The sequence below is a fragment of the Paenibacillus sp. IITD108 genome, assembly GCF_036541265.1.
GTDB lineage: Bacteria > Bacillota > Bacilli > Paenibacillales > Paenibacillaceae > Pristimantibacillus.
In genome coordinates this window covers 1-115343 of the sequence record NZ_JAZHCT010000013.1, presented here as the reverse complement: position 1 = coordinate 115343, position 115343 = coordinate 1, and the positions used below count along the sequence as shown (strand labels likewise).

Here is a 115343-nt window from a genome sequence, read left to right as displayed (position 1 = left end):
GTTCCTTCACATTAAGAAGCGCCACAATATGATCCCCGCCCATATCTACTGCATCAGCCGTGAAATGCGGGCGAAACACCTCCACGGATATATTCGCCAGCGCATATTTCAATAATGAACGATCTGTCTCGTTGTATCGCTCACAAAACAAGCGATAACGATCCAAACGCAATAAAACAGCAATAACAGGCTGATTAGGGAGCAGTTGTACGTTAAACGCTTCGAACTGATCTGCTTGCACATTGTCTGCGGCAGCGTTGTTGTTTGAAAGCAGCTTCTTCAGAAAAATTTGATTGATTTGAAACATATGCTCTTTCTTGAATGATTCCAATGATTCCAGCTTATGATGGGTAGTCGCCAATGTTTGCGAAATATACTCTAGTTCATTGCCCGCCTTTCCTTCTGCCAAGGTAAAATTCCCCTTACCTCCTGTTAGGACGCCCGCCTGCTTCCGCAATGAGTCGATAGGCGAATACAGCCTTCTTGACAGCAAGAAGGTGGCAAGCAAACCAATTGCCAGGACAATAGAAGTAATCGTCAGTGTAATCGTTCGAACCTTTTGAATAGCACTTGCCACATACGCATACGGCGTAATATTAATCATTTTCCACTCCGGAGCATCGTAAGTCGCATAAGTAATAACAGACGGAACCCCGTCCACATCTGCCACGAAATAGCCCGACGACCGCCCGGATGAAAGTACGTTTCGAACATACGGCTCATCTGATAAATTTTGCAAAAATAAATCATTATCAGAATGTCCGATAACTGTGCCCATCGGATCGATAATCATCATATTGTTCCCGTTCAAGGAAGGCGACTCCGCGTAAGACAATAACGTATTAAAGAGCCAATCCCCCCGCACATTGAGAATGACAGCATTTTTGATTCGCGCACCCATGCCTGCATACTGCGGCAAAATATAAGTGTACGTGTGGACAAGTCTGTGTGGTTCCCATTCTGTATGCGGCATCTTTCTAGGAATCGGTATAAGCGGTTGAAATTGCGAATTCGCTAACATCTGCTCGATTTCCTGATCATAGAAGGAGCCTTGACGAATGATCGGATTAGGCCCGATGTTATAGTACATTTCCTGCTCACCATTGTAGATATAGGCGGAGATAAGAAATGGCGTGCTGGATAAGGATGCATCCAGAACTTTGATATTATTCAAGGATTGCATCAAGGTAACGTCTGTTCCATACATAAGCTGCTTTGCTTCCGGGCTATTCGTCATATACCAGGCGTAATTATTGACATAGTCGTTCACTTGCATGGCATGTTCAAATACTTGATTCATTAACTTTTCATTGGAAGAGTTGAGCAGCTCCAATTGGATATTGCGAAAATTAAAATAAAGAAACAACGTTAAAATCAGCACAATAATGGTAGTGAACAAAGTGATTTGAATAAACAGACCATGAAGATAGCGTTTTCTCATTTCTCTATCATCCTCTACTCTGTAGAATGTACACCAGCTCTTGTGCAATGTATGTTTTATTGTCGGGTACAGGTCGCATAAGTGTCAATATTTTTTGAGTACAATTGTTCAAAACGGACTAATTCACTAATTTTAAACCTGTAATTGAGATAAAATAACGTTTTTTTTGCCTATACGGAAAGTTCGTACTCGATTAATCTGAATTCTGCAACCACTTATAAAGAGAGGAGTTAGCACGCCTATGTCCAACCCAACTGCGCCGCCAGCCACTACTGCGCCGGGCAAATCCAGTCTTTCGAAGAGAAGTAGACTGATGAAGACGGTTTACCGCCATCGCTGGTACTACGTAATGCTGTTACCTGGAGTGTTATATTTTATTATCTATCATTATTTGCCGATGGGCGGAGCATTAATTGCTTTTAAAGATTACAACCTGCTGAAAGGAATTTGGGGGAGTTCATGGGTCGGCTTCAAACATTTCGAAACGATCTTCTCCACGCCTGAAATATATCGGACGATCAAAAACACCCTCATATTGAGTTTTTACCGTATTATCTTCGGCATGCTGCCCGACGTGGCATTCGCCATTATACTTAACGAAGTTCGCGTGCAATGGTTCAAGAGGACTGTGCAAACGATTTCGTATGGTCCGCACTTTTTGTCATGGGTAATTGTATACGCCTTGGCATTCGCTTTCATGGCTCCCGGCTCTGGACTAATTAACAACTGGATTACACAAAGCGGTGGGCAAGTCATTGATTTTCTGACGACCAAAGAATATTTCCGAACCATTCTGGTATCCACCGATTTATGGAAGAACACTGGCTACGGCGCCATTATTTATCTTGCTTCTCTGGCGGCTATCGATCCCCATCTGTATGAAGCAGCCGCTGTGGATGGGGCAAGCCGCTCACGGCAAATCTGGCATGTTACGCTGCCGGGAATCCGCAATGTATTCATTCTGCTGCTCATCATCCGAATCGGCCATATTATGGATGCCGGATTCGAACAAGTCTATATCTTCCTTAATGCAAGAGTATATGAAACCGGAGATATCATTGATACTTGGGTATTCCGGCGAGGGTTGGAAAATCTGGAATTCAGTCTCGCCACAGCCGTCGGCTTGTTCAAGGGAATGATTGGCTTGATTCTCGTTATTGGAGCAAATAAACTGGCCAAGCGAACAAGCGGTTCAGGAGTATGGTAGAGGAGGAGTAACATGTCATTCGTACTTCATAAAACAAAAAGTGATCGCGTTATAGATACGATCTTGTATATATTTCTAACTTTATTCGGACTGGCTACATTATTCCCAATCTATTATGTGTTTGTGATGTCCGTCACACCCATCGAAGTTGTATTGCAAAAAGGCGGATTTGTTCTGTTTCCTACGAAAATCACTTTCGAAGGCTTTGCCGCGATATTCGCCAGCAAGGTGCTTCCTCAAGCTTTGAAAATTACCGTTATTATTACGATTGTGGGCACAGCGATGAATTTGTTTGTATCCGCACTCACTGCTTTTCCCCTGTCACGGAAACAATTGCCGGGAAAAAATACGATTTTATTCATGATTGTGTTCACCATGTTATTTTCAGGCGGATTAATTCCCTTGTATTTGACGGTAAGCGCAACAGGCTTGCTGAACACGATTTGGGCACTGCTCATTCCGGGACTTGTAAGCGCCTTTAATGTACTCATTATGAAGACGTTCTTTGAGAACTTGCCGGAGGATCTGGAGGAAGCCGCCAAAGTTGATGGCAGCAATGAATTTTCCACACTGATGCTCATCATTTTGCCGCTCTCCAAGCCAATTATGGCAACGCTAGGGCTATTCTACGGTGTAAATCACTGGAATACGTATTTCGCCGGAATTATGTACATCAATAATCGAGATTTGCAGCCCATTCAAGTTGTATTGAGAAATATGCTGCAAGCCCAAAACGTCAGTCAGGAGCTGCTGGTGCAAAATCCTGCCATGATACAGCAGCTGCCACCGGAAACGATGAAAATGGCGGCAGTAGTCGTCACTATCATACCTGTTATTGCCGTATATCCTTTCTTGCAGAAATACTTCGTAAAAGGCTTCTTGTTAGGTTCTGTGAAGGGCTAATGATTACCAGATTTATATCGGAATGGCGATTGCCATGACGTTAAGGAGGTGAGGCCTAAACGAGACAAGCAATGCAGCAAGTGCGATAATATGAGATAGGTGTTCATCGACAAGAGGGAGGCAAAACAATGAGAAACAAATGGAAAACGATGTTATTGGCTGGCATGACGCTTGCCATGTTGCTAAGCGCTTGTTCAAGCACGGGAAAACCGGAAGATAAGGGTACAGAAGGCGGGACACCTAGCGCCAGCGCTCCTGCTAGCACGGCGCCAAGTCAAGAACAAAACAAGGAAGAAAAGAAAGAGCATTTAACATTGGAATGGTTTACGTTTGTAAACCAAGCGACCAGTAACTTGCCTAACGCAAGTGATGATTTTGTCAAGCAAGCCATTGAGGAACGATTCAATGTGACACTAAATATGAACTACATGCCTGTAGGAGAAGATTATAAGAAAAAACTAAATCTGCTGCTGGCGAGTAAAGATGTGCCGGACATGTTCACTACTGACGGACGTACATCACAAGAGTATATTTTGCAAGGCTTGACTGCAGATATGACACCGTTTGTTTCTCCCGAAACGATGCCGAATTACTTCAAGTGGGTTACTTTAGAAGAATTGGAACGTTATGCGATTGAAGATGTATTCGCCAGAGCACCGCTGCCATTCGCGAGAAGCATCTACCGTTCCTACTATATTCGTAAAGACTGGCTGGATAACTTAAATCTCGAAATACCAACCTCCTATGATGAATTAACCAATGTATTGAAAGCCTTTACATTCAATGACCCTGATGGCAACAAGAAGAACGATACTTACGGCTTTTCCGTATCCGCCGGAGGCAATGGCATGCCGTGGGATTTCCCGCAGTGGTATAATAATGGATTATTCCAGGCTACGGTGGTAGGTGAACAAGATCATATGTATCATGATAATGGTTCTGACCCATTGGCAGGAAAAGTAGTCGATGAAGTATTGGAGTGGTTGGACGCTGGCATTGTTGATCCTGACTGGTTCCTGAACAAAGGCATGGCTCATATCGACAAAGCTGCACAAGGGAAAATAGGCGTTGTAGTCGGAGTAGACAGAAATTTCGCTTTCGATTCCAATCCCACAGGTCTGCAAGCAAAAACAAAGTCGATCATTCCTGGGGCAGAATGGGTGCCGTTCAACCCTATTCCTGAAAAACCGCAATGGAGAGAAGGAGTAGCAGCATCCGCGTTTCTATTCGCCAAAACTGCAGCGGACACATCACCGGAGAAAGTAAAGCGCAGTATTGAAATATTGGATTGGCTGGCAAGCGAAGAAGGTTTTTTGATGACGCATTATGGTCTGGAAGGAAAACATTACACGCGTGATGGAAACAAGATTACATTGAATGAGGACGCTTATCAAAAAGATATTGTCGATAAAGGAAATTTCCTTGACGTATATCAATTCTTTACTCCGGACGAAGCGAATGTGTTAGGCTTGGAAATAATCGAGCCAAGCATGAGCGATCGTGATCGGGAAATTGTTGCAACGATCTCCACTTACCTTCATGACACTTACTATAAGGGAGTAAACACAAGCCCACCAGCAGGCTTTAATCTGGCGGACTTCCGTACGAAGATGTACGAGTACCACCAGAAGATGCTGTTTGATGATAAATCAGGAAGTAACTGGCCGCAATATCGGGAAGATCTGATGACAAGATATGGCGGGCGCGAGTTATTCCAAGCCTATGTCGAGCAAATTCGCAAAGCAGGATATGAACTAAAAGATTTTGAATAACGGCTAGTCTTACAGTATCTAATTAACACCTCCCGTATGCCAGAGTATGCGGGAGTTCTAAATTACATTTATTTGAAAGCGCTTCCTTAGATTAGGAGTTTAAAATGTATAGATTTGATCATGTTATTATATTTAAATTAAAGGAGTGTAAATATTGATGAAAGCTAGTAAAAGTGTTCTTATAATTTTGTCATTTATTTTGATACTCCCATTTATTGGACAAAACTTCACTCCACCGTCAGTTGCTGCTGCTGGGAATAATTTGCTTGATAATGGAGACTTCGAAATAGTTGAGTCCAATAAACCAGCTGGCTGGAAACTTTCGTTACCAAGTATGGGGACTGAAACTTATGAGGCATCCAATGACCACGTGTATAGAGGTTCTTATAGCGTTCGTATCGATGACCAATCAGATGTTCAAACAGTGGGATTGCGAAGTGACAAAGTTTCCGTTGTTCCCGGACAAGATTATACGGCATCGGTCATGGTGTACATTATAAACGGTGAATCGTCACTATATCTGGAGTTTTGGAATGCCTCCGGTTCCAGAATTAGTACAAAATCTGTAGGAAATAATTCGAATAAAAATTGGGTGGAAATGAATGTGAGTTCTGAAGCGCCTGCTAATGCTACGCATGCGACCATTTTGTTATATTCAAATAGCACTAATGTTGGAATCGCTTACTTTGACGATGCTTACTTTGGTATTGCAGTCATGCCTTTGGCATTGTTGGAGGCAAGGATCAGCACCGGGAGAACCGATTACTACATTGGTCAAAAACTGGAACCCGCCATCGAAGCTGTAATGAATGATGGCTCAACTCTTCCATTGGAAAATGCCTCCGTAACCGTTACGAGTTCAGATGATGCTGTAATTGCTGTGTCAACATTACCGAACCAACGCTGGTCACTGGAAGCATTGACAGAAGGTGAAGCACGCATTACTGTCAAGATCACATACGGTGAGCGGGAGGGGCTCGCCTTCGTTGATTTGAATATATTAGATAGCGCGAATATACAGAGCAGCAAGCAACGTTCGACCATCTATACAGACGAAAAGATAGCGAATGCCCGCCATAATATTGAACTATACGATTGGGCGAGATATGAGCGCGACAATGCGGTCACTCTCGCTGACAGCTATGAAGTATTGGGCCTCGATTTCTGGTGGAGTTTGATTACTCCGCAGTCCATTCCACGGGGTTACGCGGTCAATCAGGTAAAAGGAAGTCCGGTAACTGGCACTGCGATTAATCAATTCGGGAATTATCCTTATCGGTTGGATCCTATTAATCACCCATGGAAAATCCAGGATCCTACAAATGACATGTGGTATCCATGTAATGATTTTGGCGCGTATTATGAAAGTGGTTTAGTGGATGGCGTATTCGTGAAATCAACTGCGAATGCATCACTGCTGACGAATACTTCTTGTCCCGGCAAACCGGCGGACTGGGGGATCGATGATGGTTCGGGATGGGTGGACGCTAGTGGAAATCGTTTTACTTTCATAGCGTATTATAATCATTGGGCGATCTGGTATGGTGCTAATGCACTGCTTCCCAAGGCGCTTCAAAGTCTTCGCGATGCGTATTTGTTTACAGGCGATGAAAAGTATGCTGCTACTGGAATTGTAATTCTGGATCGCATTGCTGATCTTTATCCGGATATGGATTTGCGCATTTATAAGCCGGCGCAAGGTTATTTGAATTCTGACGGCGGCACTGGCGGCAGAGGAAAAGTCGTCGGTTCAATTTGGGAAAGTTTGATGGTTCAGGATTGGATTCGGGCATACGATGCTTTTTTCCCGGCAATGGATCATCCAGGCGCTCTAGCCTTTTTGCAGAACAAGGCCAATAGCACAAGCAGCTTGACACCAAAAAATTCCGCTGCAGCTATTCGCAAAAACATTGAAGACGGAATCTTGAAGCAAATTTATCCGGCGATTCAGAATGACCTGATCCGCGGTAATGAAGGTATGCATCAATTAACATTGGCACTTGCAGCTGTTGTTTATGATACCTTCCCTGAAACCAAGGAGTGGCTGGACTTTAATTTCCAGGCAGGCTCCTATGTATCCAGCGAACATAAAATCACTGGCGGAAACATCTTGCCGTTATTAGTCAGCAAGGTGGATCGGGATGGTCATGGAGATGAAACAGCCCCGCTCTATAATAGGCTTTGGTTCGATCAATTCAAACAAGTAGCTGATGTACTGCAAGGATATGATAAATATCCGGCTGCCGATTTGTACCAATATCCTAAATTCAAGAAGATGTTCGATGCCTACTACCCTTTAACTTTATCAGACCAATTTACAGCTCATATCGGTGACTCTGGCGGCACAGGGAATGGCGGCATTATTACGAAAGCTATTGATTTTGTAGATGCTTTCAAAATATATGGTGACCCAATCTATGCACAATTGGCCTACCAATTGAATGGAAGAACGATTGGTGGCATCAGAGGCGATATTTTTGATGCTGATCCAAGTCAACTTACAAACGACATTGCCGATGTGATCGCACAATATGGTACATTCAAGCCGCAAAGCAATCATTTGACGGGCTATGGTTTCAGTGTGCTGAGAGCCGGACAAAACTATACGATGGCTGCGATCAATCCAATTTTCTTTAACGACATGAGAATTATCGAATTATCGGAAGGAACCTCCACGAAATATTTCCCTGCTTCCAGTACGCTGCAATTCGAAGCGATCAACGCTCAGTCTGCGATCTCCTTCGAATTTAATGTTGAAAAGCACGGCGTATTTGATTTGGATCTGCGGCCATTCACCGCGGCCAGTTATGGCGATTATGATATCTATTATGACGATGTGAAGATAGCGACGCATTCTTTTACTGGAACGCTGGCCGCCAACTCACCATCGGTCACACTTGCAAAAGATTTGAACATCACCCCTGGCAAGCATAAACTTACTTTCCGCTCAGCAGGCTCAGGCAATGGAAGCTCCTATAAGTTTGGAGCAATTAGTATTAGTCTGATTGATGAAAGCAGCCGTCAACAGATGGAACTGGCAAATACATTCGGAAATGAAATTCGGGAATTGTTCATGTATTATGGGCGGTCCGGATCATCACATGCACATGCCGATTCTTTGAATCTAGGTGTTCTCGCCTATGGCTATGATTTAGCGCCCGATCTTGGTTATCCAGAGCGCACCGGAGCTTGGCCAAGCCGCATAGAATGGAGCAGTCATACGGTCAGCCACAATACAGTACTAGTAGACCGCTCGCGGCAGAAAGCACTTTGGGGAGCTACACCACTACATTTTGAAGGAAATGGTCCGATACAATTAATCGATGTGGACGCATCAGACGCTTATGACCAAACATCGCAATATCGTCGAACTGCAGCTATGATTCATGTAGATGACAGCCGATCTTATATGGTCGATCTTTTCCGAATTGCAGGCGGTGATGAACATCACTACAGCTTTCATGGCGGAGAAGGCACGGTTGCCACAGATGGCTTGCAACTGATCAGTCAGCCTACAGGAACGCTTGCAGGTCCCGATGTAGAGTACGGCGTTCGTCCCGCAAATGATAGTGTTCCAGGCACCGGGTATATGGGCAGTGGATTTCACTATTTGAAAGATGTCGAGAAAGATGAATCTGTGACGCAACCATTCAGTGTCGACTGGACAATGAAGAATAATGGAATCAACAACAACAAAGAAGTTCACATGAAACTAACCATGCTGAACGATGTAAGCAGTGTAGCACTGGCAACAGGTATTCCACCAGTCACTGGTCAAAATCCAGGAGAGTTGTTCTACATGATGGCAGAGCGCAAAGGTTCCGATATTCATTCTGTTTTCGCTTCGGTTATTCAGCCGTATGTTGGCACACCATTTATAGATGAGATCGAGAAAGTATCCGTAACCTACAATGGTCAAATCGTTTCTGATGAGGAAGCTGTCGCTATTAAAGTAGTGATCGGGGAGCGAACGGATTGGATCATCCAAGCGATGGACCGCAACAAATTGTACGTAGTAGATGATCGTATTGCATTCCAGGGCTATTTTGGAACCTATATAGAGCAAAGTGGAAAAGAAGCACAAGCTTATCTGAACGATGGTGTAACGCTCGGTTACACAGATAATCCGTTAATCGCGAAAGTGACGGATCGTGTAGAAGGAACGATTGTTGATTTCACCAGAATTTTAACAGACGACAATCAAATTACGATTCAAACAACCGCTCAAAGCACATCTGAACACATGCTAGAACAATGGATTGGTCGCTATATTCATGTGGCGAATCAGTCCGGGAGAAATGCTGTTTATGAAATTAAGAGCGTCGATTCTATCGGTACAGGGCAATATATTTTACATTTGGGCAACAGTACACTTATCCACCGCTACGTCGACGATCACGACTTCAGTAAAGGGTTTGTATACGATATCGCACCGGGGGATGTGTTCTATATACCGTTATCATATATCCGGGAAGGCGGCAGTGAGTCCACGCAGGCATCGCTGACAGTTAATGGCTCTGTGTCACAGGCTAGCGCCGGCACAGCTGGTCGACTAAGCGTAACGGTTGTTGATCCTATTAGTGGATCGGCAGATGTTACAGCTCTGGCATCATACACAAGCTCGGACAACTCCGTAGCCGAAGTGCTTGCCGGCGGTGTGATCTTGTACAAAGCGGCAGGCACGACGATTATTGGCGCAACCTATGGCGAACTTGCGGCAGAACCGTTGGAGATTCAAGTTGTTGGTACGGCGGCGAGTACCGCCGCGCCGGGCAAACCAATCTTGTCTCACAACAACGGTCATGATACTGGCTTGCGCGATGGCGACTATACTGTAGCGATGAATATGTGGTGGGGGAATAATGGTTCCGTTTATCGTCTGTATGAGAATGATGTACTGATTGAGACGAATGTGATAATCGACCATTCGCCGACAACGCAAACAACAGCAACAGCCATTAGCGGTCGTGCAAACGGCGTTTATACGTATCGTGCAGAGTTAATTAATGGTTACGGTGTTACAACAAGTAATCCGCTTATTGTCACCGTGACTGACGCAACTCCGGGTACGCCAGTCCTATTTCATGATAACTGGGACGGTGATGGCAGCTTCGCTGTAACGATGAATATGTGGTGGGGAACGAACGGAACCGCGTATCGTCTATATGAGAACGGTGTGCTCATAGACGAACAGCCGTTAACCGCAGCAACACCAGGAGCTCAGACTGCACGGATACAGATCAGCGGTAAGCCGGTCGGCACATACGTGTATCGCGTCGAGCTTCTCAATGAGGCAGGCGTCACTTCCAGCGCTGTATTAAGCGTAACAGTTGTCCCGTAACGACTATATCAATAGGGACAGTCCCTCCCTCGTGGATATACTATGTTTTTTAAGAGGAACGCCATCAGGCGTTTTTCTTTTTGCTCAAATATCATATAACGATTATATTGAGACTGTCGATTAATTGTGGATAGTTGCAACAAGCAATAGAAAGGGGGGCCACTGCGATCAAGATTGGGATTCCGACCGCTGTTGTAGTCTAATTTTTATGAATAAATAACCCCTGTAAAGGAAAAAATTAGCCTACAAAGGCGGACGCTAGCGCTTCTCCATTCCCATTCTTGCTCTCCGTTTCCCCTTTCTCATTGCTTATCAATAGTTGCCCACAATTAATCGACAGTCTCATATTGACATTTCATTCGGAGGTTCGCACTGTCATTCATTCTATAGTAAGAGTGGAGTATGGTAAATCGGCAAGGCTGCGGCAACTGCTCCAACAAGTACGTCAGATATCGGATGGATGCAGCCCGTTTTTCTTGGCTATCTCATTTCGATCTTCTTGTTGCTGCATAGCTAACTACGCATACTTTTAAACTAAGTGCATTTCATATAGTTAGTTTTAAGAAATTTAGCTAATTTTCGATTCTAAGGGGAAAAACTACAGTTAGTTTTGAGCATTTTGCAAAATACAGCGGTTTTTGATCAAACTAGATGCAGGAAATGTATTTAGATTCCTTTTTTCAGCGAAAAAGGAGAAACTAGATGCACAAAATACATTTAGTGCTCGCATTTGGTAGTTTCTTCAACGTCTATTTGTGACTCACCGCGCGATTTGATTCCGACCCGCGCCTTCAAACGCGAAATCAAGAGCTTGCCATTATTCAATGGCAAGCAATTCCCTAATGTCCTGCTCGGTCAAAGTGGCGGCGGCGTGCTGATCAGGCTGTATAATGGCATCGATCAGATTTTTTTTGCGCTGCTGAAGCTGGAGCATTTTTTCTTCGATTGTTCCTTGCGCAATAAGTCTAATTACTTGAACAACCTTTTTCTGCCCAATCCGGTGCGCACGATCAGCAGCCTGATCCTCGACAGCAGGGTTCCACCATAGATCATACAGAACAACGGTATCAGCGCCGGTCAGGTTCAGTCCCGTACCGCCAGCCTTTAAGGAGATAAGGAAGATATCCTTCTCGCCCTGGTTGAAGGCTTCGCATAGCGCAAGCCTATCGCGTGCAGGTGTAGCGCCATCGAGATAAAAGTAAGGTACACCCATATAGCCAAGCTCGCGGGCAATGATGCTGAGCATTTCTGTAAACTGGGAAAAAATAAGCATTCGCTTGCCTGAGCTGCGGCATTCTTCAATAATTTGAAACAGCTGCAGCAGCTTGCTCGATCCGCCAGTGTAGCCGTCAACGAATAGAGCAGGGTGGCAGCAGAGCTGCCTTAGCCGAGTCAGGCCGGCTAAAATTTTTATGCGCTCTTTGCCAAAGGTATCCTGGTCCAGATGCTTTAATGTATCCTGGCGAAGCTTTGCTAAATAAGCAAGGTACAATTTTTTCTGATCTGCCAGCAGCTCGCTTGCTTGGGTTGTTTCAATTTTGGGCGGCAGCTCGCGCGCGACATCGCTCTTCAATCTTCGCAATAGGAAAGGTGCCGAACGCTTCGCGATTAATTCGTGAGGCATGTAACGGAATATGTCCCTATCATCGAAAAGCTCTGGAAATACTGCATGAAAGATAGAACGCAAATCTTCGATCCGATTTTCAATCGGCGTTCCTGTCAAAGCGAATTTATGCTTGGCTGCTAGAGCTTTAACAGCAAGGGCGGTTTGCGTAGTTTCATTTTTGAAAAATTGCGCTTCGTCTAACAGCAAGGTATGAAAATGATGCTTTTTGTAATGCTCGATATCCTGCCGCAGCATAGGGTAAGATGTAATTAGAACATCCATCTTCTGTTTATTGGCAATCATTTGCTTACGCTTTGCATAGGTGCCGTCAACTACAGTGGCTTTTATCTCGGGTGCAAATTTGGCCAGCTCATTTAACCAGTTGTAGGTCAGCGATGCAGGGGCGACGATCAAAGCAGGCTGCTTTCCGCGAATCTCATCAAGCATGGACAGCAGGAAGGCAATGCTTTGCAGCGTTTTTCCTAATCCCATATCATCGGCGAGTATTCCACCACAGCCGTAATAAGCTAGCGTGCGCATCCATTGATAGCCAAATTTCTGATAGCCTCTCAAAATCGGGTCTAGCGAAGGCGGAATAGGAAAGTTTAATTGATCCGGATGCTTAATATTATCCAGCCGCTCGCGCAAGGCGCGGCTCAGCTTGAAGGATGAACCGATATCGTCCGGAAATTGCAATAGCGACAAGGCACGCACCGCAGGAGCATGTCCAGCCGCGCCATCCCATGCGATATGGTGCAAGCCAATTTCATTCATGAGCTTGATTAGCCGCTCAAACCCGCTTCCGCGCATTGGAATTAAGGAGCCATTGCTTAATTTAAAGTAGCGCCGCTGTACTTCAATTGCTTTAACCAGCTCGCGAATTTCCTGCTCGGAAATGCCGTCAAGCTGCAGCTTGAATTCCAGCCAGTCTGTCCGCTCATTAAAGCTCAAATGGACGATAGGGTGAAGCTGCTCGGCGAACAATCTTTCCTTAACAGCCGTTGTGGCGTAAATGTCTGCCAAATGCTCAAGCTCTGGGACAAGCTCGTAGAGCATCATGAATTGGGCTTCTTCATCCTCAATTATAAATCCGCCCTCTGTGCGGAAAATGTGATCATGCTCAAGCAGACCTATTATTTGTGCTTCTTTCTCGTTATCATAAATAAGAATCCGCTCAGCTCCGCGAGCGCTCGTTCTATCTGCCAGCGGATTAATAATAATATCCCCATATTGAAACTCTACTCCTACGAGCAGCCGATCCTTGACTCGATCCAAGTAAATGCGCGCTTTAAGCGGATATTGCACGACCTTATCAGCTATACTGTCGGCCAGCTGTACCTCGCCCAGCTTTTTTAGCGATGGGATAACTTGGTCAATATAAGTTTCCATATGATGGCCTGGTATAAAAATAGCGGTGCTATTTGTACGCTTCGTTACTTGCTGCAGCTGAGCAAGCAGGCTGCATTCCTGCTCTCCAACATCAATTAAGCTTCCGTCTGAAAAGGCGAGCCTGTAATCTGGCATTAAAGTAAGATCATTTAGACCATCTGCTATAAGCTCGTAACCATTTTTCTGATTGCTGTGCTCTTGAAAATGGAAATGTACAGGCAGCGGCTGTTGAAAATGAAGCAGCCGGTTGAATACGGTTTGCATGCTGCCTCTCGTTTCATCGATCACTCTGACATGCTCGATCTCCTCCAGCTTAGGCATAAGCTGCTCCCATGCCAGCGGAGGGATAAACAGCATCCGCTCACTGCTTTTTCTTGGACGCGTAAGAGGCTCCTCGTAAAGCTGCTCCTGCTGGGCAAGCTGAATAAGCTGTTCAATGATTTCAAAGTCTTGGGCGGAGAAGCGATGCTGCTTGGGCAAGTAAGTAAACTGGCTGGTAAAGACGAAGGAGGCTTTGCGAGCAATGCGGAGCAGCAGCAGCTTTAATTGCTGCGCGACATACAATCTCGCTGTTCCTATGCGGAGCTCCAGCACAATAATGGTCCGCCCCGACTCATTGCTCGTCAGCTTAACGATATATTCAACAGACAGCTCCGTTCTTGCGTCATGAATAAAGGCATTGCTGGCAGGAGGAAGCTTCTGCTGATGAAATAAGGCAAGCAGCTGTTCAGATGCTTCAATGGCTGAAGCGCTATTGTAAGTATCACGCAATGCCGTATTCTCAACTTGAGCTGCAGGCGTTAATGGCAGTGCCTCCAATCTGTCATCGTTATGATCGCCAAAAATCATTTGCCGCAAAGACAGAATTCCAGCAACAATATGCTCACAATAGGAGTCTTTATGAATAGTGCAAAAGCAGGAAGCTTCAATTCGATCCTGCGAATCTATATCAATGACAACAAATTCTTTGCGCTTGCTGTGAATGGTCGCTTCGTAATGCGATTGCTCTGTGTTAAATATTAACCATTCGACGCGATCAGCCTTCACATAAGACAAGCCTTGCTCGTAAATGGCTTGTCCGCTAAGCTTGTCAATTGACTGCAAGGTGAGAACATTATTTTTCATGTACATCCCTCTTTAACATTTAGGAGTGATAGTAATAGTATACTATACATTTGAAGGGAGCTTACTGCAATGCCGTTCACTTTCTCGCATCCTATATTTGCTGCGCCGCTAAAGCTGGCCAAGCCTCGCTATTTGAGCATAACGGGCTTAATTCTGGGCAGCATGTCGCCTGACTTTGAGTATTTTATTGTGCTGGAGCCATATCAGAGCATCGGTCACACTTGGCAGGGCTTGCTGCTGCAAGCATTTCCGCTATGCCTATTATTTGCTCTTTTGTTTCATAAAATAGTGAAGGGGACTGCTGCTTTGCATTTGCCCGATTGGGGCGGCATCAATAGCAAGCTCTATCGTATCGCATTGAATAATAGCTGGAATTTACGCTCGCTTGCAAAGCTTTTTATTTTTTTCGCTTCAGTGAGCATCGGTTTTTTAACTCATATGATAGTTGATGCTTTTACACACAAGCATGGTTTTTTCGTAACGCAGATCCCATTTTTAGAGCAAATATATGGAGGCATTCCTGTATACAAGTGGCTGCAGCGCAGTTTATCCTTGTTAGGCTTGGCAGCAGAGGCGGTCATATTGCTGGCTTTATTCACTAAACAGCCGGACAGGCTGAACGGGCAGGAACGGCAAGCTGTGCAGGCTGTAACCACAAAGGAGAAACGGGTGTATTGGCTGCTCGTTTTTACCGCTATGCTCGCCGTAACGGGAATGAAGCTGCTGCTGACAAGCAGCGCAAATATAATTGGAATATTAGTTGTAGCACCAATAAGCGGGTTTATGCTAGGTGTGCTGGCAGCATCAATTATGTATAAATTTCGCTAAGAAGAACATTGACATTTATAACTGTATGAAATAAAATCACAGTATCCTTGCGTGGGAAGAGGGGGATAATTTGAATAGCGAATTTACTGTAGCTGTGCACAGCTTGGCATTGCTCGCTTATTTGCCGGAACGAATGGCCAGCAGCGATTATATCGCTCGCAATGTAGCAACTAATCCGACCAGAATTCGCAAAGTTATGGGCTCGCTTCGAGAGAAGGGCTTCGTTAAGACGAAGGAAGGGATCGGCGGAGGTTATATGCTTAACTGCGATCCGGATATTTTAACGCTGGCTGATATTTACAGAACGATGTCTGAAGGTACCTTGAAGCCGCATTGGTGCTCAGGAAACCCGGAAGAGGAATGTGTTATTTCCGCGAATATGCAGCATGTCATGGACCAGTTCTTTACGGAGGCTGAACAGCATTATGTAGCTTATTTGGAAAAAAGTACGCTAAGCACAGTGATCAATCGATTGAAGCTGTGCCAACAGCAGCATGAAGGTGAATAAAATGTCGAACAATATGAAAGTGCCATTATCAATATTGGACGTGTCTCCTATAGTAGAAGGAGGCTCCGTTAAGCAATCGCTGCAAAATACGCTTGATCTGGCGCAGCATGCAGAAGGCTGGGGCTATAATCGCTTCTGGCTGGCTGAGCATCATAATGCGCCTAATATTGCGAGCTCCGCTACGTCAGTTGTAATCGCCCATGTGGCAAGCGGAACGAATACGATCCGTGTAGGAGCAGGTGGCATCATGCTGCCAAACCATGCGCCGCTAGTTATTGCCGAGCAGTTTGGCACGCTGGATGCGCTCTATCCAGGCCGGATCGATCTGGGGCTTGGACGCGCGCCGGGCACGGATCATTTGACCGCAGCCGCGCTTAGAGGCAGCCGCGGCTCGAATGGTCATGATTTTCCAGAGCAGCTGGAGAAATTAAGGGCTTATTTTGATCCGAGCCGCAATGAATATGTACCTGCAGTAAGAGCGATTCCTGGCGAAGGGGCGGAAGTGCCGATCTGGCTGCTTGGATCGAGCGATTTTAGCGCGATGCTGTCCGCTCAGCTTGGTATGCCATTTGCTTTTGCAGGACATTTCTCGCCTAACTTTACAGTGCCTGCGATGAACTTGTACCGCAGCAATTTCAAGGCCGGCGTGCTGGATAAGCCCTACGGTATGGTAGCAGTAAATGTGATTGCTGCCGAAACAGACGAGGAGGCGCAATATCTTGCAACCTCCATGCAGCAATTGTTTTTGGGCTTTATACGTAACAACAGAGCGCCTGTGCCTCCTCCAGTGCGCAATATGGATGAAGTCTGGAGCGAGCATGAGAAGATTGCGCTTGAGCATCAGCTAGGCTCTTCTATTATTGGAAGCAAGGAAACGGTAAGGGAGAAGCTGGCACAGTTTATAGAAGCGACCAAAGCGGATGAGATTATGGTGTCCAGTTATATTTATAATCATCAAGCCAGATTGCGTTCCTACGAAATAATTTCTCAGCTGATGTAAGTAAGCAAGTAAGTAGGTAAGTAATTAACCGGTATAAAATACAAAGCTGCCCCAACTATATAGAGATAGAGAAAATTTGACAATAGAATAGGATGGAGAAACGATGACACTGTCAAAAAGCAATAACAGCAGAATGCTGCTGTTAATGGTCAACATGTTCATTGCCATGCTTGGCATTGGACTAATTATTCCAGTAATTCCGGAGTTTTTGCGCGAGTTCAATGCTGGCGGCAAAACAGCCGGCTACCTTATAGCCGCATTTGGAATTACTCAGTTTATTTGTTCTCCAATTGCTGGAGAGCTGTCCGATAAATACGGACGCAAGCTGATGATTGTAACAGGGCTTGTATTGTTTACAATCTCAAATTTGGTATTTGCTATGGCAGATCATGTTTCATGGCTGTATGTATCACGCTTAATAGGCGGGGTGGGCGCTGCCGCTATGGTGCCGGCTATGCTGGCTTATGTGGCTGACATTACGACAGAAGAACAGCGAGGCAGAGGTCTTGGATTGCTAGGCGCAGCAATGTCGCTAGGTTTCGTGGTCGGTCCTGGCGTGGGCGGCTTTCTTGCAGAGCTTGGCGTTCGTGCGCCATTCTACGTTTCGGCAGGAGCAGGCGCTGTTGCGATGCTCGGCTCGCTTCTTCTGGTGCCGGAATCCCTTTCCATGGAAGCGCGGACTGCTGCAAGAGCGATGAAAGAAAAAAGAGAAAATATTTTGAAGCAATTCGCAAGATCTACAAAGTCCTCTTACTTTATTTTACTCGTGCTTGTATTTACACTTACGTTCGGATTAATTAACTTTGAAGCGATATTTCCGCTATTTGTAGATGCCAAGTTCGGTTATACGACGAGACAAATCTCGATCATTATTACAGTAGGCGCTCTGGCGGGCGTTATTATTCAATCGATATATATCGGCAAGCTAATTAACCGTTTTGGTGAAAAGGCGCTTATTAACTGGACGTTTCTACTTTCAGCAGTATCGCTTGTGCTTATGCTGATAACAGGCAACTTCTACTTTATACTGATCATTACAACGATATTTTTCACGCTTACCTCGATTATGCGCCCGGCAATCAATACGCTGCTGTCCAAATCAGCTGGCGAGGAGCAGGGCTTTGTAGCAGGCATGAATAATGCTTACATGAGCCTTGGCAATATTCTTGGACCGGCAGTTGCAGGCACGATCTATGATGTAGATATTAACGCTCCATATTTGCTTGGGGCAGCTGTTCTTGTGTTGAGTTTGTTCCTATCGATGTCCCGGATTAAGGTGAAAAAACAATCGGCTACTGTAGCATCGTAGTCTACGCAGCAAGGAAGGTGCAGGGATGAATCAGATCATCGAGCAGTTAATGAAGCATCGTTCGATTCGAAAATTTACGGCTGAGCCTGTATCTGAACAAATGGTGGAAAGCATTATTAGCGCAGGGCAAATGGCATCCACTTCGAGCAATGTTCAGGCATACAGCATAATTTCAATTAGCGATGCGCAAAAAAGAGCGAAGCTTATGGAGCTGGCAGGCAATCAGGCTTATATAGCGGAAAGTCCGGTGTTTCTAGTATGGTGCGCAGATTTGTATCGTTTATCCGAAGCGGCTGCGCTTCATAGCCGAAAAGCGGATCAATACGCCGATTCTGTTGAAAATTTAATTGTAGCAACAGTTGATACGGCGCTGGCAGCTCAAAATGCTGCCGTTGCTGCGGAGTCGCTCGGGCTTGGCGTCGTTTTTATTGGCGGCATTCGCAATCATATTGATGCTGTAGCCAAGGAGCTGCAGCTGCCTGAGCTGGTTTATCCTTTGTTCGGCATGTGCATCGGCTATCCTGATCAGGAGCCGATGTTAAGGCCGCGTCTGCCGCTGAGCAGTGTTCTGCAGCATAACAGCTATGACAAGCAGCAGGCCACAAGCGGTATTGCACCTTATGATCAAGCTTCTTCAGCTTATTTATTAGCACGCAGCAATGGGAAAACGAGTGTTCCGTGGTCTGTGCAAATGAGCAAGCGCCTGAACGAGCCTGTCCGGCTTCATATGAAGAGCTTCTTGCAGGAGCGGGGCTTTATGAATCGTTAAAGTGATCGTGTGCTATCCCTGCAGCACTCTGTCATTATTCCAAAGTTTGCTGCAGCTGCTTGTACAAGTAATCTACCGATTGCACTGCGTAAATCGTTTTTACCTGCTTGCCCGCTTTGAACAGCAGCAAGCAAGGCACACTCGTCACTTTGAACTGCTCGCGCAGGAGCGGAGTATAGTTTATATTGGTTTTATAAATGGGCTGGGGAACACCGGCTGCCTGAACGATGCTCAGCATGCGTTCCGCAACACCGCAGGTTCCGCAAAAGGGCGTATAAAACAGCAGTGCGAAGCTGCTGTCAGCTTGCTCGATAAGCGATATAATGGCTGCTTGCTGCAGTTCTTCGATAGACATAAAAAAACACTCCTAAAAAAGAATGAAAACTAATATATATAAAATATGTGGTTGATATTGAAATAATCGGGTTAATAAAGACTATAAACTTTTTTTAAAAAAAGTGAAACTATTGTGAGGCACCCGCGTATAAGCATGTTGTAGACACAATATCAATTTCATATTATCACACACTCCAAAGGGGAGTAGCTGCTACGATAAAGTCGTCATGACGAGAATTTTCTCCGGCTTTATTGGCAACGCTTGACGTTGTTTGCGAGACCTTTGCCTATTTAGGCAAAGGTCTTTTCTGTTTTCCGGAACTGGGATATTAGAAATGGTAATGTGTGATAACTAGAAATCATCATTTATTAGGAGGAACAAACATGGATTTAGGGCTATGGCTCGAGTATGGCTGGGTTTTGCTCGTACTCATCGTATTGGAGGGCTTGCTGGCAGCGGACAACGCATTAGTGCTTGCTATTATGGTTAAGCATTTGCCGGAAAAAGAAAGGAAAAAGGCTTTATTTTATGGCCTGGCGGGAGCATTTGTATTTCGATTCGGATCGTTGTTTGCTATTTCGTACTTAGTTGATGTATGGCAGGTTCAAGCGATAGGTGCGCTGTACTTATTGTTCATGGCCTTCAATCATATATTTAGAAAAGTGGTATTCAAGAAAAAAGAATCCGGCGCTAAAGATAAGCCGGGTGAGAAAAAAGGCAGCGGCTTCTGGATGACAGTTATTAAAGTAGAAGTAGCCGATATTGCTTTTGCGGTCGATTCAATCCTGGCTGCAGTTGCGCTTGCCGTTGTATTGCCTGCTGCTCCGCTGCCTAATATTGGCGGCATGAATGGCGGACATTTCCTTGTTATTTTCTTGGGCGGCTTTATCGGGCTATTGATTATGCGATTTGCTGCCAATGTGTTCGTCAACCTGCTTGAACGCAGACCGGGGCTTGAAATTGCTGCCTTTGCAATCGTTGGCTGGGTAGGCGTGAAGCTAGCTGTATATACGTTGTCGCATCCTGCGCTAGGTGTAATCCCCGCGGAATTTGCACATTCTACAGCTTGGAAAGCATCCTTCTATATCGTTCTGGTGTTGATCGGCGCATGCGGCTGGTTCTTATCCAGTGATAAGGAGAAGGCTGCGGCAGTTACTACTGCTTCATCATCTTCATCTACTACATCTTCCTCCAAGTAGCAATTAGAATGATTTAATAGCTGCTTCCATAATAAGCTGATCAGCTGCCATCGGGGCTTGTCCTCTAGATGCGTACTGGTCAGCTTTTTTTTCATGAACATACTCTCCTTGATAGATGCTAGCCTTCAACAGCAATTATAAACTTTACGCGATCAGGTTCTGTTGCAACAATTTCGTGTATTTGTTGTATATTTAATTTATTGTATATTTAAATTGAAGTTTACGAAGAATCACTTGAAGATAGCTTAGTCTCTGGGTGAAAAAAGTAATCTAAATGCATTTTATCAAGCTGTTGAAAAAGTATTTTTCTAACGAAGCTGGCGAGATTGTCCATTCATTGTGAATGATGCCCAAACTTGCTCTCCGTTCCCTTCTTTTGCTTACCAAATGTTGCCCAAAATGAATGTACATGGTCACACGTTCCGTTATTTGCCTAAAAACCGCCATTTTTTTAATTACGCGGACACACATTCCTCTATTCGGCTCTAAATAGGACTTTTTCTTCGATTTATTTACCAATAGCGGAACGTCTGTCACTTTAACTCCTCAAAACGGTGATTTTGGGCCAAATAGCGGAACGACTGACCATCTAGCGAGGTTGTCGATTCATTGAAATAGCGCTTTTCAGAAGACTGTCGATTCATTCTGTGCAACTATTGATAAGCAATGAGAAAGGGGAAACGGAGAGCAAGATTGGGAATGGAGAAGCGGTAGCGTCCGCCTTTGTAGGCCAATTTTATCCTTTACAGGGGTTATTTCATCAAAAAAATTGGACTACAACAGCGGTCGGAATCCCAATTTTGATCGCAGTGGCACCCCTAGATGCTGCCTGTAACTTTTGTTATCAAAGCAAGAAAACTATAGTAGGCGATAGACTTGCTTGCTGCCAATATTTTTACGATGATGTTTGGATGAATTTTTGATATGATTCGTAGGTTGGCGGCAAGGAGGATCTGGTTTTTATGAAAGGCAATTTTAATCGTTTAATAGTAAAAACGGCACTTATTTTGTGTGCTGCAAATATATTTTATCCGATTGCGGCTGCTGTCGCTGAAAAGGCGCTGCCTTTTGACGATATTAGTACGAGCTATGCGAAGAATGAAATTATAGATTTATATAATAAAAAAATATTGGCGGGCACATCGCCCTCCAGCTTTTCGCCGGCCAGATCGATAACAAGAGCTGAATTTATCGCAGTGCTGAATCGCTTGCTAAAGCTTGAGCCAGTGGAAACTCCAATTAATGCTTATGCTGATGTCAAGCAGAGTGCTTGGTATTACGGTTGGGTACAAGCGGCTGTTCAGCTTGAACTGGCAGCCGGAAAATCCGCTGCAGCTTTTGCGCCGGAGAAGCCGGTTACGCGCCAAGAGGCTGCTGTATGGATAGCAAGAGCGCTTAAGCAGGCGGGAAACACCCCCATTGGGTCAACTGTTTTTGGCGATGGCAGCCTAATTGCTGACTGGGCCAGCGCAGCTGCTGCTTCAGTCTATAAGCTGGGATTAATGAAAGGCGATAATAAAGGCAATTTCAGACCGGCTGAACCTATAACGAGGGAAGAAACAGCAGTACTTATTGATCGTGTGCTGCAGAAAGACAAATGGGTGAAGGAGCTGGACAAAAAGCCGGATAAAAAAATTACGATAGGCTGGCAATACGGACAAACGACCGGGCAATATATTGAGAACCTTTCTATGTCTAATGTAAACACACTAACCCCCCGCTGGTATTTCATAGAAAAGACAGGCGCTGTGCTTGATCAAACAGATCCTGAGCTTATCGCATGGGCAAAAAAAAGCGATAAACAGATTTGGGCAATGGTTGGCAACCGGTCGGATCAGGCTCTAACGCATCAAATATTGACGAATTCAGCAGCAAGCAATCATTTAATTGATCAATTAGCGGAGCTGGTGAGCCGATATGGACTGGACGGCTTGAATATCGATTTTGAAAATGTAGCGCCGAAGGATGGTCCGGCATTAACGGCATTTGTTACGCAATTAGCGGAAAGGCTGGATGCGCTCAAGGCGGTCCTGTCTGTTGATGTGTCGCCTGATTTGGGGACCGACTGGACGGAAGCATTCGATTATGCCGCACTTGGCAAGCAGGCGGATTATATCGTCATGATGGGATACGATGAGCATTATGGCGGAAGTCCCAAAGCAGGTCCGAATGCGTCGCTTCCTTACGTCAAGCATGCCATTGAAAAGCTTCTCAAGACAGTATCTAACGCTAAGGTCATACTTGCCCTGCCTTTTTATAATCGTGATTGGACGTTAAAACCAGACGGCGCTGCGTTGTCTTCTGCTTATTTGACGATTGCTGAGCAAAATGCGCTGGTCAGGGCCTACTCGCTTAAGCCTGTATGGGATGCGGAGTTAGCGCAATACGTTGTCAGTTATACGAAATTTGCAGCCGGGCACCGGATTTGGCTGGAGGAAGGCCGCTCGCTGGCCGCTAAATATAAGCTGGTGGAGGATAAAAGCCTTGCAGGCACAGCTTACTGGTACATAGGCGGAGAAAGTGAAGAAATATGGGCCGGTTTGAGGAATGCTGAGAAATTTTATCGTTATAATTTTTAATTATAAAGACTGCTGAAATAGCCGGCAGTCTTTTTTTGTGCAACAAAACGATTCAATTATAGTTTTTTTCAGGAAATTCATTAAAATATAGGTACAGGTAGAGGTTTTCACCTTAATATATAGTGACAGGTGGAAGTTTTCTCCTTTGTACCTGCATGAAATATGACGAGTGACAATATTAATTTGGCGGCATCTTCTTATGCTGCAAGGAGGCGTTATGAAACGATTCTTTTTATGGCTGCATCAAAAATATGCGCGTAAGATTCAGCTCCGGTTGACGATTTACTTTTTGCTGATACTGCTGCCCTTAGTTATTGTCAGCTTGTATGTCAACTTTAGATCACAGAGCATATTGCTGGAGCGCACCATCGAAACAACGAAGGCTGCCCTTGCTTCGTCGATGGATTATATTGACGTCACTTTGCAAAATGTGGAGGAAATATCGACACTGACGACTACTGACAATGAAATTCTGAAAAAGATTAATCAAGTTAGTCCAGATTTGGATGCGCTTTCGTACATTATGTTTTCCGATGTGATGAAGGAATTGGCGGGGATTACTTCCATTAACCATATGGTTTCTCAGGTTTCCCTGTTCCATTCTGGTTCGCATATGCTGCTTACAACGAATCATGGCGGCAAAAAGCTCGAAAACAAGCAAGTGCTCGATAATTTGCGAAACTTAGCTTCTAATTATGGGACGGGCATTATGTACATTATGCCGGATTATCAGCTCTCTGAGGAGACTACCTTTGGTGCTGTGATGAACACAGACAGCATTTCGCTTATTCGAGTGATGGATCTGAACAATCCCAGCAGAGAGCCCAATTTACTTATTATGTCATTGAACAAGAAGAAGCTGCTCGATCTTATCGGCTCGCTTCTGCCTTCTCCAAATGCACAAATCAATTTGTATACGAACAAGCAAGAGCTTGTCGTCGGAACTGGCATATACGGCTCGAAAATCGTTCATATGGAAGAGTCTATACCCGGAGTATTTACCGTAAAAGCTGACTCACGCCACTATAAATGGACACTGAAGCTGTATCAGAGCGAGAAAGAGCTGTTCCGCGAAATTAACGAAACGAGATTATTCACCTATATCATTATCGGGGTCAGTGTCATTCTTGCGCTTTTAATTTCATGGGCGGTTTATTCGGGCATCGCTTATCCGATTCAAAGATTATGGAAAGGAATGAACTCTTTTGGGAGCGGTAACTTAAATGTTCGCCTTGAAAATAAGCGGATTGATGAGATAGGCTACTTGACGCGCACATTCAATAAAATGGTCGAGGATCAAAAAAATTTGATCGAAAATCATTATGAACAGCAGCTGCGGCTAGCCAATGCCGAGCTGAAATTTTTACAGTCGCAAATTAATCCGCATTTTTTGTACAATACGCTCGATTCGATTTATTGGACAGCCAAAAACTATGAAGCGGCTGAAATTAGTGAAATGGTGCTTAACCTGTCGCGGTTTTTCAGACTTAGTTTAAGCAAAGGCCGCGAAACTTTTTCGGTGGAGGAAACGATTGAGCATCTTCATTTCTACATACGGGTGCAGCAGCTGCGGTTCCTCGAGTCCTTCTCGGTAAGCTACGAGCTCCAGGAGGAAAGCAAATCTGTCCATATTTTGAAGCTGCTTCTGCAGCCATTGGTGGAGAATGCGATATTGTATGGGCTGGAAAGTAAAACAGACGGCCACTTGTGGATATCCAGCAGGCTGGAAGATGCATTTCTAGTACTTACTGTTGAGGATAACGGAATTGGCATTGAAAAAGAAAGGATGGATTATATTCGCGAGCAGCTTGACCGGCTGTCCGACTTTTCTGTCGGCCCATTCTCCTTTTTGGAAGACAATGCGCAAGACGTTTATGGGCTGCGCAACGTTTTTTCGCGCATCAAATTGTTTTATGGCAATAAGGCAGAGCTTAGCATAGACAGCACGGAAGGAAGCGGAACGACGATCGAGCTTAAGCTGCCGCTGGAGCATTGCCAGGAATCCTTTAATTTGCAACCGCTTAAAAATAAGCAGCATGGGGTGAAGGAAGCATGAACTTAATGATTGTTGAGGATGAAATTCGCTTAAGAACAAGCTTGGCCAATAATATCGCTTGGGAGGAGCATGGCATTGAAGTTATAGGCCTGGCTGGGCGAGGGTATGAGGCTTTGGAAATGTACCGCCTTAAGAAGCCTGATATTGTATTGCTGGACATCCATATTCCAGAGATGGACGGGATCACGCTCTCGCGTGAAATACTGGCGATAGATGCAATGGTTAAAATTATTATTTTAAGCGGGCATGATAATTTCTCGTTTGCGCAATCTGCGCTTGAAATTGGCGTTATGAAATATTTGCTAAAGCCTGCCGGTGATACGGAAATTTTGGAATCGGTGCTGGATGCAGCCGGGCAGCTGCGCAGACAGATGGATCAGCTGCATAATCAGGCGGCGCTGCAGCAAAAGTGGAGACAGCAGCTGCCGCATTTGCAAAACAATTTTTTCCGCAATTGGACAAGCGGCAAATATACGGAGTGGGAAATTAAAAAGTACAGCAGCGAGCTGCATATTCGGTTGTCTGCAGATGATCAATATGCGGCCGTTGTGCTGGATATGGATCCGCTGCCGGATGATGAAATGCGTTTTGGCTGCGATGACGGGCCGCTGCTTCAATTTACACTGCACAGTATCGTCGAGGAAATTTTGGAGCAAGAAAATAATGTTTGGGTATTTACGGCGCCAGAGGGCTTTACTGTACTTATTTTCAGCAGCCCGCAGTCTGAAGATGCTCAATATATGATGCTCCATGTGAATGTAACGGTTGCCAAGCTGCTGTCGAAAGTAAAAGAATGCTTGAAACTAACCGCGAGCGCAGGAATTTGCGGCGATACTTGCCGGTTGACCCAGCTTCATCTTACTTATGCCCAAGCGATACGTGCTTTGCAAAGCAGAGTCATATACGGCCATAATATTGCGATCCCTTATCGGGAGCAGAAGAGAAGCATGGCCGAGCTGTCTATTTTGCCGAATCTGGAGAAAAGATTTGAGATTGCGGTTGAAACGGGCGATGAGCCGCAGGCAGGGGAGCTCTTATTGCAATTATGGGAGCATGGGCTGGATAAGGCGGAAACGATTGATGATGTGCAGGAGCAGGTGCTTTATTTCAGCAGCATGCTGACTAAAGTAATTTTGCAGCAGGGGTGGCGGCTCAAGGAGGTGCTTGGAGCAGATTTTGATTATTTGTACAATCATCATCAGCTTGCGACCAAAGAGCAAATATATTCCTGGCTGCAGAGAGCGGTCAAGCAGATTATGGCGCATGTGCAGTATCAGCGCCAAGCAGTCAGCAATCAAATCGTGAAGCAAATTTTACAAATGATCGAGAAGGAGCTGGATACAGAATTAACGCTGCATACAGTAGCAGACCGGCTTTTTGTAAATTCTTCTTATTTAAGCCGCTTGTTCAAGCAAGAAACGGGAAAAACGTTTTCTGCTTATGTGCTGGAGCATAAAATGGAGCGCGCCAAGCAGCTGCTGCAGCAGGGAGCTAAAGTATATGATGCGGCCTATGGAGTCGGTTATCGGGACGTCAGCTATTTTACAAAAGTATTCCGCAAATATTGGGGTGTGACACCGGGCGAAGTTAAACAATGACATTCTTTTTGAAAAAAGGAAATGAGAATACCAGAAAAGGTAATGATAGCCGCCTACTACTTTAGTGCCAAACATCTTACAATGATCACAGATTGGATGCTACGAACAACTTGATTGGGGGGAACACACTATGAAGTCCGTGCACCAGGTCGGACCCAACCGCTCTAAATTCGGAAAATTTATAAAGCAATTGCTGGTAGATATAAGGAAAGATTGGGATTTATATATTGCATTAATTCCTGGTATCGCATTTTTGCTGCTGTTCAAGTACACGCCAATGTATGGTATCATAATCGCTTTTAAAGATTTTAATATTTTTCAAGGCATGGCGGAAAGCGCATGGGTCGGTCTTAAGCATTTTGAAAGATTGTTTACTTCATCAGGCTTTATGCAAGTATTCCGCAACACACTCATTATTTCGATTTATAAAATCGTATTTTTGTTCCCGCTGCCGATTATTATCGCCATTATGATGAATGAGCTGAGAAAAGCTATTTTCAAGCGGACCGTCCAAACGATCGTCTATTTGCCACATTTTCTTTCTTGGGTTATTGTAAGCGGTTTATTCATTGACCTGCTTTCCGTAAATGGCGGGCTAGTCAATAAGCTGATCGTGTCGCTGGGCGGAGAGCCGATTCGCTTTTTTCTGGACAATGACATATTCCGCTCCCTGCTGATCACCTCTGCCGGCTGGAAGGAGATCGGGTGGAACTCGATCATCTATTTGGCTGCGATGGCTGGCATCGATCCGCAGTTGTATGAGGCGGCCAAAATCGACGGGGCTAATAAATGGAGGCAGACGTTCCACATTACATTGCCGGGCCTTATTCCGATTATTGCCCTGATGTTTATATTGAGGCTTGGCGCGATTCTGGAAGCAGGCACCGAGCAAATTCTCGTCATGTACAATCCGAGCGTGTACAAGGTGGCAGACGTAATAGGCACTTATGTGTACCGTGTCGGACTCGGGGAGCAAAATTACAGCTTTTCTACCGCAGTCGGATTGTTTGAATCGATCATCGCCTTTTTCCTCATTATTACAGGCAATTACTTGAGCAGAAAATATTTGCAGCGCGGCATTTGGTAAGGGGGTATCAATTATGAAAGCAGTAACAGGCTCAAATGCTATTAAAGATTCTGTCGGAGAAAAAATATTTTCTGTGTTCAACTATACTTTTTTCATTCTTTTCAGTCTGACGACGCTGTTTCCTTTTATCAATCTGATTGCGAAATCGCTAAGCAGCGAAGCGGCAGTGTTATCGGGCAGGGTCAATTTACTTCCTGTTGATATCCAATTCGGCACCTATAAATACGTGGCGAGCAATGCCATGTTCCTCAATGCATTAAAGGTCTCTGTCTTTATTACCGTTGTCGGAACGCTGCTTGCTTTATTTATGACTGCATTGGCAGCGTATCCATTATCAAAGGTGAGGCTGCGCGGCAGAACATTTTTTATCATCATGTATATTTTTACGATGCTGTTTAGCGGCGGCTTGATTCCTACTTACTTGCTTATGCGCAGCATCGGATTGGTTGACCAGCTGCCGGTATTGTTTCTGCCCGCGATGATCAGCGTCTACAATATGCTCATTATTAAAAGCTATTTCGAAAATTTGCCGGATAGCCTGGAGGAATCGGCCAAATTGGACGGCGCCTCCAACTTGACCATTCTATGGCGCATTACGATCCCGCTTTCGTTGCCCGTGCTTGCGACAATCGCGCTATTTTACGCAGTGCAATTTTGGAATGATTATTTCGCATCTTTAATTTATATTAACTCGCCAAGCTTAAAGCCGCTGCAGCTGTACTTGAAGGAGCTGTTCGTTACATCGAGCGATGCCTTCCTAAGAAGCGGCAATCAAATAAATGTCGAGGCTGCGATGAATGCATCGCCGCAGTCGATCCAGGCGGCCTCCATTATTTTGGCGACGCTGCCCATCTTAATCGTCTATCCATTTTTGCAAAAGTATTTTGTCAAAGGCGTTCTAATCGGTTCCGTGAAAGGTTAAAGCATGTAAATTTCAGCAGGAGGTGAGGGAGAAGGCGGAAGGATGCCAGGGAATGGGAATTATGCAGTGGTTATAATTTTTCATTTATAATAGGGAGGTAGGTAGAGATATGAAAAAAGCAATTATGACTTCAATATCCATCATTATGATCCTGTCATTAATTATTGGCTGCAGCAGCGGAGGCGGCAAAGAAGGTGACAGCTCCAGCTCGCCATCGCCATCTCCAAGCAATAATACACCTGCTAGTGAAACGCCTGCAGAAAATAAGGAAAAACCTGTGCTGCGCCAGCTTATGCCTTACAACCGCTTTGATCCTAACAGTTATGTTGTTTCTGATTTTTTAAGAGAAGCTACTGGCTATGAAGTCAAATATGATATGCTGCCGGTAGAAAATGCCGATGAAAAATTAAATCTGCTAATGGCTAATCAAGAGCCTTATGATTTTGTGAAGGTGAATCCCACTCAATTCGCTCACCTGGCTTCGTCAGGAGCACTAGAGCCGCTGGATGAGCTGATTGAAAAGCATGGAACGAATATGAAAAATGTGATTAGTGAAAATACTTGGAACGGCGCGAAGATGAATGGGCAAATACTGGCGATCCCTGAGTCCTCAGCGAGCGGCTTGTCTGTCGGCACTGCCTTATTATACAGGCAGGATTGGCTGGATGAGCTGAGCTTGCAGGCCCCGACGAATTTGGATGAGCTGGTCAATGTGCTGAAAGAAATTAAAGCAAAGAAAAAGGTTATTCCTTTGACGGGCGGCAAGGACCCTTTCCAAGGTGAAATTGGTTCCGCTATGGGTTGGAATTATGGCATAGGCCAACAATTCAATGTGGCTGGCGATAAGATTATTCATATGGTAGAAGACCCGAAAACAGTCGAATACTTAACGTTTATGAATCAGTTGTATACAGATGGCTTGCTTGATCCGGAGTGGGCGATTAATCAGGCAAACATTCTTATCGAAAGATTCTCAAGCGGCCAGGCCTTTATGCTGCGTGAAGGCTGGTGGAATGCGGCAAATATTAATAATGCAATGTCATCCAGCAATCCGAATGCTATAATCGGCATACTGCCTCCAATGAAGGACGCAAGCGGCAAAGCAGGCGCGATGGCTTCAGGCGGTATTTCGAACTTTATCGTTATTCCGAAGTGGGCGCCTAATAAAGAAGAAGCGATCAAATATCTGGATATGAAATTTGAAGAAGCAACGTTCAAAAAGCTTGCGATTGGAGAAGAAGGCAAGCATCATAAGTTTGAGGACGGTAAATACTACCCGATCCTTCCTATTTTTGAGGATGAATGGAACTTTGCGAGCGATCTGTTAACAGGAATCGATGAAGAGAAATATCCAACCTATTGGCAGGCGCGTGTACGCAAAAATCCATTCGTACAAACTTATTATGAAACGATGCAGGAAAATGCGAAGGGCATAATTTACTACGATGCTTTAACATTTGCTCCGCCAATCGCTGATGTTTCCAAGCATAAGCTGAAGCTTCACAAATTTGTGGAGGATGAGTTTATTAAGTTTATTACTGGAGCAGAGCCAATCAGCAACTACGATAAGTTTGTACAGCAATGGAGAGCTGACGGCGGGGATGAAATGATGAAGGCAGCCAATGATTGGTATGCTACAACAAAATAAATAAGCAGGCCTATGGAGCCCGCAGCAAGCTGCTGCGGGCTCTGGCTGTAACGGAGAGCAAGATTCAATGTATCGAATACCATAGTTGAAAGTGTTACACTTGAATATAGGAACAGCTTCATTCTATTGTAAAGGTGGTTTGAAAAATGAAAAAAAGCGAGTTGGAAGCAGAAGTTGTCATATTAGGCGGCGGAACAGGCGGCTGCACAGCGGCTCTTGCCGCTGCCAGCATGGGGATGCGAGTCATCATGACGGAGGAGACCGATTGGCTGGGCGGCCAGCTGACAAGCCAGGCGGTGCCGCCAGATGAGCATCGCTGGATCGAAAGCTTTGGCTGCACCCGGACATACCGGGAATTCCGCGACCGCGTGCGAAGCTACTATAAGAATAATTATCCAATGTCGAAAGAGGCATTGGAGGATGAACGGCTCAATCCCGGCAATGGCTGGGTTAGCCGCATTTGTCACGAGCCGCGGGTTGCGCTGCAAATTATCGAGGATATGCTGGCTCCTTATATAAGCAGCGGCAGAATCACTGTTTTATATGGCTATGTGCCTGAATCAGCTTCAACTGCGTCTGACGCCATTGAATGGGTGCAGGTGAAGAATATCGTCTCTGAAGAGGTGTTGAGGCTGACAGGGGCTTACTTTTTGGATGCTACGGAATGCGGGGATTTACTTCCGCTCGTTGGCGCGGAATATGTAACCGGAGCCGAAGCCAAAAGCGAGACGGGTGAGCCGCATGCTGTCGAAGCTGCCGATCCGCTCGACATGCAAGCATTTACTTATGTATTTGCGCTCGATTATAAGGAGGGCGCGGATAATATTATTGAAAAGCCGGAGCAATATGATTTTTGGCGCCAATATATGCCGAGCTTTTCGACCTATCCGCTGTTGAGCTGGTTTGTGCAGGATATTAATAAATCAGATCAAATAAGAAAGTTTACTTTTATGCCTGAGGAAGGCGAGGAAATGCCTTTATGGACATATCGAAGAATTATAGATAAGGATTTGTTTGCAGGGCTGTATGAAAGTGATATAACACTTATTAATTGGGCGCAAAATGATTATTTCCTAGGTCCGATCTATGAGGTGTCTCAGGAGGAAAGAGAAAAGCATTTGCATGGAGCCAAGCAGCTGAGCTTGTCGCTCGTATACTGGCTGCAAACAGAAGCGCCCCGTCCAGACGGCGGCAAAGGGTATCCCGGTCTAAGGCTGCGTAAAGATGTGTTTGGCACGGAAGACGGATTGGCCAAGTATCCGTACATCCGCGAGTCGCGACGGATTAAAGCGATGTATACAATTACAGAAACGGATGTCAGTATAGAGGAGCGAAAAGAGCTCGGAATCAAGCGTTATGAGGACAGTGTCGGCGTCGGCAGCTATCATCTGGATCTGCATCATACGACGAGGACGTATCGCAGCTTCTATATTCCTACTTATCCGTATGAGCTGCCGCTTGGCGCCATGCTGCCAGTACGCGTGAAAAATTTGCTGCCTGCCTGCAAAAATATCGGTACGACACAAATAGCAAATGGCTGCTATCGTCTGCATCCAACAGAATGGAATATAGGCGAGGCGGCAGGCTGCTTGGCTGCTTATGCGGTCAAAAATCGGATTACGCCCCGAGAGGTTAGAGAGAACAAGCAGCATCTGCAAGCTTTTCAAGCGATAATTCAGCAGTATGGCGTTGAGATTCATTGGCCGGATGATATACAGTTGTAAGAGTTGGCATAGCTTTACTATCATAGAGACAGCTATTGCTAATGAAATGTTTTAAATAAATGGACAGGAAGGGAAGACACTATGACTAAGTTAGTACAAATGCTGCAAAAGAAGGAAATGTCGCTGATCGTAAGCTTACCGTCTAATAATTATGAAGTATTCCAAGCGGCAGTTGAAGGCGGGGCAGATTCGATTAAAATTCATTTCAATGTTGATCATCGGGCAAGCGGCAATCATTTTTTATCTGTGGATCATTATAAGGAGCTCATAGGGCGAATGGTTAATTCATTTAGCGGCCCGTTAGGAGCTGTTGTAGGAGACGCGCTGCATAAAGTGACTAAAGAGGAAGTGGACCGGCTGGCTGAAGCGGGCTTTGACTTCATATCCTTATACACAAAGCATGCTCCCGGATGGCTATGCTCTGAGCGCAGGTTGAGCAAAATGCTGGCGGTAGATAACAATTATACCGATCAATTGATAGCTTCCTTCAGAAGTATGCCTATTGAGGTTCTGGAAGCTTCCATCATACCGGGCGAGGAATACGGAACATCCTTGTCCATTCATGATTTGCTAAACTATCGTCATTTGACAGAGCTGGCAGGCAAGCCGGTAGTTGTGCCAAGCCAGCGCAAAATTGAGGTGCATGATTTGGCAGCGCTGCAAACGGCCGGCGTTCAAGGCGTAATGATCGGAGCAATTGTAACCGGTACGGAGGCGCAATCGATATACGAAGCAACGAAAAAAATGCGGCAAGAGCTTGATAGACTAGCAGGTTAAACAGGAGAGTGACTCAAATGTGGAAAATAGCGCTTCTTCCGCTGGACAGCCGCCCATGCTGCCAGCAGTTTCCTCAGTTAATCGCCAATATTGCCGGTGCAAAGCTAGTTACGCCGCAGATCGAGCTGCTTGGTAAATTTACGGAGCCCGGAAGCTGCGAGGCGGTTAGCAGTTGGCTTCGTTCTGCAGCCGAGGAGGCAGATGGGATTGTTGTATCGGCGGATCAGCTTGCATACGGAGGATTGATCGCTTCACGTACGCACGATAGAACATTGGAAGATGCGCTGCGGACACTGGATGTGCTGCGTGACATCAAAACGCGCTATCCTGCAAAGCCCATTTATGTTTCAAGCGTGCTGATGCGTATCGGCATTACAGGCAAAAATGCGCAATTTGCTCAGTATTTACAGCTGGTTTTTGAATACTGTCAGCTGCATGATCGCATTAATCGGCTTAAGGAAACAGGGCTGGAAGAGCCATTCAAGCGGGTTAAGGAGCAGATTCCTGAGGAAGTGCTGTCCGATTTTTTTAAAGCTCGCGAGCGAAACATGCATATTCATAAGCTTCTGATTGACTGGGCAGCGTCCGGGGCGATTGATTTTTTAACGATAACGCAAGAGGATGCCAGTCCTGTAGGCCTGCATGTATCGGAACAGTATGAGCTGCAGCGTTATATTTATGAACGCAGCGTTCAGGCTAAGACGATGATATACCCTGGGGCGGATGAAGCCGCGCAGACGCTGCTTGCAAGATTGCTGCAGAACCTGCAGCAAAAGCGGATTAAGGTGTATCCGCAATTTACGTCCGAGTCTGCTAAGCTTGCTGTTGCTCCGTATGAGGACAGACCAATTAATGAGAGCGTAAAGCTGCATTTATGGGCGGCGGGGGCTATAGTGGTGGAGACGCCGAATGAGGCTGATTTCATTTTATCTGTGAGCGCTCCAATGAACCACGCAAGCATGCCTGCCAGCGGGCTTAGAACAGCCTTCTTTGATTCACGCCATATGCTGACGGATCTGGTAGAGAAGGTAAAGTATGATTTGTCAGCAGGACGCAGGGTTGCAATAGCAGATGTCGGGCTGCCTAATACAGCGGATATAGAGCTTATCCAATATTTATTGGATGAGCGGCTATTTACCCAATTGAGCGGTTATGCGGGATGGAATACAGCCGGCAATGCGCTGGGAACTTGTATAGCCCATGCTGTAGCACGAACGCTTAATGATAAGGATGACGGCGAAAATAGTAAAGAAGCTGATCATGCACATTATTCTTTTTTAATGTCACGGCTAATGGATGAATGGGGATATCAAGCGCAGGTAAGGGATCAGGTAAACGATTGGGTAACGAAACATACGTCGGTTAGCCCATGGAACTTGGAGTCGGATTACGAGGTTGTCAATGAACAAGCAGTTCTGCGTATGAATGATCTGTTTGCAGCTGTGAAGCAGCGGCTGCTCGAGGCACAGCAAGCCTCCGCAGCAGCCGGCTGCAGGGAATGGATTGACGCAGAGTTAACCTTCGTACAGCTACCCTGGAACCGCACGTTTGAAATTGACGTACGTGTAGAGGTAAAGCTGAAATAGGATGGATTTTTAAAAAAACGCGCCTGTCTAAAGGACGGCGGAGCCGTTTATCCTTGATATTTCAGCTTTAAGATATTTTGCTCCGATGCAAATGTAGTGCTATTGAATAAAAGCAGAGCATCATTAATTTGGTGCTCTTGCATATAGCCGCTAATGCTGCCGTTGTAATAGCGGATATCGATCACATGCAGCTCGCGCACATGAGCGGTCAGAAATGGCAGCATGCTGTGAGCATAGGAGTCTTTCACAATGAGCAGCTTGTCAAGATCAGTCTGCTGCTCCGCAAGATCGGATCTGATTTGCATAAGCGCATGAACTCCGCCTTGAAAGTAGGAGTATTTATCTTTTTTATCCAAATAGGAAGGATCATACAAGGAGCTGCTCGTCGTATCTGTATCTGCGATGTACAGCTCTTTGTTTATCGTTTGTTTAGGTTCATAGATTTGAATAGAATCAGGCTTTACTCCGCTGAACAAGCTTCTCGTATGAAAGCTTCCAAGAAAGCTGTTGGTTACCGTATTGATTTGGAACTGGTCCTCCTCAAGCGGCTTCCAGCCCATTTGCTCCGCATAAGCTTTATAGGCCAAATAGGCGCCGTAGGTCGTCCAGTGATGATCTGTTTTATAATAAAGCGGCTTGTCGCTATTTTTCATTGGCTCCAGAAAGGTGAAGCCGTCAAGCCAGCTTAAGCTATGCTCAACCTGTTGTCCGATAAATTGATGAATCAGCTGCTGAGAATAGGATTGCGCAAGTAAAGGCAGCTTGTCAGCGTAAAGACCGATAGAGGTCGGGGCTAGCAAAAACGTTATATTTTGGCTTGGATACTGGCTTGCAAATTGATTGACAGCATCGGTGTATTGCATCAGTTTGCCGTAATCTGGCTCCTCCAGCTTCTCGAATAGACAGCCGTCCTTGCCGCGGTAGAAACCGTTGTTTTCTGACTGCAGCCTGATCTGCTCCATAACAGATTTGCTTTGCACCCATTGGTCGCGAAATGGAAAATGGTCGGTTACATAGGTTTCAGCATCCTTTGTGAACGAACCGTCAAACAGCTTTTTCCATGTAAATTGCGGCACCGCCTGCAGGCTGCGATTTTCCAGCTCGGAGAAAAAGCTTTTGGGCAGCAGGATGAACAGGAGACATAAGGCGCTTAGAATAGAAATGAAGCTCCATGTGTACAGCTTGCTGATCGTTCTATTTGTTGATGACATGTCTGGAGCCTCCTTGCCTAAAACCTGAAGTATAGAAACGGATTGAATGAAGCATCAACCAAATAAGCAATTGAAGCTAACAGCAATAACAAGTGCCAAATAAGTCCAGCTGCTTGAACGGAAGCTGAGCTTGCCCGATTAACGAGCAGCTTTGCTTTGCTGATTGGGATAGACGCTGCGATGAGCAGCAGCAGCAAGATGGCGTTTGTATACCATTCATACAGTGCGGCATCGTTCCATAATGGCATGCTGTTGCCGCCAAACATCGCTGTAAAATATGCAGCGATATCAGGCAGTGATTCTAACGCGAACAGCACCCATCCGAATAAGATGAGCAGCAAAGCGTAGCTATGCCTTATCCAAGCTGGCGATGCTTGCAAAAACCGCAGTATAAACCATTTTTCAAATATAAGGATAATGCCGAAATAAACGCCCCATAACAAAAAGTTCCAGCTTGCGCCATGCCAAATTCCGGTCAGCATCCAGACGATGGCAATGTTGCGCAGCTGCTTGAGCAGGCCATGTCTGTTGCCTCCCAGCGGGATATAAACATAGTCGCGAAACCATGTTCCGAGCGAAATATGCCAGCGCTGCCAAAACTCCGTAATGCTTTGCGATATATAAGGGTAATTGAAGTTTTCATTGAAACGAAAACCTAGCATTAGCCCAAGTCCGATAGCCATGTCCGAATAGCCGCTGAAGTCGAAATATATCTGGAATGCAAAAGCGATTATACCGAGCCAGGCCATAAGCACCGTCAAACTGCCAGTGGGCTGTGAAGATATTTGATCCCATAACAGGCCGATATTGTTGGCGAGCAGCACTTTTTTGGCAAGTCCGATAATAAATCTGCGTACGCCTTCTGCAAACATGGAATGCCCGATTGTGCGATCGCGCAATTGCTTCGCAATCGTCGTGTACTGTACGATTGGCCCGGCAACAAGCTGCGGAAAGAGTGAAATATAAGCAGCAAAATCAAGCCAATTGCGCTGAGCCTCTGCATCTCTGCGGTACACATCGATAATGTAGGAAATCGATTGGAATGTATAGAAGGATATGCCGATCGGCAGCGGCAAATCAAGCAGAGGCATGGAAGTTCCCAGCAGGCTGTTCAAATTACTGATTAAAAAATCGGCGTACTTGAAAAAGCCAAGCACGCCCAGATTAATTGCTATTGATGCAGCGACGATAAGCTTTCTGCGCAAAGGGCTATGCTTTGGACTGCTCAGAAGCAATCCGAATACATAATCGCCGATCGTAGCAAATAGCATCAGCACAATATAGACAGGCTCTCCCCAAGCATAAAATACAAGGCTTGCAAGCAGCAGCACCAGATTTTTCAAGCGCTTGGGAGAGACATAGTATACCAGCAATACGGCTGGCAAAAACAGAAACAAAAATAATAGGCTGCTAAAGACCATGTGGCCTCCATCTTTCTCTAGTTAGTAGAAGGTCGTTTTATTTTGCTTCAAAGAAGCTGTTGAAGGTTTCAACAATTTGATCGGCCGACTCAGAAATAACGAATAGCATGTATTTATCGTTTGTTACAATTTTATAATTTTTCGCATTTTCATATTGATCCGGCAAGTATGTTTCGAACTGCTTCTGAACATCGGCGGCACGCTTTTTCATGCCTTCTTCAATTGCAGCCTTGGACGCATCGTCCTTTGCTTTGAAAATAGCAATTTCATTCGTTTTCACATTCATCATAGGCATCTTGATTGCTAGCTGCTCAGCAGTCGCCGGGTCCAAATGATACATATCTTTTACCATTTGCGCATCCATCGCTATAAGAGATGGCTGTTCAACTATGCTTAAGATAGCGTCCACCATCTCGGCAGGTGTGCTTTCTGTTGTAATGTTAGCCGCGCCATTGCCATCATTATCGGAAGGCTGCTGTTCATTGTCATTGTCAGGTTCTTTATCTTTATCTCCATCATTGTCATTTGATTGGTTGCCAGCTCCATTGCCGGAGTTGTCACTTGCGCCTTGCTCGGTTGGAGGAGTAGCTTCAGGATCCTTTTTGTCGTTGCCAGCACAGGCTGTCAAGGCAAGTCCCATTGCGATTACTAGCATAAATGCAATTATTCTTTTTTTCATATGTTTCTCATGCTCCTTTATGTCTAAGTTGTGGTCCACATTATCTCAAACGGGTATGGGACAAATTTTGTTGCATACTTACTTAAACCTGCTACTTCTGAACTAAGTCATATAGGTGTTTTTTTACAATTGAACAGATGGAGATTCTATGTTTGTATATTCGATTTTTGCTTTGAAATAGCGGAATTTGTGAAACATTTGGATGTACCGCTCCAATTACTATTTGCGGTAGATTGTGAAATAATTCCATGATCAGCCCGATGACTGATGGATCATTTAAAGAGCATCTAATGACAAAAAGACTGTTGCGGGCTTTAATCGCGCTGGTTTTTTATTATTAATGCACAGTTTTATTCGATTTTTCAGGTAAACGATGATAAAATGCTTACAACAGCATTTTTGCGAAATATTGACTTTGAGCGGTCTGTAGGAGGAACTTTAAATGGAGTACATTAGTACAAGAGGCAAGGTTGGCAATATCGGATTTATTGATGCTTTTATGATGGGGCTTGCAAATGATGGCGGTCTTCTTATTCCAAAAGAAATTCCGGCAGTTTCAGCTGAGCAATTGAAAGATTGGCAAAAATTAAGCTATCAAGAGCTAGTGCTTGCCATCTTTGAATTATACACGAACGGAGAAATTCCCCAGGAGGATTTGAAGCAGCTCATTAAAGACAGCTATTCAACCTTCCGTACACCTGAAGTTACACCTGTTCATAAATTAAATGACGAGCTTTATTTGCTAGAGCTATTCCACGGCCCAACGTTTGCGTTCAAGGATATTGCATTGCAATTTATGGGGCAATTATACAGCTATGTAGCATCGAAGAAGGGTGAGAAGATTCATATTCTTGGCGCAACTTCGGGCGATACAGGCGCTTCGGCCATTGAGGGCGTTCGCGGCAAGGAAGGCATTAAAATTTGTATATTGCATCCGAACGGCAAAGTAAGCCGCGTGCAGGAGCTGCAAATGACAACTGTTATGGATGACAATGTGCTGAATCTTTCAGTAGAAGGAAACTTCGACGATTGCCAGCGCATGATCAAGGAGCTGTTTGCTGATCTTGATTTCAAAGCAAAAAATCATTTGGCAGCTATTAACTCAATCAACTTTGTACGCATTATGGCGCAGACGGTTTATTACTTCTATGCGTATTTCCGCGTGGCGGAGCAAGCTGGTGCTGTTAAAGTTAACTTCAGCGTGCCTACAGGCAACTTCGGCGATATTTTTGCAGGCTATTTGGCGAAGCGCATGGGATTGCCGGTTAATCAGCTGATTTTAGCTACTAACGAAAACAATATACTTGAGCGCTTTATTCATGAGGGCATCTATATGCCGGGCGAATTCCGCGCGACATACTCGCCATCGATGGATATTCAAGTTGCGAGCAACTTTGAGCGCTATTTGTACTATGTGCTTGACGAAAATCCAGAGACGATTGCCGGGCTTATGGAGCAATTCAAGGCTGAGGGCAAAATCGAAATTTCGCAAGAGGCACTTGCCAAGGTGCAGGCAGAATTCAAATCGCATGGCGTAGGCGGAAACGAGTGTCTTGCTACAATTACTCGCCATAACAAGGAAAGCGAATATTTGCTTGATCCGCACTCTGCTTGCGGCGTAGCTGCAGCTGAGAAATGCGCTCCTGCAAAGGAAATCACTATTTCTCTTGCTACGGCTCATCCAGCGAAATTCAATGAAGCGATTGAGCTTTGCGGCATTGAGCAATCCTTCCCAGAGCAAATTGCAGCGCTATTCGATAAGCCTCAGCGTCAAACGCTTGTCGACGGCGTATTGGCTGATATCGTAGCCGAGCTGGAGAAGTTCTACAATAGTTAACAGCGGCAGAAGGGTATTCCCTGCAACACATATTTATTCCATGTCATAGTGTTATTATTCTGACCCGCTAATTATTTAGCGGGTTTTGTTTGAATTATTTATAACTCGACGATCGCAGAGCAAAAATCAGCATAAAGGTAAAATGGAACCTATAATCAGCTGCATAATTGCGTAACGGTTGCTAGGAGACTGTCGATTATTAGTGGGCAACTATTGATAAGCAATGAGAAAGGGGAAAAGGAGAGCAAGAATGGGAATGGAGAAGCGGCAGCGTCCGCCTTTGTAGGCTAATTTTTTCCTTTACAGGGGTTATTTCATCATAAAATTAGACTACAACAGCGGTCGGAATCCCAATCTTGATCGCAGTGACACCCCTTTTTATTGCTTGTTGCAACTATCCACAATTAATCGACAGAGGTCATTATTGTCAGTACAACTGCGACGAAGCAAGTCAACTCGACTTAAATGCAAGGAAATTTAAGTTTGGTTAGAGCTTCTGCTTGTGTACAGTGGTAAGCTTAGTAAGTATGATAAGTAAATTTAATCGAATAGGACAATTGTAAATCGGAGGCTGTTCAGGATGCAGGAGAAAGGATCTACAGATAAAACAAGAAACGACTTCCATCTAAGCCATTTGGCTTCTGTCGGACAAATAGCCGCGGGTATCGCCCATGAGGTTAAAAACCCGCTGACTGCCGTCAAAGGATTTCTACAGTTGTTAAAAGAAAGAAATGAAAGGGATTACATAGAAATTGCTGAATCAGAGCTAGAGAATGCAATTGATATTTTGCAAAACTTACTTCATGTGTCTAAGCCTGATTTAGAGGAAGAGCCTTACGTATCGATTGACTTGACAGTCGAGCTGGAATCGTTGACACAGCTGTTCCAGGATCAATTTTATCGGGTTTCTGTTCATACCAATTTGCAAGAACCAGGCACATACATTTTGGGTAAAAAGAATCAATTAAAAAAGGTGTTTTTCAATTTGTTGAAAAACGCTTTCGAGGCTATCCCTGAAAAAGGTTCGATCCATATTGAGCACTTGTCAACTGAGGATGAAGTGACAGTTTGTATCCAGGACGATGGTGTAGGCATCCCGCATGAAAAGCTTCGTATGCTGGGTACTCCATTTTTTACGACGAAAGCAAATGGTACCGGGATGGGGCTGACTCTCGTATACTCGGTGATTTATCAGCATAACGGTTCGGTCGAAGTGCAGAGCATGGAAAACGCGGGAACCAAATTTACAATTACTTTTCCGAAAGAAACAAAGAATATGAAATGGAAAGAGGTAATTTGTCTGGAGTTGGAACAAACGACGAACTTGACAGATTTTTTCGTAGTAAACCGAGAAGTTTTCGAACGACGTCTATTGATGGGAGCAGTCAGCGTCCGGGATAAAATCGAAGAAATTCTTGCCATCGGGAATATTAACTTGTTGGATAACGCTCATAAGCTGGTGCTATTCGTTATTGAAGGAAAAGAGTATGAAGTAATTGCTTTTGCAAAGCAGGAAGGAATTACATGGGCGAAGCATTCGTTAACTCTCGCCTTCAAATTGGAATGGATCCAGGCAGTTCGACGTGTCATGTGGGACTTTTTGTATAATTATGATCGACAGCACAACCAAAACGCCAGCAAGGAGCATTATTTTAACCTGGAAAAAAACATCAATCAGTTAATGGATCAATTCCTTAATCAACTATTCATCAGCTACTCGCATTTTAAAGATGATCTGATACTGGCTCAGCGAGAAATGGTAACGGATCTTTCCGTTCCGATTATTCCGTTGACTCCATCAACTTCTATTCTGCCCTTGATCGGCACGATCGACGAGGCCCGCGCCGACACGATTGAGGACAAAGTCATTACACAAATCGGCAATGAGCGAATCGAAACGTTAATCATTGATTTGTCAGGTGTAATGGAGATGGAGCCCGAAATCGTTAGAAAGCTTATCAACGTCTTAGATGGGATTACTATGTTGGGTGGTCAGCCAATCGTAACTGGGCTCCGGCCGGAGATCGTGAAAATGATGATTCGGTCGGGCTTGTCCTTCGAACATAAAGCAATTACAAAAGGCACCCTGCAGCAAGCGTTAGTGGATCATTTGAAATAATCTTGTATTTAAGAGCAAGGGATATGTTTACTTCAGCGCACGATTCCTCAGCGCAGAAGGAGAGGCTTGCTTGTGCTTCTTGAACGTGCGGCTGAAGTAATAAATATCGTTGAAGCCGGATCTAGCTGCTATATCGGTTATTGACAGGCTGCTATGGCGCAGCAGGTAGTCGGCCTTGTCAAGCCGAATGGCCGTTATATATTCGGTTATCGTTCTTCCGCTGATCTCCTTGAACAGGCGGCTGAAGTGAAAACGGCTAAGCCCGGTCATATCCGCCAGCAAATCTACGGAAAGCTCCTCGGAATAGTGCTCCTCTATATATTGAAAGACGGGGTCAAACCGCTCTATATTTTTCATGCGCTGTACATATTCGTCCTGTGACAGCTCTGTTGCAACGTGATTGCGCAGCAAAATCGTCAGCAGACGATAAAGCTCGGCTTTAATGGCAAGCTCATAGCCGAATTGCTGCTGCGACAGCTCTTCGACGATAACCATCATACATCGCTGAGCAGCGCTGTCATCTTTAATATAATTGTGCAGCAGCAGCCGATTTTGCGAAATCGGCGTAATGAATTTGCTCTCAGCCGCGTCTACGAATTGGCTTTGCAGCAGTGATAAATCTGCAATTAGCGCGTAATAGGACAGCTTGTTGGATAAGCTTACGCCATAGTGAAGCTCATTGCTGTTTACGACAACAATATCGCCCGCTTTGGCAATAATCGGCTTGGAGCCGCACTCGAAATTAGCAACGCCTTCTACGACATACAGAATTTCGATGTGCTCATGCCAGTGATGCGGAAACACGACTTTTCCATACTGCTCATAGTTAATGCGATGCACCTTTATAGGAAAATTGGGATTGGGCATATTCATCGTCTCGCGCAGCGATTCGATTTTTTTCATATTGCAGGAACCTCCTCCTGAATAGCACAAAAGTACAAATAAAACGCACACCGATTCATGGCAACTTGTTTCCATTACATTATAATACGTAGTGAGAAGATAATACACTATTTGTATGAAGTATACTAATTGAGGTGACTGGGGTATGAAAAAAGTACAGGTTGGCGTTATTGGTGTAGGCTCGATTTCACAAATGCATCTGGACTCGTATCACAAGCATGATGGTGCAACAATTTATGCTGTTTGTGACTTGAATGAAGAGCGTGCAAAACAGGTTGCAGAAAAGTACGGCGCAACGAAGGTTTATACAGACTATAATGAACTGCTTGCTGATTCTGAGGTAGAAGCAGTTAGTATTTGTACATGGAACAACACCCATGCTGAAATTAGTATTGCAGCACTTCGTGCAGGCAAGCATGTGCTTGTTGAGAAGCCGCTCTGCCGCACAGTAGAGGAAGCGCTTGCTGTTCAAAAAGCTGTGGAGGAAACAGGAAAGCTGTTGCAGGTTGGTTATGTTCGCCGTTACGATTCCAATGCGCAGATGCTGCGCGATATGGTTGATAAAGGTGAATTTGGCGAGCTGTATTATGCCAAGGCTTCTAATCTTCGCCGCTTCGGCAACCCAGGCGGCTGGTTCTCAGATATTGAGCGCTCAGGCGGAGGACCGCTTATTGATATCGGCGTTCATGCCATTGACCTTTGCTGGTACATGATGGGCCGTCCAAAAGTAGTATCGGTTAGCGCAAATACTTACAAAAAGCTTGGCAACCGTGCAAACATCAAAAACCTGTCCCACTACAAGGCAGCGGATTATGATGCTACGAAGAATACGGTTGAAGATTTGGCAAATGCTATGATTCGCTTTGAAAATGGCGCTTCTATTATGGTTGATGTGAGCTTTACGCTGCATGCCAAAAAGGATGAAGCATCGATCAAGCTTTACGGTGAAAAGGGCGGCTTTGAAATCGATCCTAATCTCGTTATTGTTTCCGAGAAAAACGACACTATTCTAAATATTGTTCCGCAAACAGACAGCGATAAATTCGAGTTTGTGAGCGCGTTCCAAAATGAAATCAATCATTTTATTGATTGTGTAACAAATAATAAGCAGCCAATCAGCCCAGTTGCTGACGGTGTAGAAATGATGAAGATTCTATGTGCAATTTATGAATCAGCAGCTAAAGGCGCGGAGGTAAGACTATGAAATTAGGAGTAAGCACTTATAGTTTATATAAAGCATATGCCGCAGGCGAAATGTCAGTAACCGACATTATTGCTTATGTCGCTGAGATTGGCGCAGATCATGTTGAAATCGTTCCGATTGGCTACAATCTTGTCGAGCAGCCGGAAATGATCGATACGATTAAAAATCAAGCTGCGAAAAGCGGTATCGAATTGTCCAACTATGCGATTGGCGCAAACTTTGCGGATTTGAACGATGAAGATTACCGCAAAGAAATCGAGCGTGTGAAGAAGGAAGTGGACGCAGCAGCAGCGCTTGGCGTTAAGCGCATGCGTCATGATGTTGCTTCCTCGAAGGATCTTTCGATCTCCAACTTCCTTAGGCAGCTGCCGCGCCTTGCTGATGCTTGCCGCGAAATTGCTGATCATGCGAAGCAATACGGCATTATTACAAGCGTGGAAAACCATGGCTTTTTCATTCAACACAGCGACCGCGTGCAAGCACTAGTTCATGCGGTAGATCGTGAAAACTTCAGAACAACATTAGATGTCGGCAACTTCCTATGTGCGGATGAGCCTTCAATTCAAGCGGTTAAAAACAATATTTCTATCGCTTCTATGGTTCATATCAAGGACTTCTTCTACCGTCCTGCAGACAGACAGCCAGGCGATGGCTGGTTCAATACGACGAACGGCAACTGGCTAAGAGGCACAATCGTCGGCCATGGCGATATCGACATGCGCCAGGTGCTCAGCATCGTAAAAGGCAGCGGATACGACGGCTACTTGTCCATCGAGTTTGAAGGCATGGAAGAGTGCAAAAATGCAACGAAGCTTGGCTTTAACTATGTGAAGCAGGTTTGGAACTCACTATAATACCGAGGAGGCGTATAACAAATGGCAATGGAAAATAAAATTGGTGTCATTGTAGACAGCTATCAGGTAGGCGTGCGTGAGGGCTTGAAAAAAGCAAAAGCAGCTGGCGCCGATGGCGTTCAAATTTATGCAGTTAAAGGTGAATTTTCTCCACAAGCGCTAAATGCTGCGGCGAGAAAAGAATACCGTGACTATATTGAATCGCTAGGTCTTGAAATTTCCGCAATCGTTGGGGACTTGGGCGGCCATGGTTTCCAGGATGCATCGGCTAATCGTCAAAAAATCGATGAATCCAAGCGCATTATGGAGCTTGCAATGGATATGGGGACGAACATTGTTACGACTCATATCGGTATTGTGCCAGACGACAAAAACTCTGCGATTTACGAAGCAATGCACAAAGCTTGTGACGAGCTGAGCACATTCGCAAGCGAAATGGGCGCCTATTTTGCAATTGAGACAGGTCCGGAAACCTCTGCACATTTGAAGAGCTTCCTGGATACGCTAAGCTCCAAAGGCGTTTCCGTCAACTTTGACCCTGCTAATATGGTCATGGTTACAGGCGATGATCCGGTGCAAGGCGTACACAATTTGAAGGATTACATCGTGCATACGCATGCCAAAGACGGCATTCAGCTTCGCCCGGTTGATCCTCGTGAAGTATATGGCTTCCTTGGCTTTGAAAAAGGCATGGATCATGATGTTATTGCTCAAATGGCTGAATCCGGCGCTGCTTTCCGTGAAGTTCCGCTTGGCGAGGGCAGTGTAGATTGGAAGGCCTATTTGCAGGCGCTTCAAGATATCGGATATAAAGGCTACCTAACGATTGAGCGCGAGGTAGGCACGAATCCGGAGGCTGATATTCAGCTTGCCGTAGATTTCTTGAAAAAGCTGAAAGGCTAATCATTTCATTATAAAAAAAGAAGAATGCTTAACGGCTGCAGCAGCTGTTAGGCATTCTTTTTTTTGAGATCCTTGATATTATAAGACTTTATATGTTTTCACTATAAACTTATTCTTATAATTCTCGAAGAAACCGTACGTCTGAGAAGGACGACTGTGTTGTTCTTTCTTAATAGAACAAATCTTTGTTGTCAGAAGTTACTAATGCAGCATAACTATACAAAATGCCTAGAACCGTTCTGTGCAAGCGGACTGATGCTATAATAAAATCACAGAAATGATGAGTATGACATATAGCGGAGAGGGGACGCAACTCGTGGGGGCAATTTGGAAAAGGCTGTTTCCGCAAAAGCTAAAGTATCGTTTATTTATGTCTTTTTTTATTCTCATTTTAATTCCATTTAGTGTGCTGCATTTTTACAATTATCAGCGGGTTGAACTCGTTATCCAGCAAAAAATCAGCGAGAAAAGCCATGATCAGCTGGAGCAAATTATTCAATCGCTCGAGGACGTAATGAGTATCGCCTTTAAAACCTGGATTATGCTGGAGCAGGATTTGAAAGTCAAATCGATTCTGCTTCAGCCTGAAGAAGGATCTATCCTGGGTAATAAACGGGAAATGGAAGAAAAGTTTACCTCCATTAACAACAGCTTGTTTTTGCTTAATCCATTTGTTTATTACACCGTGCTTGATTTGAAAGGCAATATTTATACGTCATTTCAGCCTCGACGGGCTTTGAAATATGATGACTATAAAAGCAAGGATTGGTTCAGCACCGTGTTGAATAGCGATAGCTATGCCAAATGGATTACGAATGATGAAAACTATGTTTCGAACGATATTTCCTCCAGCAAGCAGCTTTTATCGATGTACATGGCTTTCAAGGATAAAAAAAATAATATGAAGCCTTACGGCATTGCCCGGATTAGCATTGATTACAACTACTGGTTCAAGTCTGTTATACATCGCTCATCACGGGATCAGAGCTATTTTATGGTTACTGGCGATGGGGAAATGGTAGCTCAGTCATCAACTGAGCTCAGTCTATCAGAGGAAGCTATGCTGCGGATTATTGAGGGTGGAGAAAAGGGCTATTTTATTGATAAAACTTCTGCAGCGCTAGTTAATTACAGTTATATTCCAACGCTTGATTGGTATATGGTAAATCGAACGCCGTCCGAAATATTGTTCAGTGAAATAGAGATGATGAAGAGCCAATATTTTTTAACGTTTGCGGCCTTTATGGCATTGTTCATTATGATGACGTTTATCATTTCTTCTACCATTACCCGTCCACTATATCATTTGCAAAAAAAGATGCGAGATGCGGTTCATAAGAGCTTGCGGATCCGATTGCCGCAGGATAAATACTCTGGTGAAATTCTTGAGCTGACCCGAACCTTCAATACGATGCTGGACGATATGAATACTTTAATCCAAAAGCTGAAAGAGGAAGAACGGCAAAAGGAAGCAGTGCATTTTAGAATGCTGCTATCGCAGATGAATCCTCATTTTCTGTTGAATACGTTAAATACGATGAAATGGAGCGCCATCCGAAGTCAAAACGAAGACATAGAGGAAATGTGTGTGGCACTCGGAAAGCTGCTGGAAATGAGCCTAAACTCGGAAATTGATATGATTCATTTGAAGGATGAGCTGGAGCTCGTACAAGCTTATGTGCATATCCAACAAATCCGTTTTAAATATAATCTTGAGGTGGAATATGAGGGTGAGGAGGACACGCAATTTGCATTAGTGCCAAAGTTCAGTATTCAGCCGCTGGTTGAAAATTCAATCCGCCATGGCATTGGAGCTAATGGAGATAACATCAAAATTAAGATCAAAATATCTAAAGCAGAGAAGGACCGCTTGCGAATCGATATTATTGATAATGGCATTGGTTTAAAGGAAGCAGCGGAACAACGCCCCGGAAGAACACGGCGCGGCATTGGCATCTCCAATCTGAAGGAGCGTCTGGAGCTTCTGTTTAAAGAAAAAGGGCACCTCATATTAAAAGATGCTGAAGCAGGAAAAGGTACGCATGCCCGCATAGAAATTCCGCTGCTGCTGTCTATGCCGTATGAAATGTTAAATGGAAAACAACAAGAAATGGGGGAAGTATGATGTGGAGAGTCATTCTTGTTGAAGACGAAGTGTTCGTTAGGGAATCGGTGAAGGAGCTGATCGATTGGAACAGCATGGGGTTTGAGGTAGCGGGGGAGGCAGGCAATGGCGTTGAAGCTTTGCAGCTTATTCATGATATGAAGCCCGATCTCGTACTGGCAGATATTATTATGCCGCAAATGGATGGAATCGAGCTGCTCAAAAAAACGCGAGAGGCTGGCTACAAGACGAAGTTTGTTATGCTCACTTGCATGAGTGAGTTTGAATACTTGCGGCAAGCGATGGAATACGGCGCCTCCAACTATATTTTGAAGCTGTCTATGAATGTAAAAGACTTGCGTGAAACGCTGGGCAAAATTAGAGAGGAATTAAATAAAGAGCTGGCTGAGACAGCATCTGTTCAAGGGACTGGGACTAATGCTCCAAGCAAAAACAATCCAGCTTCGGAAGATTCGGCAAAGCATCCGGCCGTTGGAATCAAATTAGAAGAAGAAAAAATAACTCATCCGGAAGTAAACAAGATTATTGCGTATATTGAAGAGCATTATGCCGAGGATTTATCTGTAAAGTTTTTATCGCAGTATGTCGTTATGGGAGAGAACTACGTCAGCTCCTTATTTAAAAAGAAAACGGGGCAGACGCTTATTCATTATTTGCATCAGGTCAGAGTGGAGAAAGCGATCTGGTATTTGAAGAACTCAAAATTAGCCATTTCTGAAATCGGAGCGAAGGTAGGCTTCGTTAATGATAATTATTTTATTAAAATATTTAAGCGCTTCACCAATGAGACGCCCAGCCAGTATCGCAAGCAGCATGAATAACGGCGACCGGAAAATGATTGAACAAAACTATGTCTATGACAAAGCTCAAATTTGCTAATAATTGTTCTATCAATTTGACAGATTTGTTTATTCAGTGTTGGACTTCTGATTGTTAAGCTAAACATGTCAGCGATGGCAAATATAACGAAAGCAACAATTCAAGAGGAGGTCGGCACTTTGAACAACAGAAAATGGCTTACAGTATTGCTCGTATGCATGCTTGCTATTGGCTTGCTTGCAGGCTGCTCCAGTAAAGGAAATGAAGGCGGAGGGGGAGCTGCTTCTAACAATCCGGGGAATAACGGAGGCAGCGGAGGCTCGAAGGATGCACCAATCAAGCTGACGATGTGGGGAGGCGTTCCGCCGGAATCAGGTCCTCAAGCGGCAGTCGATAATTGGAATGCGGAGAATCCTGATATTCAAGTCGAGTATATCCGTTTCGTAAATGATGACGAAGGGAACTTGAAGCTGGATACAGCGCTTTTGACAGGACAAAATGTTGATTTATTCGTTGGCTACGATCTAACAAGGTTGACGAAGCGAGTTGAATCCGGAGCCGTGCTTGATTTAAGCGAATTCACAGATTATCCGATCGTTGAAAAAATAGGACCGGATTCAGAATCGTGGAAGATAGACGGAAAGTTTTATGGCATTCCAACTAAAAAAAGCGTAAACTTTGTCGCCTTGAATAAAGATATGCTTGATGAAGCGGGACTTGAAGTGCCGAAGGAATGGACTTGGCAGGAGCTGCGTGAGTATGCCAAAATTTTGACGAAGGATAATCGTTATGGCTTTATTCAGCATCTAGAAACGTTCCCTGGCCCTATGGATTCTATTCTGGATAAAACAGGCTATGTCAAAGCGGACGGCGCTTCGAATATGGATGATCCTAAAATCGTGGAGTGGCTGGAGCTAATGAACGGCATGATGAGCGAAGATAAATCGACTCCTCCATTAGGTGAACAAATTACTTCCAAAATGCCGGTTGAAAATGTATTCCTAAGCGGTGAAGCGGCTATGCTCAATATTGGAGAATGGCTGATCCGCAGCTCAAACAATTTTACAGATTTCCCGCGTGATTTTGAAATCGCTTTTGCGCCAGTTCCAAGAATGATGGATAATCCGGAAGATTTCCATATCGTCGGGGGCCTTGGTGATATTGTTTCGATTAACGCCAAGACGAAACATAAAGAAGCAGCTTGGGAATTTTTGAAATGGTATACCGATGGAGGAATGACGCCGCTTGCAGCTGGCGGAAGACTGCCGGCTTCCAAGGAAGTCGATCAGGAGGTAGCGCTGAAGAGCTTGCTCGGCGGCAATGAAGCTACTTATGATGTTCCTTCACTGAATTATGTTTTGTTTGAAGATCCGACCGTTACGTTTGTCAGCAGCATTCCACAAGAGATGAAGGACATGCGCAGACAGGAGTATGAGAAGTATTTCCTAGGCAATCAAAGCGTAGCAGATACAGTTGCGAATATGGTGAAGCGCCATAATGAGTTTTTGAAAAAATAAGCAGCGCTACCAGGGCGATCCCATGTCATGAACATGACGGGGATTGCCCTTTTTTTATTGCAATTTTTGAAGTTTCGCGGTCACAGTTTCCGCTATTCGCTCATTTACTGCCCTTTTCTTAGTGTTTTTGGAGCAATAGCGAAACGAGTGTCACTTTTATCGCGCAAATGAAGCGATTTAAGCACAATAGCGGATCGTCTGTCCAGCAAACAGTCACGCATACGGCGCAATAGTACATTTGGATCGTCTGTCCAGCAAACAGTCACGCATACGGCGCAATAGTAAATTTGGCATGTCTGTCCAGCAAATCGTCACGCTTACTTGGCACAATAGAACATTTCTTTCCTAGTTCCGCAATTGCGAATAATTGTTATATCAATCAGGTGGTTTTGTTCCTTAATTTGTGCGCCAGTCCTTGTTATCTTTAGAGTGACATAAAGAGAAAGAAGGCGGTTGAATGAACAACTGGATGAAACGGCAAAGCAAGCTTGGCTATTTGTTTATCGGGCCGAATATGCTAGGGATATTCGTATTTTTTGTATTGCCAGCGATATACTCCTTTTATTTAATGTTCACAAATTACAAATTTATGAATCCGAATGTAGAGTTTATCGGCCTTGCCAATATTAAACGTATGCTTAACGATGAAGTGTTTTATATTTCCTTAAAAAATACGGCCATTTTCTTATTGTCTGTGCCGGTGTCCATCGCGCTGGCTTTTGTCGTGGCCGTTGTGCTGAATCAAAAGCTGTATCTTAAAAAGCTGCTAAGGGCTTTATACTTTTTGCCGTATATTACAAGCGGCGTAGCCGTTGCGTTTGTATGGATGCTTCTGTTCCAGCCGACGCAAGGCCCCATTAATGCCGCACTTAAAATGATCGGGATTGCCAAGCCGCCAGGATGGCTGTCAACTACGGATACTTCCATGATTGCGATTGATATTATCTGGATTTGGTTTATGCTCGGCTACAACATGATTATTTATTTGGCGGCATTGCAGGAGGTATCTCCTGAGCTGCTCGAGGCGGCCAAAATCGATGGAGCGCGGCCGTTTCAATTGCTGCGCAAGGTCATTTGGCCGCTCGTCAGCCCAACGACCTTTTTATTGCTTGTAACAGGAATGATAATGACTGTCAAAACGTTTGGAATTATTCAAGCCATTACACAAGGCGGCCCGGGCAGCAGTACGACGATTTTGTCCTTGTATGTGTATCAAAATGCTTTCCGCTACTATGAAATGGGCTATGCTTCAACGATTTCCTGGGCTCTGTTCCTAATCATCCTATTGATTACGCTGGTGCAATGGGCAGGACAGAAACGTTGGGTTCATTACTAAAGAGGGGGAAGCAGGATGAAGGCATCGCTGACAAAATGGGAGAAAAGAAAAGAGCTCTTTAATCTCAAGCAATTTATGATTACATTACTTGTGCTCGCATGCGGCATCGTGATGGTCGTTCCCTTTCTGTGGATGATCAGCACGTCCTTTAAAACGCCAAGTGAAGTGTTTCAGTTTCCGATTAAGTGGATTCCAGATAAGCCGGTTATGGATCATCATATAAAAGTATGGTCGGGCGACAAAAGCTTTTTAACCTATTACTTAAATTCCTTGAAAATATCGATTATCAGTACGGCAGGAGCAGTTTTTTTATCCGCATTTGCTGCATATGGGTTTGCTCGTATTCAATTCAAAGGAAGAAATGTATTATTTGTTCTCTATCTATCGATGATGATGGTGCCGCCTCAGGTTTTGTTTATTCCAAAATTTATTATGTTTGAGTGGGCAGGCATCTATAATACGCATTTGGCGCTTATTTTGCCAGGCATGTTTACGATCTTCGGTGTGTTTATGATGAGGCAGTTTTTCATGTCTGTTCCTTATGAAATTTCAGAATCCGCCTTTATCGACGGTGCGGGACATTTGAGAATTTTCTTTCAAATCGTTTTGCCGCTAGCTAAGCCAGCACTTGCTACATTGGCTATTATCGATTTCTCTTGGCATTGGAACGATTACGAGAATGCTTTGGTGTTTTTAATTGATGAGAAGCTGTATACCGTGCCGCTCGGATTGCAAAGCTTTATTTTGGAAAATACAGTCGACTATAACGGAATGATGGCGGCAGCCTCAGCAGGCATTATTCCAATGATCATTGTGTTTTTATTCGGGCAAAGGTTCATTATTCAGGGTATCTCGAATTCTGCTGTGAAAGGCTGATGCATATCGTATTCGACTAAAGAAAAGCCGTACTCCTTAGGAGGCGGTTTTTTTGTTTTGAATTATAAAAATTTATAAGTTTTTTTCTATAAACTTGTTCTTATAATTCGCCGGTAAACTCGCCTTTCCAAAGGACGGCGGAGCCCTTGATATTCAATTTACAATTGAGAAACATGAAATGACATGCTATATTCTACTTGTTTAAAAACGTAGCGAGGGGGAGCGCGTTTTGAAAATAAGCATGAATGCCAAATTTATTATTGGCTTATCCTGCATTATATTGTTTTCATGCTCGATTACAGGTTTTTTATCTTATCGAACGCATCTTCAGCTATTTGAGGAAGAGGTTAGCGAGCAGTACGGCAAAGCTAATGAGCAGGCTATGTCTACACTGGACTTGCGTATACAGGAAATCTACCGTATTTCCAACAGCATTGTGTTTAATAGTGTTATAGAGAAGGTCGTTACGAATTTAATGACAAAGCGTGACAACCTTTTCGATAATTATCTAGAGCATGAAGAGCTGCAGAGCCTTCTCCGCCAAATTAAACTGGACGAGCCTTATATTCAGTCCGTTTATTTTTATGATTTGAACGGAGTTAATTACTATTTTGGTCATATGAATGAGAAAATCGGACAGCTTGAGCCTGCAATATTTGAAGATGTGCTGCGCAATGTGGAGCAGTCAAACGGCCAGTTGATCTGGCTGAAAAGGGAAATCGTCTCGCCTTTTAACGAGAATGAAAAGACAGACTTTATTATTGCTTCCCGTTGGATGAAAAATAACCGGTCACTGGAAAGATACGGTTTGCTGGTTATGGTAATTGACGAAAGATTGTTTGCTAAAACTTTATATGATTTGACGAAAGGGACCGATTCTCAGGTCTATTTATTCGAGCAAAGAAATCAGCTGCTTTATTCCGACGATGACGAATCGCTCTTGCCGGATATGCCGGTATTGTCCAGCAGCGTGTTTGTCCGCAAAGAGGAGAAGGGGGGATTTTTATACGCGGTTAATCACTCAACTGCTAATCAGTTTACACTTATCAGCCGGGCGTCGCTAGAGTCCTTCCAGAGCAAAAGCAAGGTGCTGCTTAACATCAGTTTAGTTTCCGGGCTGGCAGCGATTGTGATGAGCGGCGTGCTGATTGTGCTGTTCAGCACATCAGATCAGCTGCTGCAATGGGCTGAGGAGCTGGCGAAGCAGTTCATAGCCTGCTTCCAGACATGGCAAGCGAATATGAACAATAATGTCATTGACAAAACGTTGAATTATATCGAACAAAACTATATGGAAACGTGTGGATTAAGCACTGTAGCCGAGATGTTTCATATGAGCGTCACTTATTTCAGCAAGCTTTTTAAGAAGGAAACCGGCGAAACCTATACGAATTATTTGACGAAGGTACGCATGGAAAAAGCGAAGCTCCTGCTATGTAATACTGACATGAAAATGTTTGAGATCGCTTCGGCAGTTGGTTTCAACGATCCAAATTACTTTACCAATGTATTTAATCGGACACAAAATGTGTCTCCAACCGAATTCCGCAGGCTGCATCAATAGATTCAGCCTTTTTCTTGCTCCCAGCTGTATTCTGCGCAAGATCACTCCTTTCCACTGTATGTCAAAAATCTATAGATTTGTGGCTAGATATTCAAGGCGCCCATGGCAAGAAAACTCTACTATTAATCATGTAAGCACAACCAACAGTTACTGCTGCGTTGCTAGGAGCAGTAGAAAAGACAGGAGGGGACGATGACTACGGCGGAACAGAAGGAATTGGGGAGAGCCGGCGGAGCAGGAACGGCTTCGAAGACGCGCAGTGCATGGAAAAAGCAGCTTTGGAAACAAAATATCCCGCTTTTTATCATGTTCACGCCGGCCATATTGTTTTTTATCGTAATCAAATATGCACCAATGGGCGGGCTTATGATTGCATTCAAGGATTATAACTGGACAGACGGCGTATTCGGAAGTCCATGGACAGGCTGGGACAATTTCAAGCTGCTGTTCAATCAGGCACAAACGCTCAACATTATTCGTAATACGCTAGTTTTAAGCGTGTTAAGCCTATTGATTGGTTTCCCGGTGCCAATCGTGCTGGCGATACTCCTTAACGAAGTGAGAAAGTCATGGTTTAAACGCACCGTGCAGACGATCGTGTATCTGCCGCACTTTTTGTCCTGGGTTATTATTGGGGGCATTATCGTATCTTTATTTGCTCTAGATTCAGGGACGATTAACAAATGGATAACCGCTTTATTTGGCAAGCCATACCCGTTTTTGTACGAAAAGCTATCATGGATATTTATTTTTATCGGATCTGGCGTATGGAAGGAAATGGGGTTTAGTGCCATTTTGTATTTGGCGGCGCTTACGGCCATCGACCTTAACCTGTATGAAGCGGCAAGTATGGATGGAGCGAGCAAATGGCGGCAAATTTGGCATATTACGCTTCCTGGCATTGCGCCAACTGTGATTCTGCTGCTTATACTCAATGTCGGCAAGGTAATGGATGTCGGCTTTGATCAGGTGTATATGCTGCAAAATAGCGCTGTATCCGAGGTAGCTGACGTAATCAGCACGTATATCTACACTGTCGGAATTCAGCGAGGCCAGTTCAGCTTGACGACAGCCATGGGATTATTTGAAAGCCTGGTCGGATTTATGCTAGTCATCCTAGCTAATACCATCGCTCGTAAATACAATCAGGGACTATGGTAACGTCAGGAGGAGCTTTATGAAATCAACAACAGGAGAAAAGATTTTTTACGCGATCAACTATATTTTTTTGCTGTTAGTTGCGCTCAGCTGCCTGCTGCCGGTCGTCCATCTTATGGCGCTGTCGCTTAGTGATACACATGCTGTAGCATCAGGACGCATATCGCTGTGGCCGGTTGGCTGGACATTGGAATCCTATGCTGCTTTATGGAGTGGCACAAGAATCGTCGATGCGTTTTATAACAGCTTGATTATTACGGTTATCGGCACGTTGCTGTCGGTAGCATGCACGATACTAACCGCCTATCCGGTATCCCGAAAATATTTTATAGGCCGTAAATTTTTTATGCTGGCCATGGTGTTTACCATGATGTTTTCAGGCGGGACAATACCGACCTATTTGGTGCTCAAGGAGCTGCATGTCATTAATACGTATTGGGCTATCTGGCTTCCGGCACTTGTAAGCACGTACAATGTGCTGGTCATGCGCACCTTTTTTGTCAATATCCCCGACGAAATCGACGATGCTGCCAGGATTGACGGCTGCGGTGAGTGGAGAATTATGCTGCAAATTATATTGCCGCTGTCTATGCCTGTACTGGCAACAATTACGCTTTTCAACGGTGTAGGCTTATGGAATGCCTTTATGAACGTCATTATTTATATGAATGAAACAGATAAATACAATTTGACTGTACTTGTTCAGCAAATGATTCGTCAGCAGTCGGTGCTGCAGGAAATGGTCAATATTTCACCGGACGATGCAGCTAGTATTACGCCGGAAGGGCTAAAGGCTGCCAGCGTTATGGTTCTTATTATTCCGATGCTGGCGGTATATCCGTTTCTTCAAAAATACTTTGTCAAGGGCGTTATGATCGGCTCTATTAAAGGATAGAAAATTCATATCTGTAAAGGGGTATTCTGAATGACACTAATGAAAAAATGGAAGCTTTCTGCTGTTTGCGCGTTGTTGGTAATGGGAGTGCTGCTTGCTGCTTGTTCGTCTAACAGCAATAATACCCCAAGTAATACTGAGCCTGGCAGCACTAGTTCAACCCAGCCGAAATCAACTGACGACAGTCAGGCAACGGAGAAGCCAAAGGAGAAGCAAAATATTTCAGTTACCGTGTATGATCGGGGTAATGTGCCTAAAACGGAAGGGACAGTGGAGGAAAACCGCTGGACAAAATGGATTAACGAAAACGGTCCGCACAATGTGAAGTTTGTCGCGGTGCCACGCTGGGAATCACGAGAGAAGCTGAATGTCCTGTTCGCATCATCCAGTGCGCCGGATGTTATTTTTGAAGTAGCGCCGCATATTAAAAATCCAATCTATGAGCAGAAGCAAATGATGCCGATTGACGGGCTTATTGAAAGCAGCAGCACCGAATACAAGAAGCTGCTGGAGGAATATCCGGTACTTAAAAAGGTTGGGCTTAAAGCAGACGGCAAGCTATATGAATTTGCCCGTTTGAACGAGGTTGCTCCTATTCATACTTTGCTTATTCGCCAGGATTGGCTGGAGAAGCTGAATTTGAAAGTGCCGGCAACGACAGAGGAGCTTTACGAGGTAGCGAAGGCGTTTGCCGAGCAGGACCCGGACGATAATGGACAGAAGGATACTTATGGAATCGCGCTCAGCTTTCAGTCCGGTTTTGTAATCGACCAAATATTTCAAGCGACACGATGGGTAGTTGAGGACGGCAAGCTAACGCGGAATTGGGAAAATTTCAAAGAAATGTCAGAATTTAAGAAAAAGCTGTTTGAAGAAGGCATCGTTGACCGCGATTATTTGAATGACAATAATGGGGCAAAGGCGAAGCAGGATTTTATTAACGGCAAGCTGGGCATTTATCCGCTTCAAATCAACTGGATCAGCTTCGTTAACAATGAGCTCGCGAGCTTGAAGAAAAATGATCCGAACGCCAAGGTTGTGCCGATCGCTTATCCGGAAAGCCCAGCAGGCAAATTCAACCCGGCTTTCACTAATCCTGTTCAAGCTACAGCGTTTGTCAACGCGCAAGCAAAGCATCCGGAGGCCGTAATGGATTATATCGATTTTCTTGTGAAGCCGGAAACGGCCAGAACGCTTAAATACGGCAATGAAGGCGAGCACTGGAACTTGAATGCCAATGGCTGTCCGCAATCTGCCGATATGGAAAAGTCTAAAAATGAAGTTTCCTGGTCAATCGATTTGCAAATGATGACATCCTTTCTGCCGGATGATAAGTGCGGCAAGATAGAGGTTGATTTTGATCCTGCATCCAATCCCATTCATGCGGAAGGGCTCGAAATGTATAAAGCTGCACAGCAAATTTATTTGGATACGAGCAAGCCCTATGTTGAAATTACTCACCCTGAGCATATGCCTCAGCTGCCTAAGGATCTCGATTTAATCTCTTCTAATTTAACGAAGCCGATCGATGATATTTGGGTGAAGGCTGTTGTTGGCGGCAAGGGGTATACGCCAGAGCAGGCGATGAAGGATGCAATGGATACCTGGAATAAAGGCGACGGTAAGAAAGTGGAGGACTGGTTTGAAAACTGGTACAAAAATGACAGCGCCAACGCCTTTCTAGCCAAGGATATTTATGATGTGTTAAAGCAGCAAATGGGCAAATAATTCATGTAATAGACAGGCCGCCTGTATAAGGCGGCTTAGCGAAAATGAAAATTCAAGGGAGGCTAAATGATGAAAATGCGTACATTAGCTGCAATGCTATGTGTATGGTCATTGCTGGCTGCGGCAATCGTCCCGATTCCTAACGGGGGAATGGCAGCGGCAGCGGCTGTAGAAGGCATGACGGATTATTTAGATAATTTCAGTCTCGTCTTTGATCGTAAAAACGCCCGTATTGAAACAGCGGATGCCCACTATTTCGGCGGCGATACAGCTCGAATGACTCGCAATACGATTGATCCGGGCTATTTGGTTTATCATACTCCATATGAGCTTAAAAGCTTCGCGGTCAGCAGCTTTTTTCTAACGAGCCTGTCAATGGAGCAGCACGGATTTTTAGTATCCGCTGACGGTATTTCATACACGGAGCTGACTCCAAACGTATCTGCCGTTGGCCAGCCAGTTTCCAATTGGCAGCAGTTTCTATACGAAAGCTTCGAGCTTCCTGCTGGAACGCATTATTTGAAAATCGAAGTAAAAGGTACGGAGAAAGCTTGGACGCCGCAAATTTCAAAAGTAATGCTGAATACGAATACGGCTTCCGTTACAGCTGATCCGCCAGACGGTATTATTGGCAGCACTCCGCTTACCGTAACATTAACGAGCGCTACCGAAGGGGCGCAAATCTATTATAAAACAGCTGCGGATTCGGAATATTTGCTGTATTCAGGCCCGCTGTCGCTTACAGAGCAGACGGTTTTGGAAGCCTACGCCCAAAAAGAAGGCATGGAACCAAGCGCCGTAAAAAGCTATACGTATTACGCTCAAGGCAATCTTGCTGTCGATCGATTTGGCCAAGTCATCACATCTGATTTTCCAGAAAAAATTACGAATGAACAGCAGCTTTTAGATGATGTGGCAGCTGACGCTGCTTATTACGGCAGTCTCACTGCACCTGATTGGGATCCATACGGAGGTTTGAAGAACAGCAAGGAGCAGTATGGGCTGGATGCTACAGGCTTTTACAGCATTCAGCAATCCGGATCGCGCACCATTATGGCAACTCCCGAAGGGAATGCATTTTTCAGTATGGCGGTCAACGGCCTGCAGCCAAATGATTCCTATACGCTAGTTACAGGAAGGGAAGAAGTGTTTGAATGGCTGCCGTCTTATAATAGTGAATACAAGTCTGCGTTTTTAAATGCCAAGGACTATTTCTCTTACTATTTGGCAAATCGGATTAAGAAATACGGCGAGCCGCATACGTCACGCAAGTTTTTCGAGGATAGCTGGTCAAGGCTGGGAAAATGGGGCTTCAACAGTGTCGGAGGCTGGTCGCAAACAACTTCAGCCAATGAATTCAGCGCGCCGTATGTTGCATTTCTGCCGCTAAGCAGCATGGAATGGGCAAAAATACCTGGCCTTAAAATCTTCGATATATTTGCCGAAGGAGCAGAGGATAAGCTTGATGAAGCTTTCAGCGCCCTGCTTCCACAGAACAAAGACAATAAGCTGATTATCGGGTATTTTCTCGGCAATGAATACCATTATCATGAATTTATAGCCAAAGTTCCGAAGCTGAAAGCAAGCGAGGCTGCTGTAAAAGGACGCTTCGTGGAAAAGCTGGAGGAGCAGTACAGCGCGATCGAAGCTCTTAATGAGGCTTGGAATGCAGACTTTGCAAGCTTTGAAGAAATGAAGGAAGCCCCGTTATTTATTGATACTTTGCAAGCGCAGGCCGATATCGAGGCATTTTTCAAATACTATTTGGATAGCTTTTATGGGACAGTAGCGAGAATATTTCACAAATATGATTCCAATCATCTTTTGATAGGCGATCGTTGGCTGACGACGCCATCGAACAATCCTAAGCTGCGCGGATGGCTGGCAGAAGCATCAGGCCGTTATATGGATGTTATCAGCATAAACCACTATTCCAAAAATTTGGATAAGACAATGCTGCGCCATGTTCATGAGGCATCAGGCGGCAAGCCGATAATGCTTACGGAATGGGGCTTTGGCACGACAGAGCAAGGCCTCACATCGCCAATTTTGGTAGCTGATCAGCAGGAAAGGGGATTGCGCTACCGTAACTATGTGGAGGGGGCGGCTTCACTTGGGTTTGTAGTCGGCTCGCAGTGGTTTTCTTATTTGGATCAAGCGGCGACAGGCCGCTGGAATGAAGGCTTTAATGGCGAAAAATACAATTTTGGGCTCGTCAATGTTGCCGATCGTCCTTATAAAATATTTCTGGAAGAAGTCATGAAAACGAATTATCAAATCTATGACGTCATGCTCGGCCTAAAGGAGCCTTACTATTATGATTTTGGCGATACGCCGAGGGAGCCAAGCGCCTATACGATGGATATTCCTTACACAGACACGCCTATCCCGATCAACGGGGATGCAAGCAGCTTCTTATCTTCAGCGCAAAAAACGACGCTAACAGCTGCTAATATTGTAAGCGGTTCCGGGGGAGAGGCGATAACAGCAGATTTCTATTTTGCATGGGATGAGACTAACTTGTATATGCTTGCCGAAGTCGATGATCCTACGCCGATGAAAAACAATTACCGCGATGCGAATATATGGAAGGGCGACGGCGTCGAGCTGTTCTTTGGACCGAACGATATGACAACGCATGGACCGCTTCTATTTTATGACAGCCAAATTATTTTTAGCGCAGCGCTTGAGAATGCAGAACCGTATTGGCGCTGGTTCAATTCCAGCAGGCAAAAGCCGCTGCAAATGGAAGTAACACCAAAACAAGATGAGCCTGGCTATATGCTTGAAGCGGCGATACCGTGGGAAGCTTTACAGATTGAGCCGGAGGAAGGCATCTCATTCAGGTTTGATTTCGGCTTCGATGACAGCGAGGATGGCGTTAACCGCAAGCGGCAATATATATGGAACGGCACAAGCTCCAACGCAACCAATCGAGGATTATGGGGAAAGGCTGCACTAGTGAGGGAGACCGATTCAGAAGAACCTGGCGGCGGAGGCAATCCGCCTGGGTCGGGCTCAGAAGGAACAGGAGTTATTGGCGGATCTAATGGAGCAAGCGAAAAAGAACCTGTCGTTATAAAGCTTGAGCATGCTAAAGCTTTGCAGCTGCTGGCAGGAGGAATGACGAGAGCAGGCAAGCTCGCCTTTGGGGGAGAGATGTATGAAGTAAAAGCGCCGGCAGGTGATGATCCCGGCCAATTGTCCAACGAAGTGCGACTGGCCTTTTCATATTCAACCGATCATATTGATGAACAATTGCTTGGCATCTATTATTGGGATGATCAAAGCCGCAAATGGCTGTATGTTGGAGGAAAGCTGGATAAGGAAAAGCGGAAAATGGTCTACGAAGCGAAGCAGACAGGGATTTACGCAGTCTTGGAGCTGGACCGTTCTTTTGCGGATGTTGCGCCTGGGCATTGGGCTGGCCGTGCCATCCAAGTTTTAGCGGCTAAGCATATAATCGATGGAGTGGATGAACAGCGCTTTAAGCCGGATACGCTGACTACACGCGCGGAATTTGCTGCTTTGTTAACAAGGGCATTTGGCTTGAAGGCTGCCGGCGCTGCCAGGTTTGAAGATGTGCCAAGCGGAGCTTGGTATGCGGAGGCGGTTGCCGCGGCAGCGGAGGCAGGCATCATAAAGGGCGTTACGCCTGAACGCTTTATGCCGAGTGCGCCGATCAGCCGTGAGCAAATGGCGATTATGATCGTACGTGCCTATGCTGCAATGACAGGTCAAGCTGCTTCAGAACGGGACTTTGATTTGTTAGAAGATTTTAAAGACAGTAATGAGGTTTCGGATTGGGCAAGGGAAGGTGTCGCTGAGGCCATTTCGCTCGGCATCATGCAGGGCAAAGGCAGCGGTCAGTTTGCGCCAAAAAGCAGTGCCAAAAGGTCAGAAACTGCTATGGTCCTTTGGAAACTGCTGCAAATAAAAGAATCGTAACCTGGACAGACGTTCCGCTATTGTACTCATATGGCCCTATCTGCACGCTAATAGTGACAGACGTTCCGCTATTGCTCGAAAAATGCAAGGAAAGAGCCGGAAATTGTACCAATAGCGGAACGTATGTCCGTGAAAATCCGAAAACAGCAAATTTGAGGCAAATAACGGAATGAGTGTCCGTGAAAATCCCCGAAATACAGTTTTGAGGCAAATAACGGAATAAGTGTCCTATAAGCACAAATAAAGCATGTTCCCAGCGGCGGAATCTTAGACCAAGTTGCCATCGCACGAGAAAAGGCAATCCCGTCATGTTCATGACTTAGGGATTGCCTTTTTTTACTGAAGCCTGCCAGTTTTACTCGTACCAGTAGCCTTTATGTCCTTTTTCAAGACGCATTAGAGCTTCTAGATAGTAGTAATCGCCCCAGATTGTATAGTCGTCTGGCGATATTCCGCCTCTAACGTGATAAGAACCGCGCTCAATCAAGCCTTGAGCATCAGGCTTGCCCATTGTGGAATACTTTTCTACAAGACCCTTCATAGAACGATTTACGCCGTCCTCAAGGAATGCACGCTCAGGATGATCTGCTGGAAGATGCTTGAGCAGCTCCAAGATTCCGCATGCTGTCGTTGCTGATGCTGAGCTGTCGCGCTTCGTATCCGGCGTAACAGGAACATCAAAATCCCAATAAACCACATTGTCCTCTGGTAAACGCTCTAGGAAATAGCGGGCCATTCTAAGCGATGTTTCCAGGAACAAAGGATTTTTTGTGTAATGATAGGAAAGTGCAAAGCCGTAAATTCCCCAAGCTTGTCCGCGAGTCCACGTAGAACCATCTTGATACCCTTGATGTGTTCCGCCACGAATCGCATTTCCATTTTCCTGGTTAAAATAAAAAGTATGGTAGGAAGAGTCATCACCGCGAACAAGGAAGCGGCGGCTTTTCTCTGCATGCTTAACAGCAACTTCATAGTATTTACGGTCGCCGGTTTGCTCATAAGCCCAATATAGAAGAGGCAGGTTCATTAGGCAGTCTATAATGATGCGTCCGCCATTGTCAGCGTCGCCTTTTGGTCCCCAAGCTTGAATAATTTGCGATTCCTCGCGCCAGCGGCCCATCAAGTGATCAGCTGCAGCAATCGTTAGCTCTTTCGCAGACTCATCCTTTTGCACCATCCATTGCGCTTTGGAGGATAAGGAATATAGGAAGCCAATATCATGGTGATCAATCGCAACCTTGGCCGCCAGTCTTTCGCGGAAGCTTTCAGTTGCCTTATTGGCAGCTTGCAAGAATACTTCATCTTTCGAATACTCATAGCATAGCCAAAGCAAACCTGTCCAAAATCCATCTGTCCATTCGTTATTTGGGTTCAGATGATAGACATCATTTTCACTGACGTGAGGATATTGATCTTTGAAGCGAGTAATATTGTTGCGTGTTTTTACAACTGCGTCTTCAATTGCTGCTTTCCACATCGTACATCTCTCCTATGCCATATTTGAATCTAGTCTAAGCTTAACAAAAAATGCACAAATAAAGTTCATTTCTTTTGTGTTAAAATGTAGTTATATTGCGGTTGGACGGAGGGGTACTGTGAACAGGCTTGAGACAATTAATTTTCAGGATAATCCATTTCACGGGAAATTTTTTACGGAAGCAGAAATTAACTATAAAGGTTACTTCCATACGCACGGCGGTATTGAATTTCTAATTGTTCATGAAGGGAACGGCTCAGTGACGATTCCTCAGCATGTATACCGGATGGAGCCGGGTTCCTTGTTTATTTTCCAGCCTTACCAGCTGCATCATGTTCGTGCAATGAATACTACGGTTGATCCTTACTTAAGAAGCGTATTTCAATTTGATCCGATCGCGCTGCTGCCATACATTAAACCATACAAACAGCTGGAGCAGGTTCTGATGTATTTGTGGAAAGGTCAGCTTTCTCAGCAAGCATTTTTTGGCATGGCAAGTCGGTATCCGATTGAAGAAAATCTTTTGTTTTTTGAAAACCATCATACGCGGGACAGAGATAAGCAGCAGGAGCATTACGCGCTGCTCGTCATTCAGCTGCTCCAATATTTGCAGCAAGAGATGGCTACATTAGCTATTTCTATCGAAGCCACAATGCCTAGAGTGATGTCCCATACAGAAGCGATTTTGACATGGATTGAAAAGCATTATGCCGAGCCGTTTGAGCTGGAAAGATTGGCTAGTGAGCTGCATTTGTCCAAATATTATATTTCACACCTATTCAAAGAGGAGACTGGTCATACCGTTACAGAATATTTGCTTGCGCTGCGCAGCAAGGAAGCCTGTCATTTGCTTATGGATGAATCGTTGTCTGTAGCAGAGATTGGAGAAAGGGTAGGTTGGCCGATTCCGTCACATTTTATTCAGCAGTTCAAAAAATGGGTAGGCTGCACGCCATTGCAATATCGCAAACGCAACTCATTTTAAAATAAAAAAACAGGAAATCTGTTACGGGCAAGAAGTGTTAAGGTGTTTTTCTTGGCTGAACTAGTAGGAATAATAATATTTTGAGGTTATAATGAAGGGTAGAAAATCAGTTAGAAGCTGTGTACTTAAATTTATAAAACGTAAGGAGCACTTGAATAATGGAAAAAGTACTTATATTTGGACACAAAAATCCGGATACTGATACGATAACTTCTGCACTTGTATATGCAGACCTTAAGAGCAAGCTCGGCATGAAAGCAGAAGCTGTACGGCTTGGAGACGTTAATGGCGAGACGCAATACGCGCTTAACTACTTTGGAGTGGAAGCGCCGCGCTATGTGGAGCTTGTATCCGAAGAGGTTAATGAAGTTATTCTGGTTGACCATAACGAGCGTCAGCAAAGCGCTACCGACATTGAAAAAGTACGAGTAATCGAAGTTATTGATCATCATAGAGTTGCTAACTTTGAAACGAGCGGTCCGTTATACTTCCGTGCTGAGCCTGTTGGCTGCACGGCTACTATATTGAACAAGCTATATAAAGAAAACGGCGTTTCTGTAAGCAAAGAGATGGCAGGACTTATGCTTTCCGCTATTATTTCCGATTCATTGTTATTTAAGTCACCTACTTGCACAGAGCAGGATGTAGCAGCTGCGAAGGAATTGGCGGCAATTGCTGGCGTTAATGCTGAAGTTTACGGTCTTGAGATGCTCAAAGCTGGCGCTGACCTTAGCGACAAAACGATCGAACAGCTTATTACGATCGATGCCAAGGAATTTGCAATGGGCAGCTATAAAGTAGAAATTGCTCAGGTTAATGCCGTGGATACGAATGATGTGCTTAGCCGTCAAGCTGAGCTTGAAGCTGCGCTTAATGAGAAAATCGCGGCGAAAGAGCTGGATTTGTTCTTGCTTGTCGTAACTGACATTTTGAACAATGATTCTATTGGCCTAGCGCTGGGAGCTCAAGCTGCTGCTGTGGAGAAAGCTTTCAACGTATCGCTTGAAAACAAACAAGCTGTACTTAAAGGCGTCGTTTCCCGTAAATCTCAAATCGTTCCTGTACTTACTGAGACGCTTAGTCAAATGTAGGTTCATTTATAAGCATCACAGTCTGGAGAGCCGCACTCTCCAGACTGTTTTTTTGAAAATGCCTTGGTAAAATTGCGGTGCGAGTAGGTATCTTGGTTAATCTAAGTGGAATTTGTGCATCTAGTTTAGGCTTTTTAGGTAAATATGCTGCTCTAAAGGGAAAACATGTACTTAGTCTCGAGCATTTTCTGCTTTTTGGCTAGATTTGCTCAATCTAACTACATAAAATCCATTTAGATTTAAAAAAATATCGAAAATGGCAAATCTAAGTACAAGAAATCCCTTTAGTAGGGGAGTTGAGAGTAAAACTGTATGGTCAAAAAGAAACTGGACTGCCGAATTTGGCCACATAGTGCTTCTCAGGAGGGTGTCGATTAATTGTTGGCACGATTGGCAAGCAAAAAGAAAGGGGAACGAAGAGCAAGATTTGGGAATGGAGAAGCGAGAGCGTCCGCCTTTGTAGGCCAATTTTATCCTTTACAGGGGTTATTTCATCAAAAAAATTGGACTACAACAGTGGTCGGAATCCCAAACTTGATCGTAGTAACATCCCTTTCGATTACTTTGCATCACATCATTAAAGTTAGAGATGAGGATTACTTATGTTTGAAATTACCGAATTCAGTATAGAGCAATTAAAAGACCCTTATGGTATTATTGCTGGAGAAAGATATGAATTTATGCTCGACCTGCAAATCGATGAAGAGGACGAGCTTTATGAAGAGTCTGGCGTAGTTTTGCGTGTAATTGCTGCTGTACAGGACGGCATAATAACGATTGCAAAGTATGAGTTTCTAAATGCTTCAACCAATCAATATATTGCGCTTGATATGGAGGAAGAGGAATTGGCGATGGTAGAAGCTTTCTGCAGGGAGCAATTGAGTGAAAAGGAAGCTTAGGCTGCAGCAAGACTAATAGCTGGATCAATATTCTAGACTTTTATTGAATGCCTAAGCTAAGTATTTGCTTAAAGATGAGCCTTGTTTACCTGCTCATTGCGAATCATTTGCTCAAGTTTTTCAGTAAGCTGCTGATGAACGGGATCGGTTTTTTTAAAGCTCCAGAAGCGCTTGCGCTTTTCTTTTTTTAGAAGCTGCAGCAGGTACAGCTTTTCTTTTAAAGTCAGCATTGGTGGATTCCTCCTGAGTGTTACATTGATATTTGAAGTTTAGCATAAAATAGCATATTGCCGGTCGGCGATCTGTTCTTTATTTATATTATAAAGGCTGGACAGGCTGCCGGGAAAGTTAGTTCAATGCTATAATGATGTACATGAACATGCAATGGTGGGATGATAAATGGAAAAAGACTTATTGAGCAGCGCTTGCGACGATTCCTGCGCAGGCACAGAAGTCGATGTCGCTGAGGTGCGCAGCAAATTAGTGGAAGACAGCGTTGCTACTGAGCTTGCCGATTTATTTAAGACGCTGGGCGATCCGACACGTATTCGAATTGTACATGCCTTGCTGCAATGTGAGCTATGCGTGCATGATTTGACTCAGGTGCTTGGGATGGGGCAATCGGCCGTATCGCATCAGCTGCGGCTGCTGCGCAATATGAGATTTGTGAAGCGGAGAAAGGTCGGCAAGACCGTCTATTATTCTTTGGATGATGATCATGTCGAGCAAATATTTCTGCTTACCTTGCAGCATGTAAGTCACGATTAATAGCAGTGATTATGATTGTGGCCACGATGGTGAATGCTTCTTCTTTTGAAGAAGTATTGCAGTCGTGGTTTTATTGCTGTATGAAGCTCGAAATGCGCATTTATACGATTTACTCTTTGTAATATTTAAGAGTTTGCAAGTTTTGAACGTTTAATAGCCTTAATTGCAATTGTTTTGGAACAGCAGCGCAGGTTTTCATAGAGAGAAAGGGAGAGAGAATGCTATATGTGGCTTACGTTTTCGATTTTAGCAGCTTTTTGTTTCGGGCTTAGAGGCATTTTGTATCATTGGACAAGCCAGCAGCCGCTTAGCCGAAATTTATTATTGTTTGGGACGTTTACAAGCGGTGCTATTATTAACCTTGCCGGTGCTCTAATGTTTTCGTCGGAGTGGACGACGGCATGTTTGGTCGGTGTGATGATGGGGCTGTTCTCTTTCGGCGCCAATGCGAGCATGTTTAAAGGTTTTGCAGAAGGAAAGGCGTCATTGGTCGCGATTCTTACTGCTTTGCCGCCTGTGTTCGTTGTTATATTAGCACTTGTTTTTTGGAACGAGCAGCCGCAAGTGATGCAGTGGATTTCTTTTGTCATCATCGTATCCGGCATATTGTTAGTGCGTTATTCAAATGATATTACACTGCGCAATTTGCAAGGCGCTCAGTGGGGATTGCTCGCTATGATATTGTTTGCTTTCAATGATTTATCCGGCAAATGGTCAACGATTCTGTCAGCAGAGCTGTTTCCTACGATGTTTTTCATGTTTATTACAGGCAGCATTTGCTTTGGGGCATGGTGGATGCGCGACAGGCGTGCAGAAATGCAGCGCACGCAGCAGCTGGCGGCGGCCGGCAGCCAGGGCAGCAACAGTTATATAGCAGCTGCCAAGGAGGGTTCTTGGAGCATTAGCAAAACGTTTGTCGTCGGGCTTGGTGTCGGGATTACGAATGCAGTAGGCATGATGCTGCTGCTGACAGCCTTTGATCATGGAAAAACAGGGCTAGTATCTGCTGTTTCTGCTTCAAGTGTGCTGATTGTACTGCTTTATACCCGTTTTGTAGTAAAGGAAAAGTTTTCAAAGGCTGAAGTGGCAGGCATTTCTATCGCTTTCGCGGGAATCATTATTATGAGGTTATTTGGTGCTTAAAAATATCCCTGTCCAATCATTGCCAAATTATAGTTCCTATTATAAAATTTTTAGGACAATATTCCTATATGGAAGGTTGTAACAATAATAGGACAGGTGGTTGAGGATGAAGGCAGAGCAGTCAGAATTAGATAAACGCAACAGGCTTCTTACTAAGATTTTATGGGGGCTGCTGGCATTAGGGGTCATTACTGACCTTGCAATTGGGCTAAACCTGCGCATTGTATTAACTTTGCTAGTCGTAGGCGGGGCAATGAATGTGATCATTACAGCAATGACGTATCGCAACTGGCTTACAGCATATGTGAAGTATATTGTGCCTGTCAATTTAAGCATTATCGCTTCTATGTTAATTTTAGCTGATCCTAACCCGATAGTAAGCACATACTTTCTGGTTTACGTTAATCTGGCTATTATAACGCTTTATTCTGATTATAAACCGATTATACTGACGGGTGTGCTTAGCGCTTTATTAACGACTTATATTTTTAATGATGATATGCTGCGTCAAGCGATTTTCCCGAACGATTCTTTAGTTTATTTGTTCCTTTATTTAGTGTTTGCAACAGTGGGGCTGGCGTTCTCCGCAACCTTTACTCAGAAGCTGCAAAAGCAGATTACAGATCGTGAGCAGGAAGCGCAAAATTCCCGCAATATGGCAGAGTCATTGCTTGGCAAGCTGCAAGCTTCTATTTTGGTATTATCAGAATTCAGCGGCAATCAAAAGGAGCAAATGAATGCCGCCAGCCGAATCTCTGAAGAAGTGACCTCTACTTTCCGTGAGATGACAGCTGCTATATAGAAGCAAACAGGCAGCGTGCTTAGTATTAACGATTCTGCGCAGCAAATCGATTCCGGCATTAAACAAATGAGTGAAAGCTCCAAGCAAATGGTTTATTATGCCGAGCAGAATGAGCAGCTTACTGATCTTAACAGTAAGCAAATGGAACATCTTTCTCATAGAATAGAAACGGTTCGTGCTATTATTGCTCGAACATCAGAGATGATGCAGCAGCTGCATGAGCAGAACGAACAGGTCAGCACCATTGTTGACACGATCAGCCAAATTTCTGAGCAGACGAATTTGTTAGCGCTTAACGCTGCTATTGAAGCAGCCAGAGCCGGCGAGCATGGCCGCGGCTTCACTGTGGTGTCCGGCGAGGTAAGAAAGCTTGCTGATTCCGCACGACATTCCGCAGAAGAAATTTCGCAAATATTGCTAAGTATCCGCTCGCAGATCGAAGCTGTTTTTCATCAGGTTGAGGAGGGGCATGCTACAATTGTAACAAGCAGCGAGGAAGCGGAACAGGTTAGGGAACAAACAGACAAAATTAATCGCAATATGCAGCTTACTCGCGAGCAATCAAGCGAGGTCGGCAGTTCGGCCAATCAATTGCATCATGAGTATACTGTAATGGCGGATGAGATGATTCATATTGCAGCGACGACAGAACAAAATATGGCCTCCGTACAAGAAGTGCATGCCAGCATGGATACACAAAATGCAAAGATTCATTTCATCGTAGATGAATATGCTAAGCTGGATCAGTTGCTAGTTGAACTGAAGCTGCTTGTTGGAGCGGATAACAGAAAGTAAAACATGACGATATTTATTCATATATTATTGACGAATGTGCTTCCTATGGGGATCATGATTCTACTAGGGGTCATTTTACAAAAAGCATTCAAACTTGATATTAAAACATTATCTAAGCTGAATTTCTATTTATTTTCACCGGCGTTTATGTTTCAACTGCTATATACAACAGAAATCTCAGGCTCTTTGGTAGGCATGACGATTTTATTTTTAGTGTTGTTTATGTTTTTGCAGTATGCCGTTGTGGAAGCCGTGATTCGTCTTCGCGGATATGGGCCGAGTATGAAAAGCTCCATGCGTAATTCAGTATTGTTTTATAATAGTGCGAACTATGGGATTCCGCTTAATCAGCTCGCATTTGCGGGAAACCCTGTGACGCTTGCTGTACAGGTAATCATTATGATGGCGCAGTCTCTAATACCAAACACATATGGCATATACAATGTGAATGCCCACAAAGCAGATATGAGACAGGTATGGAAAACGATTGTTTCGATGCCGATTATTTACGTCATTCCAATTGCCTTAGCTCTGCGAGGGTTCCAAGTACCGATTCCGCAGCCGATCATGACGCCTATTGAGTATTTATATAATGCCTTTATAGGTACGGCGCTTATTACGCTAGGCGTACAGCTTGGCAATATGGATTGGAGAATTAAAAAAGCACAGCTGATAGATGTAAGCATTTCTACTACCTTACGTCTTGTTGCAGGTCCGGCATTAGCAGCTTTTATTGTATTTTTGCTAGATCTTACAATAGGAGTAGACCGTGTGATCGCTGCTGCGCTGATCGTTTCATCGGCAGTACCGACCTCGCTTAGCAGTGTATTATTAGCGGTAGAGTTCGATAATGAGCCGGAATTTGCTTCGCAATCCGTCTTTTTATCTACTCTTGTCAGTATTATTACGGTAACGGTCGTCATTTATTTATTGCAAGGTTGAAGCATGCTGGAAATGGAAAAAGATCGCTCCCCCTGTTATGTTAGCAGGCAAGGGAGGCGATCTTTTTGTTTGTTACGGGGGCGGCCCAATGTATATGAAATTTCATATAGAATACGCTGAAATGCTCCGAAAAACAAGATTGTATATGAAATTTCATACAGAACTGGCGGGCGCCGCCTGAAAACGGATGAATGTATATGAAAATTCATATAGAATACGCTGAAGTGCCCAGAAAAACACAATTGTATATGAAATATCATACACAAATGGTGGGCGCCACCTCAAAACGAACGAATGTATATGAAATTTCATACAGAACTGGCGGGCGCCGCCTGAAAACGGATGAATGTATATGAAATTTCATATAGAATACGCTGAAATGTCCCGAAAAACACAATTGTATATGAAATTTCATACACAAATGGTGGGTGCCACCTCGAAATGGCTGAATGTATATGAAATTTCATATAGAATACGCTGAAGTGCCCAGAAAAACACAATTGTATATGAAATTTCATACTTAAATGGTGGGTGCCACCCCAAAATGGCTCAAAACTACTTTTGGCACATTTCGCGAAATGTTTGCGGCATTTTACTTCAACTGATCAATAATCGCACGATAAGCAAGAACCGCTTCATAATCGTGCACGCTAAAAATGGTCGGATCTACGCCGGATTTGACAATGATGACATTTTCGCGCTGATTGACGAAAATATGCTGACCGTAAATTCCTCGTGCCATAAACTCTGTACCGTCGCTGCCCAGCGGCTTCCACCATTGATATCCATAGCCGAAAAATTCGCGTGCTGCACCTGGTTGAAGATCAGCACGATCTGGCTCTATGGAAGCTTTGACCCATTGCTCAGATATGATTTTTTTACCGTTCCATTGACCGTTATTCAAGTACAGTCTGCCGATTTTGGCGTAGTCACGTAATGTTGCATTTACAAATGCAAATGCGATAGGGGTGCCATGAAGGTCGGTATTCCAATAAGCATCATGCTCCATGCCCAGCGGCTGCCAAATTTTTTCCTCCAAATAAGCGGAGAGCTTGCGACCAGTCGCGCGTTCGATCAGCATAGCTAGCACTTGAGTGTCGACGCTTTTATACTGAAATACGCCAGGATTTGTTTCTTTAGTAAGCCCCTCAATATAGTGCTGGATTGGCAGTGCTTTTTCACCAAATATATCAATTAAAAAGGTATGTATCTCGGCATCCTTATCTGAGTAATCCTCGTTGAACTTGACGCCAGAAGACATTTGTAAAATGTTTTTAACCGTCGTGCCATCATAGCCGCTGCCTATTAATTCAGGCAAATATTTGGTTACGGAATCATGGATATCATTGATGGCACCCTCGTCAACAGCAATTCCTACTAAAGCCGACACGATAGACTTGGCAACTGACATGGAATGAGCAGTAGATTGCTCCGTATAACCGTTCACGTATTGTTCTGCGACAATCTTGTCATCCTTTATGACGAGGAATCCTGTTGCAAAAACTTTTTGTAAAAAGTGTCCGACACTGAGAAGCTTCCCGTCTACTTCATAGTGTATATCGTATACTTGCTGCATGTTTTCTTGAAAACGGAATTTTTCTGCTGGTGCTTTAATATCTTGCCTTGGCATGATGTGCTTCATATTTCGAAAGCTCCACGAAATATTTTCTTCGTTGAGCATAGTTCCTAGCTTATTGAGATCGTAAGGGGGCTGCTGCGTTTTTATATTTGTTTGGTTAAGCTGCAAAATAATGACCTCCTATCTGTGATGTATTCATTATACCTTAAAGCTATTGGAATAAGTAATGGACATGCTTTTACTGTTTGTGCAAGAGAATCTTATAAAAATCGTAAAAAAAACTATTGATTTTAATACGATATATCGGATACGATATTAATAATTCGATATATCGTATTGTGGAAGGAGGGTTTCAACTGGAACAGCAATGGCTGCCTGAAGAGCGTTTATTTGTTAATGCTGAAACAAGAAGAGAAGGAAGCGCTTCAGGGAGAAGATATTTTAGCCGCGGAGGAGTGAAGTTTGCCTTGCTGGAGCTGCTTAGTCAAGAGCCGATGCATGGCTACCAAATGATGAAAGCGCTTGAGGAGCAATCCGGCGGGTTGTACAAACCGAGTGCAGGCACAATTTATCCAACGCTTCAGATGCTTCGAGATCAAGGCTTTATAAGCTCTGCGAAGCAAAGCGGCAAGCAAGTATTCTCGATTACAGAGGATGGTGCTGCCTTTTTGCAGCAGGAACGGGAAGCGATGGATCAGCAGGAGTCGGAAGCGACCGAGGGAATACAGCAGCCTGCTGATATTAAGGAAGTAAACGAAAAAACTGAGGCAAGAGAGGAAAAGCAGCATGCCGCGCATGTAGAGCAAGACGGCAATGCTGAAGCTCAGGCTGATGAGCATGATCAGCATCAAGGCCATAAACGAAATCGCCGATTGACACCGGCAGGCAGGGAGCTTCTTCATCTTCTAAAGGCGGCGGAGCGGGCGGCTATTAGCGATGGGGATAAAGCCGTGCAGTTTCGCTTTATTTTGAATCAGCTTCGCAACTCGCTTTACGAACTGCTGGAAGAGGAAGAAAGCTAAACCTTAACGTAGCAGGAAGTGATTTTTATATGAAATCTCAAAGGATTTTGGCCGATTTTTTTCGGAAATCCTGGTATATTTACGCTTTTTCCATCATGTTTCATTTGGTGGCGAATGTTTTTCATGTTTTTTTTCCTAAGTTGCTCGGTCAATTTACAGATAAGCTTAGCATTGAAGGGCTATCATCCGACATGATTTTGCAATACAGCGCACTGCTTCTTCTGGTAGGGGTAGGGCATGTTATTTTCAACGGCGTTGCCATGTATCTCATTATGCGTGTCGGCAGAAAGTTTGAATATATCGTACGCGGTAGACTGTTTCGCCATTTCACTAGCCTGAGCGAGCGATTTTATTCCAAAAATGGCGTCGGCAAGCTGCTCAGCTATTTCATGAATGATGTAACCGCTGTGAGAGAATCGATTTCGATGGGAATTAATCAGGCGGCTAACGCGACGATCCTATTAGTGTCAACCGTATCGATGATGCTGATTATCGGAATTCCTTTTTATTTAATATTGGCATCAGTTGTCCCTATTCTGTTCATTCCGATTATTGTGACGACGCTAGGTCCTCTTATTAAGCAGCGATCCCGTAGAGTGCAAGAGGCGCTTGGCAAAATGACGGAAACAGCTGAGGAGCAATTTGGCGGCATTCGCGTTACGAAAAAGTTTGCAGTGGAACCGATTATGAACGGGCGTTTCGGCGGCACTGTCGATAATATTAGGCAGGAACAGCTGCGGCTCGTTCGCGTATCGTCTTTTTTTCAGGCGCTAATCCCTTTTCTTGGCACGATTTCGTTAGTTATAGCGCTGGCATTTGGCGGTTATTTGACAATAAATAATCAAATTTCAATTGGTAATTTTGTATCTCTAACGCTTTACATTCGTATGCTTATGAACCCTTTGCAGCAAATTGGCAATGTCATTAATTCGATTCAGCGCTCGCGAGCCTCGTTGGAACGCCTTAATGAGCTGTTGTCTACGACCTCGGAAATTATAGAACTGGAGCAGCCGAAGCAAGTAGAGTTTCAGCGCTCGCCGATTGTTATCAGCCATTTGAATTTTTCTTATCGCAACACAGCGGCGCCTGTTCTAAAGGATATTAACCTAAACATTGCGCCTGGCATGACGGTAGGCATTATTGGTCGAACCGGCAGCGGCAAGACTACTTTAATGAAGCTGCTGCTGCGCACTTATGATGCGCCTGCAGGCACAATCTTTATCGGCGGCGAGGACATCCGCCAGCTATCGCTCAAAGACCTGCGCACAGGTATAGGCTATGTTCCGCAGGACGGCTTTTTATTCAGCACATCGCTGCGTGACAATATCGCTTTTTTTGATCGCAGCTCTGATTTAAAAGAAGTGCAGGAGGCTGCCCGGCAGGCACAGATTTACGATAATATTGTGGCGCTACCTGATCAATTTGAGACGAAGCTTGGAGAAAGAGGGCTTACGCTGTCTGGCGGACAAAGGCAAAGAACGAGCTTGGCAAGAGGACTTATTACGAAGGCGCCAATTCTTATTCTTGATGATAGCGTCAGTGCTGTTGATGCCGTAACGGAAAGCAAAATTATTGATTCTATTAAAAAAGAAAGACGGGGCAAGACGACGATTATTATTGCTCATCGAATAAGCGCGATTAAACATGCGGATGAAATAATTGTAATGGATGAAGGGGAAATTGTAGGCCGCGGCACTCATAAGCAGCTATTGAAGGAAGACGGCCTATACGCACAGTTATACGCGATACAGAAGGAGGGCGATTATAATGCGGCCTCAGCAACATAACTGGCAGGAAGGCTTAAGAACGAAGGGACAGCCTGAAAGCGCAAAAGCACAGTATGTTCCGGCATTCCGGACATTACTCGTGTATATGAAGCCGTTTCGCATAGCGGTGCTGGGTGTTTTCTTTTGCAGCGTTATCGCCATTCTATCCGACTTATTGCAGCCTTATTTAATGAAGGTTGCGATTGATGATAATTTATTGGCAGGCAAACAGGATTATAAGCAGCTCATTATTATTTGCGCTATTTATTTTGGACTGTCGCTGACGAGCTTTTTATTTACTTATTTGCAAAGTAACCTGCTGCAATATGTAGGGCAAAATATTGTTGCCAGTATTCGGAAGCAGCTTTTCTCGCATATTTCGAAGCTTTCAATGAGCTATTTTGATAAAGTTTCCAGCGGCAGCTTAATAACGAATGTATCGAGTGATACAGAAGCGTTGAATCAATTTTTTAATCAGGTTTTATTAAGTCTGTTTCGTGACGGCTTGATGCTTATTTTTATTTTAGTTATGATGTTTCAGCTTGATGAGCAGCTCGCTGTATATTGTTTGATTCTGCTGCCGATTATTTTTACAATCGCTATATTATTCCGTTCCTATATGAGAAAGACGTATCAGCTTACTCGTTCGAGATTGTCGCGCATGGTTGCTTTCGTTGCGGAAAATTTAAATGGCATGAATCTTATTCAAGTATTTCATCAGCAAAAGGAGCAGGAAAAACAGTTTGTTGAAAAAAATCAGTCGTATTTCAGCGCTAATCTGCGCGAGATTAGAACGAACGTAATTTTTGGCCGCACATTCGAGTTGCTGTCAAATCTAACGATTGCGCTTGTTACGTGGATTGGCGGAAGAGCTGTGCTTAGCCATGAAATTGAATTCGGCGTGCTTTATGCGTTTATTACGTACATTCGCCAGTTTTTCCAGCCCATCAATACGATTACCCAACAGTGGAATACATTGCAATCCGCAACGGTAGCGATGTCACGGATATGGTCTGTTTTTGCGATTAAGCCGGAAGTAACCGATGAACTGGCAGCCAAGTATGAAAAAGAAGGCAATCAGCCGTTAACCCTTCAGCAGGTGAAGGGAGCTGTAGATTTTAACAATATTTCTTTTGCATACGCCAATGGCATTACGGTCATTAAGTCGCTTGATTTGCATATTGCAGCAGGAGAGATGATTGGTGTCGTCGGTACGACTGGAGCGGGCAAAAGCTCGCTGATCAGCTTGCTTTGCCGCTTCTATGATGTGCAGAAAGGCAATGTGGAGATTGATAAGGTGGATGTGAGACATATTCCGCAGGCAGAGCTGCATCGAATCGTTGGTCTTGTGCAGCAGGAGCCGTATTTGTATTCTGGAACGATTATTGACAATGTACGAATGTTTGATGAAACGATCTCCCGCGAGGAGGTTATCGAGGCTTGCCGTTTTGTCGGGGCTATGCCGATTATAAAGAGAATGGAGAATGGATTTGATACGATACTTTCCGAGAGAGGCAGCGGTCTTTCGGCAGGTGAGCGTCAGCTCATATCCTTCGCCAGAATACTTGTATTCAAGCCGAAAATTCTTATTCTTGACGAAGCGAGCGCCAATCTCGATTCGCAGACGGAACAGCTTATTTCCCAAGCGCTCGATATCGCATCCCAGGGCAGAACAACGATTGTAATCGCACACCGCTTATCCACGATTGTTCATTCCGACCGGATCATTGTGATGAGCCACGGAGAAATTGTAGAGCAGGGCAATCATAAGCAGCTTCTGAAAAATAAAGGGCATTATTATGATCTTTATACTCATGCGATGGAAAGTGAGAAGCATACTGCAGATGTGATGAATTAGGCGGAAAATAAAAAAAGTGCGTTGAAATTGCTCATCCTTTGGATGGGCGATTTTTTTTGCGTTTTAATTTAGAGTGATTCAGAAAACAAGGTGTTGTAAAAAGAGATGAGTAGTGTAATTATGGAAATAATTAGTAAATTTAATGAGGTGCTTATAATGAAAGTTTGGAGAGTATTATCTGATAACAACACTAGGGGTGTTTACGGGGTTGGGGATAGAGTTTTTGATATTTTTACCGATTTTGTTGGGGAGCCAATGAATATTACAGATGTTATAAAACTTGCTATAGAAGAAAAAGGGAAATTCTATGATCTCCCTTATATGGGTGGTGGGAGTTTGGTGTTTAGTGAGAAAAGTTTTGAAGTATTAGGCAAGATGATTGCAGAAGAAGTCCAGTTTATAGATGCTGAGATTGTACAAGATAAATGCAAGCTTACGCTTATAAATGTTTTTAATGTTATGGATGCTATTGATTATGATCGTTCAATTCCGGAAAGGAGACTGTCAGGAAGAGTCAAGGGTTTTAAAAAGTTGAATTTTAAGCTAGAGGCAATAAATTCACGCAATTTGTTTAAGACTCCGGAGTCTGGTATAAGAATATATGCTACAGATAATTTTAGAGATGCGGTGCTGGCTTCCAAGTTAGGAGGACTTGAATTTGTTGAGGTATGGGATTCTGAACGGAACGATGAAATGGAAATAGAAGATCAACGACGTTATGAAGTGTATTTAGAGGAAATAGAGAAAAATAAAGGTATTGAATACAATTGGGAAGAGGCAGTTGAGTTAATAAATCGAGGTAAAGTTGTAATTAGCGGACCTTGGAAAATGAAGGTCGATGAGAACGAGGTTATACAAATCGCAAGGCTTAGTATGGATTGTAATTATAATTGGATAAATTCTAATATTATTCCACCCATCCTGTTAGGATTAAAATGGCATGTAAAAGAGTAATTCATTTCGATATTCACCTATAAAAATGCCAGGGGAGGTATGCAGGTCGCTTAAAAAACCTGCACACTACCGACTGACCGTTTTACATAGATGAGAATGACCATTTGTTATGTTAACATAATTCAATGTATACGTAGCTTACTTGCCATACTTCACATACAAACGCCCAGTTTCTTCCCATATGCCGCCTGGCTCCAGGCTTACAACACCAGCAGTATCAGCATCAATATCGACATTAGGCGCGTTGACCAGGTTTGTCTGCGGCTCTGGGCAGAAGAATCCAGGCGTGGCGTTATTATTATAGATCATCCACTGCTTGTATGCTGTACCTACATCATATACAAGAGAAATTCCTGTACGAGTATCTGTCAGCACCATTTGATTGCGGCCGTTTTGCGGAACAGCGGTGTAGTGGTTGTCCATCGGCGCCCAGAATGGTGAGATGCCTTCGGATTTCATCAGCTCTTCTTCTTTTAGCAACGGCTGGAATTTACCTGAAGGCAGCATTCGTTCGCTCATCTCCCAGCGATTGCCGATCGTCATCTGGAAGCGGTAATCATCGCTGCTGCTTGCAGAGTCAAATGGCGCGTTGAGCGTAGTATGAAAGGCGATTAGACATGGCAGTGCGTCATTGCCTTCATTACGCACCTGCACATGCTGGAACAAGCCTTGCTCACTTAGCGAATAGCGAAGCTGGATTGTAAAAGTATGCGGCAGGTAAGTATAAATCGGATGGTCTTTATGAACGGATATGGAAAGCACGACAAAGCTTTCGGTCTTAGTTGTGCCATAATCAAGCACATCGAACTTGGCATTATGGAAAAATCCATGCAGATGATTGTTTCTTGCCTCTTCTGTTATCGGGAAATTATATGTTGTTCCATTCCAAGGGAATTTTCCATCTTCGTAACGGTTTGGAGGAAAAAGCAGTGGAATGCCATGTACAATCGGGCGTGCCCGGAAATCGTCCATCTGATCAGCTGCAGGCTCCCGCAAAAAAGAAATGGAATTCAATGTATCACGAAACGCAATCAAATTGGCGCCAATATTAGGCAGCACAGCCGCTTCAAAATTGGCCCACTGCAGCCATACCGCAGCCTCGTCATGAAAAGGCTGTTCAAATGCTCGTCCAATAGCTTTATCTGTCATTAGGTTGACCTCCTGGAATCGGTTGAGTAAAATTGCTTCCTTCCTAGAATAGCAGGGCTTGCCAAAACAAACAACCGCCTTGCTTCGTTACGGGAAGCAAGGCGGTTGAATGCTATAAATGATTATTGAGAAATTCCCATGCTTTTGGAAAATAGCTGCTGGATCATGGATTGCTTCCTGCGGTTAACGGATATCCGCTTCGCATCTGAGATATCTGCTCCGAAGTAGATTGTGCCGCTCGCAATGGATTTGATCTTGCCGATGTTAATAAAACAGCTGGAGCTAATAGCGAAAAAGTTCTTGTTGTCGGTTAGCTGCTTCAATTGTTCGGAAGACATTCTCTTTTTAATATTGTAATTCCTCCCATGGAAGCTGACCAAATTCTGTACGCCGACTTTAAAAAACAAAATATCCGACTCTAACTCAAAATTCTCATACACATTCCGTTCTTGCAATGCCACATTCATCATCTCAATTCCCCCTTAGAAATGTGAATACTGATTGTTAGCGCTTTCATTATAACATAATGGACTTACTATTGTGAAGTGTAAAATATTAAAAAGAAGCCGAACAGATTACTTATTTGAAATGCAAATCCAAAACGTACGTTGCGAGCAGCATAAAAAATGCATTGTATGATTAGTTATCATATGCTATGTTCAATTTACTGGCTTGTTTATGTTCGCAGTTAGCCCTGTAAGTATTCGTTTCAGCAAGTAGGTTTTTAATTAGAAAGGCGGCTCGTCACATATGTCATCCCATCAAAAAATAGCTCCACAGCAAAGCGCAGTGAAATCAGCAACGGTTTATATGATACTTTTTGCTATCAGCTCGGTGCATTTGCTTAATGATTCCATGCAGTCAGTCGTTGCAGCGTTATTTCCTATATTTGAGGAGTCGCTTAATTTAACGTATGCCCAGGTTGGCTGGATTGCTTTTACACTTAATATGACCTCATCCGTAATGCAGCCTTTCGTCGGCTTAGTATCTGATAAAAGGCCAATGCCATGGCTATTGCCAATAGGTATGCTGTGCAGCATGGGCGGTATGGCAGGGCTTGCTTTTGCTCCTAATTTCGCACTGCTGTTATTATCTGTCGTGTTTATAGGATTAGGCTCAGCTGTATTTCATCCCGAAGGATCACGGGTTGTTCATTTGGCAGCCGGCAACCGCAGAGCATTTTCGCAATCGATTTATCAGGTAGGCGGAAATTTCGGACAGGCTTTGGCCCCGCTTATGACTATTTTTATTTTTGTTCCGCTAGGTCAGCGCGGTGCCGCTTGGGGCATGCTGCTGGCTGCAGCAGCAATAGCGATATTATTCAAGGTTGTGCCATGGTACTCAGCGCAGCTGGCAGCTGAGGGTGCTGTCAAAATGAAGAAAAAGGCAGTCGAACGCAAACCGCTGCACAGCAAGCAGGTTGTGATGTTTGCTTTAACGATCTTGTTTATTGTCGTGTTTGCCCGTTCTTGGTATTCTGCCGCTATTACAAACTTTTATCAATTTTATGCAAAAGAGAATTACGAGCTTACGATATCGGCTGCCCAGGTTCCGCTATTTTTGTTTATGGCAGCGGGTGTTATCGGCACATTTTTTGGTGGTATAATGGCTGATCGGATTGGCCGCAAAAAGATGATGTTAATCTCCATCGTGGGCGCAGCTCCATTTGCGCTTATTATTCCGTATCTGCCGCTTGGCTGGGTATATCCGGCTATTGCAGTGCTTGGGTTTATTCTGCAATCTGGTTTTGCAGTAAGTGTCGTTTATGCGCAGGAGCTAATGCCCGGTAAGGTCGGTACCGCTTCTGGTCTAATAACTGGACTTGCTTTCGGCATGGGGGCGCTTGGCTCAGTCGTGCTTGGCAATATTGCGGATTCGCAAGGAATGGCCTACGTCATGATAGCATGCAGCTTCCTGCCGTTAATCGGTGTATTGTCGTTTTTGCTACCTAAGGATCAAAGAGAATAATGGACTGGCATGGCAATATAGAATAGTTGGGGCTTACCAGTGAAAAAAAGCAAACATTTATTGAGAATGTTTGCTTTTTTGTTGAATTCGAAACTGTTTTGTGTATAATATAGTAGATGATGTTATGATTTGTTTGTTGATTTAGTAAACATTTATTTCGAATGTTTGGAATGGAGTGTGTTGTATGCAGCTTGATGAAATGTTCTGGTCAGCGAGCTTGGAGCAATTAAAGCAAGGCTATGTTTTTGAAGAGGATACTAATTGCTATCGTTGCTTGCTTTGCGGCGAAACCTTCGAGGATGGGGAAGTGTTTCTGCTTCCGCAGCTCAATAAATTTTACGAAGCGCGAAAGTATGTTGCGCATCATATTAAGGAAGCCCATGGGTCTGTTTTGCAGACTTTGCTAGGTATGGATAAAAAAGCGACGGGTCTTACTGAACTGCAAAAAGAGCTGATTGAGCAGTTTGCTGCTGGTCAAACCGATGCTCAAATCGTTAAGAGCTATGGCAAGGGCAGCGCTTCGACTATTCGCAATCATCGTTTTGTGCTTAAAGAAAAAGCGAAGCAAGCCCGGCTTCTGCTGGCTATTATTGAATTGATGGAGGCCAGCACTGTATCTGCGCCAAAGTTTGTGCCGATTCATCGTACGGCAACACAAGTTGATGAGCGATATGCGCTCACAGAAGAAGAATACGATGCAGTGCTGAAGCAGTATTTTCCAAGCGGCTTAAACGGGCCGTTAACGAATTTCCCGCGCAAGGAGAAGCGTAAGGTAGCTATTCTGCGCCATATTTCCAGCTTTTTTGAACGTGGTGCTTTTTATAGTGAAGCTGATGTCAACGAAAAACTAAAGCCATTTTCGGAGCAGGATTATGTTACTTTAAGGCGTTATTTAATTGAATACGGATTTTTGGACCGTGAGGATGACGGCAGTAAATATTGGATAAAAAGTTAGGAGTGAAAGTTAATGACCAAACAGAATAATAAAGCCAGACGGGCAGAGCTTGTTGCCCAATATCAGGAGCAGAAGCGCTCGATGGGCGTCTATCAAATAAAAAATGAAGAAAACGGGCGCATCTATATCGGAAGCTCCACCAATTTGCAAAGCGCATGGAATAAAGAACAGCTTACTTTATCGCTTGGATCACATATCAACAAACAACTGCAGCAGGATTGGAAAGATTTTGGCGAGCAAAAATTTTCATTTCTCATCCTCGAGACGGTTCACTTTGACCAGCCGTTGCTTTATGATTATAAAGATGTGTTGTCCGCTGACGTCCATGAGTCCGCACAAACAGCACGAAATTATAAAAGAGAAGTAGATAAATTGAAGGAGAAATGGATGGAGAAGCTTCAACCGTTTCAATCTAAAGGTTATCATTAAGCCGCAGCAGCAGCTTGAGCTTTTCTTGAATGATAAGACTTTTTTAGACAGGATAGGAGTGTTACAACAATGTCTGCTCAGGCTGAAACAGCAAGTTCAACAGGCAGTTTATTTCGCAACAAATTTTTTCAAACAATTTTGCTTTCTAACGTATTGCTGCAGATTGGTATTTGGGTAAGAAACTTTGCTATTTTGATGTTTGTCACGGACAAAACGAACAATGATCCATTCGCCGTTGGATTGATGGGATTCGTAGAGTTTTTACCAATATTTGTGTTCTCCTTTATTGGAGGTACATTTGCAGATAGATGGAAGCCTAGACTTACAATGATTTGGTGTGACTTTTTGTCTGCCATATCCGTATTCGTCGTTCTTATTACGTTGACTTATGGCTCTTGGCATATGGTTTATCTGGCAACATTTATTTCTGCCATACTATCACAATTTTCACAGCCATCAGCTATGAAGCTGTTCAAGCAGCATATTAGTCCAGAGCAATTACAGCCTGCTATGGCGATGTTCCAGTCGTTAGTCGCTATTTTTATGGTTATTGGACCATCATTAGGTGTAATAAGCTATCAGCATTTTGGCATCGAAATTTCAATAGGCGTTATGGGTGTGGCGTTCTTATTGTCGGCGGTCGTGCTCTATCGTATTCCGAAGGATAAAGAGATTGATAAAAGCGAGTTTGCTAATGATCGCAAATTTTTGTCTGATCTGACCGATGGATTGAAATATGTATGGCGCAGCCCCGTTCTTAAATCATTGGGCGGAACGTTCGCGCTAGCGGGTATTGCAGTTGGAATTGTGCAAACGCTGGGTATTTTCGTCGTCATGGAAAGACTTGGACAGCCCAAGGAATATTTGCAATTTCTATTAATGGTCAACGGGGTTGCGATGCTAGTCGGCGGTGGCGTAGTAATGGCGATTTCCAAAAAAGTCGCACCGCAGAAGCTGCTTGCTATAGGCATGCTGCTTAGCTCGCTCACTATGGTTGGCGTAGGGTGGTCAACTAGCGTGCCGCTGACATTGGTGCTGCAGTTTATTAGCGGACTTGGTTTCCCTTGTATTCAGATTGGCATAAGCACGCTCATTCTTCAGTGGACGGAAGAAAAATTTGTTGGCCGCGTCAATGGCGTACTGACTCCAATGTTTATGGGGATGATGGTCATTATGACATTAGTTGCAGGTCAGTTGAAGGTTCATTTTCCGCTTGTCGGCATTTATTCAACTGCTGGATTGCTCATGCTGGCGGGTACTATGCTGCTCGTGCCGTTGTTTAAGTATAAGCCTGCGAAGCTTGCAGTACAAAGTGAATCGTAATCAAACCAATATTTGCTTGACATAATTTGGTCTATATCGTAATGTTTGCTTATACGCAAATTGCGAAAGTGAAGCACACTTTCTCCTTTAATCAAGGGGAGGTGTGCTTTTTTGTTTTTAAAACAATACTGGGAGGGGAGTTTCATTGTGAAACAACATATTTACAAGAAGAGGCGATTACTTATAGCAATGGTATTCATAATGGCTATTGCAGGGAGTGAGATTCACAGCAGCTCTGCTGAGGCAGCGACAAAGCTTGAAGACAACGAAAAGTCGAATAACTTGAAAGAAAATCAAAGTGTGAAAAAGAAACAAAGCACGGCAGAAAAACAAAACACGACAGAAAAACAAAGGCTAATAGAAATAGAGTTGTCCGTCTCTGCGGCAACCGTACAATTTACATTGGAAAGCTCTTACGGACCGTTTCTGTCATCATTAGTATTTCCAAGCGGCTATAAAGTAGAAGGAGTTACAAGCAATAAAATCAACAAGCCAGTTGATTCGGTAAAGACGGCCAATGAGGTTAGTTGGCAGGCTATATATGTTGTTAATAACGCCTCAGCAGGTAAATATAGCTTTTTTATTGAATCAGAAGCTGCTCCTTATGTAGGGGTAACCTACCATATTCCGTTATTTTCAGATATTGCTAACCATTGGGCTGAGAAACAGATTTCACAGTTTGTAAAAAGTGGTATCGTATCAGGTGTAGGCAATGGCAATTTTGCTCCAGATCGTGCAGTTACAAAAGAAGCATTTCTTAAAATGCTTATCTTAACTTTATCGGAAGAAAAGCAGCACGGAGAGCGTCAGTGGATCCGTTCCTTTCGCTGGAAAGTAATTGATGAGGAATTACGCCGAGAGCTAGGCCTACAGCAATTTAGTTTTATCAATAAGGACAAACAGAAAGTTTGGGCAACACCTTTTATTAATGCAGCTAGTCTGCTGGGCATTGAGCTGGATTTGGATCAAAGGATGAGAGAATCTCTGCTAAGGAGAGACGAAGCAGCTGCTATGATAGCTGCTGTATTGGAACTGACTGATGAGAGCAGCGATGGGAGAATTCCTAAAGTTGAATTCAAGAAGAGTAAAATGGACGAGACTATTTTGGAGCAGCAGGTCACTCTTCGGGATTATAGTAAAGCGATTGAGCGAGTGCAGCGCTTTAGTATTATTAGCGGCTATCCGGACGGTAGCTTCAAACCTGAGCGATCTGTTACTCGTGCTGAAGCGGTCGTTATACTTGATCGATTGCAGCAGTATTTTAATGAGTGAAAAAGTGGTGGTGGAGAAAGTATGGTATACGCTGTTGAGAAACTCGTTTTGGAAACCTCTATCGAATCCGAGGAAACTGTCGATGCATTATGGGCAACTATTGATAAGTAATGAGAAAGGGGAAACGGAGAGCAAGAATGGGAATGGAGAAGCGGCAGCGTCCGCCTTTGTAGGCTGATTTTTTCCTTTACAGGGGTTATTTATTCATAAAAATTAGACTACAACAGCGGTCGGAATCCCAATCTTGATCGCAGGGCCACCACTTCTTTTGGTTGTTGCAACTATCCACAATGAATCGACAGTCTCCCGAGTAACCTTATTACACCGAAAAAGCTTGCTTTGAAAATGTAACGAATCCTAGTAGCGTTATTACATCGAAAAAGCTTGTTTTGAAAATGTAACGAATCGTAGCATGCTTATTGGCTGTAAAACGCTGGCCAAATGAGCATTTGTTCACAGATAGCGCCTCTACGATTTGTAAGAATTTAAAAAAGTACCATTTTACGTGAAATAGCGCATTGAAGATTCGTTAAAAAATGGACAGCCTCTCGAACACTCCGATTTGGGTCTGTTAACTGGACTATTTAAGTAACTCTAGAGCTTTTCAGTAGCCTAAAAATCCCACATATGACAAAGGAGTGGGTATTTATACGTAGAATAGAAGTAATAGGATAATGAATGAGTTTCTATTACTTAGGAGGTTTATGCTTTGAAAAAAATGATGATTGCATTACTTACTTTGACACTATTTATTACGGCTTTTCCTTACACGACTACGGTTCAAGCAGAGGAAGCGGAGCTGCCTTTTAACGACATAGAGAAGCATTGGGCAAAGGAAAGTATATTAAAAGCTTACGAAAAAGGCTTGGTGGATGGCTTTCCAGATGGGACATTCCGGCCGAATGATATCGTACAAGCGGATCAGTTTATTGTCATGATGCTGCGAGCTTTTTCTGCAGATGTAGATGGTTATACTATTTTTGATCCGGAGTGGTATGAGTTTTTGTCCACATACCAGCCAGGTTTTTTAAGTGAAATTAAAGCTGCTGTTCGTAAAAATCAGTTTGATTTTCAGACAGCTAAGACAGGGTATTGGGCGAAACCATACATAGATATGCTTTATGAAATGCCGTACTTGTTGGAATTCGATAGCGTGTTTCCGAAGGATTATAAGCGGTTTGGGAAACAAATTAAGCGGGAGGAAGCGGGCTATTTGCTCGCGGAATGGTTTAATCATTTTGAAGGCAGTTTTGATTCGAATTATACGGAATTTGTAAGGAATAATAGTGGTCTAAAAGACTTTAATACTTTTACAGATAAAGTCGGCGCATATAGAGCAAGTTTATTAATTTCTGGACTAATGAATGGTTATCCCGATGGTTATTTTTATCCGCATCGTTATGTAACGAGAGCCGAAGCATTGACAATGGTTCTTAGACTGCGCGATTCGTCTTTTCGAACACCATACAAACCTGATTTGGAGGGGCAGTATTATACAGAAGTTGAAGGATACATAACTTTGTATAGTGATAAATTTAAATACGATACTTATAACGAATTAGTGCTATTAGGAAAAAAACACATTACTAATGGTTATCTACAAATTGATAGAGGTAATACTATGAGAGTTTTTTCCAATCAAGAAGATTATGAAAGTTATACTTATTTTACACGTACTGGAATGTTTCATTTACGACCTCATGTGGAATTGAGCACAGGGGTAAGTAATGGATCAGATCGAAAAGTAATTGTTCGCTATCCAAAGTCAAAAGAGATGCCCAATAGTAAAGGTTACTTTGATGCTATTTTAGAGCTATTTGTAGGTAAACATAAAGACGAGGAGCTTAAAAAGATGATGCAGTTTCAAGAAAAAAATCTATCTAAACAAGTGTACTTCACATTTAATAAGAAAGATTTTTCTATGTATAGCAGCGGTTCAGATATTGTACTAGAAATGTATTACTAAAGGAGTGACTAGCTTGCGTAAAAGATTGAAGCAGATAATAACAGCTTTCTCGCTTTTAGCGATGTTATTAACATTCTGGCCTATTTATGATTTTGCTGAAGCATCAATGACAGTATCGGCCCCAAAAACTATTAATACTTTTCCAAATAAGTGTGGCTATAATCCAGCCATTGACGGAGAAATTCCATCGCATGTTAAGCCTTGTAGTGAAAATGGATTTAAGTTTAATTCCGATTTTTATTACAAGACGTGGATACTAAAAAATAATCCATATAAAACTGAACCGCCAAAAGGTCTTATTGTTTATGGGTCACCTGAAGAGGTTGCTACTGCTCAAAGTTATAAAAAAGGAATGCAGGACGCGCAAGCGAATGTTATTGAAGATGAAGGACATTTCTATAATTATCGCGATGAGTATGGACGAATGGTGTTTGGAGAGTGGCGTTTTTTAGGCTATGACGAATCCGGATCTTTGTATCCAAATGATCATTTTATCCGAGATAGCGGAGATGTAACTACTCAGCCGGTTGATAAACGATGGTTATTTGAACCTTGGAAAAACTTGCCGTCAAACTATAAATATAAGCCCGGTGGCGCAGGCGCAGTTTATGGTCTTAATAATAGTCCAGATGATAAAGATTTTCTGCTTCTCAAAACAAATATCGACCGCTCTATAGGTTTCAAATTTAGAGATGCACCAACAATTTCTTATGCTGATCGAGATCGAGTTCTACCTAAAGAAGATAAGTACACAGACGTCCGAAACTTCATGAACATCGCTCAAGAACCTACCGTATGGGAGCCAGGCATTGGCATGATGTACCACTGGCATCCGGTTAAAAAAGCTCTTTTTTATCAATCGTTCCCGCTGCTGCAGCAAACGCCGCATGAGAAGAGTCAAAATAAAGCCGTTTGCGAGGTAACGCCAGTCAGCAGCAAGCCTATTCCGCTTGGCAAAGAACGATTCATTGAAGTGGATGTAAAGTTAACAGGAACGCTGCAGGACGAAGAGCATTTCGGCAAGCGTGATATGGAGTCGGCATTTTATACACGTAAAGATATTGACTATTGGCGATTGGACTTAAAAGAACGGGACACTAATAATGTGCTGACACGCTTATCTAATAAAAAGACAGATGGAGTAGTGCGCAAAGACAATACAGCAAGTACGATCTATAAATTAAAAATCGATACGGAAAAGCTGGATAAATCAGATGAAAAAGCATGGGTATACACTACGACTGGCGAAGCAGTGATCTACTATGCAAATCATATGCCGATTGATCCGTCTATGACAAAAGCTCCATGCCAATTGAAAGTAGATTTTCAAACGACAACGGTGAAAACGTCAATGCTTAGTGATTTTGCTGTCATTCCTGAAATCGTGATAGACCGAAGATCCGAACTGACTAAAGAGAAGCTGGGCTATGTCGATTACTCGTATGGCAAGGATGCAGATTATTACGAATTTGAGATTACTAATATTGCAGACGGCACAAAGGCAACGAAAAAGTTCGATCCAGCTATACCAGAAGTGAAGAAACCGGATCTCGGTTATTTGGATCAAGCAGCTGTAAGCAAGTTCTTATTTGATTTTATTATTTCGAAGTTCCCAAATGAAACCGTCACGTCGAATACTGGCCAGCGGTTTATGGTTAAGCAAACCATAGTCGATAAAGATGCGACAACAAACAATTCCTCAACTGCTACCCGCTATATAAATATCGTTCAAAATGGAAGCACCAATTTGTGCGAAACACTCCCCTCTCCACCGCAGTATGTTACTCCAAATGTAGATTGGCCATTTGATTGGTACGATGTCGTTCCATTCCCGGTTACCGAAAACGCGCCGGAATATGTACCTCACAAAGTTTGTGAAACGCCCCCCGATTACAGCCATTTTTCCAAACGAGTCCTCGTTGACGAAAAGGAAATCAATGCCGATCAATTCTTCAAGGGTGAGTATATTTTTGGAGAGGACAAGCAGGGAATACGTAAGGTAACGGTGCTTTTAACTGCGCCCGACGGGACGGAATCGCATTTTATTCGTCATGTAGTCGTACATGAAACGAAGCCAAAAGTGTATGTACAGCTGGAAGGGCTGTTTAAGGAAAATCGGACGATGCGTGCGATCGATCGTTCAGTGGCGAGCAATTCAGTCTGGACAGAAGCGAATGCACCGCTTGAAATTACCTCATTTAGCTTAGTAAATGCGAATGATTCTGCTCTAGTATGCAGAGCTGGTTACTGCGAATCTAATTTGTCCGAAAAGCTGTTTATGTATAAGGAGCCGGGACAATATCAAATAAGTATGGCCGCCAAGCGTGTTATTCCTTATGGAAACGGAAAATCAATAACTCGTTACTCTGATCCCTATGTCGTTGATTTTGAAATTTTACCGGACCACAGACCAGCGATCATTGCTCACACATATAGCGAGCAAATTAGCAGGCTGGACAGCTTGCCGCTATTTTATGATGTGCAAAGTACAGATGGCGACTTCATCGCTTACAAAAAGCTTCAGGTTTATTATGATCCGCAAAATGACGGGAATTTCGATCAAATCGTCTACGAAACGGAAGATGATGTAACTGAACTGCCTGTGCTGGACCAGCTAGGCCAATATAAAATAGTAGTCGAAGCGAGAGAAGGTACGAATGAAGAACGATTAATGGAGTTCATTACGACTGCTGATGATAAAACACATCGCTACGAAGGTTATTTTTCGGTAGATAATTACGCTCCTTATAGTCACTTATATTTGGATACGCCTGTTGAATTAGCTGAGCTGGACGTTTTTCTGATGCTGGATAAAGGCTTGAAGCAGGTTTCGACGGATTACGTGAAAGGCAATCGTGTGACACTAACGAATGATTTCACACGTTCTAATATGATGGCCAATATTGGCATATGGGATATGAAAACTTACACATATAGCCAAGATGCCAGCACTACGAGATATACAGGCACATCTTATCCTTCCTCGACAACGGGATACACATCATCAGACGGGTATAGCGGCACTTTATCTCTATCAAGTGTGAGCAATCCTAAAAGACGGGTAGACGAAGGCAAGGAAGTTCCAGTAACAGACAGTAAAACTGCCAATGGTTCTTGTTCTAATACGGTGACGACTAATTACGATAAAGACGGTAGAGAAACATCACAATCGAGTACAAGTGTTTGTCCTCAGACCCAGTCTTACAGTGATGGCAAATTTTCTGGTACGTTGAGCCGAACGGGAGAGTCGCCAGGAAGCCGCAGCTGTGGATCGCCGGGGCCGAGCGGTTATTCCTGCACGCGTACTTGGACGGCTACCTATTCAGGGACGGTTTACTGGACCAGAATGGTTTATCAAGAAAAATGGGTCGAATATGACGATTACATTGGTTACTATAAAGGCACGATTTATAAAAATATTCGGCAGCCATACGATGCAAGCTTTATGAAGGCGGTCAAAAATAAATACGTAGTGTATATTACGGAGCAAACGATTTCGGAGCTTCCTGATCTGCAGCATGTATTGAATAAGCATGATGCCAAGCTGATTGTAGTTGGCAAAGATGCGGTTCAACAGCAAATTCATCATGACGGCTATGTGAAAAATGAAGGACAAATGGAGACCGTTATGCAAGCAGTCATTGATCAAATTGCGGAAAATAATCCAGCTATTCCAAAAGTGCTGAAGTTAGCAGGCGAACCCATCCGTACTATGAGCGCTTCATTTGATTATGAGGATGATGAACTGCCTGTTGAGTTTGATTTGCTGCAAATAACTCATGATCCAGATTATTATGATCATTCACTTGGTCTTGAGAGTTTTTCCGGCCAATCGCTTCTATCGATAAAAAACAATAACAATTGGCATCCCTATCAATCCGAAGTAACGCTTCATAAACCAGGCAAGTACATCTTTTATCGCAAAATAAAGGACAAGCCTTCTAATGATCTGAATTTTGCACAGTATGCCTACGAATCTAACGAAGCAGCTGTTGAGGTGCTTGTCCACCGCCGCCCAATCGCCGACGTAACGCTGGATTTCGACTATGTGCCTAATGCCAATATGTACCGTACAACGTGGATAGATATGAGCTATGATTTGGATCATAATGTTACGAGAGCAGCAACTGACCGAGGCATTCAGGATCGCACGCTGCGCTTTCAAAACCAAAGGACGGGTGAAGTGTTTACAAAAATTCCAGATATGCTGCCGCCAGGAACTTACGTATTGGATTACAAAGCGCAGGATATTGAGGGTGAATGGTCTGACCCGATTCAGCGAACCTACGTGCTGCCGGATGCTGTTCCTGTTCAGATGAAAAGCAATCTGAAGACTGTGTATAGCGGCTTTTCATTAAATAGTGTGCCTGCCAGCGAGCAGTTGACTGCCTATGAGCTTTGGACAAGGTATCCCTATTCTATATCTTTGCAGCTCTCAATGGGGAGCTATATCAATAAGACGGTGCCGTACTATACAGGCAGGAAAAACGGTAATGATATTTGGTGGCAGGACGAAGTATTGACGATACCTAACACAACCCCGGATGGAAATTATACGTTTACTGTAAGAGGAAGTGGTTCCGTTGCGGGTTCTAATTCTTCACAAACCTATACGGTTAAAGTGGTTACGCCAATCCATTTAAAGGGTGAAATATTTGCCCAAGGTGAAAATGCCAATAAAGCAACGGTTCTTGTTGTTAATGATTCCTATGATTTTATCGCTCACACAACAAAATACCCTGATGCCGCCTTCCGAGCTAACGCAACTACCGTTACCTTATTTAAAGGAACCTCCTATCAACGGGTCATAAATATGGCCTCGAAAACTATAAGTTCAACTGGATATGGGGCAAAAAAATGGTCGTACACTCATAAAATAGGGGCGATGCCAAACGGCAATTATACGATAGAATGGCGTTCAACGACACCAAATGGCAATGTAGAGGTTGTGAGCCAAACCGTACAGGTCATTAATAATCGGCCGCCGACTGCTGATTTTATATGGGAGCCGCAGCCTGTATATGAAGGAGATTTTGTACAGTTCAAATCGATAGTAGATGATCTGGATAAAGATAGATTAACGATTCAATATGAGCTTACAAGTCCAAAAGGAGTAAAAACAAATTACAGCTATATTTTTAATGCTCCTTACGAGTCGACAGCTCCGGCAGTCCGTATGCTTGATCCTGGCGACTGGACGATGGTACTGAAAGTAAGTGATGGAAAAGCGCCAACCGTTTCAATTAGCAAAACGATGACTGTTCTGCCGCTTCATATTACTGGTTCGGTGCATCATACGGATCTTTGGAATGAGCATAGACAAGCATTTAACCGCAAGCAGAGCGGGCAAGCTGATATTCCGCGCAGCTATAATATGTTTTGGGCAGGGGAGCAGTTTGTGTTAAAGGCAGAAACTACAAACACGACGACTGCAACAAAAGCGGAAAAGGTAGAGGTTTCCTTTCTTGACTTTAAAGCAGTTATGGAAAATGAAGCAGGCAGCTCATACAAGTGGCAGGGCGAATTATGGGACAGCTCCTTTCAAAAGCTCCCTGAAGGTGAGGCAACCTTTAGATTCACTGTATTTTATAACAACGGAACAGTAAAAACCGATGACGTGCAAATTATTATTAAAGGCGATGTTACAGCAGTAACCGGTGTTCATCGCGTGCAATAGCTGCAGCGCAAATGTGCAGTCAAGGATAAACGGCTCCGCCGTCCTTCGCTTTAACGAAGGAGGCGCGTTTACCGATGAAATATAGGAATAGGTATAAGGTGAAAACTTAAACCTTCCTATATTTTCAAAAAACAAACAGCTCCGTCCTATAACAGGTACGGAGCTATTTGCTATTCGCTCTTTATTTTAATAAAAAATTTGTTAATTGCAGCATAAGCAGCGCCGCGAACAGCCGATTGCTCCTGCAGCTCAGCGAATTGTACCTTCAGCCTTTCGCGATGCAAAGGGAGAGCGCGCTTTGCGACGGACTCTTCAACAGCTTCCTGCAGCCATTTTTGGGCACGCACCATGCGATTGCCGATAATGACGAGATCAGGGTTAAAAATATTGACGATGTTGGCAATACCAGCCCCTAAATAAGCGCCAGCATCTTTGATTAATGAGATGACTTGCTCGTCACTATTTTCTGCTGCTGCCAGTAAATCCTCAAGACTTTCGTATCCTAGAGGCGCTGCTTGTTCCAGCAATGCCTGCTCAGAGGCATAAAGCTCCCAACAGCCTTGGTTGCCGCAGCTGCACAGCTTGCCGTTATACTCAATCGACATATGTCCAAGCTCGCCTGAAAAACCGGAAGCGCCTGTATACAATTCCTTATTGAGTATTAGTCCGGTTCCGATACCGATGCCGACACTGACGTATACCTGATTAGCTATATCTCGTCCGGCGCCATATTTTAGTTCGCCGAGTGCACCGGCGTTGGCCTCGTTATCGATCGTAACCGGCAATGCAAATCGCTCTTCGAGCTTTTTGCGCAGCTCGATTTGATGCCATTTTAAATTTGGCGCCAGCAGTATAATGCCATTGTCGTCAACTATGCCGGGAACACCGACTCCAATGCCGATCAGCCCGTAAGGGGATTCTGGCACCTGTTTGATCAAGCCTTCTATAAAGGCAGACAGCTCATGAAAAATGTGGTCGCGATCACGCAGCTTCAGCTTCTGCTGGCGATCGATCAGCACATTGCCCTCCAGATCCGTCAGGATGCCATGAATATAGTTGACTCCTAAGTCTATGCCGATTGCATAGCCTGCATTTTTGTTGAAGTGGAGAATGACCGGTTTGCGGCCGCCGCTGGACTCGCCAATCCCGACCTCCAGCACAAGATGATTATCAATTAAATCTTGAACGAGATTAGATACCGTAGCTTTATTCAGTCCTGTTAAGGTAGAGATTTGCGCTCTGGATAATGGAGCATGCGTCAGGACGGATTCCAATACGATCGATGTATTTATTTTTTTAATGAGTGCCTGGTCTCCGGTTGATTTTGATTTCAAAAGGGATGAGCCTCCGTCTGTTTCCATTTTAACTGCCAAAATAATTATATCATAAAACTTAGTTTGTTGGATAGACAAACTAAGTTGGCTTATGTTATTCTTGATTCAAGCAATAAAAATGATGAGAACATCAAAGGAGGATTTTGTTCACAATGAGCTATTTCAAAAATATTAATAAAATCCAGTTTGAAGGTAAAGGCTCGGACAATCCGCTAGCATTTAAACATTATGATCCTAATCAAGTGATCCTTGGCAAAACGATGGAGGAGCATTTGCGTTTTGCAGTAGCTTATTGGCATACTTTTAATGCAAACGGCACAGATCCATTTGGTTCCGCTACTATGTTCCGCGAATGGGATAAATTAGACGGACTTGATCGCTCCAAGGCACGCGTTGAAGCAAACTTTGAATTTATGGATAAATTAAATATTCCGTTTTATGCATTTCACGATGTAGATATCGCACCAGAAGGCGCTACGCTTCAAGAAACCAATCAAAATCTTGACGTTATTGTAGCGATGCTGAAAGAGCATCAGAAGCAATCCGGCAAAAAATTGCTATGGAATACAGTAAATATGTTTACAAATCCGCGCTATGTGCATGGCGCCGGCACAACCTGCAATGCAGATGTTTATGCTTATGCAGCTGCTCAGCTTAAAAAAGGTCTTGAGGTTGGTAAAGAGCTTGGAGCAGAAAACTATGTATTCTGGGGCGGCCGCGAAGGCTACGAAACATTGCTTAACACAGACATGGGCTTCGAGCTGGACAACCTGGCCCGTCTATACCGTATGGCTCTTGATTATGCGAAAGAAATCGGTTTTGACGCACAATTTTTGATCGAGCCTAAGCCGAAGGAGCCAACTAAGCATCAATATGATTTCGATGCGGCAACTACAATTTCATTCCTAAGAAAATATGATCTGCAGGATCATTTCAAGCTGAATCTTGAAGCAAACCATGCGACGCTTGCTGGTCATACATTCGAGCATGAAATTCGTACAGCAGCGATCAACGGCATGCTTGGCTCGCTTGATGCAAACCAAGGCGATTTGCTGCTTGGCTGGGATACGGATGAATTCCCGACTGATCTTTACTCCACTACGCTTACTATGTTCGAAGTGCTTAAAGCTGGCGGTCTTGGGCGCGGCGGCGTTAACTTTGACGCTAAGGTACGCCGTCCTTCCTTTGAAGCGGAGGATTTGTTCCTTGCTCATATTGCAGGAATGGACAGCTTTGCATGGGGACTAAAAGCAGCAGCTAAATTAATAGAAGAAAAAATTCTTGATAATGTAGTTGAAGAGCGTTACAGCAGCTTTAAATCGGGAATTGGCGCAGACATCGTTGCAGGTAAAGCTACACTGGCATCTCTAGAGCAATACGCGCTGCAAAACAACCCGATCGTGAACAAATCAGGCCGTCAAGAGCGTCTACGCCTAGTGCTTAGCGAAGTTATTTTCAGCGTTTAATCTCCTGTAATATACTATGCTTAACAATTGCATAAGGATAAACGGCTCCGCCGTCCTTGGACATGCGCGTTTACCGATGAAATATAAGAACAGATATAAGATTACAAAACTTTATACTTTCTTATATTTTAAAAAATGTGGCCAGGAAAGAACGACGATGTCGTTCTTTCTTGACGTCTACGATGACAACGGGAGGCTCTGAACAAATGAGCTATGTAATAGGTATTGATTTGGGTACAAGTGCAGTTAAAGTACTTTTAGTAGATCGTAACGGAACAGTAGCGGCAGAAGCTTCGCGCAGCTATCCGCTTTATCATGAACATTCTGGGTGGAGTGAACAGCGGCCGGATGATTGGGTAGAAGGGACATTGGCTGCCATTCATGAATTGCTTGGCAGCTCCGGTACTGCCCCTGAGCAGATTGAAGGCATCAGCTTCTCTGGTCAAATGCATGGTCTCGTATTGCTTGATAATGCGGGCACACCCGTGCGCAATGCAATATTGTGGAATGATACGCGCACAACGGCACAATGCCGGGAAATTGAAAGAACGCTTGGCGATAAGCTGCTTTCGATTACGCGCAATCCCGCTCTTGAAGGTTTTACGCTGCCAAAAATGATTTGGGTGCGCGAGCATGAGCCGGAAGTTTTCGCTAAAGCGGCATTGTTTGTGCTGCCCAAAGATTATGTGCGATATCGCTTAACCGGGCAGCTCCATATGGATTACTCTGATGCGGCAGGAACATTGCTGCTCGATGTAGCGAACAAGAAGTGGAGCAGCGATGTGCTGGATGCGTTCGGTCTTCCGGCCAGCTTCTGTCCTCCGCTTGTTGAATCTCATGCCATGGTTGGCTGCATGACGGCAGAAGCAGCAAAGCGCTCTGGCTTGACTGAAGCCGTGAAGGTTTTTGCAGGCGGGGCTGATAATGCTTGCGGTGCGATTGGGGCAGGCATTTTATCTGAGGGATTAACGCTTAGCAGTATCGGGACATCTGGCGTTATTTTGTCATATGAGGACGATAAGACGAAGGATTTCCAAGGCAAGGTCCACTTTTTTAATCACGGCAAGGAAGATTCCTATTATGCGATGGGCGTTACGCTTGCAGCAGGCTACAGCCTGAGCTGGTTTAAAAATACGTTCGCGCCGAATGAATCCTTCGATCAGCTGCTGGATGGCATTGCCGATGTGCCGCCTGGCTCCCGCGGTCTGATTTTTACACCGTATTTAGTAGGCGAGCGCACTCCGCATGCAGATCCTCATATTCGTGCCAGCTTTATTGGCATGGATGGCTCGCATAAGCGAATTGATTTTGCGCGTGCTGTTATGGAAGGCATTACGTTCTCACTCAATGAATCGGTTGCAATGTTCCGGAATGCAGGAAAAACTGTCGATAAAATCGTATCGATCGGCGGAGGAGCGCAAAATCCGGCTTGGCTGCAAATGCAGGCGGATATTTTCAATGCGACCGTTGTTTCTCTCGAAAATGAACAGGGCCCTGGTCTAGGGGCAGCCATGCTGGCTGCATACGGCTGCGGCTGGTTCGAATCGCTAGAGGCATGTGCAGAAAAGTTCGTAAAACATGCTGATTCGTATCCGCCACAGCCGGAGGCTGCAGCTGCGTACGAAGACTTGTTTAAAGTATATCAGCAGGTTTATGTGCAGACGCGAGGCATGAACGAGGCACTTTCAGCTTTTAGAAATAACTAATTGCTAACTGCTCCTGAAATGCGGCAATGACCGCTTTCGGGGGCAGTTTTTATTAGCTTTCCAACGACAGGCGGAGCCGTTTTTCTTTGTGTGCTATAATTGGGTTGAAATGTAAATGTGGAGGTTTGGATTATGCGAAAATATAATACGAAAATTGCCATAGGCACATCTGCTATAGGCATAATATTTTTAGCAATTGCATACCTCAGCGGCTTTTTGCTAGTTGGAATTATTTTCTTTCCAGTATTATGGGGCATTATTTACAAATTCATACAAAAAATTAAATTTGCTAACAGGAAACATCCATAGAATTAACTTATTAGCTAAGCGGAAGTTTCTAACGAATCAAGAGAGGGTGTCGATTAATTGTGGGCAGCGATTAGCAAGCAAAAAGAAAGGGGAACGAAGAGCAAGATTGGGAATGGAGAAGCGGCAGCGTCCGCCTTTGTAGGCCAATTTATTCCTCTAAAGGGGTTATTTCATCCAAAAAATTGGACTACAACAGCGGTCGGAATCCCAAACTTGATCGCAGTGGCTCCCCTTTCTATTGCTTCTTGCCCTATCCACAATTAATCGATACCCTACTAATCTTCGTTAGATAATCAATTGAGCAGCAAGCAGCCTCATTTCAACACTGAACGCCACTCCCCAATCGCTTTAAAGCACATTTTACAACTCGCCCAAAGCCTCATAAGCCGCATTCGTTCCCGCACAATGTCCGGTTGTGAAGGCTGCCGTAATATTATAACCTCCTGTATAGCCATGTATATCCATAACCTCGCCGCAAAAGTATAAGCCCCCCATTAGCTTGGACGCCATCGTTTTCGGATCGATTTCTTTCAGATTGACTCCGCCGCCTGTCACGAAAGCTTCTTCAATGGACAGCGTACCATGGATAAGCACAGGGAAAGCTTTCGCAAGCTCCGCAAATCGCTGCCAGGCTTGCTTCGGGATATGATCATGAGTAATATCAGGGTTCAAGCCAGCTTGCTCGAACAATAAGGGAAGCAAGCGCTCCGAAATAAAGCCCTTCAATACATTTTTGACCGTTTTTTTGGAATCAGCCGCAGTTAGCTGATACGTATGATCACATACTTGCTGGACCGTCATGCCAGGAAATAAATCAATTGTGCTAAGTACACTGGTATCCCCTGTTTTTTTCAGCTGCTTAACAACAAACTGGCTGCAGCGCAGCGCGATCGGTCCAGATAAGCCGAAATGCGTAAAAATCATATCGCCTTCATGGGTAATCAGCTTTTTGCCCTTTTCATTCCATATAGATAAGGCTACATCTCTCAGCGATAGCCCTTGCAGCTCTTTGCTTTGTATAAATTTTTGATGCGATACAAGCGGCACTTCTGTCGGAAAAAGCTCCGTTATAGTATGTCCAGCTTCCTCTGCCCAGGCGTAACCGTCTCCTGTCGAGCCAGTTGCAGGCACTGATTTGCCTCCGACAGCGATAATTACTGCCTTGCTTTTGAAGGTTTGTCCATTTTTCAGCTTAACTCCGGCAGCGCTGCCATTGTGATAAATAACTTTCTCTACGGGGCTGTTGGTCATAATGGTGACGCCTTGAGCACGGACTTTACCGACAAGCGCGTCCACGACTGTCTTGGCTTTATCAGAAACGGGAAACATTCTGCCGTTATCCTCTTCCTTCAGTCGAATCCCCAATGCTTCAAAGAAATGAATAATGTCTTGATTGCTGAATTGAGCTAATGCGCTATGCAAATAGCGGCCATTGCCTGGAATATTTTTAATCAGCTCGTCAATTTCCTTTGCATTGGTTACGTTGCAGCGACCTCCGCCTGAAATGCCCAGCTTTCTGCCCAGCTTGTCTCCTTTATCAATTAAAAGCACGCGTGCGCCGCGTGAACTGGCTGCAATACTTGCCATCAAGCCTGCTGATCCTGCACCTACAACAATTACATGATATGACATTTTATACGCTCCACTCGATATTTCGTAAATATTGTAAACAAAACATGATATACTCTCGATATACAGATTCATCATACAGTATAATCGAATATAATATGAAGCACAAAGCTATGAAGGGAAGGTGGATAATATGCTTCACGAGGAATGGCGCAAGAGCAGCCGGCATGGCTATGAGCTTTATGTACAGCAATGGATGCCCGAGGCAAAGCCGATTAAAGCAATTGTTTGTTTGGCGCATGGAAGCGGGGAGCATAGCTCACGGTACCTTAATGTAGCAAAGGAAATGACAGGGAATGGTTTTTCGGTTATAGCATTTGATCATTATGGTCACGGTCGTTCTGAGGGCAAGCGCGGGCATTTCCTCTCACTAGAGGCGGCACTCACTGATACAGCGAGCATCATTGAGGAAGCAGGCAGTAAATTTCCCGGTGTGCCTATTTTTCTGTATGGCCATAGCATGGGCGGCAATATAGCATTGAATTGCGCGCTAAGGCTGCAGCCCCCTATCAAAGGGCTTATAGCGACAAGCCCATGGCTTGAGCTCGCCTTCAAGCCGCCTGGCTTTAAGATTTGGCTTGGAAAAAAGCTGGTGAAGCTATTGCCTGAAATGCACCAGTCTACCGGATTAAAGGCAGAAGATTTGTACAGGTCCGGCAATCAAAACGCAATAACGATGGTTGGCGATCCGTTAAGCCATACCAAAATTACTTTAAAAGCATTTATTGAGATCGAAGAAGGCGGGCAGTGGGCACTCCAGCATGCAAGCCAATTAAACGTCCCTTTCCTTCTTATGCACGGTAATGCGGACCGCATTACGTCCTATGCTGCAAGCAATAAGCTTGCCGGACAGCTGGGAGAGCGCTGTCATTTTATTACCTTAGAAGGAGGCTATCACGAGCTGCACCATGACATAGAAGGGCAGAAAACTATAGAGCAAATAATATTATGGATGAATAGACAGCTGTAGTTAAGGAGGCTCGGCTTCGGTGTTGAAGGAGTTGCTGTTACAGTTTTTTATTTGCTTATTACCGGTATTCGCTTATCAGCTATGGCATGATATTGATCATCGATGGAAAAATCATCAATTGTATATAGTAGTTGTGTGCGGAGCGTCTATTGTTTTATGTAAGCTAACAGCAATTGACTTTTATGGTTTGCAGTTGAATTATCAGATGATTCCTTTTATGACGGGTGCGATATACGGGGGAATCCCAGTTTTACTCAGTCTGTCAATTATATATGCGGCAACTTATATCGGTTCATACGATAATATAGAGCATTATATTGGACTGCTATTTTATATCGGAGTTGCCAGTCTGCTTATAAGATTTTTACTTACTGCGCTGCAGCAGATTTCAGGAAATATAAAAATTAAAAAAATGCTGTCAATCGCAGTGATAATGATGACGATTACGAGCATTCTTTTGTTCAGTTTATTAGACCGAAATAATTTTGTATGGACTTGGTCCAGAGTCTTGCAGATCGTTATGTTTATTGCCATGTTTTTTATTGCAGCGTGGTATGTATTTTTCAGATTTGAAGCGATCATTAGAAAGAAAGTGGTCTATGATAATTATAAGCAGTTGTATACGAATTACTTTATCGAGGTTGAAAAGCTCCAGCAATTTATTGACCGCTCCTCTTTGGGTGTTATTATTATAGACAACAGTGGGAATATTACTCAGATCAACAGTTATATTATTGCTATACTGAATCATAAATCAAGTCATGAAAGCTCTGATAAATTATTGGGCAGCAGCTATGAGCATTTTTTCAATCAAGTTGACAGTAAATTCGGTGTAAAGCTGCTGCAGGACGCTTTAGCCGGGAAAACCGCTTCTCTCGCACAGGTTCGGCTGGACCAGGATTTTTATTTATGCACGACCGTAAGTTTGTACGATATACATAACAGTGAAATTTCCGGTGCTGCGCTCATTATTCAAAATATTACCGAGCTTGCTCAGCTGCGCGATGAAGTCGGACGTATGGAGCGGCTCAGCATAGTCGGGCAAATGGCTGCCAGCATTACGCATGAAATTAGAAATCCGCTTGCGGTTATAAGAGGCTTCATTCAGCTTATGCGGGAGCGCAGTCCTGCTGGTCAGCATGAGTATTATCGGATTGTAATGGAAGAGCTTGATCGCGCTAATTTAATAATAAGCGACTTTTTATCTTTAGCTCAAAATCGTGAAGTTCAAAAAGAGCTGACTTCGCTCAATCATATTATTTCGGAGCTATTGCCGCTGTTGAAGGCCGATGCGAATTTACGCGGGCAGACTTTGCTTGTAAAGCTTCAGGAGCCGCTGCCTCACCTATTGCTGAACGATAGAGAAATAAAGCAGCTGCTGCTTAATCTCGTACGCAATGGAATGGAAGCGATGGAAGACAATGGCACGCTCTGCATTTTCACTTACAGCGAGAATGAATATGTATATTTGAAAATAACCGACGAAGGCGCCGGCATTTCTGAGGAAGCGCTTAAGCACTTATTTGAACCATTTTTTACGACAAGATCAAAGGGGACAGGACTTGGACTTCCGCTTTGCCTTAGTATAGTTGAGAAGCATAATGGCTGGATTGATGTGAAGTCAACGGAGGGCGTAGGCACGTCATTTATTGTAAAATTTCAAATACCTGTCGAGATGAGCGCGATCAGTCATTAATTACCTAAAGGCAGCCCAGCATATAATACAATAATGGGTAAAAACTACAAATTAGCTTTGTACAGGTTCTCACACCCGTTTACACATATGTGCCCTAAAGGTATAATAGTAGCTAAAATAATGTAATTAGGAGTGTTTGAATATGTCGATGTCATTCGAGAGATATATGTTAGATATGGTTCAGCCAATGCGTGATGAGCTAACAAGAATAGGAATTAAAGAACTTCGTACGCCAGAGGAAGTAGAAGAGCATGTACCTGGTGCTGAAGGCACTGCGCTAATCGTAATCAACTCTGTTTGCGGCTGCGCAGCTGGCCAGTGCCGTCCAGGCGTTGCACAAGCTTTGGAGCATTCCGTGACGCCAGATCATCTGTATACAGTGTTTGCAGGCCAAGATAAAGAAGCTACTGCCAAAGCTCGTGAATATTTTGCGCCATACCCGCCTTCATCGCCTTCTATAGCGCTTTTGAAGGATGGCGAGCTTGTTCACTTTATAGAGCGCCATTCTATTGAAAACCGTTCTGCAGCAGAAATCGCTGCTGATTTGACGGAGGCATTTGATAAATATTGTTAAGGGGCTAGTACATTATGAGCTTGCAGCAGCAAATTATTGAACGATTTGGCGTAAAGCCTTTCATAGATGTTGAAGAGCAAGTAAGCATCAGAGTAGATTATCTCAAGCAATATGTGCAAAAATCTGGTTCGACCGGCTTTTTAATTGCCATCAGCGGCGGACTCGACAGTGCTGTGGCAGCTGGATTATGCAAGCGGGCCACGGATGAATTGTCTGCGGAAACCGGCCGTTCATATATGACGCTTGCCGTATTTCAGCCTTATGGACAGCAAACGGATATTGATCATAGCTATGAGGTGGCAGAAGCGTTTCAGCTTGCTTACAAGACAGAAACAAATATTGAAGAGGCTGTCGACGAAATTGCGCTGGAGGTTGAGCACAGCTTCAAGTCGATCAAGATGTCCAGACATTTGAGCCGCGCAACGAAAGGCAATGTGATGGCAAGAACACGCATGGTCGTACAATATGCCATAGCCCAGGAGCTCAATTTGTTAGTAGTTGGCACGGATCATGCTTCTGAGGCGATTACCGGCTTTTATACGAAGTGGGGCGATGGCGCAGTTGATATCGAGCCGCTGCAATCCTTGAATAAACGCCAGGTGTATCAGCTCGGCGCCCATATCGGCGTACCGCAAAGCGTTCTTGATAAAGTGCCGACTGCCGGCTTATGGGAAGGCCAAACTGACGAGAATGAGCTGGGCATTACGTATTCTGATATTAATGATTACTTGGAAGGCAAAGATATTGATCCTGCCGCAAAGCAAAAGCTTGAGCAGCAATATTTGCGCACTGAGCACAAGCGATCGCCAATACCAGGCGTTTAAGACCACACGCATCATCATAAACCTATTAAAGCTGCATCCAAGCTGGTCTTGGGGCAGCTTTTTTCACATATCCTTCACAGATGCTGGCTCTTAGTGGTCATGCGAATAGATCATAATTCTGATACAATAATGGTTATACCTTAAATTAGAAATTCGGGGGCTATCCATAATGAAGAAATTTGCAATACTTGGTTTTTTAACGATGCTTCTAATCGTGATGTGGATTCCGTCGGCTCCGTCCATAACTGAAGCCGCTGCATATCCATATGATGAGGGGACGCTTTCATATATTGCGGCTGAGCATGATCATTCATCAGGCGATCATGAACATGTTGGCGGACAAAATTTGATGGTTGCAATGCGCATAGCCGAAATTATTGCTGCTGTCGCTATTGTGGGCATATTGTTTTTCCGTTATTTTATGTGGAAAAGCGATGAGCAGGCCCCGTATGGCTTTAGTCAAAAAGCTGAAAGAATTACAATGATTATAGCAGCGCTTATCTGGGCAGTTAGCGGCATAGCTCGTTTGTCCATGCTCTCCGACCAGCTTGGCGGCATTCCGATTACAACGATTGCAACTGCGACCTCAATAGGTAAAATTGCTATGCTTCGCCCTGCGGGCGCGCTATTGATTTTGCTGCTTGCTTTTGCGCCGAAAAAGGAGCAGGCTTGGGCCAGACCGCTGCAATACTTAGCAGCAGCCGGTTTAATGGTAACCTTCCCGCTGACAGGCCATGCGAATGCGGCGGAGACAGGAGCATTCGGCTTAATAACAGCTCATACGATACATATTGCTGCGGCTGCAATTTGGCTGGGAGGACTGGTTGGTTTATTTTCTCTGGCCAGCCGTCCATCGTCCATTCATCGTATTAATGAGGTAGCGGGCAGATTTGCCAAGTGGGCGCTGCCTAGCATCGTCATTATTACTTTTAGTGCGCTATGGCTAACCTTTGCGCAAATTACTTCCTACAAGCAGCTGTTTGCCAGCCAATATGGATTTCTAATTCTCGTAAAAACATTTCTTTTGCTGCTCATTATTGTTTTGGGCGCGCTGCACAGATTATGGTTTATGCCGGCTATCGAAGCTGCCGTGTCACCAAGCCAGAATTCTTCCGGCCTTTCCAGCTTGTATGCTGCAAGCGAGGCAAACAAAAGCAGCGGAGCTAGCGTACAGCGGCTGCTGGCGGGCGTGCGTGCGGAAATTGCAGTGGCGATTTGTCTGATTATTGCTGCGGGCTGGCTGTCCTCGACTTCTCCGCCCAACGCTGATGTTTTCAACTCTTCTGAACCGGTTCATTGGCATGAGATGGGCGAGGAGGCGCATATGACGCTGCGGGTATCCAACGGCTATGAGTCTGATGAGCAGCTTGTAAGATTGATGGTTTGGCTGCCTGAAGGGATAGGAGCACCTGTCAGCGCAACCGTATCGATTCAATCGCTAGATCCTGCTAAAGCTGATGAAGAGCCGATAACAGTTCCATTAGCGATAGAGGAAGAGACGGGCAATAAGTTTGAGTTCCCAGGCTTCGCCAAATATAATTACAGTGCAAAAGGTGCTTTCGCTGATCTGCTCGTGCCAAACAAGGCGGTCGTTGACATTACCGATTCAGCCGGCAATGAATTTCATTATGAGAAAGTGATCGGCGGTCCTGCGCAAAATTAACGGTAAGGCGGTTTTTAAATGATCATTGGCATTGGGCATGATATCGTACAAGTGGACCGCGTGGCAGCAGTGCTTGAAGGAAAAGCGGGCAAGCGTTTTATAGAGCGGATTTTGACTGAGTGCGAAAGGGCGCTGGCAGAGCAGTACACCGGTGCAAGATTATATCAATTTGCAGCGGGCAGATTTGCTGCCAAGGAAGCGGTGGCAAAGGCATTCGGAACTGGACTAGGAGCAGTGCTCAGCTTTACGGATATTGGGCTTTCCAAGGATGCTCTTGGCAAGCCGCAGTGCTCGCTGACGGAAAGGGCCTGGGAAAGACTCGGTCTGGATGCCAATCAAGTGAAGCTACACGTTACGATCACGCATGAGCATCATCTGGCATCAGCCTTTGCAGTAGCAGAGCGTCTCTAATATTCAGCTAGCAAACAAATAAAAAAGGGTATCCGCTTGGCGTTAAGCCAAAGGGATACCTTTTTTAAATTTATAAAAATTTATAACTCAACTTTCGGGGCTTTAATGTGGCAGGTAAGCCTTGAAGCAACTGGTGAAACCGGCGGTCCATTACTGAAGTCGAGCTGACTTACTTCGTCGCAGAGTATACTGAGCAATGATGAACTTCTAAAGGTTGCCACAAACGCTATTCGTGCAAAAATGACGGTTTGAATTTTCTAACGGTTGCCGTTGCGCTTAATTTCCCCAAAAGCACTGATTTTGCTCGAGAAAGGGGACAATAGCGCTCGTGACAACCATTACATTCTCAAATGAGCTAAAATAATCGAAATAGCCTCTCTGGCAACCATTAGGCAATTATGGCAGTTGTTTATAGGGGCGTTTTGCTATACGAAGCAGTAATTTCTCCAAAATCTAGAAACGAGTGCAAGTTTTCGCCTTATTATTATTCCTATAATTCACCGGGAAACGCGCCTGTCCAAAGGACGGAGAAGCCGTTATACTTATTATTTTTTGCCTGCAAGCCAAGTAGCTAAGCCGTCAATTTCTTCTGCGGTCAATGTATCCTTGAAGGGCTGCATACCCTCGCTGCCATTTTCTATTTGCTTGGCGATTTCCTCTTTGGAAAGTCGTTCGCCAATCTTTTGCAAATTTGTGTTGGGGCCGATTCTGCCTTGCAGATCCGTTCCATGACAGCTTACGCAGCTCACTTTGTAAACAGTGGATACTTCCATAGGAGCATCCAGCAGCTCTCTGCCGGTAATTTTTTTACCGCCGCCGCCGCCGCCGCAGGCTGCAAGGGAAACGAGTAAAATCGCTGCTGCGCTTAACTTGACTCCCGTAGAAATTTTTGTAGACATGGTCTGTCCTCCTAGCACTTATGTAATAATGCATAGTATTGTATAATGTTAGCTCGTATAATAGAGTGTAGCTATTAGTAGTGTATCATATGATGAAACAAACTTACAGCAAGCAAGCGAATAGGTGGTTGGGATGAACGAATTAGATAGAAAACGCATATATGGAACAGAATTACTGGCATGGTACAAGGCGCAAAAGCGTGATTTGCCATGGCGAGAAAATAAAGATCCGTATCGGATTTGGGTATCGGAAATTATGCTTCAGCAAACGAGAGTTGATACCGTCATTCCTTATTACAAGCGATTTATGGACAAGTTTCCTAGTGTAAAAGCTTTGGCGGAGGCGCCGGAGGAAGAAGTGCTGAAATGCTGGGAAGGTCTGGGCTATTATTCACGCGCACGTAACCTGCAAGCAGGTGCCAGGATGGTAATGGAAAGCTTCGAAGGAATAATACCCGATGATACGGCATCGGTTGCAAGCCTTAAAGGAGTTGGCCCGTATACGACCGGAGCGATTATGAGCATCGCCTTCAATCGCCCAGAGCCTGCTGTGGATGGCAATGTCATGCGTGTGCTGTCCAGGTATTTTTTGCTGCAGGACGATATTGCCAAGCCGGCAACGAGAGTATCGATCGAGAAGCTGGCGGTCTCTCTTATTCCAGAAGGAGAAGCGGGAGATTTCAACCAGGCGCTGATGGAGCTTGGCGCTTTGATTTGCACGCCGAAATCTCCAGCTTGCTTGATTTGCCCGGTTATGGAGCATTGCTCGGCACGCTTGGAAGGAATGGAGCAAGTGCTGCCGATCAAAACAAAAGCAAAGCCGCCGCGGGATGAATATAGAGGTGCTGTTATTGTGGAAGGCAGCGGAGTGCATCAGGGCAAGATCCTTGTTCGCCAGCGTCCGGCCGAAGGGCTGCTTGCACAGATGTGGGAGCTTCCGCATTTGCTTTTGGCTAATGAAAGCAAGAAATGGTTTGCGGAAAAGGCCGATAAAGAACAGCCTGAACTGGCCAAAATGCTCGGCGACTTAATCGAAGAGGAAACAGGACTTTTTATTCGTCCGCTGCAATGGCTGATGGATGGGGATCATATATTCAGCCATATTCATTGGAGAATGAGAGTATATGTTGCCGATTTGGGCGTTTTAGGCGGCGGCGCTGAGGAAGCGGCATCCGCTGCAGAAGCAGCTGCTAATTATGAAGCTCATTCCGGAGCTTCGGCGCAGCAGAGCAAAGAAGCGTATCGCTGGATCAGCAAGGAAGATATGGAGCAGCTGCCATTTCCAAATTTGTTTATTAAAATATTAAAGCAATATTGGGGCTCATAGGGAGGTTATTCATTTGAATGAGATGCTGAATCAATTAATGAAACATAAAATTATTGCCATACTTCGCGGAATCAATAACGAGCATGCGGATCAAACGGCACAGGCGCTTATAGCTGGCGGCATTTCTTTTATGGAAATTACGATGAACACAGACGGAGCTGCTCAAATGATTGAGCGCTGGCAAAATAAATTCGGAAAGCAAGCTCATATTGGTGCCGGCACAGTAACGAATTTGAAACGCGCGAAGGAAGCCGTGGCCGCTGGCGCTCAATTTTTGATTTCGCCTAATGTAGATGAAGCTGTTATTGATTACGGCAGGCAGCACGGCTTGTCTGTATGGCCAGGCGCCATGACGCCTACTGAAATTGTGAAAGCTTACGAGGCTGGAGCAGATGCAGTCAAGCTGTTCCCGATGGCATCTTTGGGCTTAGGTTATATGAAGGAAATTAAAGCGCCGCTTGACCATATCCCGATTATTGCTACTGGCGGCGTTGATTTGCACAATATTGCCGAATATTTCGGTGCCGGCGCGGTGGCTGTAGGGATGGGCAGCAAGCTAGTCAATATGGAATGGGTTAGAGAAGGCAAGTATGAGCTTATTATCGAAAAAGCAAAGCAATTTAAACAGGCTGTAAGTAAGCTGTAGCTTAAAGCTGCAATCCGTTGAGATAGCCATCCTATCATATTTTGTTTGAATGCAGAATGAACAGGTGTGACAAGCACTGCTCGAGCATATGCTGTTATTAGACAGGCGAAAGGGGGCAGCGACGATGAAGGGCAAGTTTATGAGGCTGTTATTGATAGGCTTGATTATATTTGGCGTGTACTATGTAAATACGCTTGTGAAGAAAGCTTCAGATCCAGCTGATGTGAACGAAGCAGCTATTTTACAATCAGATTCGCAAACCGACGGCAAAGGGCATGACGACAGCAGTGAGACGGCATCTGTGGAGCAGTCAGGCAAGCAGGATGATCAATATGTGCTCGAAAGCATGGATGAAAAGCTTGAAAAGAATAATCCCGCAGTAGATGAGGAATATGCTGAGCTGGAAAAGAAGATCAGAAAAGCATTTTTAAATAGAGAAGAACAATTTACGATTACTTATTATGGTAATTCCAGCAAGCTGTCCAACAATTTGCAGAACCTCGTAGATACTGCACTAGCTGCAGATGACTATACGGCTTATATTTTGTCCTCCTACCGTATTAATACGAAAAGCTGGGGCGATAAAAATACAATTAATATCGATGCTGCTTATCGCGAATCATTTGAGCAGACGGAGCTGGTAAATCGCAGCGCCAAGGATATATTGGCAAAGATAATTCACAAGGGCATGAATGATCATGAGAAGGTGCTTGCCATCCATGACTGGATTGTTGATAATGTCGAATACGACGAATCATTGACTTATTATACGGCATATGATGCGCTGACAAGAGGAACGACCGTATGCCAAGGTTACTCATTAATAACGTACAGGCTGCTTAGTGAGGCAGGCATAGAAAATATGATTACCGAGGGCGAGGTGGATACCGGCCTGCATTCCTGGAATTTGGTGAAGCTCGACGGCAATTGGTACCATCTGGACGTTACTTGGGATGATCCGACGAATATTGAAGGCGGCACCTATGATTATTATTTAGTTACGGATAAGCAGCTTAGGAAGGATCATACTTGGACCAAAACTTATCCTTCAGCTGACACAAATTACAGCGAGCAATTAAATTTGCTTATTGCAAGCAAGCAGCCTAAGGATGGTGACCAGGGCAAAGCAGCGGAGGAAATCGCCAAATTTACTGCGATTAGAGAGCAGATTGGCCTGCACTGGTATGATGATGAGCATACAGTCAGCACGGTCGACGAAATGTCGCAATTATTTCACCGGACGATAAAGGCAAATGCCAAGGAGGTAACCTTCCGTTATGATGCCTCTACCGGCATTAAGGATGCTTTGAAAAAATCTATGGAGGCTTTGAATCGGACGATCAGCTATAAAGCTACTTTTAGCGAGATGAAGGACGGAAGCTCGCAGCTCGTGACGGTTCAGTTAGATTACTGACAGTAAGCATAAAGTCGAAATGCCGAGGGACTGCACTAGTCCGCTCGGCTTTTTTAAGAAAAAGTAGATGATTAAAAAAGTTAATCAGCCTAAAATAAGGAAAGTCCTGCCAAAATACATCATTCTATTGGATGTGGCAGGCACAAAATTTAACCTTGCTGCTTGCGGGCCGCAGTCATTTGCTGCCAAATCGAGCCCGCTGCTTCCTCACCGCGTTCAATACGCTCAAGCGCCATGCGCGCTTGCAGCTGTATTTCGAATTCAGCATCCTTGGCAGCTTCCCTCAAAGCTTCAAGTGCAGTTTCATCACCCGCTTCATAGAGGAAGCGGGCTGCCCGCCAGCGCACAAGCTTATTTTTATCCTGCAGCGCCTCGATCATAGGGGCGATAGCCTCCGTAAATCCAAGATCGGACAGTGTATCGCCAGCTGTACGACGCACCGAAGCGGAGTTGTCCTTCAATGCGGTATACAAATAAGGCAATGCATCTTTGGATTGCAAGTCTCCCAAATATATGACGGCTAGTCTTCGAATCGAAGTGTTTTCGTCTTTAACCGCTTTTGCAAGCAGCGGCAGGCCTTCCTCTGAGCTGACATAACGGTCAAGCGCCGCATAGCGCTCCTGCCAGTCATCCGACTGGAATTTCTCTTCGACCTCTGCAAGCTGCAGCGGCTGCGGCCTGATCGTTTGTGTTTCAGGCGGCGCCTCTGCTGAACCAAGGGCAAGCGAAGCTTCAATTAAAGTTTCCAGACGCTCAGGCGTGTATGAAGCTTCAAGCTCCTTAATAATTTCTGCCGCGATTTCCTCGGGCTCGCCATAACGGACACCAAATTCCTCAAGCTTGCGCTCTCGAATCATAGTGGAGCCCGCTGCGCGCGTAACAGCTTCTACGAACCGTTCCGGCATGGCGGCTCTTGTCTCGTTATCGCCGAATCTTACGCGGATTTGCATAGGAATGCCGCGGTACATTTGGACAAGCACCTGGGCTTCGCCATAGCTGGTCACTCCAGCGGCGGCAGCAGGGCCGTCATCTTGCCCCGCGCCGCTATTGTCAAATAGCTGGCTGGCCTCTCCAAGAATAACGGACCAGTCTGCGCCAGGCCTGCGGTCAAGCGCTATGAAATCTGCTGTGCGGAATACGCCGCGCACGCCGGGAATGGCTAGCAGCTTGCGGTATAATTCAGGTGCTTGCTCACTGTCTGATGCTTTATAATCCAGTCGCTGTCCGCGCGGGAGCAGCTCGCTAACATTAAGCTTCATAGAATTGGGGCTAGGTGTTGGTTCGATCGATATTAGCTTCATCATGGCCTCCTTGTTTTGAAATTATCGCTTTAAGGTATATAGTTACTATACCATTTTATTGTCTGTGATGCTCGCCGCCGCATACATATGTCTAGAGAAATACTTATGGGGCCAATCAAGCTTTCGTAACTAATATTAACAGTTAGCATTTAAATAATTAGAAAGTATTTATTTACTGTATGTTTTAATATTTCTCTAATCTTAAAAGCGTAAAATGAGGAAAGGCAATTCATTGCCACAAAAATACCAATTATGAGGATGTTACTATTTGCATTTTAATACTAGCGCTTGGTATCTTATTAATAATTCGATCTGTTGGCTAAGAGGTGAGTAAATGAGAATTCGAAAATACTGCAATATGGATCCTGTTAAACAGCAAAATTCCTTCAAGCAGTTCAAACGCTGGCGCCAGGAGCGAGCGCGCAAGCTTAAGCATAAGGACTATTCGTATGTAGTTCCCAACGTGCAACCTGATCTTCCATACTTGAAAAATAACGGTAAAATGCCTTCGGTTACATGGGTAGGGCATTCCACCTTTTTCATTCAGCTGTGCGGACTTAATATTATTACCGATCCGGTCTGGGCAGGGCAGATGGCGATGCAGAAGCGCTTGTCGCCGCCAGGCATTCCAATCGAGGATGTTCCTCCGATTGATGTGGTGCTAATCTCCCACTCCCATTATGATCATTTGAACATTACTTCGCTTCGCAAGCTTCGAGGCAAGCAAATTCTTGTTCCAGCAGGCTTGAGCTCCAAGCTGAAGCTGAAGGGCTTCGATCAGGTGCAGGAGCTGAATTGGTGGGATTCGATAGTTGTTGGAGGGGTTGAATTTATATTCGTACCTTCTCAGCATTGGACGAGACGCAATCCATGGGATACGAACTCTTCACACTGGGGCGGCTGGATTATGAAGCCGCTGGAAAGTGCTTTAAGTCAAGCTGGCGGCAAAAGTGAAGAAAGCACGGAAAACGCCTTGGCCTATGTATCTGCTGTAGCCAAACACAGCAAAGCGGCAAGACCAATTGTAAACGAGGCGCCCACTGTTTATTTTGCGGGAGACAGCGGATATTTTGCCGGGTTTAAGGAAATTGGAGAACGGTATATAATAGATATTGCTTTAATGCCGATAGGCGCCTATGAGCCAGAGTGGTTTATGGGGCCGCAGCATGTTACGCCAGAGGAAGCGCTTCAAGCTTTTTTGGATACTGGGGCAAAGCTGTTTGTTCCGATGCACTATGGCTCGTTCAAGCTTGCGGATGACACGCCGCGCGAGGCGCTTGATCGTTTGGAGGCTGAACGCCGCAGGCTGCGTATGGATGAGCAGAAGATCATCGTGCTTCCGCACGGTGAGACTTGGCGGGTAGCGGGCAAATAAAGCGGGAATTGTATCTATTTTGGTCATCATAATCGGAGGTATCTCATGGGTCTAGAGAAGATTCGTATTGGAATGATTGGTGCAGGAGCAATCGGCAATGTTCATATGGAGGTTTTCAGCCATATTGAAGGGGCAGAGATTGCCGCTGTTACCGATGTTTATTTGCCGCTTGCGCAGCAGCGCGCACAGGAGCATGGCATTAAGAAGGTGCATGTATCACCGCAAGCGCTGCTTGAGGATGATCAAATCGATGCGGTTATAATCGGTGTGCCGAATAAATTTCATGCCGAGCTCGCTATTGCAGCCTTGCAGCAAGGCAAGCATTTGCTGCTGGAGAAGCCGATGGCTATTAACGCTGAAGAAGCGCGACTTATTGTTGAAGCTGCCAAGGCATCTGGCAAAATATTAATGATGTCGCATCAAATGCGCTGGACTCCGCTTAGCCGCGCTGTCAAAGCAATGATCGATAACGGCGACCTCGGACATATTTATAACGCCAAAGCAGGGTGGCTGCGCAAAAAGGGGATTCCGGGCTGGGGCTCATGGTTTACTAGAATGGAGCAATCGGGCGGCGGACCGCTTATCGATATCGGCGTTCATATGCTCGATTTGTCGCAATACTTAATGGGAAGTCCAAAGCCAATTTCTGTTTATGGCTCTACTTACTCCGAATTTGGACCGCAGCGCCGCGGAATTGGAAGCTGGGGCACGCCGGATTGGAACGGTTTTTATGATGTCGAGGATTTGGCTTCAGCCTTGATCAAAATGGATAATGGAGCAACTTTATCGCTAGAGGTTAGCTGGGCAGCACACGCAGCAGGATTGCCAGAAGCGCCGTTTATATATTTAATGGGCACCAAAGGAGGCATTTCCATCGTAGGCAAACAGGCAACCTTTGAAACCTACGAGGGAGATGAGGTCATTACGAAGGAAATTGAACCGCAGGAAGGCGATGATGAGCGCTATTTGATGGCCCGCCATTTCGTTGCTTGTATCCGGGAAGGAAAAGAGCCGATTACATCCGGCTTAAGCGGTTATACAAACAATCGTATTTTGGATGCGATCTACGAATCATCGCGTACCGGCGATGCAATTAAGCTTGCTTGGTAATGCAAGTTATACGAGCCAAATTCGTTAAATATAACTGATCAGCCCACAAGGGAAAATGCTGCTTCGCGGCACCTGTGGGTTTTTCTATGAATTATTGCTTCATTATATGCTATAATGGTCTGTGATAAGCACAAAGAGTGAAGGACGGGATTAAATCAATGATTAGTACTTCGGGTATTACATTGCGCTTTGGCAAAAAAGCGTTATTCGAGGATGTTAATATTAAATTTACGCCAGGCAACTGCTATGGCCTAATCGGCGCTAACGGCGCAGGTAAATCTACATTTCTAAAAATTCTTTCCGGCGAAATCGAGCCGACACAAGGCGAAGTGCATATTACGCCAGGCGAGAGATTCGCTGTACTGAAGCAGAACCATTATGAGTTCGACGAGCATGTTGTGCTTGAGACCGTTATTATGGGTCATAAAAAGCTGTATGAGGTTATGAAGGAAAAGGATGCTTTGTATGCAAAAGCAGACTTTACTGATGAAGACGGCATGCGTGCTGGTGAGCTGGAAGCCGAATTCGCCGATATGAATGGCTGGGAAGCTGAGTCAGAGGCGGCTGAAATGCTTAATGGCCTAGGCATTATGCCTGAGCTTCATGATAAGAAGATGAGCGAGCTGAGCGGCAATGAGAAGGTTCGAGTATTGCTGGCGCAGGCTTTGTTTGGCTCTCCGCATATTTTGCTGCTCGATGAGCCTACCAACCACTTGGATATTGAGTCGATTCGCTGGCTCGAGGATTTCTTGGCAGATTATGAAGGCACAGTTATTGTAGTCAGCCATGATCGTCACTTTTTGAATACAGTTTGTACGCATATTGCGGATATTGATTTTGGCAAAATTCAAATGTATGTCGGCAACTATGATTTCTGGTACGAATCCAGCCAGCTGGCTCTTTCTCTTATGCGCAGCGAGAATAAGAAGAAGGAAGATAAAATTAAAGAGCTTCAGGCGTTTATTCAGCGCTTTAGCGCTAATAAATCCAAGTCGAAGCAGGCTACTTCCCGTAAAAAATTGCTTGATAAGATTACACTGGATGATATTCGTCCATCTAATCGCAAGTATCCATTTATTTTGTTTAAAGGCGAGCGGGAGGCTGGCAAGCAGTTGCTGCTTACTGAAGGCCTTACGATTTCAGTGGATGGAACAAAAGTAATCGATAATATGACAATTGCTATTAACAAAGGCGATAAGGTTGCTTTTGTAGGTCCTAATGGCTTGCCGAAAACAGCTTTATTCCAGACGCTTGCAGGCGAGCTTGAACCAGATTCAGGCACATATTCGTGGGGAATTACGACAACACGCGCTTATTTCCCTAAGGATAACTCGGCATATTTTGAGGGCGTTGATCTAAATCTGGTCGAATGGCTTCGCCAATACTCCAAAGACCCGGACGAGACGTTCCTGCGCGGATTTTTGGGCAGAATGCTGTTCTCTGGCGATGACGCGATGAAAAAAGCCAGCGTTCTTTCCGGAGGAGAAAAGGTTCGCTGCATGCTGTCGAAGATGATGCTGGAAGGCGCTAACGTGTTTATTATGGATGAGCCGACGAACCACCTTGATTTGGAGTCCATCACAGCGCTGAATAACGGTTTGATCGATACAGACTGCACAGTTCTGTTCACTTCGCATGACCATCAGTTCGTACAAACCGTTGCCAACCGCATTATTGAAATTACACCGAACGGTATTATCGATCGTATGACAACCTACGATGAGTATCTTGAAAGTGATGAAATTAAAGCATTGCGCGAAAAAATGTACGCTGAGTAGTGTGAGCATACCGAAGCCGGAGGGATTTTCTCCGGCTTTTTTGAATTGGTAGGAAAGTATAAGTTTTCACCTTATACCTGTTCCTATACTTCATCGGTAAACGCCCCTCCTTCGTTCAAGCGAAGGACGGCGGAGCCGTTTATCCTTGTTTGGTTTTTGTTTTGGCAATAAAGCATAGTTGAAATTGTGCAAATGTCAGGCTGTTGAAAAACCTCAATAAGTATTTTGCAATAGCAGACTTTGTTTTGTGGAATGAATCGACAACTTCCCTAGATGGTCAGAG

At 44.3% G+C, this 115343-nt stretch carries 88 protein-coding genes (1 of these 88 running past the window's edge); 71 read left to right on the top strand and 17 right to left on the bottom strand.

The window, feature by feature from the left end; all coding sequences use genetic code 11:
• Nucleotides 1–1441, bottom strand: partial view of a helix-turn-helix domain-containing protein gene (locus V1L65_RS13660; protein ID WP_331699721.1) — the 5' portion only. The gene continues 911 nt to the left of window position 1, outside the view; only the first 1441 of its 2352 coding nucleotides appear in the window; the start codon lies at nucleotides 1439–1441; the stop codon falls past the left edge of the window.
• A gap of 241 nt (nucleotides 1442–1682) precedes the next feature.
• Between V1L65_RS13660 and V1L65_RS13655 the strand changes: the two genes are divergently transcribed.
• From V1L65_RS13655 to V1L65_RS13640, 4 genes are all read left to right on the top strand, one after another.
• Nucleotides 1683–2648, top strand: a complete 966-nt coding sequence (locus tag V1L65_RS13655) for an ABC transporter permease (RefSeq protein WP_331699720.1) — start codon at nucleotides 1683–1685, stop codon at nucleotides 2646–2648.
• 12 nt (nucleotides 2649–2660) lie between these two features.
• A complete protein-coding gene (locus V1L65_RS13650) occupies nucleotides 2661–3551 on the top strand; it encodes a carbohydrate ABC transporter permease (RefSeq protein WP_331699719.1) in 891 nt (296 codons plus the stop codon).
• Between the two features lie 128 nt (nucleotides 3552–3679).
• A complete protein-coding gene (locus V1L65_RS13645; protein ID WP_331699718.1) occupies nucleotides 3680–5323 on the top strand; it encodes an extracellular solute-binding protein in 1644 nt (547 codons plus the stop codon).
• A 157-nt stretch (nucleotides 5324–5480) separates the two neighbouring features.
• A complete protein-coding gene (locus tag V1L65_RS13640) occupies nucleotides 5481–10664 on the top strand; it encodes a chitinase N-terminal domain-containing protein (RefSeq protein WP_331699717.1) in 5184 nt (1727 codons plus the stop codon).
• 817 nt (nucleotides 10665–11481) lie between these two features.
• Here the strand turns inward: V1L65_RS13640 and V1L65_RS13635 are convergent.
• Complete coding sequence (locus V1L65_RS13635) at nucleotides 11482–14784, bottom strand: DEAD/DEAH box helicase (protein ID WP_331699716.1); 3303 nt, start codon at nucleotides 14782–14784, stop codon at nucleotides 11482–11484.
• Nucleotides 14785–14853: 69 nt separating this feature from the next.
• Between V1L65_RS13635 and V1L65_RS13630 the strand changes: the two genes are divergently transcribed.
• The 5 genes from V1L65_RS13630 (at nucleotide 14854) to nfsA (ending at nucleotide 19198) form a co-directional block, all read left to right on the top strand.
• Nucleotides 14854–15612 carry a DUF4184 family protein gene (locus V1L65_RS13630; protein WP_331699715.1) on the top strand — a complete coding sequence of 253 codons (759 nt, stop codon included), beginning with the start codon at nucleotides 14854–14856 and terminating at the stop codon, nucleotides 15610–15612.
• Nucleotides 15613–15682: 70 nt separating this feature from the next.
• Nucleotides 15683–16120 carry an Rrf2 family transcriptional regulator gene (locus V1L65_RS13625; protein WP_331699714.1) on the top strand — a complete coding sequence of 146 codons (438 nt, stop codon included), beginning with the start codon at nucleotides 15683–15685 and terminating at the stop codon, nucleotides 16118–16120.
• Nucleotide 16121: 1 nt separating this feature from the next.
• The gene (locus V1L65_RS13620; protein ID WP_331699713.1) at nucleotides 16122–17120 is read left to right on the top strand and encodes an LLM class flavin-dependent oxidoreductase; all 999 of its coding nucleotides are present in this window, start codon (nucleotides 16122–16124) and stop codon (nucleotides 17118–17120) included.
• 103 nt (nucleotides 17121–17223) lie between these two features.
• Nucleotides 17224–18429, top strand: coding sequence for an MFS transporter (locus V1L65_RS13615; protein WP_331699712.1), 1206 nt, complete (start codon nucleotides 17224–17226; stop codon nucleotides 18427–18429).
• A 25-nt stretch (nucleotides 18430–18454) separates the two neighbouring features.
• Nucleotides 18455–19198 carry an oxygen-insensitive NADPH nitroreductase gene (gene nfsA, locus V1L65_RS13610; RefSeq protein WP_331699711.1) on the top strand — a complete coding sequence of 248 codons (744 nt, stop codon included), beginning with the start codon at nucleotides 18455–18457 and terminating at the stop codon, nucleotides 19196–19198.
• Nucleotides 19199–19232: 34 nt separating this feature from the next.
• Here nfsA and V1L65_RS13605 read toward each other — a convergent pair whose 3' ends face one another.
• Nucleotides 19233–19553 (bottom strand): thioredoxin family protein, encoded by a 321-nt coding sequence (locus V1L65_RS13605; RefSeq protein WP_331699710.1) that lies wholly within the window; start codon nucleotides 19551–19553, stop codon nucleotides 19233–19235.
• A gap of 365 nt (nucleotides 19554–19918) precedes the next feature.
• Here V1L65_RS13605 and V1L65_RS13600 point away from each other — a divergent pair, with 365 nt between their 5' ends.
• Nucleotides 19919–20734 (top strand): TerC family protein, encoded by an 816-nt coding sequence (locus tag V1L65_RS13600; RefSeq protein WP_331699709.1) that lies wholly within the window; start codon nucleotides 19919–19921, stop codon nucleotides 20732–20734.
• Between the two features lie 3 nt (nucleotides 20735–20737).
• Here V1L65_RS13600 and V1L65_RS13595 read toward each other — a convergent pair whose 3' ends face one another.
• Entirely contained in the window at nucleotides 20738–20863 is a 126-nt protein-coding gene (locus V1L65_RS13595; RefSeq protein ID WP_331699708.1) for a hypothetical protein, read from the bottom strand.
• Between the two features lie 833 nt (nucleotides 20864–21696).
• On the opposite strand from V1L65_RS13595, the gene V1L65_RS13590 reads away from it, so the two are divergent.
• The 9 genes from V1L65_RS13590 to V1L65_RS13550 all read left to right on the top strand — a co-directional run bounded on the left by V1L65_RS13590 (nucleotide 21697) and on the right by V1L65_RS13550 (nucleotide 34711).
• Nucleotides 21697–23313, top strand: a complete 1617-nt coding sequence (locus tag V1L65_RS13590) for an S-layer homology domain-containing protein (RefSeq protein WP_331699707.1) — start codon at nucleotides 21697–21699, stop codon at nucleotides 23311–23313.
• A gap of 217 nt (nucleotides 23314–23530) precedes the next feature.
• On the top strand, nucleotides 23531–25369 hold the full coding sequence (locus tag V1L65_RS13585) for a sensor histidine kinase (protein ID WP_331699706.1): 1839 nt from the start codon (nucleotides 23531–23533) through the stop codon (nucleotides 25367–25369).
• The gene (locus tag V1L65_RS13580) at nucleotides 25366–26967 is read left to right on the top strand and encodes a response regulator (protein ID WP_331699705.1); all 1602 of its coding nucleotides are present in this window, start codon (nucleotides 25366–25368) and stop codon (nucleotides 26965–26967) included. Before V1L65_RS13585 ends, V1L65_RS13580 begins: the two co-directional genes overlap by 4 nt.
• 130 nt (nucleotides 26968–27097) lie before the next feature.
• Nucleotides 27098–28054: an ABC transporter permease gene (locus V1L65_RS13575; protein ID WP_331699704.1), complete on the top strand. Its 957-nt coding sequence runs from the start codon at nucleotides 27098–27100 to the stop codon at nucleotides 28052–28054.
• A 13-nt stretch (nucleotides 28055–28067) separates the two neighbouring features.
• On the top strand, nucleotides 28068–28976 hold the full coding sequence (locus tag V1L65_RS13570; protein ID WP_331699703.1) for a carbohydrate ABC transporter permease: 909 nt from the start codon (nucleotides 28068–28070) through the stop codon (nucleotides 28974–28976).
• A gap of 109 nt (nucleotides 28977–29085) precedes the next feature.
• Nucleotides 29086–30624: an extracellular solute-binding protein gene (locus V1L65_RS13565; protein ID WP_331699702.1), complete on the top strand. Its 1539-nt coding sequence runs from the start codon at nucleotides 29086–29088 to the stop codon at nucleotides 30622–30624.
• A gap of 146 nt (nucleotides 30625–30770) precedes the next feature.
• The gene (locus V1L65_RS13560) at nucleotides 30771–32348 is read left to right on the top strand and encodes an FAD-dependent oxidoreductase (RefSeq protein WP_331699701.1); all 1578 of its coding nucleotides are present in this window, start codon (nucleotides 30771–30773) and stop codon (nucleotides 32346–32348) included.
• A gap of 81 nt (nucleotides 32349–32429) precedes the next feature.
• Nucleotides 32430–33125 (top strand): hypothetical protein, encoded by a 696-nt coding sequence (locus V1L65_RS13555; protein WP_331699700.1) that lies wholly within the window; start codon nucleotides 32430–32432, stop codon nucleotides 33123–33125.
• Nucleotides 33126–33142: 17 nt separating this feature from the next.
• Entirely contained in the window at nucleotides 33143–34711 is a 1569-nt protein-coding gene (locus V1L65_RS13550; protein WP_331699699.1) for a DUF4127 family protein, read from the top strand.
• A 47-nt stretch (nucleotides 34712–34758) separates the two neighbouring features.
• Here V1L65_RS13550 and V1L65_RS13545 read toward each other — a convergent pair whose 3' ends face one another.
• From V1L65_RS13545 to V1L65_RS13535, 3 genes are read right to left on the bottom strand one after another with little or no spacing between them, the layout of a single operon-like run.
• Nucleotides 34759–35922 (bottom strand): DHHW family protein, encoded by a 1164-nt coding sequence (locus V1L65_RS13545; RefSeq protein WP_331699698.1) that lies wholly within the window; start codon nucleotides 35920–35922, stop codon nucleotides 34759–34761.
• A 17-nt stretch (nucleotides 35923–35939) separates the two neighbouring features.
• The gene (locus V1L65_RS13540; RefSeq protein WP_331699697.1) at nucleotides 35940–37343 is read right to left on the bottom strand and encodes an MBOAT family O-acyltransferase; all 1404 of its coding nucleotides are present in this window, start codon (nucleotides 37341–37343) and stop codon (nucleotides 35940–35942) included.
• A 37-nt stretch (nucleotides 37344–37380) separates the two neighbouring features.
• Nucleotides 37381–38022, bottom strand: coding sequence for a DUF4358 domain-containing protein (locus V1L65_RS13535; protein WP_331699696.1), 642 nt, complete (start codon nucleotides 38020–38022; stop codon nucleotides 37381–37383).
• Nucleotides 38023–38464: 442 nt separating this feature from the next.
• Between V1L65_RS13535 and thrC the strand changes: the two genes are divergently transcribed.
• Together thrC and V1L65_RS13525 are read left to right on the top strand one after the other, a co-directional pair.
• Nucleotides 38465–39859: a threonine synthase gene (gene thrC, locus V1L65_RS13530; protein WP_331699695.1), complete on the top strand. Its 1395-nt coding sequence runs from the start codon at nucleotides 38465–38467 to the stop codon at nucleotides 39857–39859.
• 580 nt (nucleotides 39860–40439) lie between these two features.
• Entirely contained in the window at nucleotides 40440–41978 is a 1539-nt protein-coding gene (locus V1L65_RS13525) for an ATP-binding protein (RefSeq protein WP_331699694.1), read from the top strand.
• 27 nt (nucleotides 41979–42005) lie between these two features.
• Here V1L65_RS13525 and V1L65_RS13520 read toward each other — a convergent pair whose 3' ends face one another.
• Nucleotides 42006–42881: an AraC family transcriptional regulator gene (locus V1L65_RS13520; RefSeq protein ID WP_331699693.1), complete on the bottom strand. Its 876-nt coding sequence runs from the start codon at nucleotides 42879–42881 to the stop codon at nucleotides 42006–42008.
• A gap of 145 nt (nucleotides 42882–43026) precedes the next feature.
• On the opposite strand from V1L65_RS13520, the gene V1L65_RS13515 reads away from it, so the two are divergent.
• The 13 genes from V1L65_RS13515 (at nucleotide 43027) to V1L65_RS13455 (ending at nucleotide 61808) form a co-directional block, all read left to right on the top strand.
• The gene (locus V1L65_RS13515; RefSeq protein WP_331699692.1) at nucleotides 43027–44085 is read left to right on the top strand and encodes a Gfo/Idh/MocA family protein; all 1059 of its coding nucleotides are present in this window, start codon (nucleotides 43027–43029) and stop codon (nucleotides 44083–44085) included.
• Nucleotides 44082–44939, top strand: coding sequence for a sugar phosphate isomerase/epimerase family protein (locus V1L65_RS13510; protein ID WP_331699691.1), 858 nt, complete (start codon nucleotides 44082–44084; stop codon nucleotides 44937–44939). Before V1L65_RS13515 ends, V1L65_RS13510 begins: the two co-directional genes overlap by 4 nt.
• A gap of 21 nt (nucleotides 44940–44960) precedes the next feature.
• Nucleotides 44961–45842 carry a sugar phosphate isomerase/epimerase family protein gene (locus V1L65_RS13505; RefSeq protein WP_331699690.1) on the top strand — a complete coding sequence of 294 codons (882 nt, stop codon included), beginning with the start codon at nucleotides 44961–44963 and terminating at the stop codon, nucleotides 45840–45842.
• Nucleotides 45843–46119: 277 nt separating this feature from the next.
• The gene (locus tag V1L65_RS13500) at nucleotides 46120–47967 is read left to right on the top strand and encodes a sensor histidine kinase (RefSeq protein ID WP_331699689.1); all 1848 of its coding nucleotides are present in this window, start codon (nucleotides 46120–46122) and stop codon (nucleotides 47965–47967) included.
• Nucleotides 47967–48788 carry a response regulator transcription factor gene (locus V1L65_RS13495; protein ID WP_442955697.1) on the top strand — a complete coding sequence of 274 codons (822 nt, stop codon included), beginning with the start codon at nucleotides 47967–47969 and terminating at the stop codon, nucleotides 48786–48788. Before V1L65_RS13500 ends, V1L65_RS13495 begins: the two co-directional genes overlap by 1 nt.
• A 177-nt stretch (nucleotides 48789–48965) precedes the next feature.
• Nucleotides 48966–50303, top strand: coding sequence for an ABC transporter substrate-binding protein (locus tag V1L65_RS13490; RefSeq protein ID WP_331699687.1), 1338 nt, complete (start codon nucleotides 48966–48968; stop codon nucleotides 50301–50303).
• Nucleotides 50304–50760: 457 nt separating this feature from the next.
• The gene (locus tag V1L65_RS13485; protein ID WP_331699686.1) at nucleotides 50761–51639 is read left to right on the top strand and encodes a carbohydrate ABC transporter permease; all 879 of its coding nucleotides are present in this window, start codon (nucleotides 50761–50763) and stop codon (nucleotides 51637–51639) included.
• A gap of 75 nt (nucleotides 51640–51714) precedes the next feature.
• Nucleotides 51715–52515: a carbohydrate ABC transporter permease gene (locus tag V1L65_RS13480; RefSeq protein ID WP_432501408.1), complete on the top strand. Its 801-nt coding sequence runs from the start codon at nucleotides 51715–51717 to the stop codon at nucleotides 52513–52515.
• 229 nt (nucleotides 52516–52744) lie between these two features.
• Entirely contained in the window at nucleotides 52745–54079 is a 1335-nt protein-coding gene (locus tag V1L65_RS13475; protein WP_331699684.1) for an AraC family transcriptional regulator, read from the top strand.
• A 306-nt stretch (nucleotides 54080–54385) separates the two neighbouring features.
• Entirely contained in the window at nucleotides 54386–55240 is an 855-nt protein-coding gene (locus tag V1L65_RS13470; protein ID WP_331699765.1) for an ABC transporter permease, read from the top strand.
• A gap of 16 nt (nucleotides 55241–55256) precedes the next feature.
• Nucleotides 55257–56132, top strand: coding sequence for a carbohydrate ABC transporter permease (locus tag V1L65_RS13465; RefSeq protein WP_331699683.1), 876 nt, complete (start codon nucleotides 55257–55259; stop codon nucleotides 56130–56132).
• A gap of 39 nt (nucleotides 56133–56171) precedes the next feature.
• Nucleotides 56172–57860 carry an extracellular solute-binding protein gene (locus V1L65_RS13460; protein ID WP_331699682.1) on the top strand — a complete coding sequence of 563 codons (1689 nt, stop codon included), beginning with the start codon at nucleotides 56172–56174 and terminating at the stop codon, nucleotides 57858–57860.
• A gap of 66 nt (nucleotides 57861–57926) precedes the next feature.
• Entirely contained in the window at nucleotides 57927–61808 is a 3882-nt protein-coding gene (locus tag V1L65_RS13455; RefSeq protein WP_331699681.1) for an S-layer homology domain-containing protein, read from the top strand.
• Between the two features lie 355 nt (nucleotides 61809–62163).
• Here the strand turns inward: V1L65_RS13455 and V1L65_RS13450 are convergent, their stop codons facing one another.
• The gene (locus V1L65_RS13450; RefSeq protein ID WP_331699680.1) at nucleotides 62164–63285 is read right to left on the bottom strand and encodes a glycoside hydrolase family 88 protein; all 1122 of its coding nucleotides are present in this window, start codon (nucleotides 63283–63285) and stop codon (nucleotides 62164–62166) included.
• Nucleotides 63286–63403: 118 nt separating this feature from the next.
• On the opposite strand from V1L65_RS13450, the gene V1L65_RS13445 reads away from it, so the two are divergent.
• From V1L65_RS13445 to V1L65_RS13430, 4 genes are all read left to right on the top strand, one after another.
• A complete protein-coding gene (locus V1L65_RS13445) occupies nucleotides 63404–64270 on the top strand; it encodes an AraC family transcriptional regulator (RefSeq protein WP_331699679.1) in 867 nt (288 codons plus the stop codon).
• 158 nt (nucleotides 64271–64428) lie between these two features.
• Nucleotides 64429–65361: a manganese-dependent inorganic pyrophosphatase gene (locus tag V1L65_RS13440; protein WP_331699678.1), complete on the top strand. Its 933-nt coding sequence runs from the start codon at nucleotides 64429–64431 to the stop codon at nucleotides 65359–65361.
• 378 nt (nucleotides 65362–65739) lie between these two features.
• Nucleotides 65740–65991, top strand: coding sequence for a hypothetical protein (locus tag V1L65_RS13435; RefSeq protein ID WP_331699677.1), 252 nt, complete (start codon nucleotides 65740–65742; stop codon nucleotides 65989–65991).
• On the top strand, nucleotides 65964–66260 hold the full coding sequence (locus tag V1L65_RS13430) for a DUF6509 family protein (RefSeq protein WP_331699676.1): 297 nt from the start codon (nucleotides 65964–65966) through the stop codon (nucleotides 66258–66260). The genes V1L65_RS13435 and V1L65_RS13430 overlap by 28 nt, the downstream gene beginning before the upstream one ends.
• A 68-nt stretch (nucleotides 66261–66328) precedes the next feature.
• Here the strand turns inward: V1L65_RS13430 and V1L65_RS13425 are convergent, their stop codons facing one another.
• The gene (locus V1L65_RS13425) at nucleotides 66329–66490 is read right to left on the bottom strand and encodes a hypothetical protein (RefSeq protein ID WP_331699675.1); all 162 of its coding nucleotides are present in this window, start codon (nucleotides 66488–66490) and stop codon (nucleotides 66329–66331) included.
• Nucleotides 66491–66659: 169 nt separating this feature from the next.
• Here V1L65_RS13425 and V1L65_RS13420 point away from each other — a divergent pair, with 169 nt between their 5' ends.
• The 5 genes from V1L65_RS13420 (at nucleotide 66660) to V1L65_RS13400 (ending at nucleotide 70710) form a co-directional block, all read left to right on the top strand.
• Nucleotides 66660–67028 carry an ArsR/SmtB family transcription factor gene (locus V1L65_RS13420; RefSeq protein WP_331699674.1) on the top strand — a complete coding sequence of 123 codons (369 nt, stop codon included), beginning with the start codon at nucleotides 66660–66662 and terminating at the stop codon, nucleotides 67026–67028.
• Between the two features lie 225 nt (nucleotides 67029–67253).
• Nucleotides 67254–68171, top strand: a complete 918-nt coding sequence (locus tag V1L65_RS13415) for a DMT family transporter (RefSeq protein WP_331699673.1) — start codon at nucleotides 67254–67256, stop codon at nucleotides 68169–68171.
• Nucleotides 68172–68277: 106 nt separating this feature from the next.
• Nucleotides 68278–68973, top strand: a complete 696-nt coding sequence (locus V1L65_RS13410; RefSeq protein ID WP_331699672.1) for a hypothetical protein — start codon at nucleotides 68278–68280, stop codon at nucleotides 68971–68973.
• 15 nt (nucleotides 68974–68988) lie between these two features.
• On the top strand, nucleotides 68989–69768 hold the full coding sequence (locus V1L65_RS13405; RefSeq protein WP_331699671.1) for a methyl-accepting chemotaxis protein: 780 nt from the start codon (nucleotides 68989–68991) through the stop codon (nucleotides 69766–69768).
• Between the two features lie 3 nt (nucleotides 69769–69771).
• Entirely contained in the window at nucleotides 69772–70710 is a 939-nt protein-coding gene (locus V1L65_RS13400) for an AEC family transporter (RefSeq protein WP_331699670.1), read from the top strand.
• 592 nt (nucleotides 70711–71302) lie between these two features.
• Here V1L65_RS13400 and V1L65_RS13395 read toward each other — a convergent pair.
• Nucleotides 71303–72457 carry a serine hydrolase domain-containing protein gene (locus V1L65_RS13395; RefSeq protein WP_331699669.1) on the bottom strand — a complete coding sequence of 385 codons (1155 nt, stop codon included), beginning with the start codon at nucleotides 72455–72457 and terminating at the stop codon, nucleotides 71303–71305.
• 116 nt (nucleotides 72458–72573) lie between these two features.
• On the opposite strand from V1L65_RS13395, the gene V1L65_RS13390 reads away from it, so the two are divergent.
• From V1L65_RS13390 to V1L65_RS13375, 4 genes are all read left to right on the top strand, one after another.
• On the top strand, nucleotides 72574–73311 hold the full coding sequence (locus tag V1L65_RS13390) for a PadR family transcriptional regulator (protein ID WP_331699668.1): 738 nt from the start codon (nucleotides 72574–72576) through the stop codon (nucleotides 73309–73311).
• Nucleotides 73312–73340: 29 nt separating this feature from the next.
• A complete protein-coding gene (locus V1L65_RS13385; protein WP_331699667.1) occupies nucleotides 73341–75098 on the top strand; it encodes an ABC transporter ATP-binding protein in 1758 nt (585 codons plus the stop codon).
• A complete protein-coding gene (locus V1L65_RS13380; protein WP_331699666.1) occupies nucleotides 75079–76935 on the top strand; it encodes an ABC transporter ATP-binding protein in 1857 nt (618 codons plus the stop codon). Before V1L65_RS13385 ends, V1L65_RS13380 begins: the two co-directional genes overlap by 20 nt.
• A 105-nt stretch (nucleotides 76936–77040) precedes the next feature.
• The gene (locus tag V1L65_RS13375) at nucleotides 77041–77889 is read left to right on the top strand and encodes an imm11 family protein (RefSeq protein WP_331699665.1); all 849 of its coding nucleotides are present in this window, start codon (nucleotides 77041–77043) and stop codon (nucleotides 77887–77889) included.
• A 138-nt stretch (nucleotides 77890–78027) separates the two neighbouring features.
• Here V1L65_RS13375 and V1L65_RS13370 read toward each other — a convergent pair whose 3' ends face one another.
• Both V1L65_RS13370 and V1L65_RS13365 read right to left on the bottom strand, forming a co-directional pair.
• A complete protein-coding gene (locus V1L65_RS13370; RefSeq protein ID WP_331699664.1) occupies nucleotides 78028–79038 on the bottom strand; it encodes an aldose 1-epimerase in 1011 nt (336 codons plus the stop codon).
• A 122-nt stretch (nucleotides 79039–79160) separates the two neighbouring features.
• A complete protein-coding gene (locus V1L65_RS13365; protein WP_331699663.1) occupies nucleotides 79161–79508 on the bottom strand; it encodes a LytTR family transcriptional regulator DNA-binding domain-containing protein in 348 nt (115 codons plus the stop codon).
• Between the two features lie 280 nt (nucleotides 79509–79788).
• Here V1L65_RS13365 and V1L65_RS13360 point away from each other — a divergent pair, with 280 nt between their 5' ends.
• From V1L65_RS13360 to V1L65_RS13325, 8 genes are all read left to right on the top strand, one after another.
• Nucleotides 79789–81006 carry an MFS transporter gene (locus tag V1L65_RS13360; protein ID WP_331699662.1) on the top strand — a complete coding sequence of 406 codons (1218 nt, stop codon included), beginning with the start codon at nucleotides 79789–79791 and terminating at the stop codon, nucleotides 81004–81006.
• Nucleotides 81007–81190: 184 nt separating this feature from the next.
• A complete protein-coding gene (locus V1L65_RS13355; protein WP_331699661.1) occupies nucleotides 81191–81961 on the top strand; it encodes a DUF2087 domain-containing protein in 771 nt (256 codons plus the stop codon).
• A 12-nt stretch (nucleotides 81962–81973) separates the two neighbouring features.
• Nucleotides 81974–82390, top strand: a complete 417-nt coding sequence (locus V1L65_RS13350; protein ID WP_331699660.1) for a GIY-YIG nuclease family protein — start codon at nucleotides 81974–81976, stop codon at nucleotides 82388–82390.
• A gap of 69 nt (nucleotides 82391–82459) precedes the next feature.
• Nucleotides 82460–83713 carry an MFS transporter gene (locus tag V1L65_RS13345; protein WP_331699659.1) on the top strand — a complete coding sequence of 418 codons (1254 nt, stop codon included), beginning with the start codon at nucleotides 82460–82462 and terminating at the stop codon, nucleotides 83711–83713.
• A 147-nt stretch (nucleotides 83714–83860) separates the two neighbouring features.
• The gene (locus V1L65_RS13340; RefSeq protein WP_331699658.1) at nucleotides 83861–84985 is read left to right on the top strand and encodes an S-layer homology domain-containing protein; all 1125 of its coding nucleotides are present in this window, start codon (nucleotides 83861–83863) and stop codon (nucleotides 84983–84985) included.
• Complete coding sequence (locus V1L65_RS13335) at nucleotides 84978–85163, top strand: hypothetical protein (protein WP_331699657.1); 186 nt, start codon at nucleotides 84978–84980, stop codon at nucleotides 85161–85163. The genes V1L65_RS13340 and V1L65_RS13335 overlap by 8 nt, the downstream gene beginning before the upstream one ends.
• Before the next feature lie 540 nt (nucleotides 85164–85703).
• On the top strand, nucleotides 85704–86951 hold the full coding sequence (locus V1L65_RS13330; RefSeq protein ID WP_331699764.1) for an S-layer homology domain-containing protein: 1248 nt from the start codon (nucleotides 85704–85706) through the stop codon (nucleotides 86949–86951).
• Between the two features lie 61 nt (nucleotides 86952–87012).
• Nucleotides 87013–92628 carry an Athe_2463 domain-containing protein gene (locus V1L65_RS13325; protein WP_331699656.1) on the top strand — a complete coding sequence of 1872 codons (5616 nt, stop codon included), beginning with the start codon at nucleotides 87013–87015 and terminating at the stop codon, nucleotides 92626–92628.
• Nucleotides 92629–92798: 170 nt separating this feature from the next.
• Here V1L65_RS13325 and V1L65_RS13320 read toward each other — a convergent pair whose 3' ends face one another.
• Nucleotides 92799–93989 carry an ROK family protein gene (locus tag V1L65_RS13320; protein WP_331699763.1) on the bottom strand — a complete coding sequence of 397 codons (1191 nt, stop codon included), beginning with the start codon at nucleotides 93987–93989 and terminating at the stop codon, nucleotides 92799–92801.
• Nucleotides 93990–94114: 125 nt separating this feature from the next.
• Here V1L65_RS13320 and xylA point away from each other — a divergent pair, with 125 nt between their 5' ends.
• The 4 genes from xylA (at nucleotide 94115) to V1L65_RS13300 (ending at nucleotide 97707) form a co-directional block, all read left to right on the top strand.
• Nucleotides 94115–95428: a xylose isomerase gene (gene xylA, locus V1L65_RS13315; RefSeq protein ID WP_331699655.1), complete on the top strand. Its 1314-nt coding sequence runs from the start codon at nucleotides 94115–94117 to the stop codon at nucleotides 95426–95428.
• Between the two features lie 206 nt (nucleotides 95429–95634).
• Nucleotides 95635–97134: a xylulokinase gene (gene xylB, locus V1L65_RS13310; RefSeq protein WP_331699654.1), complete on the top strand. Its 1500-nt coding sequence runs from the start codon at nucleotides 95635–95637 to the stop codon at nucleotides 97132–97134.
• Between the two features lie 132 nt (nucleotides 97135–97266).
• Nucleotides 97267–97443, top strand: a complete 177-nt coding sequence (locus V1L65_RS13305; RefSeq protein WP_331699653.1) for a hypothetical protein — start codon at nucleotides 97267–97269, stop codon at nucleotides 97441–97443.
• Between the two features lie 57 nt (nucleotides 97444–97500).
• Entirely contained in the window at nucleotides 97501–97707 is a 207-nt protein-coding gene (locus V1L65_RS13300; protein ID WP_331699652.1) for a hypothetical protein, read from the top strand.
• A gap of 96 nt (nucleotides 97708–97803) precedes the next feature.
• On the opposite strand, the gene V1L65_RS13295 is transcribed toward V1L65_RS13300, so the two are convergent.
• On the bottom strand, nucleotides 97804–99075 hold the full coding sequence (locus V1L65_RS13295) for an NAD(P)/FAD-dependent oxidoreductase (protein ID WP_331699651.1): 1272 nt from the start codon (nucleotides 99073–99075) through the stop codon (nucleotides 97804–97806).
• A gap of 130 nt (nucleotides 99076–99205) precedes the next feature.
• Here V1L65_RS13295 and V1L65_RS13290 point away from each other — a divergent pair, with 130 nt between their 5' ends.
• The 6 genes from V1L65_RS13290 to acpS all read left to right on the top strand — a co-directional run bounded on the left by V1L65_RS13290 (nucleotide 99206) and on the right by acpS (nucleotide 105210).
• Nucleotides 99206–100042, top strand: coding sequence for an alpha/beta hydrolase (locus tag V1L65_RS13290; RefSeq protein ID WP_331699762.1), 837 nt, complete (start codon nucleotides 99206–99208; stop codon nucleotides 100040–100042).
• A 19-nt stretch (nucleotides 100043–100061) separates the two neighbouring features.
• Complete coding sequence (locus tag V1L65_RS13285; RefSeq protein WP_331699650.1) at nucleotides 100062–101738, top strand: two-component system sensor histidine kinase NtrB; 1677 nt, start codon at nucleotides 100062–100064, stop codon at nucleotides 101736–101738.
• 142 nt (nucleotides 101739–101880) lie between these two features.
• Nucleotides 101881–102312, top strand: a complete 432-nt coding sequence (locus tag V1L65_RS13280; RefSeq protein WP_331699649.1) for a BrxA/BrxB family bacilliredoxin — start codon at nucleotides 101881–101883, stop codon at nucleotides 102310–102312.
• Nucleotides 102313–102326: 14 nt separating this feature from the next.
• The gene (gene nadE / locus V1L65_RS13275) at nucleotides 102327–103136 is read left to right on the top strand and encodes an ammonia-dependent NAD(+) synthetase (protein ID WP_331699648.1); all 810 of its coding nucleotides are present in this window, start codon (nucleotides 102327–102329) and stop codon (nucleotides 103134–103136) included.
• 169 nt (nucleotides 103137–103305) lie between these two features.
• Nucleotides 103306–104799, top strand: coding sequence for a copper resistance D family protein (locus V1L65_RS13270; RefSeq protein ID WP_331699647.1), 1494 nt, complete (start codon nucleotides 103306–103308; stop codon nucleotides 104797–104799).
• An 18-nt stretch (nucleotides 104800–104817) separates the two neighbouring features.
• Nucleotides 104818–105210 carry a holo-ACP synthase gene (acpS, locus tag V1L65_RS13265; protein ID WP_331699646.1) on the top strand — a complete coding sequence of 131 codons (393 nt, stop codon included), beginning with the start codon at nucleotides 104818–104820 and terminating at the stop codon, nucleotides 105208–105210.
• 545 nt (nucleotides 105211–105755) lie between these two features.
• On the opposite strand, the gene V1L65_RS13260 is transcribed toward acpS, so the two are convergent.
• A complete protein-coding gene (locus tag V1L65_RS13260; RefSeq protein ID WP_331699645.1) occupies nucleotides 105756–106109 on the bottom strand; it encodes a c-type cytochrome in 354 nt (117 codons plus the stop codon).
• A 133-nt stretch (nucleotides 106110–106242) separates the two neighbouring features.
• Between V1L65_RS13260 and mutY the strand changes: the two genes are divergently transcribed.
• From mutY to V1L65_RS13245, 3 genes are all read left to right on the top strand, one after another.
• Entirely contained in the window at nucleotides 106243–107436 is a 1194-nt protein-coding gene (gene mutY / locus V1L65_RS13255) for an A/G-specific adenine glycosylase (protein ID WP_331699644.1), read from the top strand.
• A gap of 22 nt (nucleotides 107437–107458) precedes the next feature.
• Nucleotides 107459–108082, top strand: a complete 624-nt coding sequence (locus V1L65_RS13250; protein WP_331699760.1) for a bifunctional 4-hydroxy-2-oxoglutarate aldolase/2-dehydro-3-deoxy-phosphogluconate aldolase — start codon at nucleotides 107459–107461, stop codon at nucleotides 108080–108082.
• A gap of 124 nt (nucleotides 108083–108206) precedes the next feature.
• On the top strand, nucleotides 108207–109496 hold the full coding sequence (locus V1L65_RS13245; RefSeq protein ID WP_331699643.1) for a transglutaminase domain-containing protein: 1290 nt from the start codon (nucleotides 108207–108209) through the stop codon (nucleotides 109494–109496).
• Nucleotides 109497–109645: 149 nt separating this feature from the next.
• On the opposite strand, the gene V1L65_RS13240 is transcribed toward V1L65_RS13245, so the two are convergent.
• Nucleotides 109646–110797 (bottom strand): conserved virulence factor C family protein, encoded by a 1152-nt coding sequence (locus V1L65_RS13240; RefSeq protein WP_331699759.1) that lies wholly within the window; start codon nucleotides 110795–110797, stop codon nucleotides 109646–109648.
• A 334-nt stretch (nucleotides 110798–111131) separates the two neighbouring features.
• On the opposite strand from V1L65_RS13240, the gene V1L65_RS13235 reads away from it, so the two are divergent.
• The 3 genes from V1L65_RS13235 to V1L65_RS13225 all read left to right on the top strand — a co-directional run bounded on the left by V1L65_RS13235 (nucleotide 111132) and on the right by V1L65_RS13225 (nucleotide 115060).
• Nucleotides 111132–112172 (top strand): MBL fold metallo-hydrolase, encoded by a 1041-nt coding sequence (locus V1L65_RS13235; protein WP_331699642.1) that lies wholly within the window; start codon nucleotides 111132–111134, stop codon nucleotides 112170–112172.
• Between the two features lie 45 nt (nucleotides 112173–112217).
• On the top strand, nucleotides 112218–113282 hold the full coding sequence (locus V1L65_RS13230) for a Gfo/Idh/MocA family protein (RefSeq protein WP_331699641.1): 1065 nt from the start codon (nucleotides 112218–112220) through the stop codon (nucleotides 113280–113282).
• A 158-nt stretch (nucleotides 113283–113440) separates the two neighbouring features.
• Nucleotides 113441–115060, top strand: a complete 1620-nt coding sequence (locus tag V1L65_RS13225) for an ABC-F family ATP-binding cassette domain-containing protein (protein ID WP_331699640.1) — start codon at nucleotides 113441–113443, stop codon at nucleotides 115058–115060.
• Nucleotides 115061–115343: the final 283 nt, after the last annotated feature.

Bases quoted from the DNA above. Each gene is read 5' to 3' on its own strand.
- V1L65_RS13655 (WP_331699720.1), top strand. From the start codon at position 1,683: ATGTCCAACCCAACTGCGCCGCCAGCCACTACTGCGCCGGGCAAATCC.
- V1L65_RS13650 (WP_331699719.1), top strand. From the start codon at position 2,661: ATGTCATTCGTACTTCATAAAACAAAAAGTGATCGCGTTATAGATACG.
- V1L65_RS13645 (WP_331699718.1), top strand. From the start codon at position 3,680: ATGAGAAACAAATGGAAAACGATGTTATTGGCTGGCATGACGCTTGCC.
- V1L65_RS13640 (WP_331699717.1), top strand. From the start codon at position 5,481: ATGAAAGCTAGTAAAAGTGTTCTTATAATTTTGTCATTTATTTTGATA.
- V1L65_RS13635 (WP_331699716.1), bottom strand. From the start codon at position 14,784: ATGAAAAATAATGTTCTCACCTTGCAGTCAATTGACAAGCTTAGCGGA.
- V1L65_RS13630 (WP_331699715.1), top strand. From the start codon at position 14,854: ATGCCGTTCACTTTCTCGCATCCTATATTTGCTGCGCCGCTAAAGCTG.
- V1L65_RS13620 (WP_331699713.1), top strand. From the start codon at position 16,122: ATGTCGAACAATATGAAAGTGCCATTATCAATATTGGACGTGTCTCCT.
- V1L65_RS13615 (WP_331699712.1), top strand. From the start codon at position 17,224: ATGACACTGTCAAAAAGCAATAACAGCAGAATGCTGCTGTTAATGGTC.
- nfsA (WP_331699711.1), top strand. From the start codon at position 18,455: ATGAATCAGATCATCGAGCAGTTAATGAAGCATCGTTCGATTCGAAAA.
- V1L65_RS13605 (WP_331699710.1), bottom strand. From the start codon at position 19,553: ATGTCTATCGAAGAACTGCAGCAAGCAGCCATTATATCGCTTATCGAG.
- V1L65_RS13600 (WP_331699709.1), top strand. From the start codon at position 19,919: ATGGATTTAGGGCTATGGCTCGAGTATGGCTGGGTTTTGCTCGTACTC.
- V1L65_RS13590 (WP_331699707.1), top strand. From the start codon at position 21,697: ATGAAAGGCAATTTTAATCGTTTAATAGTAAAAACGGCACTTATTTTG.
- V1L65_RS13585 (WP_331699706.1), top strand. From the start codon at position 23,531: ATGAAACGATTCTTTTTATGGCTGCATCAAAAATATGCGCGTAAGATT.
- V1L65_RS13580 (WP_331699705.1), top strand. From the start codon at position 25,366: ATGAACTTAATGATTGTTGAGGATGAAATTCGCTTAAGAACAAGCTTG.
- V1L65_RS13575 (WP_331699704.1), top strand. From the start codon at position 27,098: ATGAAGTCCGTGCACCAGGTCGGACCCAACCGCTCTAAATTCGGAAAA.
- V1L65_RS13570 (WP_331699703.1), top strand. From the start codon at position 28,068: ATGAAAGCAGTAACAGGCTCAAATGCTATTAAAGATTCTGTCGGAGAA.
- V1L65_RS13565 (WP_331699702.1), top strand. From the start codon at position 29,086: ATGAAAAAAGCAATTATGACTTCAATATCCATCATTATGATCCTGTCA.
- V1L65_RS13560 (WP_331699701.1), top strand. From the start codon at position 30,771: ATGAAAAAAAGCGAGTTGGAAGCAGAAGTTGTCATATTAGGCGGCGGA.
- V1L65_RS13555 (WP_331699700.1), top strand. From the start codon at position 32,430: ATGACTAAGTTAGTACAAATGCTGCAAAAGAAGGAAATGTCGCTGATC.
- V1L65_RS13550 (WP_331699699.1), top strand. From the start codon at position 33,143: ATGTGGAAAATAGCGCTTCTTCCGCTGGACAGCCGCCCATGCTGCCAG.
- V1L65_RS13545 (WP_331699698.1), bottom strand. From the start codon at position 35,922: ATGTCATCAACAAATAGAACGATCAGCAAGCTGTACACATGGAGCTTC.
- V1L65_RS13540 (WP_331699697.1), bottom strand. From the start codon at position 37,343: ATGGTCTTTAGCAGCCTATTATTTTTGTTTCTGTTTTTGCCAGCCGTA.
- V1L65_RS13535 (WP_331699696.1), bottom strand. From the start codon at position 38,022: ATGAAAAAAAGAATAATTGCATTTATGCTAGTAATCGCAATGGGACTT.
- thrC (WP_331699695.1), top strand. From the start codon at position 38,465: ATGGAGTACATTAGTACAAGAGGCAAGGTTGGCAATATCGGATTTATT.
- V1L65_RS13525 (WP_331699694.1), top strand. From the start codon at position 40,440: ATGCAGGAGAAAGGATCTACAGATAAAACAAGAAACGACTTCCATCTA.
- V1L65_RS13520 (WP_331699693.1), bottom strand. From the start codon at position 42,881: ATGAAAAAAATCGAATCGCTGCGCGAGACGATGAATATGCCCAATCCC.
- V1L65_RS13515 (WP_331699692.1), top strand. From the start codon at position 43,027: ATGAAAAAAGTACAGGTTGGCGTTATTGGTGTAGGCTCGATTTCACAA.
- V1L65_RS13510 (WP_331699691.1), top strand. From the start codon at position 44,082: ATGAAATTAGGAGTAAGCACTTATAGTTTATATAAAGCATATGCCGCA.
- V1L65_RS13505 (WP_331699690.1), top strand. From the start codon at position 44,961: ATGGCAATGGAAAATAAAATTGGTGTCATTGTAGACAGCTATCAGGTA.
- V1L65_RS13500 (WP_331699689.1), top strand. From the start codon at position 46,120: ATGATGAGTATGACATATAGCGGAGAGGGGACGCAACTCGTGGGGGCA.
- V1L65_RS13495 (WP_442955697.1), top strand. From the start codon at position 47,967: ATGTGGAGAGTCATTCTTGTTGAAGACGAAGTGTTCGTTAGGGAATCG.
- V1L65_RS13485 (WP_331699686.1), top strand. From the start codon at position 50,761: ATGAACAACTGGATGAAACGGCAAAGCAAGCTTGGCTATTTGTTTATC.
- V1L65_RS13480 (WP_432501408.1), top strand. From the start codon at position 51,715: ATGATTACATTACTTGTGCTCGCATGCGGCATCGTGATGGTCGTTCCC.
- V1L65_RS13470 (WP_331699765.1), top strand. From the start codon at position 54,386: ATGTTCACGCCGGCCATATTGTTTTTTATCGTAATCAAATATGCACCA.
- V1L65_RS13465 (WP_331699683.1), top strand. From the start codon at position 55,257: ATGAAATCAACAACAGGAGAAAAGATTTTTTACGCGATCAACTATATT.
- V1L65_RS13460 (WP_331699682.1), top strand. From the start codon at position 56,172: ATGAAAAAATGGAAGCTTTCTGCTGTTTGCGCGTTGTTGGTAATGGGA.
- V1L65_RS13455 (WP_331699681.1), top strand. From the start codon at position 57,927: ATGATGAAAATGCGTACATTAGCTGCAATGCTATGTGTATGGTCATTG.
- V1L65_RS13450 (WP_331699680.1), bottom strand. From the start codon at position 63,285: ATGTGGAAAGCAGCAATTGAAGACGCAGTTGTAAAAACACGCAACAAT.
- V1L65_RS13440 (WP_331699678.1), top strand. From the start codon at position 64,429: ATGGAAAAAGTACTTATATTTGGACACAAAAATCCGGATACTGATACG.
- V1L65_RS13430 (WP_331699676.1), top strand. From the start codon at position 65,964: ATGTTTGAAATTACCGAATTCAGTATAGAGCAATTAAAAGACCCTTAT.
- V1L65_RS13425 (WP_331699675.1), bottom strand. From the start codon at position 66,490: ATGCTGACTTTAAAAGAAAAGCTGTACCTGCTGCAGCTTCTAAAAAAA.
- V1L65_RS13420 (WP_331699674.1), top strand. From the start codon at position 66,660: ATGGAAAAAGACTTATTGAGCAGCGCTTGCGACGATTCCTGCGCAGGC.
- V1L65_RS13415 (WP_331699673.1), top strand. From the start codon at position 67,254: ATGTGGCTTACGTTTTCGATTTTAGCAGCTTTTTGTTTCGGGCTTAGA.
- V1L65_RS13410 (WP_331699672.1), top strand. From the start codon at position 68,278: ATGAAGGCAGAGCAGTCAGAATTAGATAAACGCAACAGGCTTCTTACT.
- V1L65_RS13400 (WP_331699670.1), top strand. From the start codon at position 69,772: ATGACGATATTTATTCATATATTATTGACGAATGTGCTTCCTATGGGG.
- V1L65_RS13385 (WP_331699667.1), top strand. From the start codon at position 73,341: ATGAAATCTCAAAGGATTTTGGCCGATTTTTTTCGGAAATCCTGGTAT.
- V1L65_RS13380 (WP_331699666.1), top strand. From the start codon at position 75,079: ATGCGGCCTCAGCAACATAACTGGCAGGAAGGCTTAAGAACGAAGGGA.
- V1L65_RS13375 (WP_331699665.1), top strand. From the start codon at position 77,041: ATGAGTAGTGTAATTATGGAAATAATTAGTAAATTTAATGAGGTGCTT.
- V1L65_RS13370 (WP_331699664.1), bottom strand. From the start codon at position 79,038: ATGACAGATAAAGCTATTGGACGAGCATTTGAACAGCCTTTTCATGAC.
- V1L65_RS13365 (WP_331699663.1), bottom strand. From the start codon at position 79,508: ATGATGAATGTGGCATTGCAAGAACGGAATGTGTATGAGAATTTTGAG.
- V1L65_RS13360 (WP_331699662.1), top strand. From the start codon at position 79,789: ATGTCATCCCATCAAAAAATAGCTCCACAGCAAAGCGCAGTGAAATCA.
- V1L65_RS13355 (WP_331699661.1), top strand. From the start codon at position 81,191: ATGCAGCTTGATGAAATGTTCTGGTCAGCGAGCTTGGAGCAATTAAAG.
- V1L65_RS13350 (WP_331699660.1), top strand. From the start codon at position 81,974: ATGACCAAACAGAATAATAAAGCCAGACGGGCAGAGCTTGTTGCCCAA.
- V1L65_RS13345 (WP_331699659.1), top strand. From the start codon at position 82,460: ATGTCTGCTCAGGCTGAAACAGCAAGTTCAACAGGCAGTTTATTTCGC.
- V1L65_RS13335 (WP_331699657.1), top strand. From the start codon at position 84,978: ATGAGTGAAAAAGTGGTGGTGGAGAAAGTATGGTATACGCTGTTGAGA.
- V1L65_RS13330 (WP_331699764.1), top strand. From the start codon at position 85,704: ATGATGATTGCATTACTTACTTTGACACTATTTATTACGGCTTTTCCT.
- V1L65_RS13325 (WP_331699656.1), top strand. From the start codon at position 87,013: ATGTTATTAACATTCTGGCCTATTTATGATTTTGCTGAAGCATCAATG.
- V1L65_RS13320 (WP_331699763.1), bottom strand. From the start codon at position 93,989: ATGGAAACAGACGGAGGCTCATCCCTTTTGAAATCAAAATCAACCGGA.
- xylA (WP_331699655.1), top strand. From the start codon at position 94,115: ATGAGCTATTTCAAAAATATTAATAAAATCCAGTTTGAAGGTAAAGGC.
- xylB (WP_331699654.1), top strand. From the start codon at position 95,635: ATGAGCTATGTAATAGGTATTGATTTGGGTACAAGTGCAGTTAAAGTA.
- V1L65_RS13305 (WP_331699653.1), top strand. From the start codon at position 97,267: ATGCGAAAATATAATACGAAAATTGCCATAGGCACATCTGCTATAGGC.
- V1L65_RS13295 (WP_331699651.1), bottom strand. From the start codon at position 99,075: ATGTCATATCATGTAATTGTTGTAGGTGCAGGATCAGCAGGCTTGATG.
- V1L65_RS13290 (WP_331699762.1), top strand. From the start codon at position 99,206: ATGCTTCACGAGGAATGGCGCAAGAGCAGCCGGCATGGCTATGAGCTT.
- V1L65_RS13280 (WP_331699649.1), top strand. From the start codon at position 101,881: ATGTCGATGTCATTCGAGAGATATATGTTAGATATGGTTCAGCCAATG.
- nadE (WP_331699648.1), top strand. From the start codon at position 102,327: ATGAGCTTGCAGCAGCAAATTATTGAACGATTTGGCGTAAAGCCTTTC.
- V1L65_RS13270 (WP_331699647.1), top strand. From the start codon at position 103,306: ATGAAGAAATTTGCAATACTTGGTTTTTTAACGATGCTTCTAATCGTG.
- acpS (WP_331699646.1), top strand. From the start codon at position 104,818: ATGATCATTGGCATTGGGCATGATATCGTACAAGTGGACCGCGTGGCA.
- V1L65_RS13260 (WP_331699645.1), bottom strand. From the start codon at position 106,109: ATGTCTACAAAAATTTCTACGGGAGTCAAGTTAAGCGCAGCAGCGATT.
- mutY (WP_331699644.1), top strand. From the start codon at position 106,243: ATGAACGAATTAGATAGAAAACGCATATATGGAACAGAATTACTGGCA.
- V1L65_RS13250 (WP_331699760.1), top strand. From the start codon at position 107,459: ATGCTGAATCAATTAATGAAACATAAAATTATTGCCATACTTCGCGGA.
- V1L65_RS13245 (WP_331699643.1), top strand. From the start codon at position 108,207: ATGAAGGGCAAGTTTATGAGGCTGTTATTGATAGGCTTGATTATATTT.
- V1L65_RS13240 (WP_331699759.1), bottom strand. From the start codon at position 110,797: ATGAAGCTAATATCGATCGAACCAACACCTAGCCCCAATTCTATGAAG.
- V1L65_RS13235 (WP_331699642.1), top strand. From the start codon at position 111,132: ATGAGAATTCGAAAATACTGCAATATGGATCCTGTTAAACAGCAAAAT.
- V1L65_RS13230 (WP_331699641.1), top strand. From the start codon at position 112,218: ATGGGTCTAGAGAAGATTCGTATTGGAATGATTGGTGCAGGAGCAATC.
- V1L65_RS13225 (WP_331699640.1), top strand. From the start codon at position 113,441: ATGATTAGTACTTCGGGTATTACATTGCGCTTTGGCAAAAAAGCGTTA.